General features: G+C 27.0%; 107 protein-coding genes, 3 pseudogenes and 1 CRISPR repeat array (1 of these 111 only partly in view). Of the genes and pseudogenes, 12 read left to right on the top strand and 98 right to left on the bottom strand.

Annotated elements, in window-relative coordinates; all coding sequences use genetic code 11:
- Position 1: 1 nt before the first annotated feature.
- Positions 2–5137: direct repeats of the CRISPR family, unit length 20 nt; unit sequence ATCTAATGTTAATGTTAATC.
- 174 nt (positions 5138–5311) lie between these two features.
- The 11 genes from cas2 to Q0Y03_RS01070 form a co-directional block, all read right to left on the bottom strand.
- Positions 5312–5602 (bottom strand): CRISPR-associated endonuclease Cas2, encoded by a 291-nt coding sequence (gene cas2 / locus Q0Y03_RS01120; RefSeq protein WP_297712022.1) that lies wholly within the window; start codon positions 5600–5602, stop codon positions 5312–5314.
- The gene (gene cas1b / locus Q0Y03_RS01115; RefSeq protein WP_297712021.1) at positions 5602–6600 is read right to left on the bottom strand and encodes a type I-B CRISPR-associated endonuclease Cas1b; all 999 of its coding nucleotides are present in this window, start codon (positions 6598–6600) and stop codon (positions 5602–5604) included. Before cas1b ends, cas2 begins: the two co-directional genes overlap by 1 nt.
- Positions 6601–6609: 9 nt before the next feature.
- Positions 6610–7104: a CRISPR-associated protein Cas4 gene (locus Q0Y03_RS01110; protein WP_297712020.1), complete on the bottom strand. Its 495-nt coding sequence runs from the start codon at positions 7102–7104 to the stop codon at positions 6610–6612.
- Positions 7104–9695: a CRISPR-associated helicase Cas3' gene (gene cas3 / locus Q0Y03_RS01105; protein WP_297712019.1), complete on the bottom strand. Its 2592-nt coding sequence runs from the start codon at positions 9693–9695 to the stop codon at positions 7104–7106. The genes Q0Y03_RS01110 and cas3 overlap by 1 nt, the downstream gene beginning before the upstream one ends.
- Before the next feature lie 39 nt (positions 9696–9734).
- Complete coding sequence (gene cas5b / locus Q0Y03_RS01100) at positions 9735–10463, bottom strand: type I-B CRISPR-associated protein Cas5b (RefSeq protein WP_297712018.1); 729 nt, start codon at positions 10461–10463, stop codon at positions 9735–9737.
- A 3-nt stretch (positions 10464–10466) separates the two neighbouring features.
- Positions 10467–11459 (bottom strand): type I CRISPR-associated protein Cas7, encoded by a 993-nt coding sequence (locus Q0Y03_RS01095; protein ID WP_297712017.1) that lies wholly within the window; start codon positions 11457–11459, stop codon positions 10467–10469.
- The gene (locus Q0Y03_RS01090; protein ID WP_297712016.1) at positions 11459–13228 is read right to left on the bottom strand and encodes a type I-B CRISPR-associated protein Cas8b/Csh1; all 1770 of its coding nucleotides are present in this window, start codon (positions 13226–13228) and stop codon (positions 11459–11461) included. Before Q0Y03_RS01090 ends, Q0Y03_RS01095 begins: the two co-directional genes overlap by 1 nt.
- Positions 13229–13240: 12 nt before the next feature.
- The gene (gene cas6, locus Q0Y03_RS01085) at positions 13241–13933 is read right to left on the bottom strand and encodes a CRISPR-associated endoribonuclease Cas6 (RefSeq protein ID WP_297712015.1); all 693 of its coding nucleotides are present in this window, start codon (positions 13931–13933) and stop codon (positions 13241–13243) included.
- A 17-nt stretch (positions 13934–13950) separates the two neighbouring features.
- The gene (locus Q0Y03_RS01080; RefSeq protein WP_297712014.1) at positions 13951–14154 is read right to left on the bottom strand and encodes an HTH domain-containing protein; all 204 of its coding nucleotides are present in this window, start codon (positions 14152–14154) and stop codon (positions 13951–13953) included.
- A 408-nt stretch (positions 14155–14562) separates the two neighbouring features.
- Positions 14563–14865 (bottom strand): hypothetical protein, encoded by a 303-nt coding sequence (locus Q0Y03_RS01075; protein WP_297712013.1) that lies wholly within the window; start codon positions 14863–14865, stop codon positions 14563–14565.
- Positions 14866–14935: 70 nt separating this feature from the next.
- Positions 14936–16306: an MATE family efflux transporter gene (locus tag Q0Y03_RS01070; protein ID WP_297712012.1), complete on the bottom strand. Its 1371-nt coding sequence runs from the start codon at positions 16304–16306 to the stop codon at positions 14936–14938.
- Between the two features lie 165 nt (positions 16307–16471).
- Between Q0Y03_RS01070 and selD the strand changes: the two genes are divergently transcribed.
- Positions 16472–17509: a selenide, water dikinase SelD gene (selD, locus tag Q0Y03_RS01065; protein WP_297712011.1), complete on the top strand. Its 1038-nt coding sequence runs from the start codon at positions 16472–16474 to the stop codon at positions 17507–17509.
- A gap of 91 nt (positions 17510–17600) precedes the next feature.
- Here selD and yedF read toward each other — a convergent pair whose 3' ends face one another.
- From yedF to glgA, 7 genes are all read right to left on the bottom strand, one after another.
- The gene (yedF, locus tag Q0Y03_RS01060) at positions 17601–18197 is read right to left on the bottom strand and encodes a sulfurtransferase-like selenium metabolism protein YedF (RefSeq protein ID WP_297712010.1); all 597 of its coding nucleotides are present in this window, start codon (positions 18195–18197) and stop codon (positions 17601–17603) included.
- A gap of 23 nt (positions 18198–18220) precedes the next feature.
- Positions 18221–19018, bottom strand: coding sequence for a selenium-dependent molybdenum cofactor biosynthesis protein YqeB (gene yqeB, locus Q0Y03_RS01055; protein ID WP_297712025.1), 798 nt, complete (start codon positions 19016–19018; stop codon positions 18221–18223).
- A 26-nt stretch (positions 19019–19044) separates the two neighbouring features.
- The gene (gene yqeC / locus Q0Y03_RS01050; protein WP_297712009.1) at positions 19045–19791 is read right to left on the bottom strand and encodes a selenium cofactor biosynthesis protein YqeC; all 747 of its coding nucleotides are present in this window, start codon (positions 19789–19791) and stop codon (positions 19045–19047) included.
- Between the two features lie 137 nt (positions 19792–19928).
- Complete coding sequence (locus Q0Y03_RS01045; protein ID WP_297712008.1) at positions 19929–20093, bottom strand: hypothetical protein; 165 nt, start codon at positions 20091–20093, stop codon at positions 19929–19931.
- Between the two features lie 69 nt (positions 20094–20162).
- Entirely contained in the window at positions 20163–20360 is a 198-nt protein-coding gene (locus Q0Y03_RS01040) for a hypothetical protein (protein ID WP_195467696.1), read from the bottom strand.
- Positions 20361–20374: 14 nt separating this feature from the next.
- Positions 20375–21001, bottom strand: a complete 627-nt coding sequence (locus Q0Y03_RS01035; protein WP_297712007.1) for an HAD family hydrolase — start codon at positions 20999–21001, stop codon at positions 20375–20377.
- A gap of 152 nt (positions 21002–21153) precedes the next feature.
- On the bottom strand, positions 21154–22602 hold the full coding sequence (glgA, locus tag Q0Y03_RS01030; RefSeq protein WP_297712006.1) for a glycogen synthase GlgA: 1449 nt from the start codon (positions 22600–22602) through the stop codon (positions 21154–21156).
- Between the two features lie 344 nt (positions 22603–22946).
- Between glgA and Q0Y03_RS01025 the strand changes: the two genes are divergently transcribed.
- Entirely contained in the window at positions 22947–23681 is a 735-nt protein-coding gene (locus Q0Y03_RS01025) for a phosphatase (RefSeq protein ID WP_297712005.1), read from the top strand.
- A 137-nt stretch (positions 23682–23818) separates the two neighbouring features.
- Here the strand turns inward: Q0Y03_RS01025 and Q0Y03_RS01020 are convergent.
- The 37 genes and pseudogenes from Q0Y03_RS01020 to Q0Y03_RS00840 form a co-directional block, all read right to left on the bottom strand.
- Positions 23819–24592: pseudogene (locus Q0Y03_RS01020) on the bottom strand (M42 family metallopeptidase); the annotation flags it as partial.
- 19 nt (positions 24593–24611) lie between these two features.
- Positions 24612–26249 (bottom strand): recombinase family protein, encoded by a 1638-nt coding sequence (locus Q0Y03_RS01015; protein ID WP_297712004.1) that lies wholly within the window; start codon positions 26247–26249, stop codon positions 24612–24614.
- A gap of 278 nt (positions 26250–26527) precedes the next feature.
- Positions 26528–26824, bottom strand: coding sequence for a YciI family protein (locus Q0Y03_RS01010; RefSeq protein WP_297712003.1), 297 nt, complete (start codon positions 26822–26824; stop codon positions 26528–26530).
- Between the two features lie 196 nt (positions 26825–27020).
- Positions 27021–27230, bottom strand: coding sequence for an iduronate sulfatase (locus tag Q0Y03_RS01005; RefSeq protein WP_297712002.1), 210 nt, complete (start codon positions 27228–27230; stop codon positions 27021–27023).
- Between the two features lie 13 nt (positions 27231–27243).
- Positions 27244–29580 (bottom strand): phage tail spike protein, encoded by a 2337-nt coding sequence (locus Q0Y03_RS01000; RefSeq protein WP_297712001.1) that lies wholly within the window; start codon positions 29578–29580, stop codon positions 27244–27246.
- The gene (locus tag Q0Y03_RS00995) at positions 29573–30310 is read right to left on the bottom strand and encodes a hypothetical protein (RefSeq protein ID WP_297712000.1); all 738 of its coding nucleotides are present in this window, start codon (positions 30308–30310) and stop codon (positions 29573–29575) included. The genes Q0Y03_RS01000 and Q0Y03_RS00995 overlap by 8 nt, the downstream gene beginning before the upstream one ends.
- 56 nt (positions 30311–30366) lie before the next feature.
- A complete protein-coding gene (locus Q0Y03_RS00990) occupies positions 30367–31149 on the bottom strand; it encodes a phage tail protein (protein WP_297711999.1) in 783 nt (260 codons plus the stop codon).
- A 42-nt stretch (positions 31150–31191) separates the two neighbouring features.
- A complete protein-coding gene (locus Q0Y03_RS00985) occupies positions 31192–32988 on the bottom strand; it encodes a tape measure protein (protein ID WP_297711998.1) in 1797 nt (598 codons plus the stop codon).
- A 19-nt stretch (positions 32989–33007) separates the two neighbouring features.
- Entirely contained in the window at positions 33008–33256 is a 249-nt protein-coding gene (locus Q0Y03_RS00980; protein ID WP_297711997.1) for a hypothetical protein, read from the bottom strand.
- Between the two features lie 65 nt (positions 33257–33321).
- Positions 33322–33828: a hypothetical protein gene (locus Q0Y03_RS00975; RefSeq protein WP_055291389.1), complete on the bottom strand. Its 507-nt coding sequence runs from the start codon at positions 33826–33828 to the stop codon at positions 33322–33324.
- Between the two features lie 127 nt (positions 33829–33955).
- A complete protein-coding gene (locus Q0Y03_RS00970) occupies positions 33956–34525 on the bottom strand; it encodes a hypothetical protein (RefSeq protein ID WP_297711996.1) in 570 nt (189 codons plus the stop codon).
- A gap of 16 nt (positions 34526–34541) precedes the next feature.
- On the bottom strand, positions 34542–34922 hold the full coding sequence (locus Q0Y03_RS00965; protein ID WP_297711995.1) for a hypothetical protein: 381 nt from the start codon (positions 34920–34922) through the stop codon (positions 34542–34544).
- The gene (locus Q0Y03_RS00960; protein ID WP_297711994.1) at positions 34922–35248 is read right to left on the bottom strand and encodes an HK97 gp10 family phage protein; all 327 of its coding nucleotides are present in this window, start codon (positions 35246–35248) and stop codon (positions 34922–34924) included. The genes Q0Y03_RS00965 and Q0Y03_RS00960 overlap by 1 nt, the downstream gene beginning before the upstream one ends.
- Entirely contained in the window at positions 35236–35547 is a 312-nt protein-coding gene (locus Q0Y03_RS00955; RefSeq protein WP_297711993.1) for a hypothetical protein, read from the bottom strand. The genes Q0Y03_RS00960 and Q0Y03_RS00955 overlap by 13 nt, the downstream gene beginning before the upstream one ends.
- Positions 35548–35554: 7 nt before the next feature.
- The gene (locus Q0Y03_RS00950) at positions 35555–35833 is read right to left on the bottom strand and encodes a hypothetical protein (protein WP_297711992.1); all 279 of its coding nucleotides are present in this window, start codon (positions 35831–35833) and stop codon (positions 35555–35557) included.
- Between the two features lie 58 nt (positions 35834–35891).
- Complete coding sequence (locus tag Q0Y03_RS00945) at positions 35892–36788, bottom strand: hypothetical protein (RefSeq protein WP_297711991.1); 897 nt, start codon at positions 36786–36788, stop codon at positions 35892–35894.
- Between the two features lie 139 nt (positions 36789–36927).
- The gene (locus tag Q0Y03_RS00940) at positions 36928–37539 is read right to left on the bottom strand and encodes a DUF4355 domain-containing protein (protein WP_297711990.1); all 612 of its coding nucleotides are present in this window, start codon (positions 37537–37539) and stop codon (positions 36928–36930) included.
- A gap of 39 nt (positions 37540–37578) precedes the next feature.
- Complete coding sequence (locus Q0Y03_RS00935) at positions 37579–38472, bottom strand: minor capsid protein (protein ID WP_297711989.1); 894 nt, start codon at positions 38470–38472, stop codon at positions 37579–37581.
- A complete protein-coding gene (locus Q0Y03_RS00930) occupies positions 38459–39820 on the bottom strand; it encodes a phage portal protein (RefSeq protein WP_297711988.1) in 1362 nt (453 codons plus the stop codon). Before Q0Y03_RS00930 ends, Q0Y03_RS00935 begins: the two co-directional genes overlap by 14 nt.
- A gap of 15 nt (positions 39821–39835) precedes the next feature.
- Positions 39836–41119 (bottom strand): PBSX family phage terminase large subunit, encoded by a 1284-nt coding sequence (locus tag Q0Y03_RS00925; RefSeq protein ID WP_297711987.1) that lies wholly within the window; start codon positions 41117–41119, stop codon positions 39836–39838.
- A gap of 41 nt (positions 41120–41160) precedes the next feature.
- Positions 41161–41730: a recombinase family protein gene (locus Q0Y03_RS00920; protein ID WP_297711986.1), complete on the bottom strand. Its 570-nt coding sequence runs from the start codon at positions 41728–41730 to the stop codon at positions 41161–41163.
- A 257-nt stretch (positions 41731–41987) separates the two neighbouring features.
- A complete protein-coding gene (locus tag Q0Y03_RS00915; protein WP_297711985.1) occupies positions 41988–42389 on the bottom strand; it encodes a terminase small subunit in 402 nt (133 codons plus the stop codon).
- Between the two features lie 36 nt (positions 42390–42425).
- A complete protein-coding gene (locus tag Q0Y03_RS00910) occupies positions 42426–42728 on the bottom strand; it encodes a hypothetical protein (RefSeq protein ID WP_297711984.1) in 303 nt (100 codons plus the stop codon).
- 2 nt (positions 42729–42730) lie between these two features.
- Positions 42731–42988, bottom strand: coding sequence for a DUF5659 domain-containing protein (locus Q0Y03_RS00905; protein WP_297711983.1), 258 nt, complete (start codon positions 42986–42988; stop codon positions 42731–42733).
- Positions 42981–43271, bottom strand: coding sequence for a hypothetical protein (locus Q0Y03_RS00900; protein ID WP_297711982.1), 291 nt, complete (start codon positions 43269–43271; stop codon positions 42981–42983). The genes Q0Y03_RS00905 and Q0Y03_RS00900 overlap by 8 nt, the downstream gene beginning before the upstream one ends.
- Before the next feature lie 39 nt (positions 43272–43310).
- Positions 43311–43847: a hypothetical protein gene (locus tag Q0Y03_RS00895; RefSeq protein WP_297711981.1), complete on the bottom strand. Its 537-nt coding sequence runs from the start codon at positions 43845–43847 to the stop codon at positions 43311–43313.
- A gap of 10 nt (positions 43848–43857) precedes the next feature.
- Positions 43858–44016: a hypothetical protein gene (locus tag Q0Y03_RS00890; protein WP_297711980.1), complete on the bottom strand. Its 159-nt coding sequence runs from the start codon at positions 44014–44016 to the stop codon at positions 43858–43860.
- Positions 44017–44834: 818 nt separating this feature from the next.
- A complete protein-coding gene (locus Q0Y03_RS00885) occupies positions 44835–45056 on the bottom strand; it encodes a hypothetical protein (RefSeq protein ID WP_297711979.1) in 222 nt (73 codons plus the stop codon).
- A gap of 55 nt (positions 45057–45111) precedes the next feature.
- A complete protein-coding gene (locus Q0Y03_RS00880; protein WP_297711978.1) occupies positions 45112–46716 on the bottom strand; it encodes a DEAD/DEAH box helicase in 1605 nt (534 codons plus the stop codon).
- Positions 46717–47126: 410 nt separating this feature from the next.
- Positions 47127–48842, bottom strand: coding sequence for a DEAD/DEAH box helicase (locus tag Q0Y03_RS00875; RefSeq protein ID WP_297711977.1), 1716 nt, complete (start codon positions 48840–48842; stop codon positions 47127–47129).
- Positions 48843–48865: 23 nt separating this feature from the next.
- On the bottom strand, positions 48866–49039 hold the full coding sequence (locus tag Q0Y03_RS00870; protein WP_297711976.1) for a hypothetical protein: 174 nt from the start codon (positions 49037–49039) through the stop codon (positions 48866–48868).
- Between the two features lie 131 nt (positions 49040–49170).
- The gene (locus Q0Y03_RS00865; RefSeq protein WP_297711975.1) at positions 49171–52068 is read right to left on the bottom strand and encodes a hypothetical protein; all 2898 of its coding nucleotides are present in this window, start codon (positions 52066–52068) and stop codon (positions 49171–49173) included.
- Positions 52069–52103: 35 nt separating this feature from the next.
- Positions 52104–52265 (bottom strand): hypothetical protein, encoded by a 162-nt coding sequence (locus Q0Y03_RS00860; protein WP_195958868.1) that lies wholly within the window; start codon positions 52263–52265, stop codon positions 52104–52106.
- Positions 52266–52668: 403 nt separating this feature from the next.
- Positions 52669–53304, bottom strand: a complete 636-nt coding sequence (locus Q0Y03_RS00855) for a SprT-like domain-containing protein (RefSeq protein ID WP_297711974.1) — start codon at positions 53302–53304, stop codon at positions 52669–52671.
- 23 nt (positions 53305–53327) lie between these two features.
- On the bottom strand, positions 53328–53819 hold the full coding sequence (locus Q0Y03_RS00850; protein ID WP_297711973.1) for a hypothetical protein: 492 nt from the start codon (positions 53817–53819) through the stop codon (positions 53328–53330).
- 3 nt (positions 53820–53822) lie between these two features.
- Positions 53823–55097, bottom strand: a complete 1275-nt coding sequence (locus Q0Y03_RS00845; RefSeq protein WP_297711972.1) for a ParM/StbA family protein — start codon at positions 55095–55097, stop codon at positions 53823–53825.
- Positions 55098–55395: 298 nt separating this feature from the next.
- Complete coding sequence (locus Q0Y03_RS00840) at positions 55396–55752, bottom strand: hypothetical protein (protein ID WP_297711971.1); 357 nt, start codon at positions 55750–55752, stop codon at positions 55396–55398.
- 307 nt (positions 55753–56059) lie between these two features.
- Here Q0Y03_RS00840 and Q0Y03_RS00835 point away from each other — a divergent pair, with 307 nt between their 5' ends.
- Positions 56060–56269 (top strand): DUF6471 domain-containing protein, encoded by a 210-nt coding sequence (locus Q0Y03_RS00835; RefSeq protein WP_297711970.1) that lies wholly within the window; start codon positions 56060–56062, stop codon positions 56267–56269.
- A gap of 28 nt (positions 56270–56297) precedes the next feature.
- On the opposite strand, the gene Q0Y03_RS00830 is transcribed toward Q0Y03_RS00835, so the two are convergent.
- From Q0Y03_RS00830 to Q0Y03_RS00770, 13 genes and pseudogenes are all read right to left on the bottom strand, one after another.
- The gene (locus Q0Y03_RS00830; RefSeq protein ID WP_297711969.1) at positions 56298–57062 is read right to left on the bottom strand and encodes an HNH endonuclease; all 765 of its coding nucleotides are present in this window, start codon (positions 57060–57062) and stop codon (positions 56298–56300) included.
- 897 nt (positions 57063–57959) lie between these two features.
- Positions 57960–58169: a hypothetical protein gene (locus Q0Y03_RS00825; protein ID WP_297711968.1), complete on the bottom strand. Its 210-nt coding sequence runs from the start codon at positions 58167–58169 to the stop codon at positions 57960–57962.
- Entirely contained in the window at positions 58166–58354 is a 189-nt protein-coding gene (locus tag Q0Y03_RS00820) for a hypothetical protein (protein WP_297711967.1), read from the bottom strand. The genes Q0Y03_RS00825 and Q0Y03_RS00820 overlap by 4 nt, the downstream gene beginning before the upstream one ends.
- Positions 58355–58437: 83 nt before the next feature.
- A complete protein-coding gene (locus Q0Y03_RS00815; RefSeq protein ID WP_297711966.1) occupies positions 58438–58716 on the bottom strand; it encodes a hypothetical protein in 279 nt (92 codons plus the stop codon).
- A gap of 413 nt (positions 58717–59129) precedes the next feature.
- A complete protein-coding gene (locus tag Q0Y03_RS00810) occupies positions 59130–59717 on the bottom strand; it encodes a hypothetical protein (RefSeq protein ID WP_297711965.1) in 588 nt (195 codons plus the stop codon).
- A gap of 6 nt (positions 59718–59723) precedes the next feature.
- Positions 59724–61061, bottom strand: a complete 1338-nt coding sequence (locus tag Q0Y03_RS00805) for an FtsK/SpoIIIE domain-containing protein (protein WP_297711964.1) — start codon at positions 61059–61061, stop codon at positions 59724–59726.
- A gap of 18 nt (positions 61062–61079) precedes the next feature.
- Positions 61080–61229, bottom strand: coding sequence for a hypothetical protein (locus tag Q0Y03_RS00800; RefSeq protein WP_297711963.1), 150 nt, complete (start codon positions 61227–61229; stop codon positions 61080–61082).
- 216 nt (positions 61230–61445) lie between these two features.
- Entirely contained in the window at positions 61446–61640 is a 195-nt protein-coding gene (locus Q0Y03_RS00795) for a helix-turn-helix domain-containing protein (protein ID WP_297711962.1), read from the bottom strand.
- A gap of 342 nt (positions 61641–61982) precedes the next feature.
- Positions 61983–62240, bottom strand: coding sequence for an RNase H1/viroplasmin domain-containing protein (locus tag Q0Y03_RS00790; protein WP_297711961.1), 258 nt, complete (start codon positions 62238–62240; stop codon positions 61983–61985).
- Positions 62241–62778: 538 nt separating this feature from the next.
- Positions 62779–63063: pseudogene (locus Q0Y03_RS00785) on the bottom strand (aminopeptidase); the annotation flags it as partial.
- Between the two features lie 85 nt (positions 63064–63148).
- Positions 63149–64126, bottom strand: a complete 978-nt coding sequence (locus Q0Y03_RS00780; protein ID WP_297711960.1) for an aldo/keto reductase — start codon at positions 64124–64126, stop codon at positions 63149–63151.
- Positions 64127–64396: 270 nt separating this feature from the next.
- Entirely contained in the window at positions 64397–67531 is a 3135-nt protein-coding gene (locus tag Q0Y03_RS00775) for a DEAD/DEAH box helicase (protein ID WP_297711959.1), read from the bottom strand.
- Between the two features lie 221 nt (positions 67532–67752).
- The gene (locus Q0Y03_RS00770; RefSeq protein ID WP_297711958.1) at positions 67753–70089 is read right to left on the bottom strand and encodes a glycoside hydrolase family 31 protein; all 2337 of its coding nucleotides are present in this window, start codon (positions 70087–70089) and stop codon (positions 67753–67755) included.
- Positions 70090–70226: 137 nt separating this feature from the next.
- Here Q0Y03_RS00770 and Q0Y03_RS00765 point away from each other — a divergent pair, with 137 nt between their 5' ends.
- A complete protein-coding gene (locus Q0Y03_RS00765; RefSeq protein ID WP_297711957.1) occupies positions 70227–71126 on the top strand; it encodes an AraC family transcriptional regulator in 900 nt (299 codons plus the stop codon).
- A gap of 51 nt (positions 71127–71177) precedes the next feature.
- Here Q0Y03_RS00765 and Q0Y03_RS00760 read toward each other — a convergent pair whose 3' ends face one another.
- On the bottom strand, positions 71178–74429 hold the full coding sequence (locus Q0Y03_RS00760; RefSeq protein WP_297711956.1) for an FtsX-like permease family protein: 3252 nt from the start codon (positions 74427–74429) through the stop codon (positions 71178–71180).
- Positions 74423–75127: an ABC transporter ATP-binding protein gene (locus Q0Y03_RS00755; RefSeq protein WP_297711955.1), complete on the bottom strand. Its 705-nt coding sequence runs from the start codon at positions 75125–75127 to the stop codon at positions 74423–74425. Before Q0Y03_RS00755 ends, Q0Y03_RS00760 begins: the two co-directional genes overlap by 7 nt.
- Positions 75128–75337: 210 nt before the next feature.
- Here Q0Y03_RS00755 and ytaF point away from each other — a divergent pair, with 210 nt between their 5' ends.
- Entirely contained in the window at positions 75338–75973 is a 636-nt protein-coding gene (ytaF, locus tag Q0Y03_RS00750; protein ID WP_297711954.1) for a sporulation membrane protein YtaF, read from the top strand.
- A 53-nt stretch (positions 75974–76026) separates the two neighbouring features.
- Here the strand turns inward: ytaF and Q0Y03_RS00745 are convergent, their stop codons facing one another.
- On the bottom strand, positions 76027–76602 hold the full coding sequence (locus Q0Y03_RS00745) for a pentapeptide repeat-containing protein (protein WP_363318694.1): 576 nt from the start codon (positions 76600–76602) through the stop codon (positions 76027–76029).
- 229 nt (positions 76603–76831) lie between these two features.
- Between Q0Y03_RS00745 and Q0Y03_RS00740 the strand changes: the two genes are divergently transcribed.
- Together Q0Y03_RS00740 and Q0Y03_RS00735 are read left to right on the top strand one after the other, a co-directional pair.
- Positions 76832–77374 (top strand): NADH peroxidase, encoded by a 543-nt coding sequence (locus Q0Y03_RS00740; RefSeq protein WP_297711953.1) that lies wholly within the window; start codon positions 76832–76834, stop codon positions 77372–77374.
- Positions 77375–77407: 33 nt separating this feature from the next.
- A complete protein-coding gene (locus tag Q0Y03_RS00735; protein WP_297711952.1) occupies positions 77408–77719 on the top strand; it encodes a DUF1540 domain-containing protein in 312 nt (103 codons plus the stop codon).
- 52 nt (positions 77720–77771) lie between these two features.
- On the opposite strand, the gene Q0Y03_RS00730 is transcribed toward Q0Y03_RS00735, so the two are convergent.
- The 5 genes from Q0Y03_RS00730 to Q0Y03_RS00710 form a co-directional block, all read right to left on the bottom strand.
- Complete coding sequence (locus Q0Y03_RS00730) at positions 77772–78650, bottom strand: tetratricopeptide repeat protein (RefSeq protein ID WP_297711951.1); 879 nt, start codon at positions 78648–78650, stop codon at positions 77772–77774.
- 132 nt (positions 78651–78782) lie between these two features.
- Positions 78783–79562, bottom strand: a complete 780-nt coding sequence (locus Q0Y03_RS00725; RefSeq protein ID WP_297711950.1) for a PHP-associated domain-containing protein — start codon at positions 79560–79562, stop codon at positions 78783–78785.
- Between the two features lie 111 nt (positions 79563–79673).
- On the bottom strand, positions 79674–80423 hold the full coding sequence (truA, locus tag Q0Y03_RS00720) for a tRNA pseudouridine(38-40) synthase TruA (RefSeq protein WP_297711949.1): 750 nt from the start codon (positions 80421–80423) through the stop codon (positions 79674–79676).
- 135 nt (positions 80424–80558) lie between these two features.
- Positions 80559–81569: a dipeptidase gene (locus tag Q0Y03_RS00715; protein ID WP_297711948.1), complete on the bottom strand. Its 1011-nt coding sequence runs from the start codon at positions 81567–81569 to the stop codon at positions 80559–80561.
- A gap of 108 nt (positions 81570–81677) precedes the next feature.
- Positions 81678–82085 carry a UDP-N-acetylglucosamine pyrophosphorylase gene (locus Q0Y03_RS00710; protein ID WP_297711947.1) on the bottom strand — a complete coding sequence of 136 codons (408 nt, stop codon included), beginning with the start codon at positions 82083–82085 and terminating at the stop codon, positions 81678–81680.
- A gap of 156 nt (positions 82086–82241) precedes the next feature.
- Here Q0Y03_RS00710 and Q0Y03_RS00705 point away from each other — a divergent pair, with 156 nt between their 5' ends.
- Positions 82242–82661 carry a GNAT family N-acetyltransferase gene (locus Q0Y03_RS00705; RefSeq protein ID WP_297711946.1) on the top strand — a complete coding sequence of 140 codons (420 nt, stop codon included), beginning with the start codon at positions 82242–82244 and terminating at the stop codon, positions 82659–82661.
- A gap of 48 nt (positions 82662–82709) precedes the next feature.
- Here the strand turns inward: Q0Y03_RS00705 and Q0Y03_RS00700 are convergent, their stop codons facing one another.
- The 4 genes from Q0Y03_RS00700 to modA all read right to left on the bottom strand — a co-directional run bounded on the left by Q0Y03_RS00700 (position 82710) and on the right by modA (position 85998).
- Complete coding sequence (locus Q0Y03_RS00700) at positions 82710–83336, bottom strand: copper homeostasis protein CutC (protein WP_294140783.1); 627 nt, start codon at positions 83334–83336, stop codon at positions 82710–82712.
- Positions 83337–83434: 98 nt separating this feature from the next.
- Positions 83435–84487 (bottom strand): sulfate/molybdate ABC transporter ATP-binding protein, encoded by a 1053-nt coding sequence (locus Q0Y03_RS00695; protein WP_297711945.1) that lies wholly within the window; start codon positions 84485–84487, stop codon positions 83435–83437.
- A gap of 2 nt (positions 84488–84489) precedes the next feature.
- Entirely contained in the window at positions 84490–85167 is a 678-nt protein-coding gene (modB, locus tag Q0Y03_RS00690; protein ID WP_297711944.1) for a molybdate ABC transporter permease subunit, read from the bottom strand.
- 21 nt (positions 85168–85188) lie between these two features.
- Positions 85189–85998, bottom strand: coding sequence for a molybdate ABC transporter substrate-binding protein (modA, locus tag Q0Y03_RS00685; RefSeq protein ID WP_297711943.1), 810 nt, complete (start codon positions 85996–85998; stop codon positions 85189–85191).
- Positions 85999–86174: 176 nt separating this feature from the next.
- Between modA and Q0Y03_RS00680 the strand changes: the two genes are divergently transcribed.
- Positions 86175–87161 carry a helix-turn-helix transcriptional regulator gene (locus Q0Y03_RS00680; protein ID WP_297711942.1) on the top strand — a complete coding sequence of 329 codons (987 nt, stop codon included), beginning with the start codon at positions 86175–86177 and terminating at the stop codon, positions 87159–87161.
- A gap of 162 nt (positions 87162–87323) precedes the next feature.
- A complete protein-coding gene (locus Q0Y03_RS00675; protein WP_297711941.1) occupies positions 87324–88250 on the top strand; it encodes a hypothetical protein in 927 nt (308 codons plus the stop codon).
- A 392-nt stretch (positions 88251–88642) separates the two neighbouring features.
- Here Q0Y03_RS00675 and Q0Y03_RS00670 read toward each other — a convergent pair whose 3' ends face one another.
- Both Q0Y03_RS00670 and Q0Y03_RS00665 read right to left on the bottom strand, forming a co-directional pair.
- Complete coding sequence (locus tag Q0Y03_RS00670; protein WP_297711939.1) at positions 88643–89938, bottom strand: family 10 glycosylhydrolase; 1296 nt, start codon at positions 89936–89938, stop codon at positions 88643–88645.
- Positions 89939–90045: 107 nt separating this feature from the next.
- A complete protein-coding gene (locus Q0Y03_RS00665) occupies positions 90046–91377 on the bottom strand; it encodes an FAD-dependent oxidoreductase (RefSeq protein WP_297711938.1) in 1332 nt (443 codons plus the stop codon).
- Between the two features lie 353 nt (positions 91378–91730).
- Between Q0Y03_RS00665 and Q0Y03_RS00660 the strand changes: the two genes are divergently transcribed.
- On the top strand, positions 91731–91919 hold the full coding sequence (locus Q0Y03_RS00660) for a hypothetical protein (RefSeq protein ID WP_297711937.1): 189 nt from the start codon (positions 91731–91733) through the stop codon (positions 91917–91919).
- Positions 91920–92163: 244 nt separating this feature from the next.
- Here the strand turns inward: Q0Y03_RS00660 and Q0Y03_RS00655 are convergent, their stop codons facing one another.
- From Q0Y03_RS00655 to Q0Y03_RS00615, 9 genes are all read right to left on the bottom strand, one after another.
- Positions 92164–92541 carry a TIGR04086 family membrane protein gene (locus Q0Y03_RS00655; RefSeq protein WP_297711936.1) on the bottom strand — a complete coding sequence of 126 codons (378 nt, stop codon included), beginning with the start codon at positions 92539–92541 and terminating at the stop codon, positions 92164–92166.
- 54 nt (positions 92542–92595) lie between these two features.
- Entirely contained in the window at positions 92596–92871 is a 276-nt protein-coding gene (gene yajC, locus Q0Y03_RS00650) for a preprotein translocase subunit YajC (RefSeq protein ID WP_297711934.1), read from the bottom strand.
- Positions 92872–93024: 153 nt separating this feature from the next.
- Positions 93025–94164: a tRNA guanosine(34) transglycosylase Tgt gene (gene tgt / locus Q0Y03_RS00645; protein WP_297711933.1), complete on the bottom strand. Its 1140-nt coding sequence runs from the start codon at positions 94162–94164 to the stop codon at positions 93025–93027.
- A gap of 31 nt (positions 94165–94195) precedes the next feature.
- Complete coding sequence (gene queA, locus Q0Y03_RS00640; protein ID WP_297711932.1) at positions 94196–95221, bottom strand: tRNA preQ1(34) S-adenosylmethionine ribosyltransferase-isomerase QueA; 1026 nt, start codon at positions 95219–95221, stop codon at positions 94196–94198.
- A 12-nt stretch (positions 95222–95233) separates the two neighbouring features.
- Complete coding sequence (gene ruvB, locus Q0Y03_RS00635; protein ID WP_297711931.1) at positions 95234–96265, bottom strand: Holliday junction branch migration DNA helicase RuvB; 1032 nt, start codon at positions 96263–96265, stop codon at positions 95234–95236.
- A gap of 11 nt (positions 96266–96276) precedes the next feature.
- The gene (gene ruvA / locus Q0Y03_RS00630; RefSeq protein WP_297711930.1) at positions 96277–96882 is read right to left on the bottom strand and encodes a Holliday junction branch migration protein RuvA; all 606 of its coding nucleotides are present in this window, start codon (positions 96880–96882) and stop codon (positions 96277–96279) included.
- Positions 96883–97079: 197 nt separating this feature from the next.
- Positions 97080–97499: a hypothetical protein gene (locus Q0Y03_RS00625; RefSeq protein ID WP_297711929.1), complete on the bottom strand. Its 420-nt coding sequence runs from the start codon at positions 97497–97499 to the stop codon at positions 97080–97082.
- Positions 97500–97693: 194 nt separating this feature from the next.
- Positions 97694–98335 carry a hypothetical protein gene (locus Q0Y03_RS00620; RefSeq protein WP_297711928.1) on the bottom strand — a complete coding sequence of 214 codons (642 nt, stop codon included), beginning with the start codon at positions 98333–98335 and terminating at the stop codon, positions 97694–97696.
- 97 nt (positions 98336–98432) lie between these two features.
- Positions 98433–98663, bottom strand: coding sequence for a hypothetical protein (locus Q0Y03_RS00615; protein ID WP_297711927.1), 231 nt, complete (start codon positions 98661–98663; stop codon positions 98433–98435).
- A 427-nt stretch (positions 98664–99090) separates the two neighbouring features.
- Here Q0Y03_RS00615 and Q0Y03_RS00610 point away from each other — a divergent pair, with 427 nt between their 5' ends.
- Positions 99091–99591, top strand: a complete 501-nt coding sequence (locus Q0Y03_RS00610) for a QueT transporter family protein (protein WP_297711926.1) — start codon at positions 99091–99093, stop codon at positions 99589–99591.
- 67 nt (positions 99592–99658) lie between these two features.
- On the opposite strand, the gene Q0Y03_RS00605 is transcribed toward Q0Y03_RS00610, so the two are convergent.
- From Q0Y03_RS00605 to hflX, 7 genes and pseudogenes are all read right to left on the bottom strand, one after another.
- Positions 99659–101035: a dicarboxylate/amino acid:cation symporter gene (locus tag Q0Y03_RS00605; protein ID WP_297711925.1), complete on the bottom strand. Its 1377-nt coding sequence runs from the start codon at positions 101033–101035 to the stop codon at positions 99659–99661.
- Between the two features lie 272 nt (positions 101036–101307).
- Positions 101308–101406 (bottom strand): annotated as a pseudogene (locus Q0Y03_RS15485) (hypothetical protein); the annotation flags it as partial.
- A 316-nt stretch (positions 101407–101722) separates the two neighbouring features.
- The gene (locus tag Q0Y03_RS00600) at positions 101723–102463 is read right to left on the bottom strand and encodes a YebC/PmpR family DNA-binding transcriptional regulator (RefSeq protein ID WP_297711924.1); all 741 of its coding nucleotides are present in this window, start codon (positions 102461–102463) and stop codon (positions 101723–101725) included.
- Positions 102464–102695: 232 nt separating this feature from the next.
- Entirely contained in the window at positions 102696–103343 is a 648-nt protein-coding gene (locus tag Q0Y03_RS00595; protein WP_297711923.1) for a YigZ family protein, read from the bottom strand.
- Positions 103331–104743, bottom strand: coding sequence for a PLP-dependent aminotransferase family protein (locus Q0Y03_RS00590; protein WP_297711922.1), 1413 nt, complete (start codon positions 104741–104743; stop codon positions 103331–103333). The genes Q0Y03_RS00595 and Q0Y03_RS00590 overlap by 13 nt, the downstream gene beginning before the upstream one ends.
- A gap of 166 nt (positions 104744–104909) precedes the next feature.
- Positions 104910–106364 (bottom strand): alpha-amylase, encoded by a 1455-nt coding sequence (locus Q0Y03_RS00585; RefSeq protein WP_297711920.1) that lies wholly within the window; start codon positions 106362–106364, stop codon positions 104910–104912.
- 206 nt (positions 106365–106570) lie between these two features.
- Positions 106571–108133, bottom strand: the 3' portion of a protein-coding gene (gene hflX / locus Q0Y03_RS00580) for a GTPase HflX (protein WP_297711919.1). It continues 234 nt past the right edge of the window; only the last 1563 of its 1797 coding nucleotides appear in the window; its start codon lies beyond the right edge, outside the window; its stop codon occupies positions 106571–106573.

Raw genomic sequence — 108133 nt, 5'->3', positions numbered from 1 at the left:
CATCTAATGTTAATGTTAATCATTCTTCATTTAAAAATTTTTTATTTGTATAAGGTATTTAAATACATCTAATGTTAATGTTAATCTTACATTCGAGAAAATGTTGGAATTGGAAAGAAGATAATTTAAATACATCTAATGTTAATGTTAATCAAAATAATCATTTGCAGTAGATAAAGAAGTTACAACATTTAAATACATCTAATGTTAATGTTAATCTGAAAAACATTTTAAATATAAAAAGAAAATTCCATATTTAAATACATCTAATGTTAATGTTAATCATCTTCAACATTCAATCCTAATTTAGTAAATTGGGAATTTAAATACATCTAATGTTAATGTTAATCGTGAAGCATTCCCGCAAGCAGGCATCCACATATTAATTTAAATACATCTAATGTTAATGTTAATCTTTAAGATTACGACCTAACACATCCATGAATGCATTATTTAAATACATCTAATGTTAATGTTAATCAATAAGATATGTCTATCAGAAAGAGCAATAACTGTATTTAAATACATCTAATGTTAATGTTAATCTAAGAGTATTCAGGAACAAAAAGAAGCTTTATCAGCATTTAAATACATCTAATGTTAATGTTAATCAAATGGGAAAATGATTAACACTCATGTTGGATGGATATTTAAATACATCTAATGTTAATGTTAATCACATTTATAAGTATTTACTCCGGTATCTTCAATTTCATTTAAATACATCTAATGTTAATGTTAATCTAAAATGTATAATTTAGATAATGGATATATAGATGTATTTAAATACATCTAATGTTAATGTTAATCAGATGCTCATTATGTTGTTTTAGAAGGCGCAGTTAAATTTAAATACATCTAATGTTAATGTTAATCACCTTTCAAAATCAAACAAGAACAGTATAACACTATTTAAATACATCTAATGTTAATGTTAATCTTAAATAATACAAATGAAAATATGGGGAACTTAAAATTTAAATACATCTAATGTTAATGTTAATCACAAGCCTACTTACTATACAGCTAAAGATGATTTAATTTAAATACATCTAATGTTAATGTTAATCTTCTTATGATTGGTGGTGGGATGAAACGATAGAAAGATTTAAATACATCTAATGTTAATGTTAATCAAAAGTATATTATTTAGAAAAGAAAATTAGTGATCAATTTAAATACATCTAATGTTAATGTTAATCGTAGAAGAAATTTAAAAAAACAGGAGTGATGAAAAAATTTAAATACATCTAATGTTAATGTTAATCCGAACATATAACTATTGGAGCAATTCCTTTAGAACCATTTAAATACATCTAATGTTAATGTTAATCTATAGTTTCTTCTGATTTAGAAACTATATATCTAATTTAAATACATCTAATGTTAATGTTAATCTGGATTAAATATGGGATTTAGCCTTTATAATAATTATTTAAATACATCTAATGTTAATGTTAATCTATTTCGCTTCCTTAACCACTCTTTTAATTACTGTATTTAAATACATCTAATGTTAATGTTAATCTACTGGGAAAGTTCATCACTGGGAAACTTTAGTTTCATTTAAATACATCTAATGTTAATGTTAATCTTGGATTGGCAATAAGGATATTAAGGGATTAAAAAAATTTAAATACATCTAATGTTAATGTTAATCCCCATTACTGTAACATTCAATAAAATATTTTTTATATTTAAATACATCTAATGTTAATGTTAATCCCCCAAATACCCATCCATGGATCATGTATCATTGTTATTTAAATACATCTAATGTTAATGTTAATCAACCAACATTATTTGTATAACCACTATGACACCATGATTTAAATACATCTAATGTTAATGTTAATCCTTGAATTGCACTTATAGCTACATTTTTAGCTGCTATTTAAATACATCTAATGTTAATGTTAATCTGGTTCATTTAAATAAAACATTCTCGAATTTGATTGATTTAAATACATCTAATGTTAATGTTAATCTGAAGATAAATGGATTAACTTAGATGAAAGTGAAATATTTAAATACATCTAATGTTAATGTTAATCGGAAATGACGAAATTGATAATGTTGGTGAATTTTCATTTAAATACATCTAATGTTAATGTTAATCTGCTGTTTTTGGCAAAGATGTAAGACAAGCCTTACAATTTAAATACATCTAATGTTAATGTTAATCTACATTTGGTAAAAATAAAAATGAGGTGATAAATTAATTTAAATACATCTAATGTTAATGTTAATCCAATTTTAGTAACAAGACTATAATAAGGAGATAATAATTTAAATACATCTAATGTTAATGTTAATCCAGTTATATTTTTATCAGTTTTTTCATCTACCCAATTTAAATACATCTAATGTTAATGTTAATCTTTAGCTGATTTGTATAGTATAGTTCTGGCTTCATAATTTAAATACATCTAATGTTAATGTTAATCTTAGACAGAAAATATGATGAGCAAATTAAAAATAATTTAAATACATCTAATGTTAATGTTAATCCAAAATTAAAATCATCCCACATATCATGTCCATCTATTTAAATACATCTAATGTTAATGTTAATCTCATATCACCCTTTTACTCTTTATCTTCTATCCAAATTTAAATACATCTAATGTTAATGTTAATCATTAAAGTTGCTATATCTCCAGTCTGTTTATAATAAATTTAAATACATCTAATGTTAATGTTAATCCTATTCTAGCGGGGGAAGTGTTAGGATATTAAAAGTATTTAAATACATCTAATGTTAATGTTAATCGTGCTATTGCTCCTTCATCCTCTGATTGCATTGCCTTATTTAAATACATCTAATGTTAATGTTAATCACTTGATTATGTAAGATATGCAAATTCCCAAGCGCTATTTAAATACATCTAATGTTAATGTTGATCTGCACTTGTTATCACTGGAGATATTAACATTTCATTATTTAAATACATCTAATGTTAATGTTAATCTAATAAATCATATGAAAATGCAAGAAGGAGATTATCATTTAAATACATCTAATGTTAATGTTAATCGATACAAGAATATTTTAAAGGTGAGGGGTATGATGTATTTAAATACATCTAATGTTAATGTTAATCATCGCTTTCTATATCTCCATATACATATAAATCAACATTTAAATACATCTAATGTTAATGTTAATCTTACAGGAATGGGATTTGGTGTAGAAGAACCAATTGAATTTAAATACATCTAATGTTAATGTTAATCCTTATTAACCCCATATGCTAAATCTGCACTTACACTATTTAAATACATCTAATGTTAATGTTAATCGAAATAATAGGAACTGCTGGTGAAAAATTAAGGCTATTTAAATACATCTAATGTTAATGTTAATCTTTTACAGTAGGCGAAGTTAATGTAATTGATAATAAATTTAAATACATCTAATGTTAATGTTAATCTAATACAGCTATAGTAATTGAAAATAGCATTAACAAATTTAAATACATCTAATGTTAATGTTAATCTTCCAATGGCAAGAATATAAGGGGCATATAGCTTAATTTAAATACATCTAATGTTAATGTTAATCATTTCTGTAATTGTATTCCATTGCCTTTATCCCCCTATTTAAATACATCTAATGTTAATGTTAATCAATTGTTATACTTTCAGTTGTAGAACCATTATTGTTATTTAAATACATCTAATGTTAATGTTAATCCTATTGTCCCACTTCTAACCAAATCAATATAGTTTATTTAAATACATCTAATGTTAATGTTAATCTAGGGATAAGCTAATTAAATCCATAAATACAACTCCATTTAAATACATCTAATGTTAATGTTAATCACAGGAAAGAAAACAAGAGCAGTAGATTCAGTTGTATTTAAATACATCTAATGTTAATGTTAATCAACCCCCAATAAAAGATATTGAGGGCGTGAGTTAATTTAAATACATCTAATGTTAATGTTAATCAAAGTTCAAAGAAATATTGATAATATTTCAAGTTATATTTAAATACATCTAATGTTAATGTTAATCAAATCATAACAAGCATCTCCTTCCCTACTCATATGAATTTAAATACATCTAATGTTAATGTTAATCCTTAGCTTCTTCCATAAGCCTGATACATAGAAAGCAATTTAAATACATCTAATGTTAATGTTAATCTACAGAGTTATTAGTGCAAAAGCAAAATTTATTAGCATTTAAATACATCTAATGTTAATGTTAATCTCATATTTTCTTTTTTTAAAGTAGCTTGAATATCAATTTAAATACATCTAATGTTAATGTTAATCTCACTTAAATGTGCTTTTTGTCTTTTAGGCTCTTTAATTTAAATACATCTAATGTTAATGTTAATCAAATATCACAAAGATGTTAAATGGCAACCCTACGTATTTAAATACATCTAATGTTAATGTTAATCGTTCTACCACCTTGCCATAATGCATGTCCATTTTCTATTTAAATACATCTAATGTTAATGTTAATCTATATAGCTTTGTTTGTTGCTCTAAAGTCATGTTATTTAAATACATCTAATGTTAATGTTAATCAGATTTAACACTAAAACAATTAGAAATGTTTGAGGATTTAAATACATCTAATGTTAATGTTAATCTATGGTTGATGTACAAAATCTTATCAAAGAAATTTTATTTAAATACATCTAATGTTAATGTTAATCTTGTTCACTAAAGAGGTTTAACACTTGACTATATTAATTTAAATACATCTAATGTTAATGTTAATCTTCCTAAAGCAGAAAATTTCTTATCTCTTTCTGCATTTAAATACATCTAATGTTAATGTTAATCATGTATTCTATTGATGGATTATTAGAAAAAGTTGGATTTAAATACATCTAATGTTAATGTTAATCTCAGAGGATGAAGGAGCAATAGCACAAGCATTTACATTTAAATACATCTAATGTTAATGTTAATCTCTTTTTCAGTTAGTTTTTCAGGCTTTTTATTAGAAATTTAAATACATCTAATGTTAATGTTAATCTATAAGTCAAGAGTTAGAAGGATCTATAGGGAAAATATTTAAATACATCTAATGTTAATGTTAATCCTAATTTCGCATATACTTTTAATGTTATCCCTACATCATTTAAATACATCTAATGTTAATGTTAATCCATTGCAATAAAGCCATTTTATTTTTATAACATTATTGCAACTCCTCTAAATATGCCATTCTATAATTTTTTTACCAAGTGAATTATCTCTAAAATAATACTATCACCAAATCCGTATAAAAACCAGTAATATTAACAAATTACAGAGAAATACTTATATTTTCACCTGGTAAATTAAATAATTAACTCCTCTCCCGATATTTGAGATGATACTCCTATAACCTCTTCATCAAAAACACCATCACTCATAACTTTAATTATACATATAAAATCTTCACTTTTATCAATAATCTTATTTATATCTTTTTTAAATCTAATTAATTTTGAGGGAGACATCTCTCCTCTAAATACCGATTTTTGAAAATGAGATAAATATTTTTTGCAAACTTTAAACACTTTATTTACCCTAGCTTCTTTTACATCATAAAATACAAATGCATAATTATAATTTTTCTTTCCTGCCATTACATTTTCTCCTTAATACTAAAAGGAATAAACTCCTTATCTTCCATAATATATTTTATAAGCTTATAACAATCTAATTTTATAGCTGTTCTATAGGATACTCTTCTCTTTAATTTGGGATGATTAAATACTGATTCCATTCTTTCTTCAAATGCTGTAATAAATATATTTCTTCCCTCTTCATTTAGTAAACAATAATTCACTTTCTTATCAAAATGCTTTGACACTTGAATTTTCTTATTATTAACTAAATCAAATATAGTCTTATATACTATTACAGGCTTGAACACTTCACTAATATCCAAACTCAATGAGAACCTTCCTTCAGATGGCTCATGTAAGAAACTTATTCTTTGATCAAGATGAGTTCTATATATTGCTGAAATAGTTTTAGTATAAAGCAAAGAGTTTCCAAATGAAATCATTGCATTTATAGGGTTATCTGGTGGTCTTTTTACTCTTTTATTCATAATAAAATCCTCTGGAAGAAAATTTTTAAACTCCGAATAAAATCTTTGCCAAAGCTCCCCTTCTACAGCCATCAATTCTTTAATATTGCTGCTATCTTCTACTCTTATAAAAAACTCTTTGCTAATCCAATCAATAGTTTTCTTTACTTCTTTTTTATTATGTTTATAATAATGATATAAAACTTCTTTAATATTAATTCCGATACCACTTACTATACTCTTTGCAATTACAAGTCTATCACTACTAAACTTTTCAACTTGTTTTACTAATAATTTACCACTATTATACTGATTTTTAGGATAATAACTTCCACTATATCCTTCATAATAATTAAAAAAATGAACAACAATATTATTGCTAGCTAAAAAGTCCAGTAACTTTGAATTTATACTTACTTCATTCAAACAATATATTTCTTTTGTATTTTCAACTGGAATATATATATTTTTTCCTTCTTTTCTAAAACATAATGAATTATCTTTTCTACTTAATTCTCCCATTGATGTTATATATCTTGTACTTCCCATAATTCTCCCCTAAATATAGCAATATTCATAATATGCACATTTCTTGCATTTACCTTTATTCAAAGTTTCAGGTATTTTATCATTGATAATTAATTCTTCTATTTCTTTTACATACTTATCTAGTTTAATTTCATTTTCCTCATCTAGTTCAATTATGATTATTTTTTTGTCACTTTTGTTTTTCTCTATAAATTCTAACTTTCCTTTTCTTTCTATTCCCTTACTTTTCAATACTTTTAAATAATACATCAACTGCCATGTGGCAGCCTTAACATCTGCATCTGATTTTTTTACCTCTACCAAGTATTCTGTAGTTAATTTATCTAACTTTATATTATCTATTGTTATTTCAGTGTTTTTCCCTCTTTCACTTCTCTCTTCATGTATAGCCTGACCTATTTTTACATTTTCACTATTATCCTCTAAATTTAGCCTATTACCATGAAGATAACATTGCCTTTTACAGTGAAAATAGTAATTTATTAATGTTCCATTTACCCTCACTATATAAAATCTCCTATACCAGTAATTATCTTTTCTTTATCAATTTTCTTATTTTTAAAGTATTTTTCTCCATCCTCTATATAATATAACTCTCCAATAACATCATCATAAGAAATATTTAACTCTTTTACTTCATAAATAAAATAATTCATCTTAGCTCTTATCTCAGATAGCTTAACTTCCCTTTCAGCATATTCAAATTTTTTATCCTTAAGTAATTCTATATATTTATTCCAAACCTCTACTCCATCTATTATGTTTCCAAACTCATCTTCAATTGTTCTTGCTAAGAAAACAGAAACTGTTCTTTTATCATCCTCTATTAGCCTCATTCTTTCAGAAATTTTATAAAAATCTAATCCGGCAACAATCTCCTCAAAAAATTCTTCTATACTATATTTGCTGCTAGTAGAGTTATTATATTCATTTGCTAATTCTTTCATAACTTCATTATAATAAATTGAAAAGTCTTTATTTATCAATACATCTTTAACCCACTGATTTTTAAGAGTATATCCACTCTCCGCCCTAATATCTTTCCTGTAAATACTCTTTTCATTATCTATATTAAAGAAATATACTATTCCCTCTCTTAGGCATGACCTATTTATCCTTCCCATAAACTGCTCTTCCCCATCTAATCTTGAGATATCTTTATATCCAATATCCATGTCTATATCAACACCTGCTTCTATTACTTGAGTTGAAATAAGAATAATTCCTTTTTCGCAAGATTTCTTTGACTTTATTATTTCTAACATTTTACTTCTATCTATTTGATTATCATCACCAGTAAGTAATAAAACTTCACATCCTAATTCCGTATTAATAAGTTCATCATAAACTTCATATGCTGTGCTCTTTTTAATAAATTCAACTAATATTTTCTTCTTATTATTACTATTTTCTTTAATATGATTTACTATTTCATCTCTACTTTTATCAATAAGCGAATAATCTACCTTAACCCTATCTTTAAAAAGTGGGTTTGTAAAATACTTATCTCTATTCTCTATTAAAGTAACTGTATTTCCTTTTATATTTGTTAAAATATCTAAATTAGGCAATGTTGCTGACATAATTATTATTTTTATATTCATCAACTTAGCAAATATCTTAAAAAATGATATTATTTCTGTCCAAATTTGCAGCTTATAGCTTTGTATCTCATCAAATACTATTACACTATTAGCTAATTGATGAAATGAAAATATATCTTTTTTATTTCTTCCAAACATAGAATCAAATATCCCAACATGAGTAATCAATGTCATAGGATAATTTAAAAATTGTCTATTAAGAAGTGCATAAGCATATTCCTTGTATTTTTCCATATCAGTAAATTCATCATCTGACTCAATTATATTTTTATCAACCTTTATTGGTGTAACGGAGTTTATAGTAGCAATTTTCCTTAATATCTCATCTTTATTTTCATATATCTTTTTTAAACTTTCCTTATTCTGCTCAACTAAAGTATTAAATGGATATACCCAAAATATTTTTTTCAATCCATTTTTATCTTTTATTAATTTAAAGCTTAAATTAGTTGCTATATTACTCTTTCCAGCACCTGTAGGCGCTTCTAAATAAAATATTTCTCCATTAAGATTGTTTTTCATAACATTTTCTGAATCAAGAAACATTTCTGTTCTTAAAACATTTATATTATTTTCATTTAAAAAGTTATATTTTTTACCATATTCATTTTTTTCATATGCTCTTATGCTTCTATAAATATCCGTTTCTTTATACACATCATAAAACTCATTTATATTATTTAGGTTACCAAAATTATCTATAGTTATTTCATTCATAAACTCTGATGTTGAATAAAAGTCTGCAGCTAAAATTAAAGAAAAAACTAATCTTTCATATGTATATAAATACATAGCTTTTTCACTAGTTCTATTTTTTATTTTCTTTAATACTATACTTGCTCCCTTTCTTGCATCTTCTGTTGTAATGCTAAACTCCTTCTTATACACTTCCTTATAATATTTCGCTAATACATTTATAGCTCTATATCCATCTCCATCATTTCCATCAATAACTTTAAATGAATTAATGAAAGTTTCATATGAATCTAAATCTCCATGATGTTTTGAAATTAAATATGCATTTAAAAATAAAAATTCTCTTAATCTACTTTTATTCTTTCTATCTAAGGAATCCATTCTATGCCAAAAATAATCTATATATATAACAGTTGATATAATTGAATGTTTGCTTCCTACTGATTTAAATTCATCATAATTAAATAATTTATTATCCATTTTATCTAATTGAAATCTCGGATTTATCTTTCCTATATCATGAAAGTTGACAATATTAATTAATAATTCTCTAAATATGCATTTACCCTCTTCACTTACTTCTTCTAAATACATATCTTCAAACTTCTTAAATATTTCATCAATATTTTTTTCATTACATATATTTAAGAAATATTTATTGGCTAACTCTATATGATCTATTAACTTTTCATAAACTATCTTATTATCTATTTTTTTCTTATGCGCAAAAAATCCATAATCTAAGTTAACTACTTTGCTAATATCTATTATTTGTTCTTCATTTAGATAATTCATAATATACTCCTTTAAAATTTAAGGAGGGTGTGACCCTCCCTAAAAAAACACTATATTTTTACCTTCAACGTTATAAATATCTTCAGTTCTAATCTCATCCATAAGCATATTGGTATAAATAAAACTTTCATACTCGTACATATTAGTTATTTTATTAAGAGATATAGGAAGATTTTCCCTATATTTATAGGGATAATCTACCTCCTCAATATCATCACTAACATCTAAATCTTTTAATAGTGCTAATGAATCTATAGTTTCAATATCTGCATCTGCTTTTTTACAATCATAAGTCCCTATATACTCAATATTAGCAATATGATCATTCTTCCCTAGATATGGTATAAATGTACTTTTACATTCTCTTATATATGCTTCCAACTCTTCAGCTTCAACAGAATTTACTATTACATATATATTCCACTCAGGATTTTCAAGCCATTGTTCCTTTACTATTAAATTACCACCTTGCTCTTGCGATGCATAACCAACAGAATTATTAAATACTTGAACTTTCTTGGAAAAAATCCCTCTTGATCCTTCTTTAGGCTCTATTCCAACTTTTAAATCTTTAAGTTTTTCATAAAACTCTGGAAACTCTTCATCTTTAAGCATCTGATTATAGCCTTTATATCCAAGAATAGCTCCAAACATCCCTAATAAGGCTACCTTATGAATATTAGAGTAAGTAAAATATAAATACGTATTAACATCTGGCTTTTTAAAAAATGCTGTTTCTCCCCATAGTCTAAACTTTAAAATTTTCATTATTTATACCTCTTGTCTCGTAAATATATCTAAAATCTTTGCTCCTTCAATATCTGATTCAATTGTTGTTGTATATGGATTATGGTATATCTCAATATTTTTGATTTTCTCACTTAAAGAATTTAAAAGTTTGCCACAATTAACTGATATCATATCCTTATCTTTATCTTTTCCCTTTTCAAAAGTAACATATTGAGAAAGATTAGGTATATATAGATCTTTTTCTGTTTCAACAAATAATGCAAATTCATTTTCACATCCTAACTTAGAATTTGTCGCATATGATGTAGCTGAAGCTAATGCAGCTTCTTTAAATTTGCTATAGTCCTCTTCTGTATACCCATCAGTAAATCCTAAATCTTTATAATCCTTATATGCTAATGGATTTATTGAAAATGGATAAAAATAATGAGCTTCTGTTGTTACGATTTTAGTTCCAAGTGTAGAATTTTTAGCTTCTTCTATATCCTCATCATCTTTTTTAGCTTTTTGCTTCTTTTCTAAATCCTTTGAATCTCTAAATGGAGATAATATTTGTTGTTCATCTGCTAAAATTCCATCATATTTGTTTAACCCTTGACCTATTTGCACTGCCCCTGTAATTGATATATTATTTCCTTCTTCTGCAAATGTAGCACCAAAATTCTTTACATCTATAGCATTAAATAAATTTTTATAAACTTCTGTTTGATCTTTAATTGTTTTTAAATCTTCAATGCCAAATAATAATTCATAACGTTCTTTAAGTGTTCTTGGTACTAGTGATACATCTTTAGTTTTTGATTTTTTATCTTCTTTACTTAATAAAGTCATTGACTTTATGTAAAGGACCTTTTCTCCATTTTCATCCCACATTTTTTTCATTGGATACTTTAATGCTTTATCACTTCCAAATACATCTCCATTTGAAGTAGTTTTTGGATATCCAGTAAAATCTGCATTCCAATTTGCCATCTTTGATGAAATTCCTATTACTCCATATACTCTCTTATCCATTATTTGTCTCCTCCCACACTTACTTCACTTTCTTTATTTTCATAAAATAAACTATTACTTAAAAAACCTGCTAAAATCATATCATCATTTAAATTACCATCTAATTCATACCCTAAAATCATACTATATAAATTTCTTACCCTTAAAGTATTCATTTCTTCTTTATAATTGTACCTTTTATATAATTGTTTAAGATTTTTCTTAACTAAATCATTATTTTTAGTATTTACTAAATTATTAATTAAAAATTGCGGCTTTTTATACGCCTTACTTTGTTTTATAAAATAATATGCTAATTGTCCTATTGCAAAGCAATACTCATCATCATTTTCTATGTAGACATCTTCTTTAGAATTCATCTTTATTCTTAATATATCTTTTATATCTTTAATAATAATAGCCATATCCTTTCCTCCTTCAAAATAACCTTTCAATGCCCATCTTAAATTAAACTGTTTATTTGCTTTATTAGTATTTCCTAGCTCCAATGAACCTTTTATTAAATTCATAGAAACTTTATCAAGTAATTTATTTATTCCATTATGCTCACCTTTATATAGACAATTAAATATTCCTTCCCTAGCTATTAATAGGCTTTTCTTTACATTACTATCCTTTAATGAAATATCCTTAGCTTCTGTAAAATAATTGTTTGTTAAATATTTAGAGAAAAATACTTCATTTATAAGCTTCTGTATATCATCTTTCCTTCCATATTCATCGAATTTAACCTCATCTTCATTGATTATTATATTTACATCAAGTAAATTCTTATAATCTACTTTTTTTACTAGCTCTTCTTGGTAACCTACAATTTTATCAAAAGCTATAATTTCTAACTCCTTACCCTTTTTTATTCTCATAAAATCTCCATAAAAATCATTATCAGGAGGAAGCTCACCATTTTTTCTTGCATATATTTTATCACCTATATAAATATTAACATTACCTTCTGTAGCAAAATTCATAAGATAATCAAAAAACTTTCTCTGAATTAGTACATATTCAGTATTGACTAGGTTTGGAATACTCATTTTTCTAGTCTTATTTTCTATATATGGTTTTTTTGAATTTAATCCCATGTTATCATTAGGCAATCCATATACAATATCGCCAACCTTAAAGTTATAATCATTTTTATTATATATATTAGGAATAATATATCTTTTATTTTCTCTAATATAATCTTCTATTGGATAATCAAAAAATATTTTCAAATAATTTTTTCCACTATATTCTTTTCCTAATTCAAATATATTTTCTATTATCCATTTTTTAATCTTACTTGCTTCATTGATATTTACTTCACCAATACTATCTTCTATAGATTTATATATTTCTTTTGGCTTTCCTGATTTATATTTAAGATATGGATTTATTAAATTTGAATAATACCCTTCTATAACATCAAGGCTTAACTTTTTTTCCTCACCATCTTTAGTTGGAAACTTATCTTTTTTTATAAAAAATGATAAATAATTATTACTGTGTATTATCTTTTTAGAATCTAGTGCCTTATTCATATCAATTAATTTACTATTATAATCTAATACTCTTACTCTATTTAATTCACTTTCACTATTAATAGGTTCTTTAGTCTTATTATCATATTTTATATCTATTATATTCTCATCTTTAATAATAAAATTGCCATTTTCTTCAGTTACAATTATATAAGTTCCTTCAGCTGGCATATAACTATCTAATAGTAGTCTTTCTCCCTTAGAGTCTAATTCTCTTTTGAAAACATCTATGCATTCTTTTAACAAAATTTCACCCCCTTATAACCATCTAAAGTTAACGAAACCCATTCCCCTTCCGTTATTTTCTCCGATACCGGTACCAAGTGTCATATATGCAATTCTTTGAGATACTTCATCATCTGCTATAGTTAATTGCAATTTATCTCCTAATAACTTAATATTTTTATATTCAACTGAAATAGGTTTTCTATTTTTAAATTCTATTGCTGTATAGAACTCAAAATTTTCATCAATTTTTTCTCCTGTAAATTTATTATACTTTTTTATAAGATTAATTTTTATTCTTTCTTCAAATTCTTTTAAAGACATATGCTCTCTCCAATACCCCTTATCATCTTTAATAATTAAAGGAGTTATGGAAAATATTTTCTCAATATGCTTTTTACTAATTATCTTCAAATCACATTTTAGCACTTTAATATCATTAGTAATTATATCTCTCAGCTCTCTAATTAAATATTCACATAAATCTTTATCTATAGTTCTCAATTGAAATGTATATATATTATCTTCTTTATATAATCCATCCTGTTCCATTGGATATAATCCATTAAAACAATAGAACTTATAACCAATACTATTATGGAACATAATATACCTTTGTGATTTTGAGAATGCTAAGTCAATAGCCTTAGCTATTGACTGTTGCATTTTACTTAAATATATATCATTCAGTAAGTATACTTTTATATCCAAACTATAAACATTCATTAATTTGACACCTCCATCTATATTTTACCATATTTTAGTTTTTCTGACAATACATATCCTCCATTTTTTCCTCTAATAGTTTTAATTTGTACTCCAGTATCTCTTAAACAAGAAATCTTTCTTTTTACGGTTGATTCACATATTTCAAACTTTTCACAAATCTCCTTAATAGAATGTATTTTCATGTCACTCAATAGTTTTAAAATAAGTAATTCTTTCATTATTATCCTCCTTGAAATTATTTATAAAATATTATTATTTATTACTATTGATTTTTAAATTTCATTAGTAATATAATAAAGTTATACTTATATTATATCACTAAAAGAGCTCATATAGTGCTCCTTTAAAAATTTACATCATAAATGTTACTATTAATCTAATTCAAATTTCATTTTTTATTACTATTTTTAAATACATCAACTTTTCCATTGTTTATGTTACTATTAATCAAAAGTAAATCTAATTATTTTATATAACAAATAATAATTTAAACTAATTATATATCAAACTATATCATTTATACAATACATGATATAGTTTATCTCTATATATAATTGCTATATTCATAAATTAACAATCTAATTCTAAATTACTTCCTATATAAAAGATTATTAAAGAAACCTTATTCAAAAAATATAAGTCATATTTTGAGGCTCAAAATATGATAATCCATGAGATTTAGCAACTTGAGGAATTACATCATTTAAATATTCAGCATCCTCAAAATTACATCCAATTATTACGAATCCCTTCCCCTTATTAACTTCTATATTAAAACCTTTAGAGTTTAACTCTTCATAAAATTCATCAATTAAATCTATATCACCAACAAGTGAAGTATCACCTTGGCAAATCATCTCATATAAAACTTGTGCTCCAACTGCACTACTTACACTATCACTATTCCATACTGCACAATACCAATCCATTTTTCCTCTTCCTTATATAATATTTTTAATATATACTTTGTATAATTTTATCATATAGTTAAAATCCAACTTATGCTTCCTTTAATTCAAAATCTCTTGTAACATTTCTTACCCATTTTCCACTTAAAACTCTTATTGATGCAATTATTGATTTAATAATTTCATCACTTTTTACAACAAAAAATACTGCCGCAATTGGCCATTTTAATATAAATGCAGTTAAAAATCCACATGGAATTGCCACAAGCCATAAAAATATAATATCATTTATTAGAACAAACTTAGCATCTCCACCACCTCTTAAAACTCCCATCATTAAAGTAACCCCAAAGCTTTGAAATATTACTATAATTGACATAGAACTCATAATTTGAATAGCAATATCCTTAGTTCCTTGTGATACATTATAAAAATCTACTACAATAGGTCTTATTATTAAAATTACTGCTGATGCCATAATTCCCATTAAAATACTTAGTAAACCAACAGTTCGTGAATATTCTTTGGCTTTTTCATTTTTTCCTTCTCCTATTGTATTTCCTATTATTACTGATGTAGCATTTGAAAGTCCAAATATAAACACTGTTACAAATTGAAATACAACATTACTTATACTATTTGCTGCAACTGTCTCAGTTCCAAGCCTTCCCATTATTATTGCAATCATTGTTGAACCTGTTGACCATAAAAACTCATTAAATAATACCGGTGTACAATTAGTTAAAAAGTCTTTTAGTATTAATTTGTCTACTTTAAATAAATGTTTTAATCTTAAACATATTTTATTTTCATACTTAGCCATAAAAATCATAACTACAATGAACTCAGTTATTCTTGCTATAACAGTTGCAATTGCAGCACCTTTTACTCCCAATGCTGGTATACCAAACTTACCAAATATTAGTACATAATTAAAAAATCCATTAACTATTAATGATATACTATAAACTACTAATGAAATTTTAACTGTTTTTACTGAGCGAAGCATCATTATAGTAGAATTGGTTATTGCATAAAAAATATACCCAATTGCTATTACTCTTAAATATATAATTCCTTCTTGAATAACTTTTATATCAGTAGTATAAATTTTCATAAACTGTTCTGGAATAATTATTGCAATAGCTACAAATATTACAACAATTATAATGCAAGCTCTATACATTATTGAAAGTATTTTATGTATTGTCTTTACATCACCTTTTCCCCAATATTGTGATATTAATATATTGGATCCTCCTGCTAAACCAAATATTAATATGGTTAAAATAAAGAATAAATTATTACTTATTGAAGCTGCTGATAATTGCACTTCCCCTAATGATCCAAGCATCAGTGTATCTATCATACTAACTGAAAAAGTGATTAAATTTTGAAAAGCTATTGGTAAGGCAATACTTAAAATTAACTTATAAAAACTTTTTTCTTTACTTATTAACATTATTTTCCTCCATTCTTTTTTATAAATTTTTCTCCTTTATAACCTATATCATATTTTAAATAATTTCTCTAGCATAATTATTATATCATTTACACTACTGTTTTTATCATTTTCTTATTATAATTATTAATATATAAATATTTCTAATTATGAAAGGAAATTAATATGAGTAAAACTATAAAACTAACATCTTTAACAAAAAGCTCTGGTTGTGCTGCAAAAATTGGTCCAGCTGTATTAGATTCTGTTTTAAATAATTTACCTAAATTCGAAGATTCAAATCTATTAGTAGGTTTTGACAAAAAAGATGATGCCTGTGTATATAAAATTTCTGATGATAAAGTTTCAATACAAACAGTAGATTTCTTCCCACCAATGGTTGATGATCCATATACCTTTGGACAAATCGCTGCTACAAATGCACTTAGTGACATCTATGCCATGGGGGGAGATCCTGCAGTGGCTATGAATTTATTATGCTTTCCATCATGTTTAGATCCATCATTAATGCATGATATATTATCTGGTGGTTATAGTAAAATAGCTGAAGCTGGAGCTGTTGTTGCTGGAGGACACACTATTGCCGATCCAACTCCAAAATATGGACTTTGCGTTACTGGATTTGCTCATCCAAAGGAAATCCTTACAAATAGTAATGCAAAAACTGGTGATGTTCTTGTTCTAACTAAGCCTATTGGTGTAGGAATTTTAAATACAGCTACAAAAGCAGAATTATTATCACCTGAAAAAATAAAAGAATTAACTAATGTTATGACTACATTAAATAAATATGCAAAAGATTCATTAAAGAATTTAAATGTTAATTCTTGCACTGATATAACTGGCTTTAGTTTAATTGGACATGGCTACGAAATGGCTAGTGGTAGCAATAAAACTATTGAAATATTCACCAACTCTCTTCCTATTCTTAGTGATGCATTAGAGTTCGCTAGAATGGGCATAATACCTGAAGGAATGTATAACAATTTAGAATATCTGAAAGATTTATTTGCATGTTCTATCAATATTATCCAGGAAATGAAAGATATTCTTTTAGATCCTCAAACTTCTGGAGGTCTGTTGATATCAATGCCTGAAAAAGATGCATTAGAATATGTATCTCGCATGGAATTATATAACCCTTGGACAAGAATTATTGGTGAAGTAACTGATAAAAAAGATTACTCTCTTATAATAAAATAATTGATATTAAATAAGGTCATCATAATAATTACACTATCTAATTTATTCTAGATAGCTATAACTACTATTATGATGACCTTTTCTTTACTTATTATATAGTTATTACTTTTGAAGCTTCTTTCATAGCATTAGTTATATCATACATATTACTTATTTTGCCAACTTCTAATTTTTCTTCTAATCCATAGAAATTAAGACAAGCTCCACAAACTAATAATTCTACTCCTTTATCTTGTAAAACTTTCAAATGTTCAATAGCTTGTTCATTTAATGTAGGAACTTTTACTCCACCATTCATAAATAAAATTGATTTAGGTAAATCCTCCCCTTCTGAAATAGTATAAATGAACATTTTCATTAAAGATTTCCCAAGTTCATCATTACCAGCACCTATTATTTCTTTATTAACAAATATAGTCCAATTTCCTAAGGGCTTTTTACCTTCCACTTTAGCTAATACTTCTTCACACTCTTCACAACAATTTGAAAAATTAACTTTAAAATTACCATTGTTTTCTTCAATCGTAGTTGTAAAGCCTTGGCTATTTGCTAATTTTTTTAAATTTTCAACTGCAATTTTATTATCTACTTCAATTTCAAAAAACTTTACTCCTGCATCTATTTCTTTTTTTGCCATTATAACAGGCATAGGACAATTCTTTCCTTTTGCATCTATAAATTTTTTCATGTTTACTCTCCTCGTATACCTATCTATTTTAAATTTAAATTATTATTACTCATATACATTATAGCTTCTAAAACTCCACCACCAATAGATCTAGCCTTATCTGATATAGTAAAACAATTATCCTTTTCACATCTTGGGTCAATATCTCCACTTTTCATCCCCTTAAATACTTCTATACCTTCTTGTAACATTCCTCTTACTATTCCATCCATTTCTGCTAAAACTTCTATACCATCAATATAAGCAACTATATCTCTTTTTTTAACAAAATCACCTATTGCTACCACAGGCTTTATCTTGCCGTTACTTGATGCTCTAATAATTCTTTCCTTTGTATATCCACCTATATTTCCTGGAACTCCAGTATTAGGTATTGCACTTCCTTCTTCTATTACTTTTCCTAAATAATGCCCTCTTTTAGTCTCAACAACTAAGTGACAATCTACTTTAGCTTCAAATCCTGGTCCAACTCCAATAACTATTGGTGCATCTTCAATGCTTGTACACAAATTCTTCTTAGCAATTATAGCATCTACTACAACATCTGGTCTTAATTCTTTTATAATCTCTGCATTTTCATCAATTATTATTGGAATATTACCTTCCCTTATTTCTTCATATATTTCATTAATATTATTAACTTTAACTCCCTTAATACCTTCTATTACAATTTCATTATCAAATACTGCCTGTGAAAAGGCTACTGTTCTTCTAACTGTAGTAGGCTTATGAATCTCTGTCATAACAATATCAAATCCACTTTTCTTCAATCTATAAGCTATTCCTGTAGCCAAATCACCTGCACCTTTTATAAGTACCATCATTTAAATCACCTCAAAACTTTAAATTAACTTTTATAGCTTGTAATAATAGCTTGTACATCTTTTTCTTTTAAATATTTACATATTTTTGCTGCAGAATATAGTAATTCTTCATTATCAACCTTATTAATAATAGCCCTATACTCAGCATTATTGCATCTATCTATAAATTTTTTCTGTCCACTTTCACTACTTAATAAATTTGCAATATCTTTTTCACTTATTTTATCTTCATATTTTTTTATAAGTATATTACATACATATTCTGGCCTATGACATATTTCTTTTATACTCTTACCTAATGAATCTATACCAGCAACACCAACAATCATATTTGTCTTACTTAAAATAACTGGCTCATGGTCAGCTGGTGCTTTTAAAGGTAACATTTTAGCGCCATCTGCTTCTATAAGCAAAAAATCACATAATTCAATCAAATTTATTGCAATATCTTCGCCTACAGATGAAATTTTTTCATTTCTATCTTTTATACCAACAGTAATTAAATTAGTATTTTTGAATCTTTCTTTTATTTCATTTATGTCACCTTTAAAATTAATATAATCCTTAGGCATATGCATATGTGTAGTGGTTGTAACTAATACTTTTTTTCCTAAATTACTCAATTCACTTGCTAAAGTATATATTGATGTTGTCTTTCCACCTCCACCTACAAATGAAATTATATTTTTTTCATTAATATTGATTCCTAATGACTCATATAAATATCTCTTTTGATTTATCTTATTATCTTCATAACAAAAAAACTTCATCTTAATTTCCTAACACTTAATTTATTTTTAATTTTCTAATTTAATAAAAACAAATTACTTACACTATCAAATTAGTAAATCATTTCCTTTTAATTATACTAATTTTTTCTCTTTTTATAAACATTAACATATAAAATTTAATCATCACTACAAACACACATTGAGTGTTGTAGTTCTATGTATTCTTCCTTACTTAAACTTTTTAAATATTTATCATAGTGATCTTCACTACAAAATTTACCTACTTTATTTTCATAATAATCTTTCTCTAAATTCTTTTTACAAAATAAGCATTTATTCATAAACTTATACTCCTTAAAACAAAAATAACTATTAAATATATTATATATCTAACAGTTATTTTATAAACATTACTCTTCGTATAAATTATCCTCAATAATTTTATTTGCTAAAATTCCTATATTAACTTCTCTAGTATCCATATAAACATCAATAATTCTATCTACTAAAGTAACTTCAACATATTCAATTAACTTTCCATCTTCGTCTTTATACTTAATAATATCATAAGTTATAATATCATCTTTAAGCTGCTTTTTAGTAATCATACTTTTCTCCTCGGTTATTTTACAATATTTAATAATTCTTCAAAAGATTCAATTTTCTCTTCAAACTCTTCTACATATCCAAATCCATATTTAGCATATATAAATGGAACATTAGCACCTTTTGCTGCATTTGCATCACCTTGTGTATCACCTACATAAACTGGATTTTTCAAATTATTTCTTTCAACTACTAATTTAATATTTTCTGCTTTAGGTAAACCAGTTCTACCTGGACATTCGTAATCAATAAAATATTTATCCAATCCATGAGAATTAAAAAAGCTTTCTATATATCCATCTTGACAATTGCTTACTATAAACAATTTATAATCATTAGCTAATTTCTCTAATGTCTCTTCTAATTTATCATATAATGTTGCCCCATGCTCTCTTAAATATTCATTTTCATACTGACAACATTCCTTTATTATTTTCATTTGCATTTCTTCATCTAAGTCTGGAAGTAAAATTCTAGCTATCTCATCTAATAATTTTCCCATGCAAGGTTTTAAATCCTCTACTGTTACTTCTTTTCTACTTAAATTATATTTAGCAATTATAGCACTCCATGTTTTTGCAACTTCTACTGTAGAATCCCATAATGTACCATCTAAATCAAATATTATACTATCAAACTTCATACTTACCTCCTAAACTTCACTGTACTATTACTTATTATATCATCATCTTCTAAATTTGTATCATAATTTTATTTTTACGTAACATATTTCAACTTTGCTTAATAAAATAAAGTCACAATATACCTTTTTATATACTGTGACTTATTTATATATTAATCCATTAATTTTCTATATAATCTAGAATATTCTTCTGCTGAGCTTTTCCATGAAAAATCTTTATTCATTCCTCTAAATGCTATTCCATTCCATTTATCTCTTTCATCAAAATATATTTGTTTTGCATAATTTATTATATTAAGCATTTCATGAGCATTGTAATTTTCAAAAGAAAATCCTGTTCCGCTATCTGAATATATATTATATGGTTCTACAGTATCTCTTAGTCCACCAGTTTCTCTTACAATAGGAACAGTTCCATACCTTAAAGCTATTAATTGAGTTAATCCACAAGGTTCAAATCTTGATGGCACAAGCATAGCATCTGCTGCTGCATATATTTTATGAGCTCTCTTATTAGAAAAGTATATGTTTCCTGACACCTTCCCCTTTAATTTCCACTCATAATATCTAAACATATTTTCATATTCTTCATCACCAGTTCCTATTACAACCAATTGTGTATAATCATCAATAATTTCTTCTAAAACATGTCCTATTAAATCTAATCCTTTTTGATCTGTTAATCTTGATATTACTCCTATCATGAATTTACATTCACTTTCTTCTAAACCTAACTCTCTTTGTAATTTCACTTTATTTATAGCTTTATTTTCAATAAAACTATATGAATTATACTGACTAAAAATTTTATTATCAGTTTCAGGATTATATTCATTATAATCTATACCATTTAAGATTCCAAATAGTGCTCCACTCTTCTCTCTTACGACTCCATCTAACCCCTCTCCATAGTATTCACTTTGTATTTCATCTTTATAACTATTACTTACTGTAGTAATATAATTAGAATATACTAATCCACCTTTTAACATATTAGCATCTCTCTTATATTCCATATCTGTTGATCTAAATACATAATCCGGGAATCCTGTAATTTTCTTAAGTGTTTCAATATCCCAAATTCCTTGGAATTTTAAATTGTGAATTGTCATAATAGTACGTATGTTGTCATAGAAAGGATTATCTCTAAAGATAGTATTAAGATAAACTGGTAATACTCCAGTTTGCCAATCATGGCAATGTATTATATCTGGATTAAAATTTATAGTAGGTAAAATTGATAATACTGCTTTACTAAAAAAGCAAAATTTTTCTATGTCAAATTTAGTATCACCATAAGGTGAATTTCCTCCAAAATAATGTTCATTATCTATAAAGTAAAATGTTATTCCATCATATTGAGTAGTCATTATTCCAACATACTCATTGCTATTAATTTCTCCAAAGTTCATATGAAAATGTGTTATATACTTAAACTGTCTTCTATATTGCCAAGGAATACATGTATAATTAGGTATTACTACCCTTACATCAAATTCTTCTTTTGGAAATGACTTAGGAAGTGATCCTACAACATCTGCAAGTCCACCAGTCTTTATAAAGGGTACACTTTCAGATGCTACAAATAGTATATTTCTCATATTTTATTTCCCCCGCCTTTGATTATATCTTTTACTCTGATTATAATATAATAGTTTTTTATTAAATATGCATCATTCACTTTATTTTCCAATGTAATTTTAACACATTTCTATTTTTTTGAAATTAATTTCTAGAATATTTGCTAATACATTTTTTGTAAAACTTTTTTTTAAATTTTGCTTTTTATTTATATTTTTTATAATATTATTAATTTAATATAACTAATAATTTAAATATTTATTTTGTTGAAGTTTAACAAAAAAATAAATATACTAATAATAAGTAGTAAGTTGAGATTACCTATTACTTTCTTACTTTAAATAATATATAAAAGGAGATTTATATGAATTACTTATCTGATTTACATACACATACAATAGTAAGCGGACATGCATATACGACACTAATGGAAAATATTGATTACTGTGCAAAGAATGGAATTAAAATATTAGGGACCTCTGAACATGCACCTTCAATGCCTGGTGCACCTCATTACTGGTATTTCGGAAATTTAAAAGTTCTTCCAAGAATTATTAATGATGTTATTATACTTAAAGGGTGTGAAGGAAATATATTAGATATAGATGGAAATATAGATTTACCTGAAGATGCCATGAAGTATTTAGATTATATGATTGCTTCATTCCATGAGCCAGTTTTTAAACCTAAAACAAAGGAAGAAAATACTATAGCAATTTTAAATGTTATGGATAAATACGAAAAAGTTGAAATATTAGGTCACCTTGGAAATCCTAATTATGCTCTTGACTATGATGCAATTATAAAAAAAGCAAAAGAAAAAAATATAATGGTTGAAATAAATAATAGCTCTCTATCTGGATCATCTAGAGTTGGAAGTGATGTTAACTGTGAAAAAATAGCTCTTCTTTGCAAAGAATACGGAGCGAAAGTAATTTTAACATCTGATGCTCACATAAACAGTAAAATAGGTGATTTTACGAAAGGTATAGAATTATTTGAAAAAATATCTATGCCTGAAGAACTTATTATGAATGAGCCTGATAAGTTAATAGGTCATCTAAAATCTAAGGGTAGATTGATAGATTTAGAGTATTAGAATTATATGGGGCTGTCGCACTAAAAATTTTATACACAATATATTGTTTTTATAATTAAAAATTAACACAATATATTGTAGTATTTATTCTTAATGCGATAGCCCCACTTTAATGTAATATTCTATTAATTCCTTTATTATAGTAAATATAATCCTAATAATTTTATGGTATTTTCAAGTGCTTTTACATGCGTTCTTTCCATACCATGAGAAGCATGAACACCTGGTCCTATAAGGGCTCCTCTTATATCATTTCCTGCTCTTAAAGCAGCACTTACATCTGAACCATACATTGGATATATATCTACAGCATAACTTAAATTATTTTCTTTAGCTAAGTTAATTAACTCAGTAGTCATATTATAGTCATAAGGTCCGCTTGAATCTTTTGCGCATATTGATACATCATACTCTGTGCAAGATAAATCATCTCCTATACATCCCATATCAACTGCAATCATTTCACTAATATCACTTGGAATGGAAGCTGAACCATGACCAACTTCTTCATATGTTGAGATTACAATTTTCACAGTGTATTTAGGTTTTAAATTTTCTCTATGCATCATTTCTAGTAATGCAATTATTGCTGCTACACTACCTTTATCATCAATAAATCTTGATTTTATAAATCCACTTTCAGTAATAGTAGTCTTTGGATCAATAAATATAAAATCTCCTGGAGCAATTCCTAATGCTAAAACATCCTCCTTATTTTTTACTATTTCATCAATTCTAACTTCCATGTTTTTTTCATCTCTAGTTTTACTTTTGCTATCTTCAAAAACATGTGCCGCTGGACTAGTACTTAAAAAAGTACCTGTATAAATTTTTCCGTCTCTCGTTCTTATTTTACAATACTCACTATCTAATGTTGGTACTATAGGTCCTCCTAATATTGTGAACTTTAATTACATTGTCAACTATATATTACATGAATTTTTTAAATTCTTCTTCTATATTGTCTAATGATTCTTTTCTTATTAATTTACCTACTTGAAAACTTAAATAGTGCAAGTCGGTTATCAAACATCTTATCTGTCCTTCGTCATTAACAGTTATCCATTTTAAATGTTTATTTATAAATTCATCCTTTGTCATATTTTTAGTTATATTATCTTTAAATTCTAACATAGTATCTTTTAGCTTTTCAACTCGCTTAATTTCTAAATCAATTTCTTCATTAGTTTGAGATAGTCTTTTATTTTCCATTTTAAGATTATTAAGTTCCAATTCAAGTGAACATTTTTCCGAATTTAAAATCTCTTCTGATATAGTGCTTGTTATATATAACTTGACTAATTTTCCTAACTGTTCATTTAAACTATCTATTTTCTTGTTATTAACTTCTATTTCTTTAGTTGAATCATTGTCCTTAGATAAATTTAATTCTTTTATTCTCTTATCAATACTTCTAAATAAAACCTTATTTAACGTCCCCTCTACGGCTTTTCTGTATCCATCTCCCAAATACTCTTTTATTGAGTTATCTATAGTATCTAAATAAATATTCTTAGCATCACAATATTTAACACCTTTCTTTTTCTTAGTAGTGCAATTGTAATAAACTCTTCTTGTACAACTATTAATATTTCTGCTATAGTTAGCACCACATTTGTGACACTTTATCTTACCTGAAAACTCTGTATATCCTAGATTTACTCCTCTTTTTGCGCTGCTATTACTAAAACTCTTAATTTGTTTTTGTGCTAACTCATAAGTTTCTTTAGAAATTATTTGTGGTACTTTATCAGATTCGTTTATAATCCACTCTTTTTCATCTTTCAACTTTACAGAATTATTCCCAAACAAACCAGTACAATCATACTTATTTCTAACAACTACACCTGTATAGATTGGATTTCTCACTATATTATGCACACTAGACTCTGACCAATTTCTATTATTTCTTGTCTTATAGTTTAATTCATTTAATCTCTTTGCTATTCTTCTATTGCCTAACTTCTCTTCAGTTTTTAATTTATAAATAAATCTAACTATTTCTGCTTCTTCTTCAATTATTTCTAGATAATCGTCAACTCTTTTATAGCCATAATTGTTGAAGCTCCTTAGATGTCCTTTCTTTGCGGTTATTAGATTACCCGACCTAACACGTTGACTAATAGTTTCACTCTCTTGTTGTGCTAACGATGAATGAATAGATAATAAAAATTCACTTGCCATATCTTCGGTTGATATATTTTCTGCTTCAAAGACACAATAAACGCCTTTTTCTTTTAACTCTCTAACAATAGTAATTGCATCTAATATATTTCTACTAAAACGAGATATACTTCTACAGTAAATATATTTAAAAAGTGGATCTCTATCACTTCTCATCACAACCAATTTTTCTTCTTTTTTATTCTTAACTATTGTAAAATCTAGTCCAGCATCGGTTAGCATTTTTTTAAATCCATCTCTATCTACAGAAGTTGCAGATTCTCTATCAGAATAAATTTTTTCTATTCCTAACTCTTCTGCCCTAAATTGTTGGTTATTAATAGAAGATGTTTGTTGATCTTGTTCTGTACTAACTCTTCCATAATAAACTTTATTCCATCTCATTTTCTCCACCTCGCTTTACATAACATTATACCACAATTGAAAAAAATAAGGACTAGTAATCGTCAATTTTGACAAAAACTAATCCTTTTAAAATTCCTGTTTTATTATTTTAATATGCTCACAATATATTTGAATTGCGTACTAAAAAATACCGCATATTCTTTTTGAATAATACGGTATTTTCATCGTTTATTATTTTAATTTGCCTTTATAACATTTTAAAATTATTAGTAGAATCTACTCTATAAATTATAATTTAACTAAATGTATTCCTATAATTACTTATGAAACCAACTTTCAGCATCAGATACATTATAATGTATCTGCAATTCTGAGATCGAATATGTAAGAATGTTGTTCTTGAAAAATGGCTCTTCTCTATAAAATTCTTGGACAATCTGCTCAGTTTCTGCTTTTAATACAGTGACAGAGGCACTCATATCACTTTTTAATGATGAAAATAGAACTTTCCCCTCTTTCATTAACAATTCTGTGTAATCCTGATGTTCCTGCATCATTTTTTCCGTCATTTTTTCTGGATGTGTGACAATTCCTTCAATCAAAAAATATTTCATATTTTAATTCTCCTAAATTTACCGAGTAGTTTAATAATCAACTAACTCATATTTTATAAGTTAATTATAGCATATTTTATAATACTGTATTATTCAACTTTCAAAGATTATTTAGTTCACAATTATATTCAAATTGTTCTTTAAAAACATTTTAATCCATTACTATCATTTACGAGTATAGTAGATAAAAGTATACTTACTTTAACTCTTCTATTAACTTATCTAACTTAACATTTATAGATCCAACTAAATTACTATTAGTTTTTACTAATTCTGCATTTGTTTCTGTTAATTTATCACAAGTAGTTTTAATTTGTTTCCACATTTGCCATAAGATAAATGCTAGCCCACAAGTACAGGCTATTGGAAAACCAACATTATTAATAAAATTACTCCATTCAACCATTACTTACACCTCCTTAGTTAATACTTATTTCAATATTCATCGTCATTTCTCTATCTGTTTCTATAATAAATCTATTTTTACTTTCTTCTGTTATTGCATAATCGCCAAACCCTTTTTTAGCTATTCCGACTATTGTATAACTTCTTCCTTGATATTCGTTAGGTATATTTAATACAATCCTATTATCTTTGCTATTTATATCTTTATAAATATATCTAATATTATCTGTACTATTAGTTTCTAATGTACTAACTTCTGCTACTGTTCTAGTCTCAGTATTGGCATATGTATTTACTATATTAGCATTTTTAATAGCTCCACTATTAAAATTCCAATTTCCATAAGCATTAATTGCACAACCAGAACTATCATCCGATTCATTGATATATAGTCTTATCAAATTTTGAGTTCCTTTTCTATACCCTAATAAAATTCCATTATCTCCACACAACAGTAATTTTCCTTCTGTTGTATTATAAACCTGATGTGGACTATTGGAATCATTGGAAGTTATATTTATATTATTATTTATCCATAAAGGAGCATACATATTAATACCTTTTTTATACGAATTTCCATCAAAAGTTTGATCACTACTCCAACAGTCAAAGAAGTTATATTGTTTATCTCCCGAAGTCCAACCTTGAGTTAAGTCTTCCTTAGCTATGTGCGAAAATCTAATAAAGTCTGCATATAATGGCATTGCAAAAGTTATTCCATTAAGGTCTCTATTTGCATCAAAATAAGAAATTCCCATTCTAAGCATTTGCTCTTTTTTTCTCCAATCTTGAAATGTAATTCCTCCAGAGCCCATAGAAACGAACTGGTCTCCGTTTTGACTTTTAACTGTTCCAATCAATTGAGCCTCACCAGAATCTAAATTAATCCAACTTTCTCCATTTAAACTCTTTAGGATTCCTGCATTTATTAACATTGCATTTATTCCTTCACAAGTTAATTCATTAAGAACCAACTTACCATCCATAGTTAATGCTGTATTATATTCACCATTATAGCCCGTTAAACTATGACCTAAACCATTAATATTCCAACGCCAAACCTTAGTAGCAGTATTTTTATCAGCAGTATCCATTATCAATATTTCATTTTTATTTACAACTACAAAACCATTTATACCAGCATTTATTAAATCTGTAGCTTCTTTTTTTGCTTTACTTAATACATTTTCAAAACTTTCTGGTAGTTTGTTTATCTCTTTAATTATCTCTACAATAGAAGTTGGTTTAAATTTAGATAAATCTATATTAGATAATTGCATTTCTATAACTTTCTGCCTTAATACATCATACCTTTTACTTATGACTCTAACCTTAACATTAATATCTAATTTTTCTTCATAAACATTTACTGTATCACCTATATAAACACGCTCCAACATAGCATATTTTTTATATTCTTCTGTTTTAGCTAAACCTACAAAATCAATTCTATATTTTGCTTGTAATTCATCAACATGCTTTTCCGTAAACTCTAATGTAGCTCTACGAATTAATTCTGCTTGTAACTCCTCTAATGTTGCATACCCAACTTCTCCTTCTTCACAATCTTCTTGTAGTTTAACATCATCATATTTTATAGTAATAGTTTTAACTCTAGCATATTTATCTATATTCCCACTTTGAACATATCCATCAATAGTATGTCCATTATAAGCCACTGGTTTTATCCTTGTAACAACATTATCCATATTGGTTTCTGCTTCAAACGAAGTTAAATTTTTACCACGTCTAACCTGAAACCCTCTATCTTCTCCTATTCTTTTATTAATAATAGTTATATATCCACGTCTTTGAATTTCTCCACCCCATCTATTAATAAAAGACTGATCACAATCAAACAAAGCTTCATATAAATTTTTATCCTGATAATATGCTGTACTTATTGTATCTATATCACTAGAAAACTCCAAATCCCTTGCATAGTTACGATTTTCTATATATTCATTCGAATTCTTTAACATCCATTGTAAACAAGAATGTCCATTTTGATTTATTGAACGAACATCCTTTAATTGTGTTGCAAGTTGATCCTGTATTGTAATTTGCCTTGCAAATACTGTTATATTCCATTTATTTTTTATAATATTTACTATTCTAAATTCTTCATAGCCATAATCCAATTTTACCTTTAATATTGCTTCTTCTTGTACGCTTCTCCAAACCCCATCATCATCCACCAAAAATATTGCATCTAATTCATATATACCATTTTCCTCGTTTGTTTCTGATTTTACACATATATTATCTAATACAAAATCACCAACATTTTTTAAAACTTTTGATTTAGGAGTATTCTTATCAAATAAGGCTATTTTAATATCTTTATTCATTTAGCCAAACCTCCTCTAAGTTAAACTCTTGTCTATAACATATAATTACTTTAGTAAATCCATTAGATGAAATTTTGATTTCATTTATCCCTTCTAATAAAGTTAAATATGTACCATTAAACTTACTATATATGTTCTTATCATTACTTTTAATATACTCATTCTTAGAGTTAACATAAATATTATCAAACATCTCTATCCCTTCAAATGTAGTTATTTTACCAGTTGTAATATTTTCAATTGTAATTCTTGTTGCATTCTCATCTTTTAGTTTTACTCCTAGTTCTGTCTCTAGTTTTAAACCCCTTATATTACTTTTATTATTAATATTAATTGTTTTTTCATTGTTACTAACAACCACTTGATTAATCATTTTACTGCTAAGAGCATTGGGATATAATCTAACAATTAAATCTATATATCCATTATTTTCTGTCCACATGAATTTTCTTCTTTTAAATATAGCATTATAACAATAAAGTCCTACTTCTAAACATTTATAATCTTCTTCGAATAACCAACTATTAATTGTGTCTATTTCTAATTTACTAAACTTAACAGTTTCTCCTGTAATTTTATTTACTTTTTTAATCCTTATAAACTTTTCTTTATATTTTTCAGAAACCTTTAATTCTTCTCCTTCTATATCATCTAACTTCTCTATAATCAAACTACTAGTTAAATCATAGCCCCATTGTTTACTATCTCTTCCATTAAACTTAAAATACATTTCCTATCTTCCCCTTTCAGCTTTTATAAAAAAATAAGATAAGAAACGTTTGTCCCTTATCTATATAAATTAATAAATTTAATATTTGTTTTTACTACATTATTATTAACTACAATTTCATTATCTCCTCTAATCAATCGAGGAAATTTCCCTATCATGTCTATTGTTTTATTGTTATAGTTTTCATCTACACATGCCATAAATTCACTATCAATTATTACTTTATTACTTACATTTTCTATTATTGTGCTTTCTCCATTAATACTAATTTCTAAATTTCCATTTCCATATAACTCAATCAAAGGTTCAACATCAAAATGTCCTGTATTTATTATAATTTTCTCATTTTCTAAAAATGTATATGAAGAAGGTTTAAGATCTTTCATAAAAGGCTCACATACAAAAGTTACATCAAATTCTCCATATAACTTCACCTCTTTAGAAATATCTCCTATAATTACTCTTTTTACACTAAAACATCTATCTTTTCTGTTATAAAAAAGTCTATTATCTGTAAAATTTAATAACCATTCTTCAGCATCATCAACTTTGCTCCAAAATAATTCATTATCATATAATTTAAATGAAAATGTAATACTTCTATCCTTATATGCACCTTTTTTAACAGTTAAATTCCCATTCCTTCCTTCAACCTCAACTTCTTCTACTTCCTCGTTTATTTTAGGAATGGTAGGATATTCGGAAATAAACAGACCATAATTAGTACAATATTCATTATTAAAAAATAACTCACACTCTTCTTCTTTTAAAGTATGTACATTCTTACCTCTTATATAATCAAATCTTGTATATCTTGTATTTGGATTATTCATTATCATTTTTATATCACCTACCTTTTTAGAGAAGGGGAAATTCCCCTTCTAATAACTTAATCTTGGATTTCTAAAATCGTAGTTATTCCACTCATCTTTACAATATGCTGTTGCTCTTAAAAATTCACGTCCATCAATTTCCAAATATAAAGGTCTACTACTATATTTCATAAACATAGCTTCTATCTCCTTATAAAATGGTTTTAGTGGTAACACTGCTTCTGCTTGTCTTCCCTTTCCATTATTTGCATCACCCACACCTATATTGCCTATAATTGTAGGTTTAGTAAATATACCACCGGTACTATACCAATCTACATCAAATTTAGGAACAGAAGGTGGTGCTAAACTAAATTTTCCTGAAACTGATAAATGGGGAAGTTTAATTTTGGGTAACTCCCAACTAAAATTAAAGAAACTTTTTATTTTATCAATTGCACTTTTTACCGCATCTTTAGCACTATTTATTTTATCTGTTATTCCTTGCTTTATTTCATTGAATTTATTTAATGCTTTTGATGCCATATCTGATACTCCATTTACAACAGAATCTTTAGCAGAATTAAAAACACTTACAGTTTTATCCCATAGCCCAATCCAAAAGTTCCTAAATCCTTCACATTTATTCCATAAAACTATAAATACAGCTACAACAGCCATTATCCCTGCTATAATCCATGTTACTGGACTAGCTAGCCAAGCTAAATTTAACCCTGTTTGTGCAACTGTAGCTCCTTCCGTAACTGCTGTTCCTATACCCATTGCTGAACTTAATACACCCCAAGCTGAACTAACAGAATTTATTAAATCGCTCATAAACATTACGCCTTTTAATATTGTATAAGCTCCTACAAGTCCCATAACAACTGTTGTTATCATAGTAATCTTATTCCAAGTATCTTCACCAAATACAGTCGTAATAGCCTCTTTTAAGCTATCTAATATACCTTTTCCTTCATCTAAATTAGCACTAAAATTATCTGCTAAATCTATTATCAAAGGCATATATTTAATGATTTTTTCAAATAATGGTTGTATTATTTTCTGAGATATATTTACCACATTGTCTTGTATAGTTGATAACATACCGCTGAAAGTTTTACTTTGCTTTTCCATCGCTCCCTCAGTAGTAGATGCGATAGAATTAATAGCTTCATTATAAATATCGGCAGTTATTTTTCCTTGCCCTGCCATATTCTTAACTTCTGCTACACTAACTCCCATAACTTCTGCCAATCCCTTGAAAATAGGTATACCTCTATCCTGTAATATGTTTAAATCTTCAGTATAGGCAACTTGAGCCATTTGTACTTGAGAGTATTGTCTTACCATTTCTTTTAAACTGTCCTCTTGAATACCAAACGCTGATCCCATATTACCGAATTTAGTCAATTGGTCAAATAAGTTCTGACCTTCAAACCCCGCATTATGTAATTGCTTTGCCATGGTATCTACACCAGTTTTACTAAATGGAGTAGTCGCCGCATACTTAGTAATATCTTCTAGCATATTCTTTGCATCCTCTTCTGTACCTAATAACGTAGTCCAAGCAACTTGAGATGTTTCTAAACTTGCATTAGATTTAATACCCAACGCTATCATTCCTGACGCTAATCCTGCTACTGCCGTTGCACCAATTTTAGCCCATTTATCTACAACTTTTAACCCTGATTGAGCCATTTTCCCTAGTCCTGAAAATCTACCTGATGCACTATCAGTACTATCTTCTATATTTTCCAAACTATCTCTTGTTTCTTCACTCTGCCTATCTACTTGTTGCAATCCAGACATAACATCATTTATATCTAATTCTATGCTACTACTTAGTCTAAATACATCAGACATTTATTTTGCCTCCTTTCTTTTAAGAACTTATAAATGCACCTTGTTTTTTAAATTTATCTAACAACTTTTTATTATCTAACTCTGTTTTTACGTAGTCAGTTTTTCCACCTGGTGCTTTTCTAGATTCTTTTATATAATCTAAATAACTCATTCCTTTACCATCGAATTGCATTAGTAAATTATCAAATAAATATCTTTGATAAGTCCTAGAATCCATATATTCAATAAAGACACCTTCTATAATAGAAAGTGCCTCCTCTAAATCCATATTTGCAATATATTCGTAGCAACCATTTTTAAAAAGTATTCCTATTAGATTATTTCCTAACTTTTCTACCTGATTGCTAATTTGAGCAAACCCATAACAGTTTTACTTTGTCCTACCTTCTTTATTTGCTCAATAGTTTCATCTAATTCTTGTGACTCAATTTCTTTAGCTGTTTTACCATATATTCCAGCTAGACATTTATAAACTTCTTTTTCTGCCTGTGGCAATCTTGTCATGAAATCATACATAATATCAACGCCAATTTTGCCCATCTCTCTATTACATTCAATATTTACCTTTTCAAATTCTTCTTTGAAATCCTTATTTTCTATAAATATTTTTTCAGTAATTTCTTTCTTTTTATCTTCAGATAAATTATTATATTCCTCTAAACCAACTTCTTTAATTATTAATCTTCTTAGATCTGTAAACTTACTTTCTTTTCTATTATTTAATGTTATATATGTTTCTATAGCATTAGAAATATCCTCTTTTAATCCTAGTTTGTTTACTATTCTTAAAACATCCATACCTTCCCTTGTAGTTATTTTAACTTCATTATTTTCTATCATATATATCAATCTCCTTTATTATCAAAATTTAAAAATTACTTTATTAATCTTCTAGTCTTCCTTTAACTTAGAAGACTAAATTAAATAATTTAAAAAGAGACTAGATAAAAATCCAATCTCTTAAACTTTAAACTTCCTTTAATGTACAAATTTCGTAAGGCACTTTATTTAAATTTTCTTTATCGTATGCACTGGCAAACTCTAACTTACAGCTACCATCATCAGAACCTTTTGTTTCTAAAGATAAGTTACTATTATATGCATTATGTAATATAATAAGTTGTGCTTTTTCTGTAGCTTTATTTGTTGCTACCATCACTACATCTTTATAAGAATTAATAATTCCTTCTTCTACTTTATATACATCATATTTAGTTGAACTATTTTCTTGTTTCTTATATAAAGAAGCTTCTAATAATTTAGAATTAACTAATCTTCCAGTTCCACTTATCTTACCTTCAGCTCTTACAACTGTCTCATAACCTTTTACTCTTTTTTCATTAAATCCTGCTAATTGAGTTGAAAAAATCTCTTTTTCCTCTTCAAAATTAACCCCATCATCTGTTAAAAGTAATAGGTTAGTATCTATTAACTTACTTGTAATTTCAGTATCTAAACTAGATACATCGAAGGAATCTACTAAATATATTAACCCTGATCCAAATGCAGTATTTTTATGTACTGTTTCTGCACTCATTAAAACACTTCCTTTCTTAATATTTATAAATTTTATAACTTAAAGTAACCATCGACTGTTTATTTTCTAAATCATCAAATGTCATGAAATATACATTGCTTCTAATTACCTTAGAATTGCAATTTTTTATCCAACAGTTCTTTAATAATTTATCAACATCAACAGCCTTTGCTTGTACTTTTATTTTATTCATTAAACTACTAACTACTTCAATTTCTAGAATTATAGAATCTTTATATGCTAAATCCTCTATATTCTTCAAGCTATAATTAATGTAGATATTATTTAAATAATCTAATTCATTATCATTTTCATCTGTTGTAGGTAAATAATCCAAATAAACATTATCGCTACAACTAGAAATTACTTTATATAACTCTTCTTGTAATAATTCCATTACTTACCTACCTTTCTTAAATGTTTCTTTAATATTTCTTGTGCTTCAGAACTAAATCCTCGCATAGTTCCTCTCATCCAACCCTTAGATTTATTTCTAAATTCTGTGTAAGGTGCATAATCTAAAGAACTACCAAATGTAATAATATATTTACTTGATGTGTTAGCTTTTTTAAATGTAAGGCTTCTTCTAAGAAAACCTTCCTTAACTGGCGAATTACTTTGTAACTCCGCTGTTCCTGTAATCCCAATTTCATTAATAGCATTCTCACACGCTTCTAAAAACTGTCTTTTTATTTCATCTATGTTATTTATTAATTCTGCCATTCTACATCAACTTCCTTAACTGCATAAATAGAATAATCATCCCATTCAACTCTAGCCTCTATTTCATACGCTTCATTATTGTAAATAAGAATATCTCCAACCTTACATTTAATATCTGCATATATTTCTTTAGTAGACTTTAAATCTTCTCCCCATTCTTTTATAAGCTTACTTTTTGTTAATGGTTGTACATCCGCAAGAAATAGCTTATCTTTTTCATAATTCTCTACAAGTTGTCCCACATTGTTTTTAACTTTAGTTTTTATAGTAGTATAAACTTCTTTATCATAAAACCACATAATCCACCTACCATACCATATAATTTTTAGGAGTTGGTAACAATGATTTTACATTATCACTTAACTTGCCTATACCTGTATTTTTATATGTAACACTTCGAGAACCTTGACTCATAGAAGATATATTAGAAGGCTGTTTTAATTTTTCCCTTTCTTCCTCTATAGCGACCATTACTGCCTCTTGGAAATTCATTTCTATATATACATCATCATATTTATCATTATTTAAATAGTTTTGAATAGCTTTTACAACTATAGATTTTATTTGCTCATCCGTTAAATTCATAATCTAACCTCCTATAATTTAAAGTTAGGGTAGGAGATAACCCCTAACCCTTATATGATTAAGCCTCTTTGTAACAAGCAAAAACACCATTTACTTTATTATCTAAAACCCAAATATCGTGATACTTTCTGTAGTCAAAAGAATATCCGTCGCCTTCTTGATTAACTGATGGGTCAAAAACTCTTATCTTATCTGTTTTACATACCGCGATTGGAACTTCTCTTGCAACTAATAAGAAGTTTAATGTCTTAGCATCTTCAGCTTTAGAAAATCCTCCCTCTTCTTCATCAGAAATATCAAATTTTGAATACATCTTATCAGAAGTTAAAGGTAAAATAGGACATCCATCTAAACTTGGAACTTCAGTATCAACTCCTCCTGCACTAAATGTTACAGCAGATAATTGTCCAGCCATAGCCTTTTCTAATTGATTTTTAACTTCATATGTACAATGAATTACAATTTCTCCTACGAAACCTTTATCTCTTAATACAGTAATACCATCTTTTATAGCATCTACTATAGTAGTTTTACCAGGTGTATAAGATGCCTTTACATTGTTAGCAGTAATAGCAACTTGAGCTAATGCTCCTATTCTTATAGCATCAACCTCTGGAACTACTTTTTCTCTTTGGAATTCTCCCATAACAGTTCCAGCAGTTGCAACAAAATTAGTTTCATTAACATCCATTGAATCTAAGTAGAAACTAGTTCCTCTATCATAAGTCATTGATTTAGTTTCATATTCTAAAGTAACTTTACCTTTCTTATATCCTGAGTTTCTATCGTAATTTCTTAAACCTGTTAATGTCATTTTAGGAATCTTTACTTCCTTACCACCATTGTAAATAACTTGTCCAGCATTCTCCTCCATCCAAGAAGTTTGTGCAGTTTGCACCATTGCCTTATCTAAATTTGTTTGAAATAATGTTGAATACGCTAATGTATTTGCCATAAATTAATTCCTTCTTTCTTTATAAAATATTGTAGGCTTTTTATTCTTTACCCCCTATAAGTCAACCTTTTAAAAAAGGGCATAATAAAAACAACCTACACATGTCATATATATCGTTTCAATAACATCGTGTGGTTGTTTACTTAATTCCTAATATTTTCTTTAATATTTCTTCATCCCTATTTAAATTGCTTGCTCCATTACTTGGTGGAATGTACTCATTATTATTTAATATTTCATTAGTTTTTGCATTAATTGAGTTTTCAATAATACTATTAATTTTATCTACATTAGAATTAAATATTTCCTCATCTTCATTAAATACAAAATCAATTAATTCAGCATTTAATCCTTTTTCTGAAAGTGATTTAGTGTATTTACCTTTTAATTCAGATATTGACTTTTCTTTTTCTAATGCTTCAAACTTAGCTTGTAACTCCTTTAACTGTATCGCCTCTTCACTCAATCCTTCATTAGATTTTTTCTTAAGCTCTTCATCAATTAACTTTTGTAAATTGTTACTTTTAAAAGTTTCAATCCCCTTAGTAACTGCTCTATCTTTCTCGCTAGCATAATATCCTCTAATTTCTTTATTATCAGCTATAGCCTTCTTAAAATCTTCTAATGTAATTTCGTTTACATCAAAAGGCTTAATTAAACCTTTTATTTCTTCTTGTTCCTTTAGAGTATCTAACACGTCTGTTTCATCCTCTAAGCCTTCTATTAACTTTAATAAATCTATTTTTTTCATATAACTCCTTTCGCCTTTAGAGTTCTCTTCCTCTAAAGTCTATATATTATTTTCTTTTTTCCACTCTTTATAATTTGCATATGTGATATGTTCTTTAGTTTCATTATCCATACGCTTTTTAGGTCTCCATTCTTTCGAGGGTATAGAAACTAAACAACTTCTACATCCTACATGTGTTCTTGTAGGTGGTGTTGGTTTATTATTATCATTTATATCATAAACATTTCCATCTAAAGCCCTACATATCTCACTTGTCTTCTGATCTAATGTAGCCATGAATAATTGGTATTCTACACCATAATCCTTTGACCACTCTTCATTTACTTCAGACTGAACTCTAGCAGTTTCATTGGTTATTAATCTTCTAGTATTAAAAGAATTCTGATTAAATCTATTCTTTACCACCTTAGAAATTTCATTTATAGAAGTTTTACCCTCTAAAAAATCCTTAATTTCTTTTTGAAGTATTTTCGATAAATCATTTTTATTGCTCCAAAGCCTATCAGAATAATTCTTGCCCTGTACAGTATCTTTAATAATCCTGTCTAGTGCTTTTGAATTAATCTTTTTTAATGTGAAATCCATACCTAGTGCAAGATTAAAACAATTCATATAAAACTTATCTTCTGCTATCTTCTTCAACAAATTGTCCATTCCTTGTTTTTCTATCTTATTTTGCTCTTTAAAAGTTTCATTTACTTCATTACCTAACCTTTCATTTAATATCTTCTTCTCTTCATTAGATAAATCCATAAATTCATTTGTAACTTTATATTCTAATATGATACTAGCTATGTTTTGTAATAACTTGTCCCTTTGCTCTTTATGTAAAGCAAATAGTTTTTTGATTTCTTTATCTGATAAATTAAAAAGTATTTCATTTATTTTTATAGTGTTATTAACAAACTCAATCTGATTCTTATTCAGCTTCATCTATTCCACCTTCTTTATCAAGATCAATAAATCCTTCCATAGACTTTTTATTTTCCTCATCTATTTTTAACTGCTCTGAAACTGGATTACTTACAGATGCTAACCAACTTCTCTTTGTCTCATTAGATACAACATCATGTGGTATTTTAGATATTCTATCTGCAATCCTATCCTCATCGACTGGAACGTTGGGAGTAAACTTAATCTCAATTAAATTGACATCATATTTCTTCCCCTTAGTCATGGCCAAGTAATTAAACATACATTGTAATCTTATTCTTAAAATATTTTCAAATGCTTTTGCATTATTGCTACATTTACTTTCTAAACTCTGTAATCTACTTCTTAATGCAACACCCGATAAATTACTTTGAAGCTTTTCATTAGAATCTATGTGTGATGTTAATACATACATTAAATCCTTAATATCATTTCGGGTATTCCTTATAAATGCATCATTAATATTTTTTATCAACCATTCTGCATCTGGTTTACTTTCTCCCTCTCCATTAAGATACATTATTATGTTATTTCTTAAGATAGGTTCTTTTTTCTTACCTGTAGGATTTCCTTTTTCATCTAACTCATCCTCTAATGCAATATTAAATACTTTTAAAATAGCATTTCTTATATCCGAAACTTCGCTTGCAGAATCCCCCAAATTTGTTTCAAAAGCATCTTGGAGAGTTTTTATAGTTCTATAGATAGTCTTATCACCTTCTATATATCCTCTATCATCATTATAAGAATTACCTCCAATCATACCAATTCCAACCGGAACTATCCCAAAGAAATGTGGTGTAGGCTTCGATATTTCTTTAAAACTAGAATCAAAATGATATATGTTTCTATTAGTATACACATCTATGTATTCTTTAGTATCGAATTTCTTCTTATATATATGTAAGAAACAAACTGGATCATCATCTTCATCCAAAAACATATAGCCATTTAATGGAGTTACTGTTTTACTTTTAAATTTCCCATTCTTCCTATAATTTATTTCATAGCATACTCCATATTTGATTAATTCTATTCCTAAGTTAATATCATAATCGGCTTTATATCCAGATAGTATGTAGTCTATATCGTTAATGACCTCTCTATTGTTATCTTTAGATGTATATGTAATCTTATTTCCAAAAGAATAACTAGCCTCTTCATCTACCAATTTCTGTATAAAGTTTGTTCGTGGCTTTAAATTACTTCTACCTGGCATTGGTTTAAAATTAGCTAAACTATCTGTATTACCATAGTAATAAGCGTTTATTTTATCGTAATACTGTAACTTCTTAGAGTAAACACCATGACATAACCTTACTAAACCAATTAAACTATTTTCATTCATATCTTCTCTCCTTTCTTATGCATATAAATCTGTTATAGAGCCTATTGTTAAAGTTCCATAACTTCTCTTCTTTCCAATCTTATCCATGATACTATATCTTAAAGCATCCAATCCATGATTGTATTTATCAATAGGTTTATTTATATATTCATTTGTAGCCTTGTCCTTAATCCATGTGTAGTTCTTTAATTCTTCTTGTATCATCTTACAATTAGGATGTACTATAATTTCATATTGCTGTATTAATTGGATACCATTTATAATACTATCCTTACCTTTTGTAGCTCCTACAACTCTTTTACAACCTAATCTCTTTAACTCTTCAATAGATTTAGGCTCACTTGAATCACAAACTATTCTTTCACCTACAACATGTTTTTCAGTATACATCTTGAATATATCTTCATTAGTCATATGTGTTTCAAAATGTTCATCATATATATAAAGCTTCTTATCAACTTCATCTATTACCGAACAAATTAAAGTTGTATAATCATTTGTATAACCAAAGTCAGTGCCAAATATTGCATATGTATTTCTATTACCTTTTAATAACTCAAGATAATCAAAACCTTCCACTCTCCAGTTGGTATATACTAATTTATCTAAAGTTGCAAATTCACCTAAAGCATAAATTTTATAATATACATTATTAGTCTTTTCCATCTCTAATAAATTATCTATATAAGACTGTGGTAAAAACTTATTATCTTTATATGTAGTATGTAAAACACTTGTATTGGATTTATTATATGTAGCATTTTCTGCAAACCATCTCTTATAAACCCAGTTACTCTTAGATATAGGGTTAAAAGATACAAAAACCTGATTATATGGGTTTTTAGACCTTAATCTTAAACAAAGTTGGTCAAAATCAAAGTCATCTATTTCAGTACATTCTTCCACCCAAATATCATCTATATTTGCAATAGACTTAATACGCTCTGGATCATCTAATCCTTTCATAATAAACTGACTTCCATTAGGTAATTCTATCGTTAAATCTGTTTTATTAATTTTACATTGATCATATATCTGCCAATCGCTTATTATGGATTTAAATAAAGCAAAGCATGAATCTTTAAGTGTATTATTTACTTTTCTTATAATAAGACATTTTCTATTAGGATATTTTAAATATTTGTACAATAGTTTTTGAGTTACAAAAACAGATTTTCCACTACCACTACCACCATAATAAACTTCAAATCTTTTATCATATGTAGACAGATAAGGTAAATAGACTTCGTTGAATATCTTTTTACTTATTTTTATTGCAGTATTAGCTATAATCTTCACCCCTTTATAATAAATTTCTATAATAAAAAAGAACCGTATTACTACGATTCCATGTCATTTTCATATTCCTTTACTCTTCTATAAAATGTGTTAGGCTTTAAACTTAATAATTCCATAGCCTTTTTAGCTGTAATATCTCCAGCTTTCCACTGTTTATATATATTTTCAAATTCATTACCTACTTTAATTTTTTGTCTACCTTTATATTTACCTTCAGCTTTAGCTATTGCTATACCTTCTGCTTGACGGTCTAAAATATACTCTCTTTCTAATTCTGCCATAGCTCCAAATACTGTTAACATAAACTTACCGGATGCTGTATTAGTATCAATAGCCTCTTTTTTACTAATAAATTTTATACCTTTTTCCTCTAATTGTTCTACTAATGTTAATAAATCTTTTGTATTTCTTGCAAATCTAGAAATTGATTCTACTATTACTACATCTCCCTCTCTTGCAAACTCTAACATTGCTTTAAGTTGAGGTCTATTAGTATCTTTTCCACTTAACTTATCTATATATAACTTTTCAACTTGTAATTCTTGCATTAACACTTCTTGTCTTGCTGTATTTTGCTCTTTTGAACTAACTCTTATATAACCTATTTTCATATCAATTACCCCTTTTTATTGAAAAAAATATTTTGTTAAGGCGTTAAAGCCAAATCTCCCTCTAAATTTAGAAGGCATGCCCTATCCCCTTACTAATATTATACTATCTATCATAAAAGTGTGTCAATAGAGTTATTGTGTTAAATTGAAATATTTCAAATATAACATTCTAACTCTATTGAAATGCAATTGATATAATTTAAAATATTTCATATGGATATATCCTATTGAAATACTATAAGAGAAATATTATATAACTAATCTTCTAATGTAACCTCAATAGTCTTATTAGTTTGCTCAATCTCTTGCTTATCTACCCAATTATAGTTGTTTTTAAGCGTAAATATAGTTCCTATTGGACTTCTACCATCATTTATAAGCCTATCCTCATATTGACCTTCAATATATTGTTTAGCCTTTTTGACAGTGTAACGAAAGGATTCTCTCATTTCATCACTACAATTTTTAAATCTTTCACCTTCAATCTCTCCCTCGTATCTCAATAAATCTTGCCTAGTTAAATCCAATCTATAAGCTAACATACTAACTGTAGGATACTTTCCTTCTTCTAAACATTCATTAAAATACTCATTTATTATCTCTTGCATTTGTTCTGGTGTTTCATATTTCCTTGGTCTTCCTGTATATTTTTTACTCATTTTATCACCTCCTAACTATTCATAAATTCACATTAATTATATTATTTTACTACTATATCCAACTTCAACTAAAATTCTATTGTCAATATCATTAAATACATTTGCAACAATACTAGTAATAATTCCATGCTTTTCAATATCAAATTCAATTGTTTCTCCAGGTAAAACAACAAACTTATCTTTTCCATTAATGATTAATTCAATATTATACAATAAATTTACTATCTTAACATAACAAGCTACATACCTGCATACTCCTACAATCGTATCATTGATTATATAATCCGGTAATAACTCTCCAGAACTTTTTTCATATCTAGTAACTCTTTCAGAAGTCATTATTAATGCACCTCCTTAAATTCTCTTATTTTATCCCTAACATATCTACTTTTTTCTAAATACTTCTTATAATCAATCCAGAAAATTTGATTTATTTCTTTATTACTTACAATATTTTTAAATATTTCTATCTGTTGTCTTATCTCTTCCGTGTCCTTAAACATAAAATAAATTATGCTATCTGTTTCTTCTAATCGCTCCTCTTTAAATCCAAGAGTTAATAAATATGCAATTTTAGTATTACTCTTTACTTTAATCATTTTCTTCACCCTTAATTTTTTTATAATATTCATCTAATAATTGTTTTCTTTTAGCTTTAAGCTTTTCAAAGTTGTCTATTTGCACTTTATTTACATTATCTTTACACTTATTTATAATAGCTGCTACCTCACGACCTTTATGTCCTGGAAAACTAAATAATACATTTTTATACTTTCTAGTCCCCACTTCTTTTATTATTATGTCTTCTATCTCAATTCCTTCTACATTAGATAACAACAATTGCATACTATAAAATCCCGTACAATATTTCTTTCTTTCCATGTTTCCTACCTCACTTTTCTTAAAATAAAAGAAGCACGATTAACGTACTTCTATCTTAGGAATATCTACATAAATTCCATTAAATAAATCTACATTTTCTTCTATAAATTTTAAATTCTCCAATAGTGCTTTAAACTCATCAGTATCTATATATTTTTTTATAACATCATCTTTTTCATCTGTATCCGTTATTTCTGTTTCACTTTTTTCACTTTTATTTTTTATTATATTAGCTAAATCCTTATTGGCCTCCTCTAACATCTCTATTTTATATAAAAGTTCAGAATTTTCTCTTCTTAATTCTTCTAATTCAGTTTTATCTTCAGGAGTTTCAACTTCTATATGTCCATAACAATCAATTATTAATTTATATCCATCACAATCTTCTATTACTAACTCTTCATATTCTTCCTCATATTCATTAACTTCTACTTCTGTATATTTGCTATTAAGATCCCATTCAAAATCTTTATATATTACTAAATTCTCGTCAAATCCTACCACTAAATCTTTATCTGATACTGTATTTCCTATTAAAAATCTACATAATTTAGAAAAATTATTATTCATATTCATCAATTCCCTTCTATCTTTTAATTTCCATTTTCTTAGCTAATTTAGCTTTTCTTTTTTCTCTTCTAGCTTCGTAAATTTTATCCACTATACTAAAAATAATAGCAGAACCAAAATAACCATAAGCTAGCCAAAAAGTTATAAATCCAATAATTTCATATAATTTTTCCATTCTAGTCACTTCTCCTTTATTTTTTATTCCCACTCTGCATTTACTAGGGCTTGTGACCTACCTTGGCTGCATTAAGAAAAACACCGCCATTTTTTTGACGATGCTAAAAGAGAATAATAATTTTATTGACTCCTTCCTTCTACTTTAACAGGAGTGTGCCAAAGACACATTTAAACAGGCAAGCTTAAAAAATTAACAAATTAAAGGAAATTAAGTAGAGTGTGCTTAATAAAAGGAGAGTTTACTTGCCTGCTTAAATTTATCTTCTTTTAGGGAGTAGGAGGCTAAGGAAGCCCCCAATGAACAAATTAGTAAAAATCCGCCTTTTTATATTGCGTTGTTGCGGTAACGCTTAAAGATTAAACTCTTACGAGCAGATACTTTGTACCTTTAATCTCAGCAAGTTTTTTAATTCTGGAGGAATCGGCAAGGAATGCCACTAGACTTGCAACTAGTTAAGTTTAAAAATTTACAAACTATACAACTCTTATTTTTTAAAGTGCTTTTAAGTTATGAAATTTTGCACTTGACATCACCCTCTCTTTACTAGTATAATAAGATTGGGTAAATATCAAAACTTTTCTTAAAAGAAAACGGATCACTCCGTCTTCTGCTAAAAGCTTTTAGGTCGCATATATTATACTGCATCGCCAATAGCAGTTGGCGTACTCAGAACTATATCCTTTCCTCTCCTTATATAGATTATACAAACGTCTCAAAAACGCCTATTTTCCTAGGTTTTAAAAGCTTAGTATAAATATTTTCTCAGATTTTTAGCATAGAAAAAAGACCAGGATATTAACCCTAGCCTTTAATTATTAACAACTATAATATGCTGAAACTCCGTCTGGAGATACCATTACCTTTCCTTCTAAATTAGGCATATATACATAATCATTTTTCATAAAAAACTTTATTGCACTGTTAATATGCCTTCTTTGAATACCTGATAGTTTATGTATTTCTTCTAATCCAAGCCATTTGTCTTCATTCTCAACTAAAACTCTCAAGACTTCTTTTTGAGTTAATTTTAAACCCATAAGTCTCACCTCCTTTTAATATACATAATTCTACATTTATACCATAATTCCTCTTTTAAATTACATCTTTTAGAGAAAAATAACAATTTCTCTTACTAAAGAAACAATGTACTCCCCATTTAGTTTTTACTTTAGTTTTGCACACTTGTTTTTGCTTTTCCGTTGGTTCTTCCCATTTCCAATTAGCCTTTTTACTTATAAAACTAGAACCTTCTAACATCACATTAAATTCAAGCTGAGTTACTAATTCTTTTAAGTCGGTATTTTCATCAATTAATTCTAACTTATGTTCCCAACCTTCTAATTGAGTTCTTTTATACCATCTAAATTCATTTTCTAAATTTACTATATAATGATCTATTTTACTATCTTGAGATAATATAGCTACTTCTACTCCTTTTATATCAGTATAAAACCAATGTAGCGTAGAAATTTGAGATATGTTTTCAACTGTTTCATTGAATAAATCAATTTCTTTTTGTCTCATTTCTTCAAGTTCAATTTCTCTTTGAATACGTTCTTTTTCACGTCTTTCTGATTCTTCTTTATCTCTTTGAATACGTTCTTCTTTTTCTTGAATAGTTTCATCTTCATCTAAATCAAATATAGTTCTACCTGTCATTAAATTCATTCTCTTTTTAGTTGTAACATCACATACATCTAATATTAAACAATCTTCCTTATTTTCAGATATACGTAGTCCACGACCTGCCATCTGAGTAAATAATATTTTGCTTTTAGTTGGTCTTGCCATAATGATACAATCAACTGAAGGTTCATCAAATCCAGTTGTAAGAACCCCTATATTAGTTAAAACTTCTATTTCTCCTCTTTTAAACGCTTCTAAAGTTTCTTTTCTTTCGTCTGCTGATAAAGTAGAATCTATATTCTTAGCCTTGATATTATTTTTATTAAATTCATTCGCTAAAGCTTCTGCATGTTCAATAGATGTGCAAAAGCATAAAGTCTTACTTCTACCTTCTGCTAATTCTACGTATTTCTTAACTATCAATTCATTTCTACTATCAACATTTACAACTTCATCTAATTGTCCTAAATTAAATTCTCCTGCTACTGTTTTTACATTGTCTAGGCTTACATCAGAATAAATAGTTAAACATCTAGGACTACATAAGTATCCTTCTTTTACAAGACTTACTATTTCTTTTCTATAAACAAAATCACTATAAACTTCTAAAAGTTCTGGATTAAAAGGTGTAGCAGTAAATCCTATTACCTTTGCATTTTGCCCACATTCCTCTATAATCTTTTTAACCTGTTGGACTGCTCTATGTGTTTCATCTATTAGAAGTAAATTAAATTCCCCATTTTCTAACATTCTATTTAAACGAGTTGATTTCCCATGAGTTAAACTTTGTCTAGTTGCCACTATAACTCTTTTATCAACTTCATCTAAAACACCTTGTACACTTCCAATATCTTCTTTATTAATAAAAATAGATAACTTATCTATAGTTTGTTCCCTTAATTCGTTTTGGTCTACTACTATTAAAACTCTTCCATTCTCTTGTGAAGCTACTTTCGACATAATTATAGTCTTACCTGCTCCAGTTGCTAAAAACGCTATTTTTCTTTCTCCTATTTTCATTTCATTTATTCTATCTAAACATTCTTGTTGATATTCTCTTAATTGTATCATTATAAACTTCATCCTTTCTTATCTCTTTTTTACTCTAAGCACTTTCAAGTGCGAACACGAAGGTATTTACTAATACCGAGTGATAATAGCCACTCTTTTACCTTGTTGTACCAGCATTGCAATAAGTTTCAGTAAGTTGCTTAGTCGCAACTAACTTCAACTAGACTATTGCAACGTTACGCCCAAAAGGTAAGCCGTGGAGGCAAACCAAAAGACGTATAATTAAAATAAAAAAAGAACCTAGATATACTTCTCTAAGCTCTTAATAAAATTTGACTTTTATTCTATTTTTAATTTACTAATTTAACCTTAAATGTTAATATTTAAATATAGTATAATGAGACTTAGTGCACCATTTTTTACATGTAAATTTATTATATAGATTTAGATGTAAATTTTGGTGCAGTTAATTAATTCTCTGTAGAAAGCACTTTCCAATAAGTTAATTTCTTTCTTTTACCATCTATTGTTTTTTGTTTTATTTCACTACCAACTGCATAAGGCAAATTCACATTTCCATCTAATAGTAACTTGTTATAACTTTTAGCACCTTTTGACCTATTGCCATTCCCACAAATTTTATTGAATAATACCCTTAATTTATTATCAGATTCTATAATAGCTTCAATTTTTTTTATAAAACATTCCTTAGTATAATAAGCATTATTCTCATAACTATCTTTTAAGAATAGTAATAAATCATTTTTAGTTTCTTCTTCAACAACACCTTCAATTAAATTATCTTCCGAAAATTTATCTTCTAACCCTAACCAGCTCAATTGCTCTTTAATAAATGCAAACTTGTCCATCTTCATCATGTCAACCATATTTTGATAATGCTTTCTATCCAACTCCAACCTTACTACACCTAACTTATTTATAGTCCATTCATTTTTAGTATTAAGATAGAATATATCTTCAGGAAGCTTCTTATAATCATTATTGAACCTAGCTTTGAATTTACTAATATCTTCCTTAAATAAATCAATTAATTCCTTTTTATCTTCACATTTCTTTAACATTGTAGAAAATGTCTTTTTATAACAACATCTGATATATAAATTAATCTCATGTGCATCTTTAATATTTAATCTTAGTCTTCCTAATTCTTGAATGAAAGTCGTTTTATCATATGCCATCACAACGATATTTTTCACATTAGTATCTTTTATATTAACCCCATTATCAATGCATTTTGTTGCAATTAAACATTGGCAAGAAAACTTAGAAAACATAGTTAAATTCTTTTTCTCTTTATTGTCCTCATTGGCGTTAATAAATTCAGCTAACACTCTACTTTCACATAGATTATCTTTTAATTCTCTTCCGTTGTCATCACTTGTTACGAATACAAGCCATTTTTCTTCACTATTCTTAATAAGATTTGCTATATCATCAATATCTTTAAAATATTTAACATTAACATAATTGTAATCTCTTCCTGTACTATATTTATATTCATGCACTAAATTCACTCCAAATAGATCCTCATGAGTTTTCCACATATTAATGTATTCTTCTATTAAAGTATTAACCTCATCTATAGTTGCAGATAGCATTATTAACGTACTTTCAGAATCTCTAGCATAAAATATTTCATCATATGCCATGTATGTTTTCTGGTTGAATGAAGCGTCTGTTAAAAAGAATTGAACCTCATCACAAACGATCCATTGATATTTTTCTAATATATGATAGTTACTATCTGTATGTATTCTCCAATTTCTTGAATTAGCTATCTCATGATAACTCATTACAGTTACGTTATATATTGTTTTTTGTTCGTCCAACCATTCATAATCAATTATAGCCCTTTTATTGCCTATCCAATTTTTATCAAAAAACTCTTCTTCTCCTATGAAGTATTTAGCTTCCATCTTATATTTTTCCAGTAAATCTTTTTGAATAGCTCTTCTTAACTCTATTCTATTACAGATATAAACTAATTCTTCATAATCTTCAACTTTATCTTCTAATATCTTATTTAATATTGCATATGTCTTTCCAGTTCCAGTTTGCGCATCTATTGATACAATAGAACCTTCTTTCCAATCTTTATATGTATAACCTTCTTTTTCTGATATAACATCACTTACCCATTTTAAATTTAATTCTTTTTTATTCACCTTCGCCTATCTTCTCCTTTACTTTAAAATTTTATAGTTTTATCTTTCCAAGCCTTAAATAATAACTTACTAGCTTCCCTATCAAATACGAATACTAATATATCATCAGCTTCAATTCTCAAAGGTTGTAATCCATTTTTTATATATGCTCTTGCTTGTACTAAGCTTATTACTCTTACTTCATTCTCTTTATTCATAACGGTCTATTCTCCTTTACTACTAACATTCTTTTCTAACTAAGCATAGAAGGGATTAACCCCAACTATGCTAAATTTTTATTGACTTTATTTATTAATTTATATATAATTTTTATGTAGAGTAATGGCGGTTACTCTTGAATCATTTTTTTAGTTATAGATTTAAAGCTATTTATGTATTTAAATTTAATACAGTTATCTTTAATTTGAGTTGTGAATTGAGATAAAAATTCATCTCTTTTACTTTGGAATAAAACATTTAATAATTTCAAACGAACATGAGTGTTGCTATTTTTAACATCTTTACTTAATGCACTTCTAATTAAAGTATTGATTGTTTTTTCAGTTATACTCATTTTTTTGATTTTATTGATTATTTCTTCAGCTAAATATTCTTGTTTGTGCTTAAATTCAACTTTCTTTTCATATCTTTCTGCATCACTCATCTCTGAAATTTTTACATTAAAATCTTTTACAACTTTATCGTATTCTTCAACTAAATCTTTTATTTTTTCACATTGTTCATATACTGGTTTCCCTTTTACTTTTATTAATAATGTTTCTGTTTCTATCTTTTCACCTTTCTTTTTAGATTCATTTTTAACGTCTTCACCTATTATTTCTTGTAGGTAGTTCATAGTACATTTAATATCTTTATCATATGCCGTCTCTTTCTTTTTAGATTTTTTAGTCTTTATTAATAAATTTATATACATTTCCTTTTCAGATTCATCTTTAAAATTTAACTCTGATTTTTCTATTATTTTTTCAGCGTATAACTGTGCTTTATATTTATTTTTAAATTTTCTTTTTACTTTTCCATCTATACCTAAAACTTTATATTTAGCTTCTTTATTTTTAGAGGTGTAATAAAAGAATAATGGTCTTTTAGCCTTACTAGATAGTCTTTCTATTTCTTTATCTAGTTCTACTTCGAATTTACGTTTACTATTATCAATAGCCACTTGGGCTAGTACACTAAGTATAATAACATTATCTAATAATTCTTCATTTTTATAGCCACTATCAGCAAATAAACTCATTGCTATTTGTGCTTGGTTACTACTTGTACCAATATCATTTTTACCCTTGGCTAAAATATTATCTATAATAGCTTTATTTATTTGTGTATTTGTATATTTCTTTTTACTTTTTTCTATTTTATTAACTATAACTGGATATTTCTCTTTTCTAAATACTTTTTCTTTGACTACTTTTACTATGTTTTTGTCATTCGTAGTAAACATGAAGTCTGAATCTTGATCAAGTCCATTAGCTAAATCTTGTAATTCTGTATTTACTAAGTTTACAGCAACTATATTTTTACTAAAGTTAAAATACTTATCCATTAATTCATTTTTATAATTCTTAAATAAAGCAATATTATTAGGAGCATTATGTGGATTTCTAAATGCTACTAAATCTTCTTTATCATCAAATCTCTTAGTATAAACAGATATATGTTCTTCGCTAGTTGGTAATGTTTCATCTTCTGTAATAACATAACCTTCTTCATCTAATTCAACTTTTCCTACTGCATGAAGTAACATTAGATATGGATTACCACATACTGTAAGATTATCTCCCTCAGTCATTATTTTTCCTTTTCTAAGTTTTTTCTTTAACTCGCATAAAGTTTCAGCTTTAAATTCTTTAAATAATTTTGTCTTAGTAAAATCTTTATTTGTTTTAGCTAGTTCAACCATCATTTCATAAGGATTAGTAATATTTTTATTATTATCTAAATGTGTTAAAAACGCTTCATTATCTTCTTTCATAGCATTTATATAGTCTATGGAATATTTAGATATTTCTTTTAATTCTTCCTTTGAAACTGGCAGAGTATTTAACATTTGGTAACTCATCCTTTGTCTAGTTCCAAACTTAGACTCATGGTCTTCTTTACATACTCCAAATAAATTATTATCTTTATTTACTGCTGCTTTCCATTGCTTAAACCCTTTAGCCTTATCATCAAAGAATTTCTCAAACTTAGTTGCATTATCAGTTGTAATAACCATAATATCTTTTACTTTAACATCATTTCCGTATTTATCTTTCACGGAATATTCATTATAATCTAATCCATTCTTTTTACAATGATCTTTCATAAATTCTTGAATATAGCTCCTAAATCCACATGCTTTAAAAAAATGGTGTCTCAAAAGCTTCATGCCTGCTTCTGAATCTATAAAGAATGAATCCTCTATTAATGCTTGTCCATCAAAAAGTGTATTTTCTACATAATCTTTTTCTCTAACTACTTTACACTCACCAGTTTCTTCATCCACAACCACTTTTGCACAATTAGTAAACCTTCTGCTTTTTAAATCATTTAATACTAAGATATTTTCAGGATTAATTTCTATTTCTTCTTCTATTGTAGAAGATGTAAGAGCCATATAAGCCATCATTTCAACCAACATACACTCTTCATCTTCTGGCAATTCTATCCCCATCATCTGCCATTTAGCAATTTTATCGTATAATGTTTCTGAAATGTATAAAATTTCACCTATTCTAGCTTTGGCTGACGACCTAAACCATTCTCTGTATTTAATTGATTCTTTCTCTATTTTTTCTCTAGCCAACTCTTTTTTATTTCTATCTACTAATATATAATACCCATCTTTATTTATTACTTTAGTACCATCTTTTTTATTTCCTTTTAATGTTTTTTCTTTATCAAATTCTAATATAAATCCATCTGTATAAAGTATTTTTCTTATGTTATTCGCACTTATTTTGTTAGTTCCCTTTTTAAGATCTGTGGATATGTATTTTTCATATTTTTTATATTTATCTTTATCTATGTTTGTTACTGGCATATTAAATTCTAAGTTTATAATATCTCTTGTAGCATCATTTCTTACATTTAATTTATTTTCTTTCTTGCCTTTTTCTAGTTTGTACTTTAATTTACTATTGCTAAATACTGCATCATAAGTATGCTTTATGTATTTTCCTTCTACATTATGTCTTAATATATCTGCCCCTTCTAAACTCATTATTTTAATTCCATTTTTCAAATCACATCTTTCCTTTCTGTTTTTAGTTTTTTGTTTTATTTGTTTGAGTATTCTTTTACAGCTTGTCTGATATCTTTTCCATCTTGAAATAACCAAACTATAAAATTAGGTATATCCTTGTTAGGAGCTGTACCTTCAACCTTAAACCCTAACTCTTCCAGATGCTTTTTTAATTTCAATGTTCTAACTATGTACATTTATATCACCCCTTTGTTTTTAGTTTTTGGAATATTATATCTCCTTATACAAATTATATAAAAGTCTTGAAAGTGGCTATTTATCTATGTTTTAAATAGCAATATATTTATTTTTCCTATTTTTTAGGTTTTAATTTATTGTTATATAGGTTATTAAATAACTCTTTATATATTATATTATATATATAATAGTAATTTCCTTTTTATTTTTAATTTTTCTTGACAACATCTCTATAACTACCTATAATATAATTAAGTAATTAATATTGTTATAGAAACACTTTAAATTGGTGATAAATATTATACATCAATTCTATTGTTATATTCAAATATCATATTGGTTGATTATGGAAAGTTAGCTTATGTTAGCTTTTATTTTTTTTGCGTTTCTTTTGTTTTTCTCTTAATTACTTAATATTTCTATAAACTCTCTATATTTCTCTAATTTAAAATCATTTCCTAATTTAACTACATTCATCCCTAATCTAACTTCTTTATAACTCTTATACTTTCTATCAAGCGTAATGTCTAGTTTATTTATTAAACTAATATTAATACCATCATTTTGCTTTTTAACTATATACTCTCTAAACTCGATAATAAAATCTAAAATTTCTGCAAAACTTCTATTAGTCATTTTATTAATAAATTCAATGTTGCATTTAAACTTACTATTAACTTTATAGTTCTGAGAAATTCTAAATCCATTTTTATTAAACCATTTAACAATCAAACAAAATATTGGACTTTCATCTAGCTCCCAATCTGAATTTATTATAGTGTTATCTTCAAAAATATTACCCAATATAGAATGGCACAACTCATGACATATTACATTATAAATTTTATCTCTCCTTCTATCTTGCAAAAAGAAATTATTTAGGTAAATAGTATTAGGATAATGTTTTAAAATTTTTCCTAGCGAAAAATCATTATAATCATCTATCACTTTTAATTCTACATCTTTTATAATTTCTGTACCGGCTACTTTATTCATATTTTTTATTGCTCTTTCAAATTCTTTATTATATCTATTCATTTTATTAAATTATTCCTTTCTTATTATTTCATGAAGCTATTCATGCTCGCCATTAACGATTGAGTATAATCTATTTTTTTATCCTCTTTTTCTTCAACTTCTTCCTCTGTTATAAGATTATCAAAATCAAAGTCATCCGTATTTGATACATCCTCAATATGCCTCTTATTAGTATCTGATACATCTCCAATACGTTCTACATGTGCATCTGCTACATATTTAGTACTCACCTTATTAGTATCTTGTATGTCTATAGTAGGTATTTGAGGTGTATTAGATACGTATCTGTTACCTATCTGATTAGTATTAGGTGTGCTTTTAGTATGTACCATGTTAGTATCTGGTACGTTTAATGTACTTATCATATACCCCTCGGATACCATCTTGTCCAGTATTAACTGCTTAATATATATGCTCATGCTTACCTTTGATTCTATATAATTTAACATCGCCAACTCTCTAGTATTATCCCTATTAAATGTTATCGCTATTTTCTTTGCATTTTTATTTGCCATGCTTTACTCAGCACCTCCAACTGCTTTTAATGCGCCTAGTACGTTACTATACACAGGGTTATCCATTACCTTTATATTACCTTTTTCAAAATTAAGGCCATTATCTTTGAATAACTGAACAGTTCCTCCTGTGAAGTAAACATTATTACTTATATTGAATTTACTTACTTTATTACTTTCTTCTAATACTTTCTTTAAATAAGCCTTTAATATGTCTTTATCGTGATTAGCTAGTCCAACTTCTATCATTTCTTGAATATTATCAACTGTAATGTCTCTATTATTTATTTTAGCTACTAAAGATTGATAATAATTAAAGCTCCCTAAGTCATCTAAACATTCTATTGTACTAAATTTTCCTTTGACTATTTTAGCTATATTGATTGTTTTTGATCCTACATCTATTAATGTATTAATTGTTGATAAACTATCTAATAGAAAGGCACTAGAACATCCTTCTAAAACTGGAACTACATTATTAATTTTAATGTTTGCCATATATTCCTTGCCATTAACTCTACACTCTACTATGTTATCGCTATTATTTTTAATCTTTTCTACATACTCATTCTTCTCCCCTGCTTGATTAATTGGAGTTAATAAAGCTAAATCTACTTCTATTTTATCTTCTATTGAAACGCCAGCTTCAACTAATGCTTTAATAATAGAATAATTTAAGGTTGGAATAAAATTCTTATCTTTCTTAGAAGAAGACTTCTCGAACTTAGTATCTATGTTAGAAATAATATAGTAATTAAAATCATCGTTCATTTTTATATACTCATTGTCCCCTAATGTTTCTACATTATCCCAACGCTCTATTTTATTTACAAAGCTAAATGCTTGTCCATTAATTGCTACCTTTACATTGTTATTTCCTAGATCTGCTGCAATTTTAATATTCATACTATTCACTTCTCCCTTTTCCTCTAATACTCTTATAATTTTGTTTATAACTTCACTACTACTAATTTCGTAGTTATTCTCTATTATCTGTTTAGCTATTTCTACATATCGATTTGGTATCTCTACCCATTCATCTTTTTTATATGCCGTAGCATTTAAATTAAAATGTGTTAATATCACCCTATCTGGTGTATCATTATCTTTCCTGCTCCATTTAAATCTATTAGCTATTTCCCCAGATAAACTATACTTTTTAATAATTGCATTTCTACTTAATGTCTTATCTGCTTCTAAATCTTTAATAACATTAAATTTTATTGCATCTATAAAGCACTTATATTTATAGATCTCCTTTCTTTTTCCTTGCGCCATTTAAACACTCCTTTCTAAAACTTAAAATTATATATATATATGATGTACTATCTTTCTTCATAATAATTCCCCTTTTATATTGTTTGCTTTCTTTTACTTTATAATCAAATATTAACATCTGCATCAAAAACTGTAAATATCATTTCAATACCTATACCCAAATATCAATTGACTATTTATTAATATTTCTTCGTTTTTATTGATAAATTAATATCGCTTTTTGTTGTAACTTCATTTTACAATTTATTAAATTAGTTAGTATATTTATTAAAAAATCATAAATTTAATTTTTTACCAGTTAACTTACTTTTTCTACTATTAGATTCTCTCCAGTATAGCTGTAAATCACACTCATCCAACTATTATTGTAATTATTAGCAAAACTAGCATTAAATATTGTCTTATTGTTATTAACAAACATATTCCATATTACTTCTTCGTAATCTTCTCTTTCTGAATCTATAAATAAAATGTTTTCTTCCGCAATCTCTTCTTCTTCACTTCTAGTTATGTTATCTTTTACTATAATTAGATCAGATGGACTTTCTATTAATTCATTTATATAGCATATAACATCCAACTCAAACATATCGTGTCTTTCCTTTAAACTAATTCTTGACATTTTCTCTTCCATAAAATTAATTACATTACACATATCCCTATCCCCTTTTCTTTTTTTCATTTTATTATCTTTATTTGTTAAAAATTAACTCACTAAAAAATTATTAAAATTAAAGTAATTATTAAAATTGCATTGCTTAACAATAAATTTGTTATGACACTCTCGTATTTTTCTCTCATTTTTATTACCTCCTATTTCTTGTTTGTTTCACCTTATGATTTAATTATACACTCATTAGTGTAGTGTGTCAACACTTATTAGTGAATTTTTTTATTATTTTGTTTATTTATTTACTAATTAGTTTAGTTGTGCTATAATCTTATTGAGGTGATACATAAGCATGAGCAATGAAACAAGAAACGAAATAAAAAGCTATATAGCTTTGTCTGGTTGGAAGTTAGTTGATATTGTAGAAAAATTAAAAGACTATGGAATAGATACAACACCCCAGGCATTGAGCAACAAACTTTCTAGAGATACTATTAGATACTCTGAAGTTAAAGCTATAGCAGATATTATGGGTTTTAACATAAACTGGGATAAAAAATGAGGGTTGGAATAATGTTCCAACCCTTTTCTTATTTATTAAACACATTTTCTCTATGCCATTTTAGGTATTTTATATCTATTCCTTTTGTATTTATTTTAATACTATCCTCAATATGTATTATTTCTCTGTCTTTAGTACTTAATTTTTCAGATATTATAACTTTTCCATCATCATCAAATGAAATTAATCCTGAATCAAATAATCCATCGTGCGTTCTACATAATAATAATGAATTACTAATATCATAACTCTCTTCTAATAGACAATCCTTTAATGGCTTTATATGACTAGCTACTAATAGCTTAGAATTTTCTAATCCACAAATACAACACTCTCCATACAAGTATAATAATTGCTTTTTCAATTCTTGTTGCCCCGTCCTAACATTAACAACTCCTTTTTTATATTTACTATCTTTTTTAATTTTACTAAATCTTCTCTTAAAATACTCATCTTTGATAATATTATCTTCACTATTAGGATCACCAAAAGATAAATACAAATAATCAATTAAATATTTAATCATATCATTTTGGCTATGCATTAACTTTCCTAATCCAGAAATAATATCCATAGTAATATCAAAATAGCATACTTCCTCCAAATTCGAACAATTTTTAATTATATAATTTAATAATAACTCATCATTTTTCTCCAAAGATATGATATCGTTCTCTATTAAATAATTATGAGGCAAAACATGACCAATAGGCATACAGTCAAAATCTTTCCTTTTGCTATACCAACTGGTATACCTTTCTTTACATTTAATGCTACAATCGTTGCATGGCATAAAAATCTCTCCTTTTATCTTTTGTATTTAATCACAATTATATATTTTCTAATTTTAAGTAAATATATTCATTATACTTTTATTTTCTTTTATTTACTCTTCTTTTCTCTTATTTTTACTTCTCAATTTTATTAATTTATATTGACTCTCTAAGGTGACATTTTTGTCCCTTTAGCGAAAAGTATGAATACTCTTTACATCTATTATTAGTGTAATTTAACTCGAAATATTTCCGAGTTAGTCAATACCTAACAACGTACTTGTCTCGTAAGCACTAGATAAGGTTATTTTCTTCATTTTTCTTGTCAATTCATTTTGTTAATTTATATGAACTCGGCACCGTTTTGGGTTGAGTTTCAGACTCAAGTCCAATCTAGACTTCAGTTAACTGACCTTCATATGAAGACCAGTTGCCTATAGGTTTACCAATCTTCGTTAACCCCAAAAGTAGGGATTTTCTCCACATCTAAGATGTGACGACACCAAATCGGGGGACGTCACGGTGAAGGTAACAAATATCTTCTCCAGGAAGAATACTGATAGTAAGATTTTTACTACCACTCGTAGTTAAAGTAAGGGTGGTGGAAAAATCTTACCATAACTAAAAAGTAATGTAATGTTATTTAAGGACTTTACATGCAGAAAGAAATTTTCGCAGTCGTTACCAAAAGTCAACCGTAAAAGTCTTTACACTTGTAAAATACAACTATTAGTTATTATGCTTATGGCTGTCCATTTTGGAACTATCGTTAAAGGATACGTATAAAGTGGGTATGCTCGTCCTCACGACGAATGACATCTTAGAAGTCGTAAAAACTACATCCAAAATTTTTATAGGATGTTAAGAATCTTTACGACACGTTTTTATAAAAACACCTAATACTCTGCTACCCCTTTTTATCCTAATCTAAATAAGAATTGGAATAATGAAAATATTTCACTTTTTGTTATTGCTGTACAAACTGTAATTATAATATTATATAACTCTATTCCTACAGCACACCATGTACAAAAAGCTATTACATCTGCATAGTCCTTTTTAGCAAAACATCTTAGTGCCTTTTGACTTATATATCCTACTGTAGCAACTTTTATTAATTCTATCATAGCAATGCACCTAGTTTAGCTATAAGATCTACTATAAAATATACTGCTGTAGCCCCTAAACCAGTTAATCCAGCAATATTTATCATTGATGCCATATCTGCTTTACCAAATGCATTAAGTACCTTTTCTGCAACTGCACTACCTACACCAATTCCTAGCATTGTAATTATAGTTGTAACATTCATATTAATTCTCCTTGAATAAATTATTTATATCTTGGTTATACTACTAACAGGATAAGAGAATATTCCCCTATCCATTATAGTTATTACTTAGCCTTACGATATTCTTTAACTTTACCGTTTGGATAAGTAATTGTGATCACATTTAAAGGTTGTTCCTTGCTCTTAGGAATAGCCTTTTTATTTTGCTTGTAATAATCTCTAAATGCTCTCTCTGCATAATGTGTTACTTCCTTAAAACACATGATTACAAGTCTTGTAATTCCTCTGATTGTCATCTTTAGCCATTTAGGAAGTAATAAAAAAATCACTTTCATTGTGATAAGAAATAAGATAGTTTCTTTTAATAATTGTCCTAAGTGCATAATATATGCCTCCTTTAGTGTAATTCTTATATTTAATTAAATAGATAATAATTTGCACTTTGTAGCTTTTAATGTGCTTGTATATAACCAATACATCTTATATAGGTATCCTAAATTAGGACTAAGTATCTAAACTTCACCTTATATCAAACACTCATATAAGCCTGTACAAGCCAATACAATACACTAAAAACTACCAATGCAATTACATCTATTTACCAAATATAGCTTGTCTATGGATACTATATCTGCCTTTTGCATATCTCAAAATTTTAGCTTTCGTGATATGTACCAAGGGGGAGATGTTTTATCCACCCCCTATAACCCCTCCCATCGAGATTCTACAAAATTACACTATTGCTTGCTTATACCTGCTCTATCTTAACGTGCTTGACGCAAACATCGTAGCTATATTAAATTAGCACTTTAGCGACATCTTCTAAGGATGTTTTTAGCTGTATTATCTGCATATCTGTCTTACTGTCTTTAGAGTAGTCTTTGTTTGTATTTTGAATGATAATAATTGATGGTAATACATTATTTGTAGCCAACAAGATGTCGGTCTCAACTTTATTAAATCTATTAATATCTACATAGTCATGTCTCAGCTGTACTTCTAATAATTGATAGTATCTATAACCACCAAATCTAAAACTAATTAAAGCATCTGGAATAACTCCTCCAAGATCCTTCTCCACTTCTATTTTTTCTATATCAACTCCCAGCGACTTCAATTCAGCTAAGTAATCTATTACTAAAATATCATGCTTGGATAGTTTCTTTAATCTACTATCTTTTGGTATATATATTATTTGCCTAGTTTCACCATTGGTAAATCGCTTAATATAATCTCCACCTTCAGCTATTTTCTTCAATCTTCTTCTAGCTAGATCATAGCTTACCTTTGAATTTGAGTAAAATATCTTTCCACATTGTTCTATAGTAATAAATCCTATTGAATAAATAAAATTAATTATTTCTCGGTCTCTATCCGTAATCATATAAATCTATAACTTCTCCCTTCCCCTTTTAGGCTTCTCAGTAATTGTAGGTACATTTGTTTTATCTATTACAATCACATTGCTAGATGGGCAATATGGTACATACCCTTCTATCTGTGCTATATTCTCTTTTAATATATCCTCTGTGGTTTTGCTATATATATGACTAGGAAATACTTCCTTGACCTTTTCTTTAGTTTTATACCCTCTTTTCATTAATGCAATATCTCGGAATAAATCTCTATGTCTATCCTCCAAAAACTCTTTTATTAAGCTATAAACGACTTTGTTATCTACTAATGGAACTAATCCATAACTATATTTATTTGTATAATATATAAATTCTATTTGTTCTAACCCCAATGCTAAATTAGGATCATCTAATGCAACTTCAGAACTTTTACTATTATTCTGCCTAAAACTTATCCTACAGGTACATTGGGATTTAATAAAACTACTAAGATTATCCGCTGTTGGTCTTTGTAAACTACAAATCAAGAATACCCCTAAACTTGCACCATATTGTGCTATTTTCTCTACTCCTGCAACTATTGTTCGCTTAATTTCTTTATCTTCTTTAGTACATCCTTTTTCATTAAATAATGAACTCATTTCATCGAAAACAACATATACTGTACTTAATTTATCGATAGGATTTATCTTATTATAGTCCATGTAGTTATCTGCTTTTGCCTTTTTTCTATATGGTTTAATTAGTTCATTTCTTTCATTCATCTTTTTCTCTATATGCTGTAATACAGTTAATGTCTTATCTAATGTGTCTGCAAATGCTCTTGTTTGTTTAGCATCTTCATATAAAATTAAATCACTTTTAGCTACTTGGCATAAATACAACTCCAAGTCTTTTTCTCTACAATTAGTGATTAAATTAGTTAGTATACAATCCGTCATTTTAGATTTTCCAGATCTCGTACCTCCAGTTATCAAAATATGTGGATATTTAATTAAGTCTATTATTATAGGTTTTCCTGTATAATCGTTTCCTAGATAAATCTCCCAAGGTTTTAATTTATCTATAGGTAAATATTTAAGCTTTATTGGTGTATTAAATATAAATTCAGCATTAATAAGATTACTTCTTTTAGCTTTATTAAACACACACATACAACCAAAAGAATCTTGAATATATTCTTTATTTGTTTCTAATTTACTTAAAGATAATCCATCGACTATCAATATTAATGATTTATAACCATATGAAGTAATTTTGGTCTTGTTAAGGCTATAAGTTTGCTTTAACTTATTGTATAGTCCCAAATTAGCCATTAACGATATCCACTTTTTCTCGAATTTAGCTATTTTTATTCCATCCCTTATAGGCATTATTATGGCTCCTATTACTTAAAATAATGATTTACTATCTGAATCATCTAATCTCTTATATCTCTTCAATAAACTTCTGCAACTCATAATTTTTAGCTTATTAGTATTTCTACACAAAACACAACCAATTAAAGTAAATATAATCCATGCACCGATAATTATACCCATAACCTCACCTCTATTCTTCTATCTCTAAACTGTTGTATAACTAGCTAATCAAAAAAATCATTATCCTAATCGACATCTTCACTTATTGTATTAGCTTTATACTTGTCTTATTGCTTATCTATAGTATATGTATATGTACATCTATCATAAAAGTTGCATGATATATAATTTTTTTTTATATTTCTATCAATTCAATATCAAAAAAAGGATACTTGGCTAGTTGTACCAAATATCCTCTATCTTTCTATTTAATTTCTCTGCTATTAAATAAGCATTCTCTAAGCTTACTGTTTTCTTATAATTTTCTATCTTAGAATAGGTTGTGTGATTTATTCCTAACATTTCTGCAAACTCTTTTTGGTTCATCATATATTCTTTCATACGTATTTCTTTTAATCTATTCTTTAGCACTTTCTCCACCTCTATTATTCAATTTATTTTGTTTATTATAACATATTTTGGTAATAATTGTACACGAGGTGATGTGAATGATAGAATTTTTAACTTATATAATTGTTAGTGTTATTTTTTAATAATTGGTGGATTATTAATAATTAATATGCTATTAGCAAATGTTAAAAATAACTTAGAAGAACTCCATAAATTTCATAAAGATATTATTGATAAAAAATAGAGTGAGTCTAGTCCACCCACTCTTTTATCAATTCATTTAATATCTTCTCTTTAGATATGTTTAGATCATTGCATTTGCTTTCAAACTCTTCTGCTATTGTTTTATCTATTCTAACACCTTTAAAAAAAAATTGCTACGGATACAGTTCCTTTCTTCTTAGCTTTATTATATTCCATTGCTTTATTATTCTCTTCTAATTTCTTATCTGTATCTTTTATTGATCCAAGATATAATTTAGCTTCTTCTTCACTTTTGAATGACTTATATACGCTTGGATAGCCTTTAACTAAAGCTTCACACTCTGACCAGCTTGTTACTATTTTATCCTTAACACCTTTACCAGTTTTAATAGCATAGTATTTTTGCTTGGTAGCCATATTCTCTCACCTTCTTCTTTACTTTAATTAATTTACTACTTTAATTATAGTTAATAAACTTTTTAAAATAAAGACTTGTAATTTACTGCCGAAGGCGTAGGATAGAAGGGCAACTAAGGGAGCTGAATGGACGCAGTTATTCCCTTACCATTGCTAAAAAGATGGCTTGTCTAATTAACAACAGTAAGGGAATAACTGCAATGTAGGATAGAAGGTATAACCTCGGTCGCCTCACTTATTACACCTTACTTGTTACGAATTTCTTCCTATAGACTTTTTACACTACAGTTCTATCCATAGTGCTTACGAATTATATGTCTATAGTTCCCGAGTGCCTACACTCCTAGAACCTCCTCCAGACCATTAAGCCGTCACCGCTCTCTTTCCCGTACACCCAGAAGTAAGGACTAGGTATATTGTACGGAGGTATCCTTTCTGCATCGGCGATACTAACCTATAACTTTTTAGTAGTTTACTGCCTCTCTACAAGGCCATAGTTATTATTTTAAGCTGTTTTTGATTGTATGACCTTGTCTTTAAGTATAGTTAACTTTAAAGTTCCATTTGCTGTTATAGATCTAACCATAGCTCCTAATGTATCTACATGAGCGCAAAGCCCAACTGTCTTTTCATTATTTTGTCCTTGGACTGTAATTATTCCACATCCCTTATTATTTCTTTCAAACTTATATCTAAAAGCCTTAACAAGCTCTTCTATCTTATCCATAATTTCAAAGCAAAAACCTGTAGGACTATTAAACTCTAGTATATCTTTTGCTGTTTTTAATAAAAATTCCTTATTAATACTAAAATTATTACTCATTTTTCCCTCCTAAATTTAGCAAATTAATTCTATATCATTTATATTACCATAATTTTTCTATATATTCTAATTTGCTTTATAACTTTTACTTATGTCCAACAATATTATGTGGTACATAAGCTTCCTCTAAGTAGTTAATATCCTCATCAGTTAATTTAATATCTAATGCCCCTACAAAATCATCTAAATATTTTTCCTTTGTTATTCCAACAATAGGTGCAGTAACCCCTTTTCTCCATAACCACGAAACTGCAATTTGTGATTTTGTTGCATTATATTTTTTAGCAATTTCTGAAACTCTTTGAACAATAATTTTGTCTTGCCCTTCAGTTTCATCGTATTTTCCTTTTGCAATATTATCTTCTTTAAATCTTTTTGAATCTGATTCCCAATCACGTGTCAAACGACCGGCTGCTAAAGGACTATATGGAACTAACGCCACTCCCATATCATTACATAAGGGATTCATCTCTCTTTCCTCTTCCCTATATAATAAATTATAATGTCCTTGCATAACTGAAAACTTTGTCCATCCATTCTTTTCTGCTATATATTGAGCCTTTGCAAACTGCCATGCATACATAGATGAAGCTCCTAAGTAAAGAACTTTTCCAGCTCTCACTAAATCATTAAGAGCGCACATTGTTTCTTCAATAGGTGTTTCATAATCCCATCTATGAATATATAAAATATCAATATAATCAACTCCTAAACGATTTAAAGATTTTTCAACCTCATTTATAATAGCCTTTCTAGATAACCCTGAACTATTAGGACCCTCGCCCATAGCTCCACTGACTTTTGTTGCTATTACGATTTCATCACGATTTGCATAATCTTTTAGAGCTTTTCCTAAAATCTCTTCACTTGCTCCTAATCCGTATACATTTGCAGTATCAAAAAAATTAATTCCTAAATCTAATGATTTTTTGATAATTTTTCTTGATTCTTCTTCATTTAGCACCCAACTATGAATCCATTTTGTAGAGTCACCAAAACTCATACACCCCAAACAAATTTTTGATACTTCTAATCCTGTATTTCCTAACTTTACATATTCCATAACGTTCCTCCTATAAATTATAAATTAAATTATAATTATATTCCTTGGAGTTAACTCAAAGTCAATAAAATTTTTAAATTTATTTTTATTTAATTAAATATAAAATAATGCTTAGATTTAAAATAACTGTCAGTCATTTTAAATCTAAGCCTATTAATTTCTTATATATAAAAATATTTTTAAATGTATAGACACTTAAAGTTTGTAAATCCAGCATCATTATTCTTTTTTCTCAATATATCTTTTTTATTAAAAATAAATTATATTACTCTATCTAAATAACTCCAAAATTTCTTCATTTGTTAATTTAGAAATATTATTTATATTTAAACTGTCATCACTCATAACACTATTTATTATTTCCCTCTTATCTTCTTGTAGCTGAATAATTTTTTCTTCAATTGTATCTTTAGCAATAAGCTTAATTACTTCAACTATATTTTTTTGTCCTATTCTATGAGCTCTATCTGTTGCTTGGTCCTCTATTGCAGGATTCCACCATGGATCCATATGCATAACAAACTTTGCTGATGTTAAGTTAAGTCCTGTTCCTCCTGCTTTTAATGAAATCAAGAAAATCTCTGGTTCCTTACTTTCATTGAACTCTGATACAAGTTTTATTCTTTCCTTAGCACTAGTAGATCCATCTAAGTATTTATTTTTTATTTTTCTTATATTTAATTCCTCTTCTATCTTTTTTAATACTGAAGTAAATTGAGAAAATACTAACATTTTATTATTATCTTCTATAACTTCCTCTATTATCTCAAGAGCAACATTTAACTTTCCGCTATCACCAGTATAATCTTTATTAACTAAAATAGGATCTTGGCATATCTGTCTTAATCGTGTTAAATAAGAGAAAATCGTTATATTATCATCTTCTCCAGTTTTTAACTTTAACTTAACCTCTTTCATATAATTTTTATAAGCTAACTTTTGTTCACTAGTCATTGGAACATAATACTTTTTCTCAATCTTTTCAGGCAATTCAGTTATAACATCTCTTTTTAATCTTCTTAATATAAATGGTTTTATTAAAGACCTTAACTCCTTAATTTCCTTTTCACTTCTATTAACAAACTTCTTCTTAAATTTCTTTTCATCAAATAAATATCCTGGCATTATAAAATCAAAAATTGACCATAATTCAATTAATGAGTTTTCTATAGGAGTACCTGTTAATGCAAATTTTACTTTTGCATTTATCTCTTTAATTATCTTAGTATTTTGTGCTTTGGTATTTTTAATATTTTGTGCTTCATCTATAATACAATAATCAAAAATTTCATTTTTATAAAATTCTATATCATTTTTTATTGTTCCATAAGTAGTTAAAAGAACATCATAATCTTCTTTATTATCTAATACTTTATTTCTAGCACCCTTACTTCCATGAATAACTCCAACATTTAAACTTGGTGCAAACTTTTCAAACTCTTCTTTCCAATTATATATAAGAGATGTTGGTGTAATTACTAATGACCTTTTATTTTTCTTATGTAATAAAAATGCTATTACTTGAATAGTCTTTCCAAGTCCCATTTCATCTGCTAAAATTCCACCAAAATTCATTTCACTTAAAGATAACAAATAATTTAAACCAGTAACTTGATAATTTCTTAATATGCCATTTAATTCTTTTACTCCATTAACTTCTTCTATAAATCTACTTTCTAATCTTTTGGAAATTACTTTTAAAATTTCTGCTCCTCTTATAAAGTTTAGATTATAATTTTCTATATTTTCCTCTATAAATATAGCTTTACTTTTATCTATCTCTATTTCACCATCATATATTTCTTGGTTATATATTAAATTATCAATAATATTAAAGAAATTAGCTATTCCTAAATCTCTTAAATTTAATAGTCGCCCTGTTTTAGTTTTATAAAAATCCCTATTATCTTCTAAAGCTTGTAATACATTTATATACTCACTATAATCTAATCCATCTATATCATATTTAAACCTTAACTCCTCATCTTTCCCCTCAAATATAGCATATATATCATTACTCCCTAGAATATTAACTTCATTAAAACTCTTAGAAAACTCTAATCTAGAAAATACTTCAAAGAACTTTAATCCATTAGTTAAAAGCTCATACCGCTCTTCATCATTTCCAATAAATAAAAATTCATTTGCCTTTTTTATAAATCTATATCTTTCTAACTTCATTGATATTTCTTCTTCAAAATTATTATCTCTTAGGAAGTAATCTATATTTTTATCTAATATATTGATTATTTTTCCAAAATAATTAACAGTGGCTTTACACTTAATATCATTATTTTCATTTTTAAAGAAAATTTTAACTTTATAATAATTTCTACAAAGATTTTTAACTCCCTCACCTAACATTATATCTTTACTAATATTACTTAATAAATTAAATAACTTATTAATATAAGCTTCCTGTTTAGGATACTCTATTTTCCCATTACTTTTTAAGTTATGATACAATACTTTATAGTTATTTATTTGATTATCACTTGGTAAGTAAATTTTCCTATCATTTAAAAACACGGTAAAATTATCATTTAGAGGAATAGGTAACTTCTTCTTTGTAGTCAAAATTATTTTATCAAAATCTATTTTTACTGTGAAAGATAAAGGCATATCCTCTTTTATAATATAGCTTTCATAATTAATATAATCATAATTTAACTTAACTTTTCTATTATCACTTACTAACTTTAAAATTTCTTCTATATACTCTTCATCAATTCTTAAAGCCTTACCTTCTACAACCTTAAAGGAATCTTCTCTATTTAAGTTTAAAACTATATAATTTAAAAGCTTTTCATCCTCTTCCTTAAATTTCATATAAGAGCTATTATATAAGAATTCGCCATTAATTCTCAGCTGTCCTTTTACCTCTTTACACTTTAAAAACTCACTAATTTTAGGAATTAAATAAGTGTTATTTTCGCCTATTCTAATTTGTATATCAAATGTCCTATTTTCGTTTCTTTTAATATCCAAATCTAAATTTAGTATCTTCTTTTCAACATTTACTTTGATTTCCTTTTTCTTATTTAAGATTGTATTTTCCTTATTTATTTTCTTTATTTTATTTTTTGCTACAATATAGAAATAAAATATAGTTGCAATTATATGCTTACAAATATAATTAGTTTTATGCTTTGAAAATTCTTCATATGTACTACATGTACATGTTGCACCTATTACTCTTTCACTTTTTAAATTGTACTTAATATGACAACTATACTCCTTACTATTATCCTCTTCTGTTACTTTTGAATATATATGATAAATATCGTTAATCTTTTTACTACTTAAATTTGATACTAATCTATTTTTATAAATCTCTTTACCATCTTTTATACTAATATTAGATCCTAAGGCTAATACATTATCTAATAAAATTTTTAAATCCACATCTTCACCTCATTATCATATAATTAATTTAATCATTATATCATAAGTTGTTATCTACGTTAATATCTATAAATTTATCTTATTACTTAAATATTTTAGTATAAAAAAAATATAAAGTAGTTCATAAAAATTTTATTATGAAACTACTTTATATTTGAATTTAAGGTGGAAATTTATAAAATTACATCTCTTATTTGAGTTGTAAAATTAACATTATTATTTTATAGCTCTACTATAAATTGATTTTCTTTAACTTCAATTTGTTTATTATTGAAGAATACCTTTTTAGTCTGCTCTAAATTATTAAGAATTATTTTTATTTTATTATAATTTTTAGAATATCCTATATTTTCTTTTAATTCTATTCTTAATTCCTCTGACAATTTACAGTTAATAATATATTTATTTAACTTTCCATCTTTATAATCAAAACTTTCACCATCATCTAATATATGAGTATAAGTTGCTTCTCCATTTTCTTTACCTAAATATATATTTAATGTTAATATATCATCATTATTTTCTCCAACATAATTTTGTTCTTTTCCTACTGGAATTATAGATAATGATTTTATAAATATAGGACAAATATCTAATGGAGCTTCTTTAATTATATATTGACCACCCTTATACTCTTCTCCATTCCAATAGTCAATCCAATTATAGCCTTCTGGTAAGTAAACTAACTTATGTCTAGATCCTTGTTCTACAACTGGAGATACTAAAATATTGTCACCAAAATTAAATTCATCATTTATTTCATATGTTTTTCTATCATTTTGATAATTAAATAATAATGGTCTAATTATTGGTTCTCCTGTCTCTTCACATTTATACATCATATCGTATAAATATGGAATCAACTTATATCTTAATTTAATATATTTTCTATTTATATCTTCTGTAGCTTTATCAAAAGCCCATGGTTCTTGTTCTCTACTTCCAATAGTTGAGTGGTTTCTAAATAATGGTGTAAATGCTCCAACTTGAACCCATCTACTTAACAGCTCTGGCGTACAATCATGTCCAAACCCTCCAACATCAGTACCACAAAAAGCCATACCACTAAGTCCAAGATTCATTAACATTGGTAATGACATTCTTAAATGCTCCCATGTACTTTGATTATCTCCAGTCCAAACTGTAGCATACTTTTGAGTTCCTGCATAACATGCTCTAGTTACTATAAATGGTCTTTTATTTGTAACTCTCTTAATCCCTTCATAAGTGGCCTTGCCCATCATATGCCCATAAACATTATGACTTTCTTTATGAGTAACTAAAGTTCCATCATTATTAAAAACTACATCATCTGGAATAGGTCCATTAAAGCTAGCTGGTTCATTCATATCATTCCATATTCCTGACACACCTAAATCCATCATTATTTTCTGATTTCCAGACCACCATTCTCTTGTCTTAGAATTCATAAAATCTGGGAAAACAGAATTTCCTGGCCAAACCCAATTCTTATAAACTATTCCATCTTTATCTGTTGCAAAATACCCTTCCTTTAGACCTTCATCATATATTTTATATCCTTTATCTACCTTAACTCCTGGATCTATAATAGTAACTACCTTAAATCCCATTTCTTTAAGTTTCTTTAAAAATTCTTTTGGATTTTCGAATTTTTTATTATCCCATGTAAATACTCTAAAATCATCCATATAATCTATATCTAAATAAATAGTATCACATGGAATATCCTTTTCTCTAAAACACTTAGCAATCTCCATAGCTCTTTCCTGTGGAGCATAAGACCATCTACATTGTTGATATCCAAGTGTCCATAATTGAGGCAATGGTGTTTTTCCTGTTAGATTAGTATACTTATTAACTACTTCCTTTATTGTAGGTCCATACATAAAGTAATAATCTAAATTACCATCTACAGCCCCAAAATAGTAATACTTAGAATTCTCTTTTCCCATATCAAAATGACTTTCAAAATGATTATCAAAGAAAATACCACAAGCCTCTTCATCCTTTAATGTTATTAAAAAAGGTATTGATTTATATAATTGAGCATATGTTTCTCCATGTGGTGTTGGATCATCAGTATTCCAATTTCTATAATGATAACCCTTCTTGTTTAAGGAACCTGTTCTTTCTCCAAGTCCATAGAAATACATATCATCTTCCATAACTTTAGATACATAAATATTATATTCTTCATGACCTTCTAACTTATGTCCTTCCTCTGCTGCTAAGGTAGAATTCGCCCCTAACCTTCTAAAAGGCTCTCTTTTCCCTCTATAATCCCTACATAAAATTTCACCTTTTGAATTATATATATCAACTTTAAAATCATCATAAATATTAATACTTAAAACATTTGTTTTTATATTTAAAACTTTACTATCAAATTTAACCTCAAATTTAACTTCGCCATTTAATACGTTTTCAACTGCCTTAGAATTTCTTTCTTCTCTATGAAATGGCACAAAGAAATTAACAACACTTTCATTTATCAAAGTTATAGTACTTTGAATTTTTTCATAATTCACTAAAACTTTGTTTTCACTAACTTCATAATTTAATATTTTTCCAAACATAATCTTCTTCCCCTTACTACTTACAAAACATTTTATTTAAAAAATGTAATTATAATGTTATTATAATATTTAAATAAGTATAATACTTGCAGTATACTAACAATTTATGAGACAATACTGCTATACTAGGAGATTTAATGAATAATTTAGATTTTATAAACTTAAAAGAAAATATTACACATGGTGACTTTATATTACCATTTTCAATTTATAAAGGGACACTTAGTCCAAGCTTTCCTTCTATTGCAGCTCATTGGCATGAGGAAATTGAAGTTATTATAGTTCTAGACGGAAGCTGTGATTACAGAATAAATTTAAATTCATTTATTGCAAATAAAGGTGATATTTTAATTATTGATTCTCAAAGTCTACACTCACTAACATCTATTCCAAACGAAAACATGACTTGGGCTTCTTTTGTTTTTAATATGAACATGTTAAAAAGCTCTAATACTGATGGTGCATTATTAAAATATATTGCTCCTCTTTTAAATCATAAACATCAATTGCCTATTATCCTTAAAGATAATATAGAGTGTTACCCTAAAATCTTTGATGTTATAGAAAATATAATATACTGCTATTATGAAAATGATATCGCTTATGAACTTGAATTAAAATCTTTACTATTTAAGTTTTTTTCATTACTTTATAAAAATGATCTAATTGAAAAACATCAAAATAAAAATAATCTTACAATTAATACTACAAATAAAATTAAATTAGTTTTAAATTATATAAATGATCATTATTCTGAAGATATTTCAATAAATACTTTAGCTGAGCTTTGCCAATATAGTGAATATCATTTTATGCGTTTTTTCAAAAAGCACATTGGTTTAACCTGCATTCAATATATTAATAATTTAAGACTAGAAAAATCATCTATTTTATTGACCTCCACTAATAATGCTATAATGGATATTTCCTTAGAAGTAGGATTTGATAATCTATCATATTTTAATAAATTATTTAAAAGAAAATATAATTTAACTCCAAAAGAATTTAGAACAATAAATTCAGATATTTTAAAATAACAAAAAAGTAACAGTTTAATTTTACTGTTACTTTTTTAATAATAATTTTTTTTAATCTACTGATTTTAAAGATTCAACCATTTTAACATTCTTTAACTTATAATACATAGCATAGTTTACTAACAATGAGAAAATAATTGTTAAAATAGCTGCCATAATAAAACTCTTAACGTCTATAGTTCTACCAAACATAACATAATCCATTTCAACTGTTACCATTATAAACTTATGGAAAGCTGTACCTAATAACAATCCTCCTATTGCTCCAATAACAGTTAATAATATATTTTCTCTAAATATATATGCTGAAACTTCTTTATCATAGAATCCTAAAACTTTAATTGTAGCTATTTCTCTTATACGTTCAGAAATATTTACATTTGTAAGATTATATAAAACTATAAATGATAATGCTCCTGCACAAAATATCATAACCAAGACTACTAAATCTAATGATTTAATTGTATTATCAAAATTATCCTTTATACTACTATTACTTATTACTCCAGAAACTCCATTTATATCTATTAAATTATTAGATATCTCATTTATAGAATCTTTATTATTTATTTTAATAAATATGCTATTTTCTTCTGGAATCTTATTAAATACCTCTTTGTAATAATCAGCATCAATATAAACATAATGATTAATATAATGTTCTACTATTGCTCCAACTTTAGCTCGTGATTTATTATCATTATTATTTATAATCTCTATTTCATCTCCAACTTTAACATCTAATAATTTAGCTAACTTTTCACTTATTGCTATTCCATCCTTAGGTAAAATAATTGTTTCTTTACTCTTTCTATCTTGTAAATGTTCAAATTTATCAAACTTTTCATCTTCATCAGTAACTATAATATTAACATTTTTACTTATTTCATTTGCTAATGTTTCTCCACTTTCACTTCTTACAAAAATAAAATCATTTACCTTTGAATCTTGCTTTAGATATTCTTCTAAATTATTTTTTTCATCACTATTTATAGCTTCATTTAAATTTATTGAAATATCATATTGTGTTAATTCTCCATATTGTTTACTTACAATAGTTTTTATAGAATCCTTAATACCAAAACCAGTAACTAGCAACGCTGTGCTTCCTGAAATTCCAATTACAGTCATTAAAAATCTCTTTTTATATCTAAAAATATTTCTTACTGTTACTTTGCCAATAAAATTAAATCTATTCCAAATAAAAGGAATTCTTTCCAATAAAATTCTTTTTCCCTCTTTTGGTGCCTTAGGTCTCATTAACATTGATGGAACTTCTATAAGTTCAATTCTACATGCTGCATATGTTGATAATGTAGTTACTCCTATAGCTACAGCAAAAATCATTATCGCTAAAGGTACATGAACTACATAGGTCATTTTAGGTAATATATATAATATGTTATATGCATCAAAAATCACTAATGGTAAAGCAGTAAAACCTAAAGCTATTCCTACTATACATCCAATTAAACTTGCAAACAATGCATAAACAATAAACTTTTTAGCAATACTTCCTTTATGATATCCTAAAGCTTTTAATGTTCCTATATTTACTCTTTGCTCATCTACCATTCTAGTCATTGTTGTTAAACATACTAGTGCTGCTACTACAAAGAAAAATACTGGAAATACATTTGATAATTTATCAATACTATTTGCACTATTTTCATAGTCTACATAAGAATAATGTGACTTTCTATCTAAAACATAAAGATCTGGCTTTTCTATTTCTGATATTTTCTCTTCTGCTTCTTCTAACTCTTCCCTTGCTTTAGAAAGCTCCTCTTCCGCTTTTTTCTTATTTTCCCCTAGCTCTTTTTCTCCCTCAGCTAACTTTACTTTTCCATTTTCTATTTCTGCTTTTGCATTTTCTATTTGAGCATATCCTTGATTTTTAGCTTCTTCTAAATCAACCTTTGATTGATTAACTTTATTTCTACCTTCTTCTATTTGTATCTTAGCTAAGTTTAAATCATTCTCTTTTGCTAATAATTCATCTTTCCTGATTTGAAGCTCCGATTTTGCTACATTAACTTTATCATTAGCTTCTTTTATTATGACATCTAATGAATTTATTTTTACTTCAATAGAAACTTTTTCTTCATCACTTAGACTCTCATCTTTTAACATATCCTCTAGTGAAGACTTCTGACTTAGTAAACCTTCTAAATAAACTTCTGAATCATTGATAGATTTTTCAGCTTTAATAAACTCCTGCTCTATAGTTTCTTTTACCTCATAAAATTTATCTATTCCTTCATTAAGCTGTGATTCTTTTTCATTTAATTCTTGCTCTGCTTTTAAAATATCCTCTTGTCCAATCTTCAATGAATTTTCTAACTCATTCTTCTTAATATTAAGTTCATCTTCCCCTTCAGTCAATGTCTTTCTTGAGTTATCTATTTCATTCCGAGCTTTTTCTAATTTTTCCTCAACTTCACTCTTTTTAGCTTGATATTCATCTTTGCCTTTATTTAATTCTTCATTAGCTTCATTTATTACTTCATCATATCTTCTATCAATCATTATATTGGAAATGTTTTCTATAGATTCCTTAACCTTATCTGTTACATCAAAATATTTCTCATCATATGAATCTAAAGCTTTAGCATCCTTAACAGTTACATAAATATCTGTATATACTTCACTTTTAAAATCAAATTCATTTATAAACATATATGTCTTTACAGTACCATTTCCAATACTACTATTTCCAATTTGATCACTTAAATAATAAGGCGTTTCTACTATACCTACAACTTCATATTCATTAGTTGCAAGGCTATCTTTAATGTCACTATCATCACCAGAATTTAAGTTGAGTTTATCTCCTATTTTCAAATTTAGACTTCCAAAGCTTTCTCTAGCAATAACACATTCACCTTCTTTAGTAGGTAAATGTCCTTCAATTAAATTTAATCTATTTATATAATCTTCATTATCATCATTTAAATTATCATTAGGTAAACTATGAACTCTAATTACAAACTCATCTGAATCTATTTTTGATATAACATCTAAAGTTTTTGATGGTTCAACACCTAAAACACCATCTATATTTTTTATATCCTTTACATCTTCATCAGTTAATCCTAAAGTTGATATTACTCGCAAATCCATTAAATTATAATCATCATAGTACTTATCTGCTGTAGCCTTCATATCTATAGGTGCAATTTTTACTCCGGCAAATAACATTACCCCTAAAGCAATAATTGAGGCAATTGAAATAAATCTTCCTTTAGATTTCCTTATATCTCTAAATATATTTTTCCATAATGCATTTTTCATAATTACCATTCAATCCTTTCCACAGGAACTGGATTTTCATTTATAGTAATTTTTTGAATTTTACCATTCTTAACCTCAATAACTTTATCTCCCATAGGAGTTAAAGCTAAGTTATGTGTAATTATTATTACCGTAACCCCTTCTTTTCTACAAGTATCTTGTAGTAACTTTAATATAGCTTTACCAGTATTATAATCTAATGCCCCAGTAGGTTCATCACAAAGTAATAATTTAGGATTCTTTGCTATTGCTCTTGCTATAGCCACCCTTTGTTGCTCTCCACCTGATAGCTGTGATGGAAAATTATTTTTTCTCTCTCTTAACCCAACTGAATCTAAAACCTTATCAATATTTAATGGATTTTTTGAAATTTGAGTGGCTAATTCTACATTTTCCCTTGCAGTAAGATTTTGAACTAAATTATAAAATTGAAATACAAATCCTATATCATACCTTCTATATGTTATTAAATCCTTTTGAGAATATTTACTAATCTCATTATTATCAACTATAACTTTCCCTGATGATACTGTATCCATACCACCTAAAATATTTAAAATGGTACTTTTCCCAGCACCACTAGCTCCTGCAATTATAACAAATTCTCCTTTATCTACTGAAAAATCAACTCCACCCAAGGCATCAATTTCTACTTCTCCCATCTTATATTTCTTCTTTACATCTCTAAACTCTATATACTTTCCCAAACTTGTTTCTCCTCCATTGTTATGGTTTATATGTCATCAGTATACAACACTTAAAATTTCTCTACAACAAATATGATATTTTTTCAAATTTTATTCATATATTCTTTTAAATTTATATATTCATTATAATATATATCATTTTTTGTCTAATGAACGAAGTTTTTAGATTTGAATATAATAATTAGTATAATAATATATAAGGAGCGACATATGCATATAATTTCATCTATTTTATTAGCATTTTCCGCAAGTTTAGATAGTTTAATAATAGGAATTGCTTATGGAATTAAGAAAATAAGAATTAAATTTTCTATTAATATAATAATTGCATTAATTGTTACTTTAGGCACCTTCATTTCAATGATTTTAGGTGCTATTTTAAACAAACTTATTCCTGTATATATTTGTAACTATATTGGTGCAATTCTTTTAATTATTGTTGGCTTATTTATGACATTTGATTTCTTTAAAGAACGAAGAAATTTAAAGAAAAATGAAATAAATACCTCAAAAGAAAATAAAGATATTATTGAATCATTACATTACGACGATATATTAATTAACAATAAAACTGCCGATACAGATGGTTCTGGTAATATTGAAGCTAAAGAGGCTATCTCCCTAGCACTAGCACTTAGCCTAAATAACTTTGCTCTGGGTCTTGGTGCAAGTATGTCAGGAATAAGCATTCCTTTAACTACAATTTTTACATTTATATTTAGTATACTCATATTAATTTTAGGTTTAAAAATAGGTAATAGCTTTTTGTCTAAAATTTTTGGTAAATATTCTGGCTTAATATCAGCTATAATAATTATAGTAATGGGAATATTTCAATTACTATAAAAATAAAAATATGCCCCTCATTATATTTTAACTGAGGAGCATATTTTTTTGCTCTATGCTATTACTTTATTAATAAGTCTTATAATATAACTTATAGTATAAAAGTCTCTATCTATTTGTGATTTTATTTCCTTGAAGCCTTTAATTAATTCTTCTTCATTGAAGTTTTCTTTAAGTATCATTAATGTTAAAGTATTAATATTACCTTCCTTTGTATCAAAAATTCTAGAAGCCTTAACATACTTATTTTCCATTAAACTATTTAATGATTCTTCTAATTCTAAACTTATATTTATTTCAGGCATTCCTTCAAATACTCTTACACCTTGAAGCTGTGTACTAAAATTCTTTGTTTTTTCTAATTTACATCCTAAAAATATAGTATTTTCAAATTTTGCATCTTTAAAGTCAGTACCATCTAAATTTGCACCTTCAAAAATAGCATTTTTAAATTTTGCATTTTTAAACTTACTATTTTTTAAATTAGTTCCTATAAATTCTGTTCCCTCAAAAGTTCCATTCATAAAACTACAAGTTTTAAAATGTGCACCTCTAAAAGTTGCAAAATTAAAGTTTGAATTTGAAAAATTACAATTATAGCAATTACTTCTTTTAAAATTCTTATACATAAACTTCTTATCTTTTTTTCTATATTATTATAGTGAAAATTTTCACTTCCGCTATTATCCTTTGCCATTTTCTTCTCCTCTTATTTCCTAGTATATCCTACAATCTTATATATTTTTAATTAAAAAGTCAACTAAAATTTCTATATTTTACAAATGCATATTAATTCTTAAGAGAGAAATAATAATATAGATGTTTATTTGGAATTAAATATAAAGGAGGTTTTTTTAATTGAAAAAATTTATTTGTACCGTATGTGGATACGTACATGAAGGGGATACTCCTCCAGAAGTCTGTCCAATATGTAAAGCACCTGCTAGCAAATTTGAAGAAATGAGTGGAGAGCTACAATGGGCTGATGAGCATAGAGTTGGTATCTGTGAAGATATAGAACCAGAAATTATTGAAGGTTTAAGAGCTAACTTTAATGGTGAATGTACTGAAGTTGGTATGTACTTAGCTATGTCTCGTGTAGCTGATCGTGAGGGATATCCAGAAATAGCAGAAGCATATAAAAGAATTGCCTATGAAGAAGCTGATCATGCTAGTAAATTCGCTGAAATTTTAGGTGAAGTAGTTACTGCAAGTAGTAAAGCAAATCTAGAAGCTAGAGTCGAAGCTGAATTTGGTGCATGCGATGGAAAGAAAAAACTTGCAGCATTAGCTAAACAACATAATTTAGATGCTATTCATGATACAGTTCATGAAATGTGCAAAGATGAAGCAAGACATGGAAGAGCATTTAAAGGATTATTAGACAGGTATTTTAGTTAATTACTAAGTTTATTATCGAAAGGGGATTTATAAATGCAAAAAATTAATTGTGATGTAAATAGTTGTTCTCATAATAAATCTGGTGTATGTTATTCTAATCGTGTTGATATAGCTAGTTCATCATCTACTGATAATGATACTTGCTGTGGGTCATTTTTAGATAAGAAACACTATAGCGATTTAACAAATAACACTAATAGCGCTGGTTGTTGTGATTGTTTAATATGTAAAGCAACAGAATGTGTACATAATGAAAACTGTAATTGCACTCTTTCATCTATAAATGTATCAGGATCTCGTGCTAATATATACACTGAAACTTGTTGCGAAAGTTTTGAAAAGTAAATTTTATGGCAAATAGATTAAATTTCTAATCTATTTGCCATTTATATGTACATTAAAATTCATTACTTTTTTCTAATTCTAAAATTAAGTTCTTAATTTCTATATTACTAGGATTTTCTCTTAAAACCTCTTTAAAATATTCAATTGCATCTTTGTTTCTTTCTTGCCTCAGCAGTTCAAAAGCATATTCTTCTATTATTCTATTATCTTCTGGTTCTAATGAATTTGCTTTAACTAAATACTCTTCTACTACATCAAAATTATTAAGCTCCTTATTACAAATTGCTATTCCAAAATAATTTTCTCCATCATTTTCATTTATCTCTATTGCCTTATTGAAATATTCAATTGCTTCATTAAACCTTTTATGATTAGCTTCATATACTCCTAACCCAGTATAAGATCTTGAACATTCCTTATTTGCTTCTATAGATTCCATAAATGCTTCCCTAGCTATTTCTGGATTATTTAAATCTACTAAATATGTCCATCCAATAATACATTTTAAATCAGACAATATCTTATTATCACATTCATAGTTTTCCATGTAATCAACACATCTATTTATAGCATCTTCATATAACCCTTCTCTTATATCTAGTTCAATTAAAAAAGTATTTGCTAAATATTGTTCCTCTTCTTCTTTTAGCACTCTCTCAAAACATCTTCTACTTTCTACATAAAGACCTAAATTAAGTAGTGTTTCTCCCTTTATGTTATATCCATATACAATATAGTCACAACCTAACTCAAAAGCTAAGTCTATAGCTGCAATTGCATCTTCAAAAAAACCTTGAACTAAATAGCAATGAGCTGTATATAGTAAATATTCTGGATTTCCACTTTTTTTAAATCCATCATTACTATATTTCAATGCTTCTTGAACATCATACATTAATATTTCATTAAATACTTCTTCTATGTTCTCCATCTTTTATCTTCCTTATCTAAAATACTTTATTATTATTGTTTCCATAAATTAATATTGCTAACTTTCAAATATTAATTAATTAAATTAAAATTTGGAGCTTCAAAAAGATAGCTCCAAATTTAAATGTATAATTTAAATTTTAAACTGTGTATTTTTATCATATGTTTGAGATTTTAATAAATAACGTTTTAATATTTTAGAAGAAAATATTTTAAAGTTTAGTTCAGAATTTATTTCTATTGTATAATCTCCTTTTATTATACAATCCTTCAATTCTTTTATAGTTGAACACTCCTTATTCAAGCTAGTATATATTCCTCCAAGTTGAATAGGTGTATGACTATCACTTCCGGTAATAATATTAAGTCCTAACTCTTGAGATAAATTTATTAATTCATCTCTAGCAATACTTTCACTCTTTTTAAATATATCCTTCCCATTTAAATCTAAAGCATCTAACCTCTTTAATAAGTCATGTGGCTGATTACATAATTTATGACCTTTTCTACATGGATGTGCCCCAATCTTTAATAGATTAAATATATCTGCTTGATCTAATAATTCTTCTAATTCTATTAAATTATCTTTTTCTCTAAATTCTTTTAATAGCTCATAAATATCAATAATACTATCTCTGTCACCAGCTAAAATTACATGACCTTTATTTTTAATACTAACTTCCATTGCAGGAAATACTGATATACCTTCTACTATATATCTATCTCCTTCATAAATAAAATTATTTTCTAAAAAATCATAAATAACAAGAAAATCTTTTGCATTGAAGTGTTCACAAAGAATTATTCCATTTAGACCATTACTTTTTGCAAAATGTATTTCATTCATAAAAAACTCTTTATTAAAATCTTTTCTTTTACTTAATAATCCATGGACATGAAAATCCATATTCATCTATTTTCCACACCCTTAATTTATTACAAATATTGCTGAAGGTAATTTAACTACCCTATATTTATTAGTATATTAAGATTATATGTTTTATGTTAATTAGTAAAAAAAATTTTAATATTTTACTTCTTTCATACAAAGTCCTTTTGCTGGTGCCTTTTCGGCTAATTCACTTCTACTTTTTTCTTCTAATAATTCCTTTACTTTTATAGGTTCAATTTCTCCTTTTGCTACCTTTATTAAAGTTCCACTTAAAATTCTAACCATATTTAGTAAGAATCCATTTGCGTTATATTCAATTTTTATAATATTATCTTCTTCAGTAATATTTATATAATTTATTGTTCTTACTGTTGATTTTTTTGATTTATCTTTTACTCCACTAAAGCTTCTAAAATCATGAGTTCCTATTAAATATTTACTTGCCTCTTTCATTTTTTCTATATCTAACTGTCCTTCAACATGATAAGCATATTTTTTCAAAAATACGTTAGCAAATCTATTATTATCAATAGTATATACATAAGTTTTTGATATTACATTTAACCTGGAATGAAATCTTTCACTAACTTCTTTTAATGATGTTACAGATATATCTTCTGGTAAAAACTCATGCAAATATTTCGATATTTCTTGTAGCCCCTTTTCACTATTAGTCTTAAAATTTGCTATATACTTATCTGCATGAACCCCAGTATCAGTTCTACCACAACCAATTACTTGAATCTCTTCACCTGTCATTTTAGATAATACTTTTTCAATTTTATCTTGTATAGTTGATACGCTAGTTCCTTTTATATTTTGCTTTTGCCATCCCTTGTATCTTGAACCATCATATTGAATGGTCATTCTTATATTTCTCATACATTATCTCTCTTTTCTTTAATTTTATACAGTAATTTATCTTTTCTTAAGTTTAAAACCTTCTTTATATAGAATTTAATTACTTTCCTAATAATTTATTTAAAATTTCTTTTTCTGTAATTTGTTTTAAATTTATTATAATAATTCCTTATATACTCTTATTATATTCTTGTAAAATATTTTTTCTACTTCATCATAAGTAAATCCATTTTTTAATAATGCCTGTACTAATAATTGAATTTTTGAAGCATCTTTAATTTCTAATGTACTTTTTATTCCATCAAAATCTGTTCCTAAAGCAAGTACATCTATTCCACCAACATTTTTGATATGCTTAATATGCTTCACTAAATCCTCTAGATAAGTAAATGTTGATCCTGTATATGGTGTAGGTTTAACAAAATCTGAACAAAAATTAATTCCAGTTATTCCACCCTTATCTGCTAACTTCTTTATCATATCATCAGTTAAATTTCTAACAACATTTGTTACAGCTCTTGCATTACTATGACTTGCTACAAAAGGCTTTTTACTATACTTTAAAACATCATAAAATCCAGCATCGGATAAATGTGAAACATCTACTATAATTCCTAAACTCTCCATTTCTCTTAATAATTCAATTCCAAATGTAGTAAGTCCAAATTCCGTATTAGGTATTGTGAAATTTGGTTTTTCAATAACATTACCACTTATATCTATATTTAATTTAAAATTAGGAAATCCAACACCATTTATATGATTCCACGTTAATGTTATAAGCCTAACCCCTTGCTCATATACTGTTTTTAAATTTTCTAAAGATCCTTCAAGTGCTCCTGCATCTTCTATAGTTAATAATGCAGCTATTTTATTTTCTTTTTCACTCTTACATATATCTTCATATGAATATACTGGATTAATAATATCTCTATTAGTTTCTAACTCCGCATAATAAACTGCTATCATTTCTTGTAATGTTTTATAAGGAGTTTTATGCTTTTTTATATCTATAAACATTGCAAAATTTTGTAGTACATATTCTCCTGCAATTAATTTACTTATATCAATATGAAAATTATTTTCTTTTAAATTATAATAATTACCTAAAAGTTTATTTTCATAAATTTCTCCAATAGTATCACAATGCATATCTGCAACTTTCATTCCTATTTTCCTCCGAAATTCTTTCCTATTAATTATACCATATATAACTTCATATGAAAAAAGTGACAAACCTATGCTTGCCACTATAATCTTACTGTCACTAAGATGCTATATTAAATTTTCCACTACTTCACTTGGGGCTGGAACTGTAAAAATTAAATCTTCATCAACTTTTACCTTACATTCCTCTTTACTTTCTTGAATCTTATCTATTGATAATCCCCCAGTATTAATTTCCTTAAACTTAGTAGGTGCAATTTCTACATTAAATAAACTATCTTTAATTCCTGTAATCTTTAAATCCATTTGCCCACTATCATTCTTAACTTTTAAACCAATGATATTATTACCTTTTAAAGTCTTTTTATCAGTTGGAATATAGTCTACATCTACTTTTCCTGTAACTGTGATAAATCCTCCACTTAACTTTCTTTTTACTAATAAACTTACGTTATACTCACTAGAAAGTTCACTTAATAATTTTCCTAATTTATATACTGTTAATTCATGTACCATAATAATTATTCCTTTTCTAAAATTTTATATCTTTATTATACTACACAATTACTATATTATTGCAACTAATTTCTTCTTAATTAGCCTTTTAAAAAAGTATAATATATTCTATAATATTTAGTGGTAATAATTATACAAAAAGGTAGGTATTTGAATATGGATTTAAAAATTAGGTTTGCAGATATCAATGATTTAGAATCTTGCGTTGAATTGGACTTACATAAAAATATTGATACAATTAAAAATAAAATTTCTATGAAGGAAGTTATTGTTGCAGAAGTCAATAATGAGGTTATCGGTTGTTTAAAGATTGAATACATTTGGACTCACCTTCCATTTATAAGCTATATAGTCATAAGAAAAGATTTTAGATCTTCTGGTATTGGAAAATCAATGTTAACTTTCTTAGAAGAATACTTAAAAGAAAAAGGACAATCTACTATTTTAAGTTCTACAATGACAGATGCAGTTAATCCTCAAAAGTGGCACTTAAAAATGGGTTTCATTGAATGTGGTGTGTTATGTGGAATTAATGATTATGGAGTTGGCGAAATATTCTTTAAAAAAGCTTTATAACTATCTTAATTTAAATTAGCCCTCAGTAACTTTGCTGAGGGCTTTTAATTATTTTAAATTTCCTACTATCTTACTTCCATGTACTTCTTTACAACCTATAAAATCTGAAAGCTCTTTATAATTTTCATAAGTAACTTTTCCACCAACTAAAATAGTTATTTTTCCTTTACTTTTATCAACAAGCTCTTTTAATACAACTTTTCCTTCTTCTGCACAATTCTTAGAACCCTTAGTTAATATTCTATTAACTCCCATTGAAATAAGTTGCTCTAAAGCTTCAATTTTATTATCAATTTCATCAAAGGCCATATGGAATGTAACCTTTAATCCTTTTGCTAAGTTAACTAATTCACTTGTTCTCTCAATATCAATAGTATTATCTCTATTTAATATACCTAATACTACAGTTTCAACCCCCAATTCTTTACAAATCATTATATCTCTTTTCATTATTTCGAATTCATCATTTGAATAAACGAAATCTCCACCTCTTGGTCTTATTATTACCGCTATTGGTATATTAATATTTTTCTTTGCTAAATATATTGTTCCATAAGAAGGAGTTGTCCCACCTTCACTTAAATTATCACAAAGCTCTATTCTATCTGCTCCTTTTTCTTCTGCTTTTTTAGCCTCTTCATATGATCCAACACATGCTTCTAATAACATAACCATAACCTCCTCCATTGTTTTTCAATTTAATTATATCATCAAAATAAATTATAATACAAAAAATCATGTCAAAATAATTAACATGATTTTTTAATAATTTATTAATTTTTAAAAGCAAATAAATATTGTGGCTCAAATTTAACCTTTATTTTTTCATTAATATCAAATACCATTTCTTCCTTTGAAATAGTAAAATGTATTAAATCTCTGTTACTTGAATTAATACTCTTTATATATAAAATATAATCAAATGGATTTTCCACAATATTTTCTATTAATACTTCAAAAACATTTTCTTCCTCATCATTTTTGTATAACTTAATATTATGAGATCTTATAGCTATGTAGTTTATATTATCTTTAATGCCTTCTAAACATTTAAGCTTTAAATTCCATTCTTCTGCAAAAATAAAATTATTATCTAACTTTTTAGCCCTTGATATATTTTTACATCCTGTAAGTTTTGCTTCAGCCAATGATTGTGGAGTTTCAAATAATACATTTTTATCTCTTATATCCTTTGCTTTTCCTCCATCAAACACTATTATTTTATCACATACCCTATAAGCCTCTGCTATATCATGAGTCACAAAAACTACTGTCCCTTCATAATCCTTTAAAATCTCTATAAGTTCTCTTTCCATACTTGCTCTTAAATGATTATCTAAAGCAGAAAATGGCTCATCAAGAAGTAGTATATCTGGTGAAGTCATCAGAGCTCTTGCTAATGCTACTCTTTGTTGTTGTCCTCCTGATAACTGCCAAGGATATCTATTTTCAAGGCCTTCTAATCCAAATTTTTTAATATAATTAGATGATAATTTACTCTTTTCATCTTTACTAATTTTATCTAAACCTATTTCTATATTATCCTTTATAGTCATATGAGGAAATAATGCGTAATTTTGAAATAAGAAACCAACTTTTCTATCCTTAGTTTTAACATTAATTTTTTCTTCTGAATCAAAAAGTACTTTATCATTAATAATTATTTTTCCTTTTGATGGCCTTTCAAGACCTGCTATACATTTAAGTGTCATACTTTTTCCTGAACCTGATGCTCCTAAAAAGCCTATAATACCACCTTTACTTTCCATAGAAACATCTAAATTAAAGGAAGATAAATTCTTAGTAATATCAATATGTAGACTCATAACTATCTCCCCCTATTTCCTATTAACTTTTGCTGTGTATCACCCCAATAATTTAATAAGAATATCATTATAAATGATATTGCAACTATAATTAAAACCCAAAGCATGGCCTTATTCATATCTCCACTTTCAACAGCAAAAAATATTGCAACTGGCATAGTTTGTGTTCTACCTGGTATATTTCCTGCTATCATTAATGTTGCTCCAAATTCTCCTAATGCTCTTGCAAAGCTTAATACTAATCCACCAATTATTCCTGGCCATGCAAGTGGAATTGCAATTTTAAAAAATATCTTAGTTTCGCTTAATCCTAAAGTTCTAGCTGCTGAAATCATATTCTTGTCTATTTGTTCAAATGCAGAACGGCAAGTTCTATACATCATTGGAAATGCAACTACTGTAGCTGCTATAACTGTTGCACTCCAGCTAAAAATAATATTTTTATTAAAACTCATAAAAATTTTTCCTACAAATCCATTCTTTCCACAAAGAAGTAATAAGAAAAATCCTATAACAGTTGGTGGCAATATTAACGGAAGAGTGAAGATTCCATCTATTATCCCCCTACCTCTCCCCTTATAATTAGCCATTTTATAAGATATAAATATTCCTATTATAGAAGTTATAATTGTTGCAAGAAATGCTGTTTTAAGTGATATCCATAAAGGTGAAAAATCCATAACTTATAACCTTTCTTTTATTTACTTTACTGACTTGTATCCATACTTTTCAAATATTTTTTGTGCTGTATCTGTAAATAAGAAATCTTCAAATTTCTTTGCTTCATCAACATTAGTTGAGTCTTTTATAACTGATACTGGATAAGTAATTGATGAATTATTATTTACTTCATCAACATTTTCTACAATAGATACCCTATCACTGCTTAATGCATCACTTAAATATACAAAACCTACATCTGCATTTCCAGATGCAACCCATGCTAAAACTTCTTTAACATCCTTAGCAAAAACTAATTTATCATTAATACTATCCTTTATTCCTGTGTTTGTTAAAACTTCATCTGCATATTTACCTGCTGGCACACTTTCTGGTTCACCTACAGCTATATGAGTAACATTATCACTTTTTAAATCATCCAAACTAGAAATTTCAACTCCATTAGCTGCCACAAGAACTAAAGAGTTTTCAACTAAATCTTTAGTAGTATCATCAAGTAATAATCCTTTCTCTTTTAAATTATTAATTTGACTTTGTCCAGCTGATATAAATAAATCACAAGGAGCTCCTTGTTCTATTTGTTGTTGAAGAGATCCTGATGATCCATAATTCACAACTAAAATTACATTTTCATTACTCTTTTTATACTCTGTTTCTAAATCAGTCATTACTTCCTTTAAACTTGCTGCAGCTGAAATATTTAGCTCCACTGGAGCCTTTTCTTCCTCATCCCCTGTAGTAGTACCATTTCCACTATCACCTTTACCACAACTAATTAATAATAAGCTACAACATAATAACATTGAAATTATTTTTGTCTTTTTTAACATTTCATTTCCCCCATCCTATAATTTAAGTTGCATTTTGTTATGTTTTATAATGTTTTATCACGTTTTGAATAATTAAATATTATCATATTCTATTTTTTATATCAATCTATTTAATTGAAATGTAGAATTACTTCTTTTTTAATGTTAAAATTATCTTAAAATTAAGGAGGGATAAGATGGATTTAAAATCTTCTTTAACACCATTAGAAGTTGCTGAACTGCTTAAAATAACTAAAAATACAGTTTATGAACTTATTAAACGTGGAGAGTTGCCAAGCTATAAAATTGGTAAAAAAATTAGAATAGATATGAATGATGTAGAATATTATATCAATAGTCAAAAATCAAATTCAAAACTATCCATTAATCATAATATTAATAATACATTATTAAATAGTAATTCAGAAAATATAGCCTATATCACTGGTAATAAAACTTCACTAAAAAATCAATCTAATTCAGAAATAATTATTTCTGGTCAAGATATTTTATTAGATATTTTAGCAAGATATATAGAAGAATTATTACCTGATTTTACTGTTCTTCGTTCTTACAAAGGAAGTTATAATGGCTTATATGACCTATATAATAACAAGGTTTCTATAGCTTCTTGTCATCTTTGGGATGGTGATAATGATGAATACAATACTGATTATGTTAAAAGATTACTTCCTGGTACACCCTGTGTACTTATAAATTTAGCTTATAGATTACAAGGATTTTATGTTAAAAAAGGAAACCCATTAAATATAAAATCATTTGAAGATTTAACTAATAATAATGTTAAATTTATTAATAGAGAAAAAGGAAGTGGTGTAAGAGTTTTATTAGATGAAAAGCTTAGATTACTTAATATTGATCCAAACTCTATAAATGGATATTATAACGAAGAAAATTCTCATTTAGCTGTTGCAAGTAATGTCGGTCGTGGAGATGCAAATGTTGGACTTGGAAATAAAAAGGCTTCTATGCAAGTTGAAACTATAGATTTTATACCACTTCAAACAGAGCGATATGATTTAATTATAAAGAAAAGTGATCTAAATAATCCAATTTATCAAAACATAATTTCTATTTTATCTTCTGAAAAATTTAAGAATGAACTATATGGAATAGGTGGCTATGATCTTAAGGATCTTGGAAAAATAATATCTACAACTTAGCACAATTACAAATAAAAAATACTATATTTAATTAACATTTAAGTTAAATATAGTATTTTTTATTTGTCATAATTATATATATGTTAATTTTTAATAAAACTACAATAATACTTTTATGTTTATAATTAGTTCATCATGTTAATAATTACAATTGGTGATAATATGATTAATTTTTATAAAACTTTAATTAATAATAATTCTAACAAAGAAATTTCTAATGATTTAATAGACTTTCATAATTGTAAACCTAGCATTATAGATAAATGCCCCTATTGTAAAAATAAAGCTATTATTAAATATGGAATGTACAAAAATATTCAAAGATACAAATGTAAAGATTCTAAGTGTGGAAAAACTTTTACTAATGAAATTTATAATAAATTTAGATATTCTAAAAAATTCAAAGAAAATTACCTAGAGTACCTAAACCTTTTAAATAGAGGTCTTACCATTAGAGAATGTGCAACTAAATTAAATATTACAGTTGTGACAGCCTTCTTTTGGAGACATAGATTTTTATTTGATCTAAAAAACAAATATTATCTTAAAAATATATCTTCGTATGTAGAATTAACTAAAATGATTGTAAATGAAAATTTCAAAGGTTCTAGAAATATTACTAGTAATAAAAGAGATAAAATTACAATTATAAATGCTGTTAATGATTCTATTGATATAATACCAATTATTGCAGCAAGAAACTTTTTGGGATTTTATGAAATCAAAGATAATATTATTCCAAGATTAAATAAAGATGCTTACTTAGTTGGTTTAATTGATGGAAGATTAAAAACTTTCGCTAAAGCATTTAATAAAATAAATAAAGTAAAATGCAAAAAAAATTATAAAAATAATATTGATATAAATTATTCTATTACTACACAAAAATGGCTTTCTAAATTTCGAGGAGTTGCAAGTAAATATTTAGATCATTATTTATATTGGCGATTATTTGAATATAAAAACAATTTTGAATCTAAAACAAAATTATCATTAAATGAGCAGTCAACAAGAAAAATTCACTTAATTAATGATATATATACATATATATCTTGGAAAAATATAAAATTAAAAACACTCCCCCTTTAGTCAAATTATAGTTATTTATATTTAGTTATGGTTTTATGACATTTAAGTTATCTAAAATAATAGTATTAATAAACTTCTTATTATTACTTGTCTATTTTTCAAATATGAATTATAGACTCTTTATTATGTTTAAATTTATTATCTACACAAAATTCTATTCTTTTTAATATATACTCTTCATCTCTTCTACTACTATTATAAATATCTTTTAACCCTTATATAAGTCTGTTATATTAAACTATTGGTAACAACAATTTAATATAACAGATTTCTATATACAAAAATATATATTATATAGGTCAAGAACAAATTAAAATATAAAATCAATCTCTTTAAATTCATCATAAAATTATTTATTAATTATTTCTTCATATGAATTGTTTACCGCTTAACTATCTACTATACAATTCCTTTAATTTATCTGTAAATCCAAGTCTATTTTCTTCTAAAGTCTTTAATCTAAAGAAACAGCTACCATTTACATTGTTATTTGCCCTAGCATAGCGTATTTGATTTATTATTTCATTTGAATTAAGCCAAGATTCTCCATAACTTGAATCATTTATTTTATAAGCTGCATGTCCAATATATAGTTTTACATTAGTATTTTCTACTTGCTTAGCCCACCAATCCACTAGTGTTGCAAATGGAGCTAAATTATAATCAAATTGCCAGTATATTTGAGGTATAATATAATCAACCCATCCTTCTTGAATCCATTTCCTAGAATCTACATAAACATCATCATAACTACTTAAGCCGCTTGTATTACTTCCACCAATAGATTCTCCATTTCTCCATATTCCAAATGGGCTAACTCCAAATTTAACTTCAACGTTAGTATCCTTTATTTGGCTATATAATTCACTTATAAAAGAGTTAATATTATTTCTTCTCCATTCATCTTTTGAAGTAAAACCTTCACCATACTTTTCATATGTATCCTCATCAGGAAACTCCACTCCCCCTGAAGGATATGGATAAAAATAATCATCTAAAACAACACCATCAATATTATAATTTTCTACAACTTCTATTATTGTATCAATAACATATTCTCTAACCTCTGGTATTCCTGCATCAAGATAATGATAATTGTTATATTTCACTATCCAATCTGGATTGTTTTTTAATGACGATTCTTCTGGCAATTCAGCTATATAATCATCTATACTGAAATTTTCTGAATTGCTATCTATTCTAAATGGATTAAACCATGCTTGAAGCTCCAGGCCTCTTTTATGAGCTTCATCAACAGCAAACTCTAAAGGATCATATCCTGGCTTCTCCCCTAAAGTTCCTGTTAAATACTTAGACCATGGTGCATAACTAGATTCATATAAAGCATCTCCCATTGGCCTAACTTGAAAAAATATTGTATTCATATTTTGCTCTTCTATAAACTCAAATTTTTCTTTTAATAATTCTTTTTGAACTTTACTATCATAACGTCCAACTTCTGGCCAATCTAAATTACTTACTGTCGATACCCAAACCCCTCTCATTTCTCCATCTTCTATAAATTTATTTGCTATATTTTTTTCACCTTCACTTCCATTAAAATTTATATTTTCCCTCTTACTTTGTGAATCATTACTAATTTTACTTATCTTTATTTTTAGTACTACGCCAGTAACTAAACATATTGATATAAATATTGTTATGAACTGAATATATTTGTTTTTCATTTGTCACCTCCCTTTACAATATTATTATTATTTTTTTAGTAATATAACAAAACTTATAAATTCTTAACAAAAAAAAGGTAACCTATTTCTAGATTACCCTTTAGTTACTATAAAGCTTTTAATGCAACTGCATTTAAAATACTCCATGGTTTATTAAAGTGTGGTTGGAAGAAAAAGTCTGTCATTGCAAGCTCTTCTAAAGTCATTTCATTTTGAATAACTACTGATAAAGTATTCATGAATTGAGTTAAATCTATATCAGAAATTATTTGTCCTCCAATTACTCTTCTAGTATCTTTATCAAATACTAATTTAACAGTAGCAGGTAAATAAGTTGGCATAAACTCTGGTCTATAATTATCAGTTAATGATACTGAAGCAACATTCATCTTAGTTGTAGCCTTTGCAACCTCTTCAGTTAATCCTGTTGAAGCTATACATTTTTCATAAATCTTAATTCCTGAAGTCCCTTGAGTACCCATATACTTAAGAGTTGGTTCAACAATGTTTCTAGCTACTAAAGTACCCATTCTTACAGCATTTGTTGCAAGAGGAATATATCTTGTATCATGAGCTGGATTATATTTAACTACACAACAATCTCCTGCTGCAAATACATCTTCTTTGCTAGTTCTCATATATTCATCAATTATAATTGCTCCATTTGGAAGGGTATCTAATTTACCTTGAACAAGCTTAGTGCTTGGTGCAAATCCAATACATAGTATAACTAAATCACCTTCATAGCTTCCCTTTTCAGTAACAACTTTAGTTACCTTTCCATTTTCACCTTCAAATTTAGCTACTTTTTCTCCTAAAACTAGGTTTACACCTCTATCAGCAAATTCTTTTTCAGCTATGTCTGTGAATTCTTTATCAAGATATTTAGCCATAATCCTTTCTTCAGCATCTATTAATGTAACTTTTTTACCTTGCATTTCAAAGGCTTCTACAAGTTCAACCCCAATATATCCTGCACCAATTACAATTACATTTTTAGCTTCTTTAGATTTTTCAATTATTTCAATTGCATGATCATGATTCTTACATAATAAAATATTTTCTAAATCTCCACCTTCAAATTTAGGAACAATCGGCCATGATCCTAATGTTAAAACTAATTTATCATAATTGTCTTCAACTTCTTCATTTGTTAAAAGATTTTTAACTTTTAAAGTTTTATTTTCAAAATCTATATCTAAAACTTCATGCTTCATATTTGTTACTACGCCCATTTTAGCAAGATTTTCTGGAGAGTTATAGAAAAGATTTTTAGTTTCTTTAATTACTCCTCCAACATTTAAAGCTATTCCACATGATAAAAATGATAAATTATCATTTTTTTCATATATTGTAATCTCACTTTCTGGGTGAAGCTCCTTTAAATTAACTACTGCTGCTGTACCTGCATGTGTACATCCAACAACAACTACTTTCATAATAATTTCCTCCTAAAACATATTTTTATTTATTAATATTCTCTTTTAATTAATAATTATTTTCCTTAATTAAATCATACTACTTTAATAAGAAATAGTAAAGAGTTTTTTGTATATTTTTTAACACAATTTTTATCTCAACTTTTTTATATCAATATTATCTAATTTATTTTTTGTGTTTTCTAAATTTATATTCTTTAAAATCTCTGTATAATTAATATATTGCTTAATACTTCATCATATTTTATATCGTTTTCATTGATTTTAAACAAAGTCTTTCTAAAAAAGTGGTTGCTTTTATTCATTTCTTTCATAGTATATTATTAGAATTTTATTTATGGAGATTTTAAAGTATGGGGAAAAGTGCATGGGATTATACTATAGAAATTATTTCACTTGCTACAGACATAGATAATTTAAACAGTAAATTAAGTACTGCTAATAATATTAGAGAAAGGGAACTTCTTTCATCTAAAATTGATAATTTAGAAAGTAGATTTTTTGAGGTAAAAGATAAGTTAAAGAAGGTAAATATAATTTAAATGCATACAATAAATATTCTACTAATCAATATTTCTGTTAATTTATACATTAAAAAGGTATGATGTCTATAAAAGAAATCATACCTTTTTATATTTATAAATACTAATTCTAAATCCTAATTTTTTAATCTACTTTATCCTCTGTTATATCATACCAAATACTGTAGCCCAGTCATTTTTCTCTCTTAATATGTTAAAGATGTATAGGGAATTCTATTAATTTAATTATAACTCCCTATAAAATTTACTCTCTTCCTAGATTAATACCTAACATACCTGAAAGAATACCTACCAATACACAAAGTGAAAACTTTATTAAATCATATAAACCTAAAGTAGCTTCAGCTCCAAATAAAACTCCTATTGCATATAAAGCTATGTAAAATAATACACCAACTGAAAGACCTACTAACCAACCTTTATGCCCATATAACTTAGCTGCTAATATTGTTCCAAATATTAAACTTATACTTGTTATTCCTACATTAATAGCACTGTCTATGCCTGGACTAATTTCCACAAAGCTCATAATTAATGAAAAAATAGCAGTTAATATGGTAACTATTGCAACCGCTCCAACAACTCCTTTCAAAACATTTCCAAAATAATCTTTCCATTCCATAAGAACACCCCCTTTTAGTTCATTCTATGAACTAAAAGGGGGTAATATTCTTTATTATGCAACGTCTTTATTTAACTTTTGAGCTATAGAATTTTTTGTTACTCTAAATCTTACTCTGTCTGGACCTGATTGGATAACCATTTGATCTTCATCAATTGTTATAATTTTCCCAATTATTCCGCCTCTAGTTAAAACTTCATCATTTACTTTTAATTCTGATAACATTGTATTGTACTTCTTAGTTCTTTTCTTTTCTGGAAGTATTAATAAGAAATACATAATTGCAAACATTGCAATTAAAGGTAATAATGTAGCCAATAATTGTGCCATTAAAATCCCTTCCCTTCACATTTATATTAAAACAATACATTATAATATTTATTATGTATTAAATACTATACTTTATTTAAATTTATATGTCAATTCTATGAACATTTATACTTCAAAGTTTAATAATTTATTCATAAAACTAATTTTAAAATTTTATTTTTTTATATTCCATTCTCTAAGTTTTTGCTCTTTAAACTCACTATAGTTTCCATTATCAATAGCATCTCTAATATCAGCCATTAATTTATTGTAGAAATAAAGGTTATGTAAAACACATAATCTTAATGCAAGCATTTCTTTAGCTTTAAATAAATGTCTTATATAACTTCTTGTATAATTTTTACAAGCAGGACATTGACATCCTTCATCTATTGGTCTTTCATCTAATTCAAATTTAGCATTCATTAAGTTTATTTTACCTTGCCCAGTGAACACATGACCATGTCTACCATTTCTAGCTGGAAGAACGCAATCAAAGAAGTCAACACCTCTATCTACAGCTTCTAGTATATTTTCTGGAGTACCAACCCCCATTAAGTATATTGGTTTATCTTCTGGTAAATGTGGAACTACTGCATCAATAATTCTATACATCTCTTCATGAGTTTCACCAACTGCTAAACCACCAATTGCATATCCATCCATATCTAATTTCGCTAAATGTTTAGCATGCTCTATTCTTATATCTTCATAACAACCACCTTGGTTAATACCAAAAAGCATTTGTTCTTTATTTATTGTATCAGGTAATGAATTTAATCTATTCATTTCAGCTATACATCTATCTAACCATCTATTTGTTCTTGCAACTGAATTTATTACATATTCTCTAGTTGATGGGTTTGGTATGCATTCATCAAAAGCCATAGCTATTGTTGATGCTAAATTACTTTGAATTTGCATTGACTCTTCTGGTCCCATGAAAATCTTTTTACCATCTATATGTGAGTTAAAGTAAACTCCCTCTTCTTTAATTTTTCTCATTGATGCTAATGAAAACACTTGGAATCCACCTGAATCAGTTAATATAGGTCTATCCCAATTCATAAACTTATGTAATCCACCCATTTTAGCAACTACTTTATCAGATGGTCTTAAATGTAAGTGATATGTATTAGAAAGTTCAACTTGACATCCTATTTCTTTTAAGTCCATAGACGAAACTCCACCTTTAATTGCAGCTAAAGTTCCAACATTCATAAATACCGGTGTTTCTATAGTTCCATGAGGTGTTTTAAATCTTCCTCTTCTTGCTTTACCGTCTTTTTTTAACAATGTATATCTTTTACTCAAAACTTCACTTCCTCTTAAATTTATGTTTTTATTATTTTATTATCATTGAATCTCCAAAAGAGAAGAATCTATATCTTTCTTTTACAGCTTCATTATAAGCATTCATTACCTTTTCTTTTCCTGCTAAAGCTGAAACTAACATTATTAATGTTGATTCTGGCAAATGAAAATTAGTTATAAGCTTATCAACGACCTTAAACTTATATCCTGGATAAATAAATATATTAGTCCATCCACTTTGTGCTTTAACAAAACCATTTTCATCTCCAATTGTTTCTAAAGTTCTTGTAGATGTTGTTCCAACTGAAATAATTTTATTTCCACGTTTTTTTGTTTCATTAATTATCTTTGCATCCTCTTCCTCTAAATGATAGAACTCTGAATGCATAACATGTTCATTTACATCATCAACCTTAACTGGTCTAAATGTTCCAAGTCCTACATGCAATGTTACATAAGCAATATTTACACCTTTTTCTTTTACTTGTTCTAAAAGTTCTTTTGTAAAGTGTAATCCTGCAGTTGGAGCCGCTGCAGAACCTTGCTCCTTAGAATAAACTGTTTGATATCTTTCCCTATCATCTAATCTTTCTGTTATATATGGTGGAAGTGGCATTTCACCTAGTTCATCTAAAACTTGCTCGAATATTCCATCATAAGAAAATTCTATAATTCTATTTCCTTCTTCTACAATATCAACTACCTTACACTTTAATTTACCTTCACCAAAAGTAAATTCAGTTCCTATTTTAGCTCTTTTCCCAGGTTTCGCTAAACATTCCCATTTGTCGCCTTCAATTCTTTTTAAAAGTAAAAACTCTATTTTACCTCCACTTATAGATTTTTCTCCTATAAGTCTAGCAGGCATTACTCTAGTATTATTTAAAACTAATGTATCTCCTGGATTTAAATAATCTATTACATTATAAAAATGTTTATGATCTATTTCCCCAGTAGCTTTATCTAAAACCATTAATCTAGAGTAATCTCTCTTTTCTAATGGATGTTGAGCTATAAGCTCCTCTGGTAAGTAAAAATCAAAATCACTTGTCTTCATTTAATATATCTCCTAACTTTCAAAAAAACTAGTTTGTCTTTTCGTAACTTTTTTACTTCTTGATCTTCCTAAATGGCTATATGCTTTATCTGTTGCTGTTCTTCCTCTAGCTGTTCTAACTATAAATCCTTTTTGAAGAAGATACGGTTCATAAACATCTTCTATAGTTCCAAGTTCTTCACCTATAAAGTATGATAATGTTTCTATTCCTACAGGTCCACCATTAAAATTATCAATAATAGCTTCTAATATTTTATTATCAACTCTATCAAAACCTTGGGCATCTACTTCTAAAAGCTCAAGAGCTGCTTTTGCTTCTTTATAACTAATTAAAGAGTCTGAGTACACTTCAGCATAATCTCTAACTCTTTTTAACAATCTATTTGCAATTCTTGGAGTACCTCTAGAACGTCTAGCTATTTCATATGCCCCTTCTTCAGTTATATCACAACCTAATACAAAGGCAGAACGAACTATTATTTCCTTTAATTGTTGTTCAGTATAATATACCATATCACAAAGAACGCCAAACCTATCTCTTAATGGAGAAGTTAACATCCCAATTCTAGTTGTTGCTCCAATCAAAGTAAAATGTGGTAAATCTAATCTAATAGATTTAGCAGCCGCACCTTTTCCTATTACTATATCTAAAGCATAGTCTTCCATAGCCGGATAAAGTATTTCTTCAACGCTTCTATTTAATCTATGTATTTCATCGATAAATAAAACATCATTATCTTTTAATGTTGTTAATATAGCTGCTAAATCTCCTGCTCTTTCAATTGCTGGACCTGAAGTTATTTTTAAATCTCCACCCATTTCTTTTGCTATAATATTAGCTAGTGTTGTTTTACCTAGTCCTGGTGGCCCATACAATAACACATGATCTAATGCTTCATTTCTTCTTTTAGCAGCTGTAATAAAAATATTAAGCCTTTCCTTTACCTTATCTTGGCCTATATACTCATTAATCTTCTGAGGTCTTAAACTTAATTCACTATTTCCGTCTTCCAGAATCTCATCTGGAGTGATAATTCTCTCCAAATCTATCACCTCTATCCCATTAATACTCTTAAACATTCCTTAATAATATTTTCTACAGATTCTTCTCTATTTACTTTCTTTAATGCACTTTCAGCTTCTTTTTCTGAATATCCAAGAGCTAACAATGCTCCAAGAGCTTCTCCTATTGCATTACTATTACTTGGTGCAATATCTTCAAATCCTTGTTGTATATCAACACCTTCTGAAACTTCCTCTGTTTTAATCTTATCTTTTAGTTCTAATATTATTCTTCCTGCAGTCTTCTTTCCAATTCCAGGTGCTCTACATAAATGTTTATCATCTTCCATAATTATTGCATATTTTAAGTTATTTATTCTACTTATTGAAAGTAAAGATAAAGCAGCTTTTGCTCCTACTCCACTTATTGAAATAAGCAATTTAAACATTTCTAACTCTTCTCTATCTTTAAATCCATATAATCCAATGAAGTCTTCTCTTACTATTTGCTCTAAATATAATTGAACCTCTTCAGATACCTTCGGCATTTCCGCCATAGTAGCTCCTGATGTAAAAATCTTATATCCAATCCCATTGTTCTCTATAATAACATAATCCTTATTAATCCCAATATATTTTCCCTTAATATATTCGTACATTTCCATCCCCCTTAATCTAATTATAAATTAGATTATTTTTGTGCTTTGTAATTAATCTTTTGCAATTTTCAATCACATATTAACGTTATTACTTCTTTAGCCTACCTTATACTTTACCATTTTACTTTGATTTTTTCAATAATAAAGAGTTATACTATTTACATAATATATAGTATAACTCTTTAGCTCTCACTATGTTATTGTCCTGTTATTGGATCTCCATAAGGTTCCATAATATCAATAGAATCTGTATTGGTAAATATATTGTCTATTGCATAGTCAAATGTATTTATTTCAGAAGGATTAAATAATAATTTAGAAATTAACTCTTCTTTTTCATCTTGAAAAATTACCTCATCTTGTATTTTTTCTATTATTTCTCGTGTATTATATAACCTACATTCTCCTTCTTCTACCCCAATTTTATAACAAATTACATTAACAATATCATCAAAATCTTCTGTTAAATCTTCATATACTCCAACTACATCATTATTTCTTGTCTTAAAATAATAGTAGTTATTAATATATGCTTTTGCTGTTTCTTCATCATGAAAACCTCTAATATTCCCACTAGGCATAACTAATAAATATTCAAAGTTTGGCATAACACTCATATCTTCGCCTCCTTAGTTACTTACAATAATATTTTCTCCCCTTATGTATAATGTTATACAAGCATCTATTTTCCTATAATGAAAGAGATTATAAATAAGAACCAAATTCTATCTATAATCTCTTCATGTATAAATATATATAATTTAAAGGTATATGAAAAATCACTTTTAAAAGTGATCATATGGGATAAACATTATGAAATATATGCAGTTAATTTTTCTATTGCTTCATCTTTCGTATCATAGCAATGTTTTAAATTCTTAATGTCTTCTAAATCTTCTCCTTGTAAAAAATTTATAGACCTACTATTTCTATATACATCATCTTCATTTTCAATTGTTAAGTTTCCTTCACTATCAGTTTTATAAATTGCAAAGTATCCATCTTTCTCACCTATATAATACTTATTAGGTTGTAATACATTTATAGTTCCAACCTTACTAAAAACTACTTTTTCATCTTGTAATTCTTCTAAATTATATCCATTTGCTTCAAAAAAGTTTACAATAAATTGTTGACTAATATCACTTGATATAAAGTTTTCTTTTTTAAATTCTAAAATACTTTGTTCCTTTTCAACAACACCTTCATTCATTAAAATTAAAATCATATCATCATCTAAAGCCTTAGTGTTGTTGTATACAGTTTTATCTTCTTCTGTAGTATTTTTTGCATATTTAGGATTAGTCAATCTATTTGTTATAAAATAGCTTCCAAAAAAGCTAACTACAAGAGCAAATACAATTATTGCAGAAATTATTGATAATTTTTTATTTGTATATTTATTTTCATTATTTATTTGTTTTTTATCATTATTTTTAAATATATTTTTCATGAACATCACTCCTTAGTTGTAATTCTTGACAACTTTACAAATGATATTCATAAACTTTAATTTTTTTTAGAAAAAATAAAAGCTCAAAAATGAGCTTTTACCATTCAATCGTCAATATACTAAAATCTTCTTTTTTAAGAGAAATTCTATATCCTTCTAACAATAACCAACTTACTAGCTGTCTTTCAATTTCTTCACTTTCATCATCCATGGCAAGGATTGCACTAATTTTATTTACCCCCATACTTTTTCCCATCTCAATGTTTTCTTGTATCTTATTTTTATGACTTTCAAACTTATTTTTTAAATCTTCATTTTTAAACTCCATACAGACTCCCCCTTATTACAATTAAAAACTTTTATCTCCAAATATTAAAATATTTTATCCCGTCTATGTATATTAACTTCTTAATTATCCTGTATAAATTTTTATTATTCAAAATAAACTTAACACTTCTCTTATTATACTATGATTAAAATTAATAATTCACCACTAAAAATTTTATTTTTAATAAAATTAATTTCTCTTGATTTGCTATACAATATTAAGTATAATTTATTTTTGTAATATAGACAGTTCGGGAACCTCCTGTCTCTAAACAAAACTAGGTAAAAGTTTATACTTAAAATAATAGCTAAAAATTAATAATTAACTTTAGTAAATTTAGGAATTACCTAAATAACTAGTAAATACTAACTTATAACTATTATAAACCTTAGGTTCCTAATATTTTTTATTAGGGGGTTTTTCAAAAATGAAAAATGATTTAACTAAAAGACTGACTAGAACTGCAATTATTGCAGCTATCTATGCAGTCGTAACACTTGCTATTGCACCATTTGCTTATGGTAATATCCAGTTTAGAATTTCTGAAATTTTGGTTTTATTAGCAGTATTTGATCCATTATATATCGGAGGATTAACACTTGGATGTTTAATAGCAAATATTTTAGGTCCAAATGGTCCAATGGACGTTATATTTGGAACATTAGCTACATTAATAAGTGTTTATGCTATTTATTTAACTGGAAAGCTAATCAAAAATTATAAGATTAAATTATTTGTAGCATCTATTTGGCCAACAGTTTTTAATGGGCTTATTATTGGTTGGATGTTAAACAAATTATATGGACTACCACTTATTTTATCAATATGTGAAGTTGCATTAGGAGAGTTAGTTGTAATTGCATGTATAGGAGTACCTTTATTCCTAATGGCTGGATCTAGATTCAAAAATTCAATGACATTTAAATAGTTATTTAGGACAACATTTAGTTGTCCTTTCTTTATATAAAAATATATAAAATTAAAGAGTTAGCTTATTAAGCTAACTCTCTATCTAAAACTATTTCTTTATTATAAACTTCTTCATCTAACATACCTTCTGACTTTGCAACTACAACACTTGTTGCTGAATCTCCAACTACATTTAGAGAAGTCACTAACATTTCTATTGGTCTGTTTATTGCAAGTATTAATGAATAAGCAAGTATTGCTGCATCATTATTATATCCCATTCCTGTTAATACAGTGAATAGTATTATTGCACCTGCACCTGGAGCTGCTGGTGTACCAACAGATGATATTAAAGCTAATAGAGCTATAACTACTATATTGCCAATAGTTACATCATATCCTGCACTTGTAGCTATGAATATAGCTGCTATAACTTGCATTATTGCTGTACCATTCATATTTATAGTCATTCCAAGTGGTAATATAAATGATGCAATATCTTCACTAACACCTAATTCTTCAGTTGTAGTTTTTGTATTTAAAGGTAATGTTGCTGCTGAAGATGAAGTTGAAAACCCAAATAAAGCAACCTTACCTATCTTTTTTACAAATTTAATTGGATTAAGTCTAGCTCCAATTGCTATAAACAATGCATATCCAAATACTAAGAATAATAATAGTGTAAACACTGTAGTAATTACATATACAAGTGCTGGTTTTAAATTATCTATACCATATATTGCAAATGTCCTTGTAATTAATACAAATATTGCTGCAGGACCAAACTTTGTTATTATAAAACCTAAAAATACTGTTATAATTGAATTTATTTCTTCTAATAAAGTTTTTAATACCTTTATTTTTTCCCCTAAAGTATTTATACAAAGTCCTAATACTACTGCTACAAAAACTACTGCAAGAATACTTCCATTTGTAGAAAATGCTGCTATTATATTATTTGGTATTGCTTGTACTATTATTAATAATGGATTTGTAGAGCTTGCTACACCTGCTTGTGCTGTAACATTTTCCACATTTGCTGTAAATAAGCCTAAATTTTTAATTATAAATCCAACTGTTCCTGCTAATGCTAAAGCAAAAACCGATGTTACCAAGAAACCTAATATTGTCTTATATGAAATACGACCTAGTTTTTTAGTATCACTTATTTTACACATAGCTAAAGCTATTGATGTAAATACCATTGGTACTATTACTAATTGAAGCGAATTTACAAATAATTGACCTACTATATAAAAGATTCCTAAAGCACTTGTTGCTCCTTCTTGTGAAATATCTTGGAATAATATGTTGTTAATACTTGTCCATATATGTCCATTTCCATTAGCGTTTAGATTTTCTCTAAGTATTATACATCCTACTCCTACTGCTAACCCTAAAACAAGAGCTACTGCCATTTTTATGGCTAATTTGTTACTGTTGTTAATTTTACTTCTTTTCATTTGTTTCAGTCTCCTTACTAGTTTATTCCCTAATTCAAATAACTAAATAAGGCATAATATACTTTTTTGACTTATACAAAAAAGCCTTCCTAAAAACAAGGAAGGCTAATATAATTCAAAACTTTTATCTTTATTAATAAGTATATTTATATTAAAAGATAATTTTATAAGCATACTATAACTTCCTTATTGATTTCTCGAATCAATTTAAAGGGATTTTTTCTTTATCCTATCATTTAACATTAAGTTTGTCAATGCTTATATTATTTAATTTATACAACATTTTCTTTTTTCTTAAGAAGTACAACTACAATTTCGGTTATAACTAATGCTATAAATACAATTTGAATAGAAGAAATAGTTGATCCTGTTTGTGGTAATTTATCATTGGGTCCAGTACTACTATTTCCTGTATTATTTCCATTGTTAGTGTTTTGATTATTTCCACTTTGGCCTAGCTTTAGTTATGTAGTTATACCGCGATTTATTTCATTTGTAATGATATTTATTGATAGACCTAGCTCTTTTTCTATTTTATATACTGAGAAACCTTATTTAAGTCTAATTTCAATAGTCATACGTCCCTTAAAATTCAAGTGTTTATTTTTAAATTATTCTCAGTGTAAATAAATCAAATGTATATCACTATCGAATGATTTTTTTAAGTTTAGAATACCCCTAAACGTCCTACTCATCCCATCCTTCTGGGAATTCAGCATTATGGTAAACTTCTTGAACATCATCATCATCTTCAAGTAAGTCTAACATCTTTTGGAATTTTTTAGCTGCTTCTTCATCAATTTCAGTATATGTATCTGGAATCATTTTAACTGCTGCTTCTAAGAATTCTAATCCTTCAGCTTCTAAAGCTTCTCTTACTGTACCAAAATCTTCTGGTGCAGTTGTGATTATGAATACTTCTTCTTCATCACTATTGAAATCTTCAGCTCCAGCATCTAATGCCATCATCATTAACTCTTCTTCGTCAAGATCTCCCTTTTCTATAACAATTTCACCTTTTTCTTGGAACATGAATCCTACACAACCTGTAGTTCCCATGTTTCCACCACCTTTAGTGAAAGCACTTCTTACATTTCCTGCTGATCTATTCTTATTATCAGTTAAAGTATCAACAATAACAGCAACTCCTGATGGTCCATATCCTTCGTATACTATTCTTTCATAATCCACTGCTCCTAATTCACCTGAAGCTTTCTTTATTGATCTTTGTACTGTATCATTTGGCATGTTAGCTGCTTTTGCCTTTGCTATCGCATCTCTTAATTTAGGGTTGTTATCAGGATCTGGTCCTCCATTTTTAACAGCTATCATTAACTCTCTACCAATTTTAGTAAAGATTTTCCCTCTTTTAGCATCAGCTTTACCTTTTTTGTTTTGTATATTATGCCATTTTGAATGTCCTGACATTATTTCATCCTCCTAAATCTTTTTTAATCTATTAATAAAAATCTTTTTATATTATACCATAAGGATTATTATTTAACAATTTAAGTGAGATTCAAAATTTTAATTCTGTCAATCGAACTTACACATACGAATAATAGTGAGTAGCGTGTTTCCGAAATTAAATTCAAAATTTTAATTTTGATAATGGAAATTAACTTCAACTAACGAAAGTTAGTTGAGTGGGCTCCTATAACTATATTATACTATATAATCTATTCTCTTCTTTAAAATACACCCCTGACTTACTTTTTTCAACTATTATCTTTCCATTACTTGCTTCTATAGCTTCTTTTTCTATTTCTTCTGCTACAGAAACTTCTGCAAGTATGTGTACTATAACTTTATCTGTATATTCTATATCTTCAATATGCCAATTATTTTGTCCACAAAAATACTGTACTTTCCCTATCATATCATAATCTAAAGTAAGAGATACCTTAACACCTTGAACCTTTTCTACTACACCTCCAGCTTTTAATGCTATAGAAGCTCCTTTTGTGTACGCTCTTGTTAATCCTCCAGTTCCTAACAAAATACCACCAAAATATCTTGTTACAACAACTGCACAATCTGTAATATTAGATTTTTTCATTACCTCTAAAATAGGAATTCCTGCTGTTCCCTGTGGTTCACCATCATCGCTATATCTTTGAATCCCCATATTTTCACCAATTATATATCCCCAACAATTATGTCTTGCTTGTTTATGCTTTGATTTTATTTCTGCTACAAATGCTTTTGCTTCCTCTTCATTTTCTACTCTTTTTGCATATCCAATAAATTCAGATTTTTTTTCAATAAAGCTATCTTCTCCATATTCTCTTATCGTTATATATGCCATTTTTCCAGCTCCTCCTTAATTATATCAATTCCGCTTATTATTTCTTCCTGGTTAACTTGTGAAAAACTAACCTTAAAATATTGCTCTCCTAAGTTTGATCCCTTATAAAATAATGTTCCTGGAGTAATATAAACTCCCTTTTCCTTAAGCCTATAAAATAATTCCTTTGATTTAATTTCTTTATCTTTAATATTTAAATAAAAGCTTAATCCACCTTTAGGATCAAAAAACACTACATACTTTTTTAACTTTTCATTAATTAGCTTTTTCATTAACTCATATCTTTTTATATATTCGCTTCTCAAATTATCTATATATTCAATCCAATAGCCGTCTTTAATATACATTTCTAAAGCTCTTTGCATTAATGTGGATGTTGCAATATCTGTATTAATTTTTGAGTTTTGAATACTTTCTCTAAAACTTTTTGGAGATATTATATATCCAAGTCTTATACCTGGCAAAAATATTTTTGAAAAACTTTTTATATAAATTACTCTATCATTTTTATCTAAAACCTTAAATGGTTCGTGTTTTATATTATCATCAAATATTAGCTCTGACAAATAATCATCCTCTATTATATAAAAATCATATTTTTCTGCTAACTCTAAAATAGCAAGCTTCTTTTCATGACTATAACTAATTCCAGTTGGGTTTTGAAAATAACTCATTGTATAAAAACATTTAATTTTATTTTTTCTTAATATTTCTTCAAGCTTTTTTATATTTATACCATCCTCTTCTACAGGCATTTCAAATAAATTTGCTCTTCTAAATTTAAACACTGATAATGCTCCTGCATAAGTTGGTTTTTCAACAATAACATTATCATTAATATTTAATATTGCTTTTGATGCAATATCTATCCCTTGTTGTGCTCCTGATACTATTAATAAGTTCTCTATATTTAAAGAGTTATTCCAAAATACTTTATTTATAGTTTCTCTAAGATTTGCATATCCAAAAGCTTCTTCCTTGATTAATGCATCTGCACCATCTCTATCTAAAACTTCATTTATAACCCTTTTAAATTGATTTATAGGAAAGTTCACCTTTCTAGAACTTTCTCCTGTAAAATCAATTATATTTTTATCATAATTATTTTTTATTAATTTAATTTCTTTAGAGTACTCTTTTCTAAAATAATCAGTAATTTCCCTTTTCTTAGCATAAGTGCCTGAACCCATTTTTTGATAAGCATAACCTTCACTTACAAGCTTATCGTAACAACTTACTATTGTAACATTATTTACTTTTAATTCCTTAGCTAATGCCCTTATAGGTGGTAACTTATCGCCATCCTTTATTATCTTAGAATTAATCAAATTCTTAATATTATCTGCAATTTGAATATACTTAGATTCATAATCATTAAATTCAATATTATACTTTTCCATATTGACCCCATCATTCTTATTGTTAAATGTATTGATACATTTAATTATAGAAAATATAGTAAATGTGGTCAAATTTTTATAAAATAATAGCACAGAATTATAATCTTAAATAATCCTGTGCTATTTATATAATTTTATATACTTGTTTTTTTACCTATTAAATAATTTATATATCTACCTTATCTAATACCCAAACAGATACACTTCCGTTTCTAACCATAAAATTTCCAAATCCCTCCTCATCAATAACTACTTTTTCTTGAAAGTTTGAAAGCAAATCTTTAAAATTCTCACCTGAAAACTGATTTCCTACATACATTTTCTTCTCTCCACCTAACTTATTTGTTAATAAAACAGCTAAACCTGAATTGTTATATTCTTTAACTCCTTCTCTTGTCCATCCAACTATATTTTTATCATCAAAATAATCATGTTGTTCACCATATGCTAATTGTTTTCTAGCCTTTAATAACAAATCCAAATAACTTCCTATACCAAAATATCCATTGCTTGGTATCCCATAATAATCTCCATAAAATATACAAGGATATCCCTCTATTCTTAATAATATTAAAGAATATGCTATAGGTTTAAACCAAGACTCTACCCATGATTGTAGTGAACTTCCTAATTGAGTATCATGATTATCAACAAAAGTTACTGCCTTTGTTGAATATTGTTCTACTAATGTACCTTTAAAAATATTTCTCATATCAAAATCACCATTACTACGAGAAGCTTCATATAAATTAAAATGTAATGGTACATCAAACAAAGACATAACATATTTAGTATTTTTTAAATATTCTAATAGTACATATACATTAGCATTCCAATATTCCCCTACTGAAAATAATTCTTTTCCACTCTCTTTTCTTAAATACTCTAACCATTCTACAAAAAATTCATAATTTATATGCTTAACAGCATCTAGCCTAAATCCATCAATATTGGTAAGATCAATATACCATTTTCCCCATTTTTTAAGTTCTTCCACAACATCTCTATTGGAAAAATCTAAGTCAGCACCCATAAGGTAATCATAATTACCATTTTCTTTATCTACTCTATTGCTCCACTCCTTATTTAAAAACTTATATATACTATTTCTTTTTGTTTTATCATCATAATCTATTCCATCAAAAGCATTCCAATCCCATTTGAAAGAAGAATATTTATTATTTCTTCCTGGAAAAGTAAACTTAGTCCATGCTCTTATTACTTTAGTTCCACTAATAGGAATACTTCTATTAAAAAACTCTTCCTCTCTGGCCATAACTTCTTCAGCTTCATCTGCACCCATTTTATGATTTAAAACTATATCCCCATAACTTTGAATACAATTTTTATTTAACATTTTTATAGCCATTAAGTATTCATCTTTACTACCATATTTAGTCTCTATACTACCTTTTTGATTAAACTCTCCTAAGTCATATAAATCATATGCTCCATATCCAACATCATATCCTCCACCAATACCCTTATATGCTGGTGGCATCCATACAGCTGTTATGCCTAAGTCACGTAAATTATTTGCTTCACTAGATATTTCATTCCATAATTTACATTGTGGTAATAGAAACCATTCAAAATATTGCATCATTGTCCCATTAACCATTTTATTTCCACCTACTTTATAACCATAATTATCAATATTTTAACATATTTAACCATATGATAATTTCTTAAAATAAAAATGGTTCTGATATTGCTAAATACAAATTATTTTACTAGTACTTATAATTACTTTTTAATAGTACCTTAAAATATTTCTATTTTTTATTAACAATATCAAAACCCATATTAAATAAACCTTATTAACTATTACATTAATATATTTATGATGTAATGTTTACTTTTATTATAACTTTCATCATCAACTTCAACAATCATGAAAGTTCCATTTTCCCTATACTCTTCCTCTAAAACTCTACCATTTCTATGAAGGAATGAATTAATATCACTTCTATCATATGGTATTAAATACTCACACTTTTTCATCTTATAAGGAAGATTTTCTTCTATTAGTTTTAGTAATTTATCTAAATTTATACCTTCTCTTGCTGAAATTTCAATTGTTTCATATTCATTTGTAGCTTCTTTAATAGCTTCCAGTTGTTCTTCCGTTGCTTTATCTATTTTATTTAAAACAAGTAAAGTTTTCTTATCTTTAGCACCTAATTCAAATAAAACTTCTTCTACAGCTCTAATTTGTTCTAAAGCTGTATCACTTGAAGAATCAACTACATGACATAAAAGATCTGAATAAATTACTTCTTCTAAAGTTGACTTAAATGCTTCTACTAAATCATGTGGTAACTTTCTAACAAATCCAACTGTATCTGTTAAAGTTATTACTCCTTTATTTTTTAATACAATAGCTCTAGTTGTTATATCTAATGTTACAAATAGCATATCTGCTTCAAATACTTTTTCTTTACCTATAACTTCTTTTTGAGCTGCTACATCACAAAGTACATTTCTTAAAGTAGATTTTCCTGCATTTGTGTATCCAACTAATGAAACTTTTGGAATACTTTCTTTATTTCTTTTCTCCCTTTGAGTTTCTCTAATTTTTTTGATTTTCTTTAATTCATCATTTAAATCATAAATTTGCTCTTTTATATGTCTTCTATCTGTTTCTAGTTTCTTTTCTCCAGGCCCTTTAGTACCAATACCACCACCAGTTCTTGACATTATTGTACCTAACCCTTGAAGTCTACTCATTCTATATTTAAGTTGTGCTAATTCAACTTGAATTTTAGCCTCTCTACTCTTTGCTCTTCTAGCAAATATCTCAAGAATAAGCGTAGTTCTATCTATAACTTTAGCCCCTATAGCAGCTTCTAAATTTCTAACTTGTGATCCTGATAATTCATCATCAAATATAACTACATTTGCTCTTAATTTTTGTCTTAATTGAGCAATTTCTAAAACTTTACCTCTACCAATATAAAAAGCAGCATCTATTTTACTTCTACTTTGATAAACACTATCAAGTACTGGAATATCACAAGCTTTTGTCAATTCTTTAAGTTCTTCTAAACTTTCTCTTGTATCAGAACCTACTAATATAGCTTTTTCTTCATCATCTTCAATTATATCTTTTTCCTTAATTAAAGAATCTATATAATTAATTTTATTTAATATATGTATTTTAGATATCTCTTCTAAAGGTATATGAGCAGTTTCTTCATAATCTAAAGTATCATTAAGAACAGTCAACATTCCTAAAGAGCAATCTAATATCTTTCCTTCATATATTCCTATAGCTACAATAGCATCTAATTTTAATTTTAATAAAGCACTAATGTCTAATGCAGATAAATTGCTCATACCATTTGGATGAGTATGAATTATTCTAACACCTGCTAATCTTTTTTCTCT

The organism is Clostridium sp. (genome assembly GCF_026168755.1).
In the GTDB taxonomy this organism is placed as follows: Bacteria; Bacillota; Clostridia; order Clostridiales; family Clostridiaceae; genus Clostridium.
The sequence above is the reverse complement of the archived record's forward strand: the minus strand, read 5'-3'. Positions and strand labels throughout refer to the sequence as shown.

Excerpts from the sequence above, each read along its gene's own strand:
- modB (WP_297711944.1), bottom strand. The coding sequence starts at position 85,167 with ATGGATTTTTCACCTTTATGGATATCACTTAAAACAGCATTTCTTGCA.
- Q0Y03_RS00955 (WP_297711993.1), bottom strand. The coding sequence starts at position 35,547 with ATGTGGTTTTATGATAAAGAAGTTTATACTACTATAAAAACTAAAGTT.
- Q0Y03_RS00815 (WP_297711966.1), bottom strand. The coding sequence starts at position 58,716 with ATGCACTTAGGACAATTATTAAAAGAAACTATCTTATTTCTTATCACA.
- Q0Y03_RS00965 (WP_297711995.1), bottom strand. The coding sequence starts at position 34,922 with ATGGAATTATTACAAGAAGAGTTATATAAAGTAATTTCTAGTTGTAGC.
- Q0Y03_RS00770 (WP_297711958.1), bottom strand. The coding sequence starts at position 70,089 with ATGTTTGGAAAAATATTAAATTATGAAGTTAGTGAAAACAAAGTTTTA.
- Q0Y03_RS00950 (WP_297711992.1), bottom strand. The coding sequence starts at position 35,833 with ATGAATTTAACGGATGAGCAAATAAAATCTATAGTTGTAAAAGCTATT.
- cas2 (WP_297712022.1), bottom strand. The coding sequence starts at position 5,602 with ATGGCAGGAAAGAAAAATTATAATTATGCATTTGTATTTTATGATGTA.
- Q0Y03_RS00860 (WP_195958868.1), bottom strand. The coding sequence starts at position 52,265 with ATGTACATAGTTAGAACATTGAAATTAAAAAAGCATCTGGAAGAGTTA.
- Q0Y03_RS00910 (WP_297711984.1), bottom strand. The coding sequence starts at position 42,728 with ATGACTTCTGAAAGAGTTACTAGATATGAAAAAAGTTCTGGAGAGTTA.
- Q0Y03_RS00620 (WP_297711928.1), bottom strand. The coding sequence starts at position 98,335 with ATGAAAAATATATTTAAAAATAATGATAAAAAACAAATAAATAATGAA.
- Q0Y03_RS00760 (WP_297711956.1), bottom strand. The coding sequence starts at position 74,429 with ATGGTAATTATGAAAAATGCATTATGGAAAAATATATTTAGAGATATA.
- Q0Y03_RS00920 (WP_297711986.1), bottom strand. The coding sequence starts at position 41,730 with ATGAAAATAGGTTATATAAGAGTTAGTTCAAAAGAGCAAAATACAGCA.
- Q0Y03_RS00825 (WP_297711968.1), bottom strand. The coding sequence starts at position 58,169 with ATGATAGAATTAATAAAAGTTGCTACAGTAGGATATATAAGTCAAAAG.
- Q0Y03_RS00800 (WP_297711963.1), bottom strand. The coding sequence starts at position 61,229 with ATGGGTATAATTATCGGTGCATGGATTATATTTACTTTAATTGGTTGT.
- Q0Y03_RS00985 (WP_297711998.1), bottom strand. The coding sequence starts at position 32,988 with ATGTCTGATGTATTTAGACTAAGTAGTAGCATAGAATTAGATATAAAT.
- Q0Y03_RS00960 (WP_297711994.1), bottom strand. The coding sequence starts at position 35,248 with ATGGCAGAATTAATAAATAACATAGATGAAATAAAAAGACAGTTTTTA.
- Q0Y03_RS01035 (WP_297712007.1), bottom strand. The coding sequence starts at position 21,001 with ATGAAGTTTGATAGTATAATATTTGATTTAGATGGTACATTATGGGAT.
- Q0Y03_RS00655 (WP_297711936.1), bottom strand. The coding sequence starts at position 92,541 with ATGGAATGGAAAGATTATTTTGGAAATGTTTTGAAAGGAGTTGTTGGA.
- cas3 (WP_297712019.1), bottom strand. The coding sequence starts at position 9,695 with ATGAATTATCTAAATGAAGAACAAATAATAGATATTAGCAAAGTAGTT.
- Q0Y03_RS00590 (WP_297711922.1), bottom strand. The coding sequence starts at position 104,743 with ATGGAAAAGTATAATATTGAATTTAATGATTATGAATCTAAGTATATT.
- Q0Y03_RS00885 (WP_297711979.1), bottom strand. The coding sequence starts at position 45,056 with ATGGGTTTAAAATTAACTCAAAAAGAAGTCTTGAGAGTTTTAGTTGAG.
- Q0Y03_RS00780 (WP_297711960.1), bottom strand. The coding sequence starts at position 64,126 with ATGGAATATGTAAAGTTAGGAAATACAGGATTAGAAGTATCAAAAATT.
- Q0Y03_RS01095 (WP_297712017.1), bottom strand. The coding sequence starts at position 11,459 with ATGGATAAGAGAGTATATGGAGTAATAGGAATTTCATCAAAGATGGCA.
- Q0Y03_RS01015 (WP_297712004.1), bottom strand. The coding sequence starts at position 26,249 with ATGAGATGGAATAAAGTTTATTATGGAAGAGTTAGTACAGAACAAGAT.
- Q0Y03_RS00810 (WP_297711965.1), bottom strand. The coding sequence starts at position 59,717 with ATGATTACGGATAGAGACCGAGAAATAATTAATTTTATTTATTCAATA.
- modA (WP_297711943.1), bottom strand. The coding sequence starts at position 85,998 with ATGTTAAAAAAGACAAAAATAATTTCAATGTTATTATGTTGTAGCTTA.
- Q0Y03_RS00665 (WP_297711938.1), bottom strand. The coding sequence starts at position 91,377 with ATGAAAGTAGTTGTTGTTGGATGTACACATGCAGGTACAGCAGCAGTA.
- ruvA (WP_297711930.1), bottom strand. The coding sequence starts at position 96,882 with ATGTACGAATATATTAAGGGAAAATATATTGGGATTAATAAGGATTAT.
- Q0Y03_RS00710 (WP_297711947.1), bottom strand. The coding sequence starts at position 82,085 with ATGGTACATGAATTAACAGTATATAAATTAGGAAAATTATTAAGTGAA.
- Q0Y03_RS00705 (WP_297711946.1), top strand. The coding sequence starts at position 82,242 with ATGGATTTAAAAATTAGGTTTGCAGATATCAATGATTTAGAATCTTGC.
- Q0Y03_RS00585 (WP_297711920.1), bottom strand. The coding sequence starts at position 106,364 with ATGGTTAATGGGACAATGATGCAATATTTTGAATGGTTTCTATTACCA.
- Q0Y03_RS00735 (WP_297711952.1), top strand. The coding sequence starts at position 77,408 with ATGCAAAAAATTAATTGTGATGTAAATAGTTGTTCTCATAATAAATCT.
- Q0Y03_RS01070 (WP_297712012.1), bottom strand. The coding sequence starts at position 16,306 with ATGTTAATAAGTAAAGAAAAAAGTTTTTATAAGTTAATTTTAAGTATT.
- Q0Y03_RS01080 (WP_297712014.1), bottom strand. The coding sequence starts at position 14,154 with ATGAAAGAATTACTTATTTTAAAACTATTGAGTGACATGAAAATACAT.
- Q0Y03_RS01025 (WP_297712005.1), top strand. The coding sequence starts at position 22,947 with ATGAATTACTTATCTGATTTACATACACATACAATAGTAAGCGGACAT.
- Q0Y03_RS00715 (WP_297711948.1), bottom strand. The coding sequence starts at position 81,569 with ATGAAAGTTGCAGATATGCATTGTGATACTATTGGAGAAATTTATGAA.
- Q0Y03_RS00820 (WP_297711967.1), bottom strand. The coding sequence starts at position 58,354 with ATGAATGTTACAACTATAATTACAATGCTAGGAATTGGTGTAGGTAGT.
- Q0Y03_RS00935 (WP_297711989.1), bottom strand. The coding sequence starts at position 38,472 with ATGAAGCTGAATAAGAATCAGATTGAGTTTGTTAATAACACTATAAAA.
- Q0Y03_RS00930 (WP_297711988.1), bottom strand. The coding sequence starts at position 39,820 with ATGAATGAAAATAGTTTAATTGGTTTAGTAAGGTTATGTCATGGTGTT.
- yqeB (WP_297712025.1), bottom strand. The coding sequence starts at position 19,018 with ATGGTACTTATAAAAGGTGCAGGTGATTTGGCTACAGGAATAGCTTAT.
- Q0Y03_RS00790 (WP_297711961.1), bottom strand. The coding sequence starts at position 62,240 with ATGGCTACCAAGCAAAAATACTATGCTATTAAAACTGGTAAAGGTGTT.
- Q0Y03_RS00595 (WP_297711923.1), bottom strand. The coding sequence starts at position 103,343 with ATGGCATATATAACGATAAGAGAATATGGAGAAGATAGCTTTATTGAA.
- Q0Y03_RS00830 (WP_297711969.1), bottom strand. The coding sequence starts at position 57,062 with ATGCCATGCAACGATTGTAGCATTAAATGTAAAGAAAGGTATACCAGT.
- Q0Y03_RS00605 (WP_297711925.1), bottom strand. The coding sequence starts at position 101,035 with ATGAAAAGAAGTAAAATTAACAACAGTAACAAATTAGCCATAAAAATG.
- Q0Y03_RS00765 (WP_297711957.1), top strand. The coding sequence starts at position 70,227 with ATGAATAATTTAGATTTTATAAACTTAAAAGAAAATATTACACATGGT.
- Q0Y03_RS00625 (WP_297711929.1), bottom strand. The coding sequence starts at position 97,499 with ATGAGTGTTATGCCAAACTTTGAATATTTATTAGTTATGCCTAGTGGG.
- Q0Y03_RS01040 (WP_195467696.1), bottom strand. The coding sequence starts at position 20,360 with ATGATTACTAAAAAGCAGCTTAAAGATGATATTATAACTTATGATATT.
- Q0Y03_RS00695 (WP_297711945.1), bottom strand. The coding sequence starts at position 84,487 with ATGAGTCTACATATTGATATTACTAAGAATTTATCTTCCTTTAATTTA.
- Q0Y03_RS00995 (WP_297712000.1), bottom strand. The coding sequence starts at position 30,310 with ATGTATTTTAAGTTTAATGGAAGAGATAGTAAACAATGGGGCTATGAT.
- cas6 (WP_297712015.1), bottom strand. The coding sequence starts at position 13,933 with ATGAATGTTTATAGTTTGGATATAAAAGTATACTTACTGAATGATATA.
- yedF (WP_297712010.1), bottom strand. The coding sequence starts at position 18,197 with ATGAAAAAATTTATAGATGCAAAAGGAAAGAATTGTCCTATGCCTGTT.
- Q0Y03_RS00915 (WP_297711985.1), bottom strand. The coding sequence starts at position 42,389 with ATGAGTAAAAAATATACAGGAAGACCAAGGAAATATGAAACACCAGAA.
- truA (WP_297711949.1), bottom strand. The coding sequence starts at position 80,423 with ATGAGAAATATAAGAATGACCATTCAATATGATGGTTCAAGATACAAG.
- yajC (WP_297711934.1), bottom strand. The coding sequence starts at position 92,871 with ATGGCACAATTATTGGCTACATTATTACCTTTAATTGCAATGTTTGCA.
- Q0Y03_RS00980 (WP_297711997.1), bottom strand. The coding sequence starts at position 33,256 with ATGGATTTAGAGGAGGCACTTTCTATTATAGAAGGTGTCTTTATTGAA.
- Q0Y03_RS00600 (WP_297711924.1), bottom strand. The coding sequence starts at position 102,463 with ATGTCAGGACATTCAAAATGGCATAATATACAAAACAAAAAAGGTAAA.
- Q0Y03_RS00970 (WP_297711996.1), bottom strand. The coding sequence starts at position 34,525 with ATGAGTGCAGAAACAGTACATAAAAATACTGCATTTGGATCAGGGTTA.
- cas1b (WP_297712021.1), bottom strand. The coding sequence starts at position 6,600 with ATGGGAAGTACAAGATATATAACATCAATGGGAGAATTAAGTAGAAAA.
- Q0Y03_RS00890 (WP_297711980.1), bottom strand. The coding sequence starts at position 44,016 with ATGGAAAAATTATATGAAATTATTGGATTTATAACTTTTTGGCTAGCT.
- Q0Y03_RS00835 (WP_297711970.1), top strand. The coding sequence starts at position 56,060 with ATGAGCAATGAAACAAGAAACGAAATAAAAAGCTATATAGCTTTGTCT.
- Q0Y03_RS00680 (WP_297711942.1), top strand. The coding sequence starts at position 86,175 with ATGGATTTAAAATCTTCTTTAACACCATTAGAAGTTGCTGAACTGCTT.
- Q0Y03_RS00745 (WP_363318694.1), bottom strand. The coding sequence starts at position 76,602 with ATGTATAAGAATTTTAAAAGAAGTAATTGCTATAATTGTAATTTTTCA.
- cas5b (WP_297712018.1), bottom strand. The coding sequence starts at position 10,463 with ATGAAAATTTTAAAGTTTAGACTATGGGGAGAAACAGCATTTTTTAAA.
- Q0Y03_RS01075 (WP_297712013.1), bottom strand. The coding sequence starts at position 14,865 with ATGGATTGGTATTGTGCAGTATGGAATAGTGATAGTGTAAGTAGTGCA.
- Q0Y03_RS00700 (WP_294140783.1), bottom strand. The coding sequence starts at position 83,336 with ATGGTTATGTTATTAGAAGCATGTGTTGGATCATATGAAGAGGCTAAA.
- Q0Y03_RS00895 (WP_297711981.1), bottom strand. The coding sequence starts at position 43,847 with ATGAATATGAATAATAATTTTTCTAAATTATGTAGATTTTTAATAGGA.
- ytaF (WP_297711954.1), top strand. The coding sequence starts at position 75,338 with ATGCATATAATTTCATCTATTTTATTAGCATTTTCCGCAAGTTTAGAT.
- Q0Y03_RS01010 (WP_297712003.1), bottom strand. The coding sequence starts at position 26,824 with ATGAAATATTTTTTGATTGAAGGAATTGTCACACATCCAGAAAAAATG.
- Q0Y03_RS00975 (WP_055291389.1), bottom strand. The coding sequence starts at position 33,828 with ATGATAGAAAATAATGAAGTTAAAATAACTACAAGGGAAGGTATGGAT.
- Q0Y03_RS00840 (WP_297711971.1), bottom strand. The coding sequence starts at position 55,752 with ATGTGTAATGTAATTAATTTTATGGAAGAGAAAATGTCAAGAATTAGT.
- Q0Y03_RS00900 (WP_297711982.1), bottom strand. The coding sequence starts at position 43,271 with ATGGAAAGAAAGAAATATTGTACGGGATTTTATAGTATGCAATTGTTG.
- Q0Y03_RS00850 (WP_297711973.1), bottom strand. The coding sequence starts at position 53,819 with ATGGCAAATAAAAATGCAAAGAAAATAGCGATAACATTTAATAGGGAT.
- Q0Y03_RS00845 (WP_297711972.1), bottom strand. The coding sequence starts at position 55,097 with ATGGCGCAAGGAAAAAGAAAGGAGATCTATAAATATAAGTGCTTTATA.
- Q0Y03_RS00615 (WP_297711927.1), bottom strand. The coding sequence starts at position 98,663 with ATGGAGTTTAAAAATGAAGATTTAAAAAATAAGTTTGAAAGTCATAAA.
- Q0Y03_RS00870 (WP_297711976.1), bottom strand. The coding sequence starts at position 49,039 with ATGAATAAAGAGAATGAAGTAAGAGTAATAAGCTTAGTACAAGCAAGA.
- Q0Y03_RS00610 (WP_297711926.1), top strand. The coding sequence starts at position 99,091 with ATGAAAAATGATTTAACTAAAAGACTGACTAGAACTGCAATTATTGCA.
- Q0Y03_RS00855 (WP_297711974.1), bottom strand. The coding sequence starts at position 53,304 with ATGAATAGATATAATAAAGAATTTGAAAGAGCAATAAAAAATATGAAT.
- Q0Y03_RS01000 (WP_297712001.1), bottom strand. The coding sequence starts at position 29,580 with ATGAATAAAGATATTAAAATAGCCTTATTTGATAAGAATACTCCTAAA.
- Q0Y03_RS00805 (WP_297711964.1), bottom strand. The coding sequence starts at position 61,061 with ATGCCTATAAGGGATGGAATAAAAATAGCTAAATTCGAGAAAAAGTGG.
- Q0Y03_RS00675 (WP_297711941.1), top strand. The coding sequence starts at position 87,324 with ATGATTAATTTTTATAAAACTTTAATTAATAATAATTCTAACAAAGAA.
- Q0Y03_RS00660 (WP_297711937.1), top strand. The coding sequence starts at position 91,731 with ATGGGGAAAAGTGCATGGGATTATACTATAGAAATTATTTCACTTGCT.
- Q0Y03_RS00880 (WP_297711978.1), bottom strand. The coding sequence starts at position 46,716 with ATGATACAATTAAGAGAATATCAACAAGAATGTTTAGATAGAATAAAT.
- Q0Y03_RS01045 (WP_297712008.1), bottom strand. The coding sequence starts at position 20,093 with ATGAATAAATGCTTATTTTGTAAAAAGAATTTAGAGAAAGATTATTAT.
- Q0Y03_RS00670 (WP_297711939.1), bottom strand. The coding sequence starts at position 89,938 with ATGAAAAACAAATATATTCAGTTCATAACAATATTTATATCAATATGT.
- Q0Y03_RS00725 (WP_297711950.1), bottom strand. The coding sequence starts at position 79,562 with ATGAATATGGATTTTCATGTCCATGGATTATTAAGTAAAAGAAAAGAT.
- yqeC (WP_297712009.1), bottom strand. The coding sequence starts at position 19,791 with ATGAAGTTTTTTTGTTATGAAGATAATAAGATAAATCAAAAGAGATAT.
- Q0Y03_RS00905 (WP_297711983.1), bottom strand. The coding sequence starts at position 42,988 with ATGATTAAAGTAAAGAGTAATACTAAAATTGCATATTTATTAACTCTT.
- Q0Y03_RS00730 (WP_297711951.1), bottom strand. The coding sequence starts at position 78,650 with ATGGAGAACATAGAAGAAGTATTTAATGAAATATTAATGTATGATGTT.
- Q0Y03_RS00940 (WP_297711990.1), bottom strand. The coding sequence starts at position 37,539 with ATGAAAAAAATAGATTTATTAAAGTTAATAGAAGGCTTAGAGGATGAA.
- Q0Y03_RS01005 (WP_297712002.1), bottom strand. The coding sequence starts at position 27,230 with ATGGTTGAATGGAGTAATTTTATTAATAATGTTGGTTTTCCAATAGCC.
- Q0Y03_RS00990 (WP_297711999.1), bottom strand. The coding sequence starts at position 31,149 with ATGATAATGAATAATCCAAATACAAGATATACAAGATTTGATTATATA.
- glgA (WP_297712006.1), bottom strand. The coding sequence starts at position 22,602 with ATGAGAAATATACTATTTGTAGCATCTGAAAGTGTACCCTTTATAAAG.
- Q0Y03_RS00945 (WP_297711991.1), bottom strand. The coding sequence starts at position 36,788 with ATGGCAAATACATTAGCGTATTCAACATTATTTCAAACAAATTTAGAT.
- selD (WP_297712011.1), top strand. The coding sequence starts at position 16,472 with ATGAGTAAAACTATAAAACTAACATCTTTAACAAAAAGCTCTGGTTGT.
- queA (WP_297711932.1), bottom strand. The coding sequence starts at position 95,221 with ATGAAGACAAGTGATTTTGATTTTTACTTACCAGAGGAGCTTATAGCT.